At 72.2% G+C, this 102,280-nt stretch carries 89 protein-coding genes, 1 tRNA gene and 1 pseudogene (1 of these 91 only partly in view); 50 read left to right on the plus strand and 41 right to left on the minus strand.

Features of this window, described 5'->3' with window-relative positions; genetic code table 11:
- The 7 genes from ACFVSL_RS13305 to ACFVSL_RS13335 all read right to left on the minus strand — a co-directional run.
- Positions 1–346, minus strand: partial view of a peptidoglycan D,D-transpeptidase FtsI family protein gene (locus ACFVSL_RS13305; protein WP_386941445.1) — the 5' portion only. The gene continues 1,109 nt to the left of window position 1, outside the view; only the first 346 of its 1,455 coding nucleotides appear in the window; the start codon lies at positions 344–346; its stop codon lies beyond the left edge, outside the window.
- Entirely contained in the window at positions 343–1,677 is a 1,335-nt protein-coding gene (locus ACFVSL_RS13310) for an FtsW/RodA/SpoVE family cell cycle protein (RefSeq protein ID WP_386941543.1), read from the minus strand. Before ACFVSL_RS13310 ends, ACFVSL_RS13305 begins: the two co-directional genes overlap by 4 nt.
- A 91-nt stretch (positions 1,678–1,768) precedes the next feature.
- The gene (locus ACFVSL_RS13315) at positions 1,769–3,001 is read right to left on the minus strand and encodes a PP2C family protein-serine/threonine phosphatase (protein WP_386941446.1); all 1,233 of its coding nucleotides are present in this window, start codon (positions 2,999–3,001) and stop codon (positions 1,769–1,771) included.
- A 3-nt stretch (positions 3,002–3,004) separates the two neighbouring features.
- Entirely contained in the window at positions 3,005–3,547 is a 543-nt protein-coding gene (locus tag ACFVSL_RS13320) for an FHA domain-containing protein (RefSeq protein WP_386941447.1), read from the minus strand.
- Positions 3,544–4,290, minus strand: a complete 747-nt coding sequence (locus tag ACFVSL_RS13325) for an FhaA domain-containing protein (protein ID WP_386941448.1) — start codon at positions 4,288–4,290, stop codon at positions 3,544–3,546. The genes ACFVSL_RS13320 and ACFVSL_RS13325 overlap by 4 nt, the downstream gene beginning before the upstream one ends.
- Before the next feature lie 65 nt (positions 4,291–4,355).
- Positions 4,356–6,869 (minus strand): glycoside hydrolase family 65 protein, encoded by a 2,514-nt coding sequence (locus ACFVSL_RS13330; RefSeq protein WP_386941449.1) that lies wholly within the window; start codon positions 6,867–6,869, stop codon positions 4,356–4,358.
- A complete protein-coding gene (locus tag ACFVSL_RS13335; protein ID WP_386941450.1) occupies positions 6,866–7,663 on the minus strand; it encodes an HAD family hydrolase in 798 nt (265 codons plus the stop codon). The genes ACFVSL_RS13330 and ACFVSL_RS13335 overlap by 4 nt, the downstream gene beginning before the upstream one ends.
- A 318-nt stretch (positions 7,664–7,981) precedes the next feature.
- Between ACFVSL_RS13335 and ACFVSL_RS13340 the strand changes: the two genes are divergently transcribed.
- A tRNA-Leu gene (locus tag ACFVSL_RS13340) sits at positions 7,982–8,065 on the plus strand.
- 72 nt (positions 8,066–8,137) lie between these two features.
- On the opposite strand, the gene ACFVSL_RS13345 is transcribed toward ACFVSL_RS13340, so the two are convergent.
- The gene (locus ACFVSL_RS13345; RefSeq protein WP_386941451.1) at positions 8,138–8,971 is read right to left on the minus strand and encodes an alpha/beta fold hydrolase; all 834 of its coding nucleotides are present in this window, start codon (positions 8,969–8,971) and stop codon (positions 8,138–8,140) included.
- A 142-nt stretch (positions 8,972–9,113) separates the two neighbouring features.
- On the opposite strand from ACFVSL_RS13345, the gene ACFVSL_RS13350 reads away from it, so the two are divergent.
- From ACFVSL_RS13350 to ACFVSL_RS13370, 5 genes are all read left to right on the plus strand, one after another.
- Complete coding sequence (locus tag ACFVSL_RS13350; RefSeq protein ID WP_386941452.1) at positions 9,114–9,617, plus strand: CGNR zinc finger domain-containing protein; 504 nt, start codon at positions 9,114–9,116, stop codon at positions 9,615–9,617.
- A 132-nt stretch (positions 9,618–9,749) separates the two neighbouring features.
- Entirely contained in the window at positions 9,750–10,784 is a 1,035-nt protein-coding gene (locus tag ACFVSL_RS13355) for a hypothetical protein (protein ID WP_386941453.1), read from the plus strand.
- Between the two features lie 110 nt (positions 10,785–10,894).
- The gene (locus ACFVSL_RS13360; protein WP_386941454.1) at positions 10,895–12,406 is read left to right on the plus strand and encodes an SPFH domain-containing protein; all 1,512 of its coding nucleotides are present in this window, start codon (positions 10,895–10,897) and stop codon (positions 12,404–12,406) included.
- 273 nt (positions 12,407–12,679) lie between these two features.
- On the plus strand, positions 12,680–13,576 hold the full coding sequence (locus tag ACFVSL_RS13365; RefSeq protein WP_386941455.1) for an EamA family transporter: 897 nt from the start codon (positions 12,680–12,682) through the stop codon (positions 13,574–13,576).
- A 92-nt stretch (positions 13,577–13,668) separates the two neighbouring features.
- Positions 13,669–14,121 carry a DUF2871 domain-containing protein gene (locus ACFVSL_RS13370; protein ID WP_386941456.1) on the plus strand — a complete coding sequence of 151 codons (453 nt, stop codon included), beginning with the start codon at positions 13,669–13,671 and terminating at the stop codon, positions 14,119–14,121.
- A 5-nt stretch (positions 14,122–14,126) separates the two neighbouring features.
- Here the strand turns inward: ACFVSL_RS13370 and ACFVSL_RS13375 are convergent, their stop codons facing one another.
- On the minus strand, positions 14,127–14,660 hold the full coding sequence (locus ACFVSL_RS13375; protein WP_386941458.1) for a YbaK/EbsC family protein: 534 nt from the start codon (positions 14,658–14,660) through the stop codon (positions 14,127–14,129).
- A 47-nt stretch (positions 14,661–14,707) separates the two neighbouring features.
- The gene (locus ACFVSL_RS13380) at positions 14,708–15,304 is read right to left on the minus strand and encodes a GNAT family N-acetyltransferase (protein WP_386941459.1); all 597 of its coding nucleotides are present in this window, start codon (positions 15,302–15,304) and stop codon (positions 14,708–14,710) included.
- Between the two features lie 73 nt (positions 15,305–15,377).
- Here ACFVSL_RS13380 and ACFVSL_RS13385 point away from each other — a divergent pair, with 73 nt between their 5' ends.
- Complete coding sequence (locus ACFVSL_RS13385) at positions 15,378–16,295, plus strand: DNA-3-methyladenine glycosylase family protein (protein WP_386941460.1); 918 nt, start codon at positions 15,378–15,380, stop codon at positions 16,293–16,295.
- Positions 16,296–16,312: 17 nt separating this feature from the next.
- Here the strand turns inward: ACFVSL_RS13385 and ACFVSL_RS13390 are convergent, their stop codons facing one another.
- Both ACFVSL_RS13390 and ACFVSL_RS13395 read right to left on the minus strand, forming a co-directional pair.
- Positions 16,313–17,377, minus strand: coding sequence for an NAD(P)H-dependent flavin oxidoreductase (locus ACFVSL_RS13390; RefSeq protein ID WP_386941461.1), 1,065 nt, complete (start codon positions 17,375–17,377; stop codon positions 16,313–16,315).
- The gene (locus tag ACFVSL_RS13395) at positions 17,374–18,243 is read right to left on the minus strand and encodes a flavin reductase family protein (RefSeq protein ID WP_386941462.1); all 870 of its coding nucleotides are present in this window, start codon (positions 18,241–18,243) and stop codon (positions 17,374–17,376) included. Before ACFVSL_RS13395 ends, ACFVSL_RS13390 begins: the two co-directional genes overlap by 4 nt.
- A 161-nt stretch (positions 18,244–18,404) precedes the next feature.
- Here ACFVSL_RS13395 and ACFVSL_RS13400 point away from each other — a divergent pair, with 161 nt between their 5' ends.
- Positions 18,405–18,932, plus strand: coding sequence for a hypothetical protein (locus ACFVSL_RS13400; RefSeq protein WP_386941463.1), 528 nt, complete (start codon positions 18,405–18,407; stop codon positions 18,930–18,932).
- Positions 18,933–18,947: 15 nt separating this feature from the next.
- Here ACFVSL_RS13400 and ACFVSL_RS13405 read toward each other — a convergent pair whose 3' ends face one another.
- Positions 18,948–19,400 (minus strand): winged helix-turn-helix transcriptional regulator, encoded by a 453-nt coding sequence (locus tag ACFVSL_RS13405; RefSeq protein ID WP_386941464.1) that lies wholly within the window; start codon positions 19,398–19,400, stop codon positions 18,948–18,950.
- A gap of 46 nt (positions 19,401–19,446) precedes the next feature.
- Here ACFVSL_RS13405 and ACFVSL_RS13410 point away from each other — a divergent pair, with 46 nt between their 5' ends.
- The gene (locus tag ACFVSL_RS13410) at positions 19,447–21,819 is read left to right on the plus strand and encodes an LLM class flavin-dependent oxidoreductase (RefSeq protein ID WP_386941465.1); all 2,373 of its coding nucleotides are present in this window, start codon (positions 19,447–19,449) and stop codon (positions 21,817–21,819) included.
- Positions 21,820–21,834: 15 nt separating this feature from the next.
- On the opposite strand, the gene ACFVSL_RS13415 is transcribed toward ACFVSL_RS13410, so the two are convergent.
- Positions 21,835–22,710 carry a carbohydrate kinase family protein gene (locus ACFVSL_RS13415; RefSeq protein ID WP_386941466.1) on the minus strand — a complete coding sequence of 292 codons (876 nt, stop codon included), beginning with the start codon at positions 22,708–22,710 and terminating at the stop codon, positions 21,835–21,837.
- A 63-nt stretch (positions 22,711–22,773) separates the two neighbouring features.
- Between ACFVSL_RS13415 and ACFVSL_RS13420 the strand changes: the two genes are divergently transcribed.
- Positions 22,774–23,745, plus strand: coding sequence for an acetylxylan esterase (locus ACFVSL_RS13420; protein ID WP_386941467.1), 972 nt, complete (start codon positions 22,774–22,776; stop codon positions 23,743–23,745).
- Between the two features lie 128 nt (positions 23,746–23,873).
- On the plus strand, positions 23,874–24,980 hold the full coding sequence (locus ACFVSL_RS13425) for a phosphatidylserine/phosphatidylglycerophosphate/cardiolipin synthase family protein (protein WP_386941468.1): 1,107 nt from the start codon (positions 23,874–23,876) through the stop codon (positions 24,978–24,980).
- Positions 24,981–25,054: 74 nt separating this feature from the next.
- On the opposite strand, the gene ACFVSL_RS13430 is transcribed toward ACFVSL_RS13425, so the two are convergent.
- Positions 25,055–26,005, minus strand: coding sequence for an NAD-dependent epimerase/dehydratase family protein (locus ACFVSL_RS13430; RefSeq protein ID WP_386941469.1), 951 nt, complete (start codon positions 26,003–26,005; stop codon positions 25,055–25,057).
- Between the two features lie 100 nt (positions 26,006–26,105).
- On the opposite strand from ACFVSL_RS13430, the gene sigJ reads away from it, so the two are divergent.
- Positions 26,106–27,041, plus strand: coding sequence for an RNA polymerase sigma factor SigJ (sigJ, locus tag ACFVSL_RS13435; protein WP_386941470.1), 936 nt, complete (start codon positions 26,106–26,108; stop codon positions 27,039–27,041).
- A 24-nt stretch (positions 27,042–27,065) separates the two neighbouring features.
- Here sigJ and ACFVSL_RS13440 read toward each other — a convergent pair whose 3' ends face one another.
- Both ACFVSL_RS13440 and ACFVSL_RS13445 read right to left on the minus strand, forming a co-directional pair.
- Complete coding sequence (locus tag ACFVSL_RS13440; RefSeq protein ID WP_386941544.1) at positions 27,066–28,421, minus strand: pyridoxal phosphate-dependent decarboxylase family protein; 1,356 nt, start codon at positions 28,419–28,421, stop codon at positions 27,066–27,068.
- Positions 28,422–28,651: 230 nt separating this feature from the next.
- On the minus strand, positions 28,652–29,662 hold the full coding sequence (locus tag ACFVSL_RS13445; RefSeq protein ID WP_386941471.1) for an Lrp/AsnC family transcriptional regulator: 1,011 nt from the start codon (positions 29,660–29,662) through the stop codon (positions 28,652–28,654).
- A 111-nt stretch (positions 29,663–29,773) separates the two neighbouring features.
- On the opposite strand from ACFVSL_RS13445, the gene ACFVSL_RS13450 reads away from it, so the two are divergent.
- The 6 genes from ACFVSL_RS13450 (at position 29,774) to ACFVSL_RS13475 (ending at position 36,715) form a co-directional block, all read left to right on the plus strand.
- Positions 29,774–31,246 carry an MFS transporter gene (locus ACFVSL_RS13450; protein WP_386941472.1) on the plus strand — a complete coding sequence of 491 codons (1,473 nt, stop codon included), beginning with the start codon at positions 29,774–29,776 and terminating at the stop codon, positions 31,244–31,246.
- Positions 31,243–32,490 carry a M20 family metallopeptidase gene (locus tag ACFVSL_RS13455; RefSeq protein WP_386941473.1) on the plus strand — a complete coding sequence of 416 codons (1,248 nt, stop codon included), beginning with the start codon at positions 31,243–31,245 and terminating at the stop codon, positions 32,488–32,490. The genes ACFVSL_RS13450 and ACFVSL_RS13455 overlap by 4 nt, the downstream gene beginning before the upstream one ends.
- A 129-nt stretch (positions 32,491–32,619) precedes the next feature.
- Positions 32,620–33,387, plus strand: coding sequence for an ATP-binding cassette domain-containing protein (locus ACFVSL_RS13460; protein ID WP_386941474.1), 768 nt, complete (start codon positions 32,620–32,622; stop codon positions 33,385–33,387).
- Complete coding sequence (locus ACFVSL_RS13465; RefSeq protein WP_386941475.1) at positions 33,387–35,726, plus strand: YhgE/Pip family protein; 2,340 nt, start codon at positions 33,387–33,389, stop codon at positions 35,724–35,726. Before ACFVSL_RS13460 ends, ACFVSL_RS13465 begins: the two co-directional genes overlap by 1 nt.
- 14 nt (positions 35,727–35,740) lie before the next feature.
- A complete protein-coding gene (locus tag ACFVSL_RS13470; protein ID WP_386941476.1) occupies positions 35,741–36,310 on the plus strand; it encodes a TetR/AcrR family transcriptional regulator in 570 nt (189 codons plus the stop codon).
- A gap of 72 nt (positions 36,311–36,382) precedes the next feature.
- Positions 36,383–36,715 carry a DMT family transporter gene (locus ACFVSL_RS13475; RefSeq protein ID WP_386941477.1) on the plus strand — a complete coding sequence of 111 codons (333 nt, stop codon included), beginning with the start codon at positions 36,383–36,385 and terminating at the stop codon, positions 36,713–36,715.
- Positions 36,716–36,949: 234 nt separating this feature from the next.
- Here ACFVSL_RS13475 and ACFVSL_RS13480 read toward each other — a convergent pair whose 3' ends face one another.
- The 3 genes from ACFVSL_RS13480 to ACFVSL_RS13490 all read right to left on the minus strand — a co-directional run bounded on the left by ACFVSL_RS13480 (position 36,950) and on the right by ACFVSL_RS13490 (position 40,881).
- Positions 36,950–38,455: an amino acid permease gene (locus ACFVSL_RS13480; RefSeq protein ID WP_386941545.1), complete on the minus strand. Its 1,506-nt coding sequence runs from the start codon at positions 38,453–38,455 to the stop codon at positions 36,950–36,952.
- Positions 38,456–38,722: 267 nt separating this feature from the next.
- Entirely contained in the window at positions 38,723–38,983 is a 261-nt protein-coding gene (locus tag ACFVSL_RS13485; protein WP_386941478.1) for a hypothetical protein, read from the minus strand.
- A gap of 116 nt (positions 38,984–39,099) precedes the next feature.
- Positions 39,100–40,881, minus strand: coding sequence for a cation:proton antiporter (locus ACFVSL_RS13490; RefSeq protein ID WP_386941479.1), 1,782 nt, complete (start codon positions 40,879–40,881; stop codon positions 39,100–39,102).
- 100 nt (positions 40,882–40,981) lie between these two features.
- Between ACFVSL_RS13490 and ACFVSL_RS13495 the strand changes: the two genes are divergently transcribed.
- Both ACFVSL_RS13495 and ACFVSL_RS13500 read left to right on the plus strand, forming a co-directional pair.
- Positions 40,982–41,803, plus strand: a complete 822-nt coding sequence (locus ACFVSL_RS13495) for a DNA/RNA non-specific endonuclease (protein ID WP_386941480.1) — start codon at positions 40,982–40,984, stop codon at positions 41,801–41,803.
- A 60-nt stretch (positions 41,804–41,863) separates the two neighbouring features.
- Positions 41,864–42,802, plus strand: a pseudogene (locus tag ACFVSL_RS13500) (NAD(P)-dependent oxidoreductase); the annotation flags it as partial.
- A gap of 32 nt (positions 42,803–42,834) precedes the next feature.
- Here ACFVSL_RS13500 and ACFVSL_RS13505 read toward each other — a convergent pair.
- From ACFVSL_RS13505 to ACFVSL_RS13515, 3 genes are all read right to left on the minus strand, one after another.
- Entirely contained in the window at positions 42,835–43,335 is a 501-nt protein-coding gene (locus tag ACFVSL_RS13505) for a MarR family winged helix-turn-helix transcriptional regulator (RefSeq protein ID WP_386941481.1), read from the minus strand.
- A gap of 140 nt (positions 43,336–43,475) precedes the next feature.
- Positions 43,476–44,120: a DedA family protein gene (locus ACFVSL_RS13510; RefSeq protein WP_386941482.1), complete on the minus strand. Its 645-nt coding sequence runs from the start codon at positions 44,118–44,120 to the stop codon at positions 43,476–43,478.
- 49 nt (positions 44,121–44,169) lie between these two features.
- Positions 44,170–44,811 (minus strand): GIY-YIG nuclease family protein, encoded by a 642-nt coding sequence (locus ACFVSL_RS13515; protein WP_386941483.1) that lies wholly within the window; start codon positions 44,809–44,811, stop codon positions 44,170–44,172.
- A 124-nt stretch (positions 44,812–44,935) separates the two neighbouring features.
- Here ACFVSL_RS13515 and ACFVSL_RS13520 point away from each other — a divergent pair, with 124 nt between their 5' ends.
- The 3 genes from ACFVSL_RS13520 to ACFVSL_RS13530 all read left to right on the plus strand — a co-directional run bounded on the left by ACFVSL_RS13520 (position 44,936) and on the right by ACFVSL_RS13530 (position 47,113).
- Positions 44,936–45,604, plus strand: coding sequence for a hypothetical protein (locus ACFVSL_RS13520; RefSeq protein ID WP_386941484.1), 669 nt, complete (start codon positions 44,936–44,938; stop codon positions 45,602–45,604).
- Between the two features lie 82 nt (positions 45,605–45,686).
- Positions 45,687–46,496: a CPBP family intramembrane glutamic endopeptidase gene (locus ACFVSL_RS13525; RefSeq protein WP_386941485.1), complete on the plus strand. Its 810-nt coding sequence runs from the start codon at positions 45,687–45,689 to the stop codon at positions 46,494–46,496.
- Between the two features lie 5 nt (positions 46,497–46,501).
- Positions 46,502–47,113: a DUF1349 domain-containing protein gene (locus ACFVSL_RS13530; protein WP_386941486.1), complete on the plus strand. Its 612-nt coding sequence runs from the start codon at positions 46,502–46,504 to the stop codon at positions 47,111–47,113.
- Positions 47,114–47,168: 55 nt separating this feature from the next.
- Here the strand turns inward: ACFVSL_RS13530 and ACFVSL_RS13535 are convergent, their stop codons facing one another.
- Entirely contained in the window at positions 47,169–48,485 is a 1,317-nt protein-coding gene (locus ACFVSL_RS13535; protein ID WP_386941487.1) for an FAD-binding oxidoreductase, read from the minus strand.
- Positions 48,486–48,622: 137 nt separating this feature from the next.
- Between ACFVSL_RS13535 and ACFVSL_RS13540 the strand changes: the two genes are divergently transcribed.
- Positions 48,623–49,231, plus strand: coding sequence for a dihydrofolate reductase family protein (locus ACFVSL_RS13540; RefSeq protein WP_386941488.1), 609 nt, complete (start codon positions 48,623–48,625; stop codon positions 49,229–49,231).
- Positions 49,232–49,295: 64 nt separating this feature from the next.
- Here the strand turns inward: ACFVSL_RS13540 and ACFVSL_RS13545 are convergent, their stop codons facing one another.
- Both ACFVSL_RS13545 and ACFVSL_RS13550 read right to left on the minus strand, forming a co-directional pair.
- A complete protein-coding gene (locus ACFVSL_RS13545) occupies positions 49,296–51,446 on the minus strand; it encodes a S9 family peptidase (RefSeq protein WP_386941489.1) in 2,151 nt (716 codons plus the stop codon).
- A 52-nt stretch (positions 51,447–51,498) separates the two neighbouring features.
- Positions 51,499–51,885: a hypothetical protein gene (locus tag ACFVSL_RS13550; protein ID WP_386941490.1), complete on the minus strand. Its 387-nt coding sequence runs from the start codon at positions 51,883–51,885 to the stop codon at positions 51,499–51,501.
- A 196-nt stretch (positions 51,886–52,081) separates the two neighbouring features.
- On the opposite strand from ACFVSL_RS13550, the gene ACFVSL_RS13555 reads away from it, so the two are divergent.
- A complete protein-coding gene (locus tag ACFVSL_RS13555) occupies positions 52,082–52,369 on the plus strand; it encodes a WXG100 family type VII secretion target (RefSeq protein WP_157423389.1) in 288 nt (95 codons plus the stop codon).
- Between the two features lie 61 nt (positions 52,370–52,430).
- Positions 52,431–53,327: a hypothetical protein gene (locus ACFVSL_RS13560; RefSeq protein ID WP_386941491.1), complete on the plus strand. Its 897-nt coding sequence runs from the start codon at positions 52,431–52,433 to the stop codon at positions 53,325–53,327.
- A 55-nt stretch (positions 53,328–53,382) separates the two neighbouring features.
- Here ACFVSL_RS13560 and ACFVSL_RS13565 read toward each other — a convergent pair whose 3' ends face one another.
- Genes ACFVSL_RS13565 through ACFVSL_RS13575 form a run of 3 tightly spaced genes read right to left on the minus strand, consistent with a single transcriptional unit; the run spans position 53,383 to position 55,830 of the window.
- Positions 53,383–53,778, minus strand: coding sequence for a hypothetical protein (locus tag ACFVSL_RS13565; RefSeq protein ID WP_386941492.1), 396 nt, complete (start codon positions 53,776–53,778; stop codon positions 53,383–53,385).
- Positions 53,779–53,795: 17 nt separating this feature from the next.
- A complete protein-coding gene (locus tag ACFVSL_RS13570; protein WP_386941493.1) occupies positions 53,796–54,257 on the minus strand; it encodes a LysM peptidoglycan-binding domain-containing protein in 462 nt (153 codons plus the stop codon).
- Positions 54,258–54,306: 49 nt separating this feature from the next.
- Positions 54,307–55,830 carry a PLP-dependent aminotransferase family protein gene (locus ACFVSL_RS13575; RefSeq protein ID WP_386941494.1) on the minus strand — a complete coding sequence of 508 codons (1,524 nt, stop codon included), beginning with the start codon at positions 55,828–55,830 and terminating at the stop codon, positions 54,307–54,309.
- Between the two features lie 78 nt (positions 55,831–55,908).
- On the opposite strand from ACFVSL_RS13575, the gene ACFVSL_RS13580 reads away from it, so the two are divergent.
- The 5 genes from ACFVSL_RS13580 (at position 55,909) to ACFVSL_RS13600 (ending at position 61,405) form a co-directional block, all read left to right on the plus strand.
- Positions 55,909–56,598: a pyridoxamine 5'-phosphate oxidase family protein gene (locus ACFVSL_RS13580; protein ID WP_386941495.1), complete on the plus strand. Its 690-nt coding sequence runs from the start codon at positions 55,909–55,911 to the stop codon at positions 56,596–56,598.
- A 257-nt stretch (positions 56,599–56,855) separates the two neighbouring features.
- Complete coding sequence (locus ACFVSL_RS13585; RefSeq protein ID WP_386941496.1) at positions 56,856–57,038, plus strand: hypothetical protein; 183 nt, start codon at positions 56,856–56,858, stop codon at positions 57,036–57,038.
- Between the two features lie 98 nt (positions 57,039–57,136).
- Entirely contained in the window at positions 57,137–60,112 is a 2,976-nt protein-coding gene (locus ACFVSL_RS13590) for an AAA family ATPase (RefSeq protein ID WP_386941546.1), read from the plus strand.
- A gap of 49 nt (positions 60,113–60,161) precedes the next feature.
- Positions 60,162–60,860, plus strand: coding sequence for a tyrosine-protein phosphatase (locus tag ACFVSL_RS13595; protein WP_386941497.1), 699 nt, complete (start codon positions 60,162–60,164; stop codon positions 60,858–60,860).
- Between the two features lie 11 nt (positions 60,861–60,871).
- On the plus strand, positions 60,872–61,405 hold the full coding sequence (locus tag ACFVSL_RS13600; protein WP_386941498.1) for a GNAT family N-acetyltransferase: 534 nt from the start codon (positions 60,872–60,874) through the stop codon (positions 61,403–61,405).
- 42 nt (positions 61,406–61,447) lie between these two features.
- Here ACFVSL_RS13600 and ACFVSL_RS13605 read toward each other — a convergent pair whose 3' ends face one another.
- From ACFVSL_RS13605 to ACFVSL_RS13615, 3 genes are read right to left on the minus strand one after another with little or no spacing between them, the layout of a single operon-like run.
- Positions 61,448–62,221 (minus strand): hypothetical protein, encoded by a 774-nt coding sequence (locus ACFVSL_RS13605; protein WP_386941499.1) that lies wholly within the window; start codon positions 62,219–62,221, stop codon positions 61,448–61,450.
- Positions 62,218–63,741, minus strand: coding sequence for a leucyl aminopeptidase (locus tag ACFVSL_RS13610; protein ID WP_386941500.1), 1,524 nt, complete (start codon positions 63,739–63,741; stop codon positions 62,218–62,220). Before ACFVSL_RS13610 ends, ACFVSL_RS13605 begins: the two co-directional genes overlap by 4 nt.
- A complete protein-coding gene (locus ACFVSL_RS13615; RefSeq protein ID WP_386941501.1) occupies positions 63,738–65,471 on the minus strand; it encodes an MFS transporter in 1,734 nt (577 codons plus the stop codon). Before ACFVSL_RS13615 ends, ACFVSL_RS13610 begins: the two co-directional genes overlap by 4 nt.
- A 90-nt stretch (positions 65,472–65,561) precedes the next feature.
- Between ACFVSL_RS13615 and ACFVSL_RS13620 the strand changes: the two genes are divergently transcribed.
- Positions 65,562–67,142 (plus strand): SLC13 family permease, encoded by a 1,581-nt coding sequence (locus tag ACFVSL_RS13620; RefSeq protein ID WP_386941502.1) that lies wholly within the window; start codon positions 65,562–65,564, stop codon positions 67,140–67,142.
- 108 nt (positions 67,143–67,250) lie between these two features.
- Positions 67,251–67,868, plus strand: coding sequence for a TetR/AcrR family transcriptional regulator (locus tag ACFVSL_RS13625; RefSeq protein ID WP_386941503.1), 618 nt, complete (start codon positions 67,251–67,253; stop codon positions 67,866–67,868).
- A gap of 124 nt (positions 67,869–67,992) precedes the next feature.
- Here the strand turns inward: ACFVSL_RS13625 and ACFVSL_RS13630 are convergent, their stop codons facing one another.
- From ACFVSL_RS13630 to ACFVSL_RS13645, 4 genes are all read right to left on the minus strand, one after another.
- A complete protein-coding gene (locus ACFVSL_RS13630; RefSeq protein WP_386941504.1) occupies positions 67,993–70,860 on the minus strand; it encodes an immune inhibitor A domain-containing protein in 2,868 nt (955 codons plus the stop codon).
- Between the two features lie 286 nt (positions 70,861–71,146).
- Positions 71,147–71,821 (minus strand): HAD hydrolase-like protein, encoded by a 675-nt coding sequence (locus ACFVSL_RS13635; RefSeq protein ID WP_386941505.1) that lies wholly within the window; start codon positions 71,819–71,821, stop codon positions 71,147–71,149.
- 127 nt (positions 71,822–71,948) lie between these two features.
- Positions 71,949–72,644, minus strand: coding sequence for an endonuclease NucS (gene nucS, locus ACFVSL_RS13640; protein ID WP_386941506.1), 696 nt, complete (start codon positions 72,642–72,644; stop codon positions 71,949–71,951).
- A 9-nt stretch (positions 72,645–72,653) separates the two neighbouring features.
- On the minus strand, positions 72,654–73,940 hold the full coding sequence (locus tag ACFVSL_RS13645; protein ID WP_386941507.1) for an MFS transporter: 1,287 nt from the start codon (positions 73,938–73,940) through the stop codon (positions 72,654–72,656).
- 166 nt (positions 73,941–74,106) lie between these two features.
- On the opposite strand from ACFVSL_RS13645, the gene ACFVSL_RS13650 reads away from it, so the two are divergent.
- The 11 genes from ACFVSL_RS13650 to ACFVSL_RS13700 all read left to right on the plus strand — a co-directional run bounded on the left by ACFVSL_RS13650 (position 74,107) and on the right by ACFVSL_RS13700 (position 86,726).
- Positions 74,107–75,543: a sulfatase gene (locus ACFVSL_RS13650; RefSeq protein ID WP_386941508.1), complete on the plus strand. Its 1,437-nt coding sequence runs from the start codon at positions 74,107–74,109 to the stop codon at positions 75,541–75,543.
- 122 nt (positions 75,544–75,665) lie between these two features.
- Entirely contained in the window at positions 75,666–76,940 is a 1,275-nt protein-coding gene (locus tag ACFVSL_RS13655; RefSeq protein ID WP_386941509.1) for an ABC transporter substrate-binding protein, read from the plus strand.
- Positions 76,941–76,944: 4 nt separating this feature from the next.
- Positions 76,945–77,919 carry a carbohydrate ABC transporter permease gene (locus ACFVSL_RS13660; RefSeq protein WP_386941510.1) on the plus strand — a complete coding sequence of 325 codons (975 nt, stop codon included), beginning with the start codon at positions 76,945–76,947 and terminating at the stop codon, positions 77,917–77,919.
- Positions 77,912–78,817: a carbohydrate ABC transporter permease gene (locus ACFVSL_RS13665; protein WP_386941511.1), complete on the plus strand. Its 906-nt coding sequence runs from the start codon at positions 77,912–77,914 to the stop codon at positions 78,815–78,817. Before ACFVSL_RS13660 ends, ACFVSL_RS13665 begins: the two co-directional genes overlap by 8 nt.
- Positions 78,818–78,821: 4 nt before the next feature.
- Positions 78,822–79,955: a LacI family DNA-binding transcriptional regulator gene (locus ACFVSL_RS13670; protein WP_386941512.1), complete on the plus strand. Its 1,134-nt coding sequence runs from the start codon at positions 78,822–78,824 to the stop codon at positions 79,953–79,955.
- A 37-nt stretch (positions 79,956–79,992) separates the two neighbouring features.
- Positions 79,993–81,177, plus strand: coding sequence for a Gfo/Idh/MocA family protein (locus tag ACFVSL_RS13675; RefSeq protein ID WP_386941513.1), 1,185 nt, complete (start codon positions 79,993–79,995; stop codon positions 81,175–81,177).
- 294 nt (positions 81,178–81,471) lie between these two features.
- Positions 81,472–82,515 carry an L-threonine 3-dehydrogenase gene (gene tdh, locus ACFVSL_RS13680; protein ID WP_386941514.1) on the plus strand — a complete coding sequence of 348 codons (1,044 nt, stop codon included), beginning with the start codon at positions 81,472–81,474 and terminating at the stop codon, positions 82,513–82,515.
- Between the two features lie 2 nt (positions 82,516–82,517).
- Positions 82,518–83,702 carry a glycine C-acetyltransferase gene (locus ACFVSL_RS13685; protein WP_386941515.1) on the plus strand — a complete coding sequence of 395 codons (1,185 nt, stop codon included), beginning with the start codon at positions 82,518–82,520 and terminating at the stop codon, positions 83,700–83,702.
- 64 nt (positions 83,703–83,766) lie between these two features.
- Entirely contained in the window at positions 83,767–84,198 is a 432-nt protein-coding gene (locus ACFVSL_RS13690; protein ID WP_386941516.1) for an SRPBCC domain-containing protein, read from the plus strand.
- A gap of 50 nt (positions 84,199–84,248) precedes the next feature.
- A complete protein-coding gene (locus ACFVSL_RS13695) occupies positions 84,249–85,310 on the plus strand; it encodes a LacI family DNA-binding transcriptional regulator (RefSeq protein ID WP_386941517.1) in 1,062 nt (353 codons plus the stop codon).
- A 48-nt stretch (positions 85,311–85,358) separates the two neighbouring features.
- Positions 85,359–86,726, plus strand: coding sequence for an amidohydrolase (locus ACFVSL_RS13700; protein ID WP_386941518.1), 1,368 nt, complete (start codon positions 85,359–85,361; stop codon positions 86,724–86,726).
- Here the strand turns inward: ACFVSL_RS13700 and ACFVSL_RS13705 are convergent.
- Entirely contained in the window at positions 86,648–87,991 is a 1,344-nt protein-coding gene (locus ACFVSL_RS13705) for an MATE family efflux transporter (RefSeq protein ID WP_386941519.1), read from the minus strand. The two genes, ACFVSL_RS13700 and ACFVSL_RS13705, sit on opposite strands and share 79 nt — an antisense overlap.
- 34 nt (positions 87,992–88,025) lie before the next feature.
- Positions 88,026–88,397 carry a YccF domain-containing protein gene (locus ACFVSL_RS13710; RefSeq protein ID WP_386941520.1) on the minus strand — a complete coding sequence of 124 codons (372 nt, stop codon included), beginning with the start codon at positions 88,395–88,397 and terminating at the stop codon, positions 88,026–88,028.
- 44 nt (positions 88,398–88,441) lie between these two features.
- Here ACFVSL_RS13710 and ACFVSL_RS13715 point away from each other — a divergent pair, with 44 nt between their 5' ends.
- The 3 genes from ACFVSL_RS13715 (at position 88,442) to ACFVSL_RS13725 (ending at position 91,976) form a co-directional block, all read left to right on the plus strand.
- Positions 88,442–90,430, plus strand: a complete 1,989-nt coding sequence (locus ACFVSL_RS13715) for a M13 family metallopeptidase (RefSeq protein WP_386941521.1) — start codon at positions 88,442–88,444, stop codon at positions 90,428–90,430.
- Between the two features lie 98 nt (positions 90,431–90,528).
- Entirely contained in the window at positions 90,529–91,434 is a 906-nt protein-coding gene (locus ACFVSL_RS13720) for a serine hydrolase (RefSeq protein WP_386941522.1), read from the plus strand.
- A gap of 2 nt (positions 91,435–91,436) precedes the next feature.
- Entirely contained in the window at positions 91,437–91,976 is a 540-nt protein-coding gene (locus ACFVSL_RS13725) for a GNAT family N-acetyltransferase (RefSeq protein ID WP_386941523.1), read from the plus strand.
- A gap of 146 nt (positions 91,977–92,122) precedes the next feature.
- Here the strand turns inward: ACFVSL_RS13725 and ACFVSL_RS13730 are convergent, their stop codons facing one another.
- Both ACFVSL_RS13730 and ACFVSL_RS13735 read right to left on the minus strand, forming a co-directional pair.
- On the minus strand, positions 92,123–93,610 hold the full coding sequence (locus ACFVSL_RS13730) for an alpha/beta fold hydrolase (RefSeq protein WP_386941524.1): 1,488 nt from the start codon (positions 93,608–93,610) through the stop codon (positions 92,123–92,125).
- A 20-nt stretch (positions 93,611–93,630) separates the two neighbouring features.
- On the minus strand, positions 93,631–94,035 hold the full coding sequence (locus ACFVSL_RS13735; protein WP_386941525.1) for an NUDIX domain-containing protein: 405 nt from the start codon (positions 94,033–94,035) through the stop codon (positions 93,631–93,633).
- Positions 94,036–94,108: 73 nt separating this feature from the next.
- Here ACFVSL_RS13735 and ACFVSL_RS13740 point away from each other — a divergent pair, with 73 nt between their 5' ends.
- Positions 94,109–95,422 (plus strand): alpha-hydroxy-acid oxidizing protein, encoded by a 1,314-nt coding sequence (locus ACFVSL_RS13740; RefSeq protein WP_386941526.1) that lies wholly within the window; start codon positions 94,109–94,111, stop codon positions 95,420–95,422.
- A 137-nt stretch (positions 95,423–95,559) separates the two neighbouring features.
- Entirely contained in the window at positions 95,560–96,945 is a 1,386-nt protein-coding gene (locus ACFVSL_RS13745; RefSeq protein WP_386941527.1) for a glycine--tRNA ligase, read from the plus strand.
- Between the two features lie 103 nt (positions 96,946–97,048).
- Here ACFVSL_RS13745 and hrpA read toward each other — a convergent pair whose 3' ends face one another.
- Positions 97,049–101,053: an ATP-dependent RNA helicase HrpA gene (gene hrpA / locus ACFVSL_RS13750; RefSeq protein WP_386941528.1), complete on the minus strand. Its 4,005-nt coding sequence runs from the start codon at positions 101,051–101,053 to the stop codon at positions 97,049–97,051.
- 123 nt (positions 101,054–101,176) lie between these two features.
- Here hrpA and ACFVSL_RS13755 point away from each other — a divergent pair, with 123 nt between their 5' ends.
- Positions 101,177–102,004: an aldo/keto reductase gene (locus ACFVSL_RS13755; protein WP_386941529.1), complete on the plus strand. Its 828-nt coding sequence runs from the start codon at positions 101,177–101,179 to the stop codon at positions 102,002–102,004.
- Positions 102,005–102,280 lie beyond the last annotated feature (276 nt).

A 102,280-nucleotide genomic window follows, 5' to 3' on the forward strand; every position in this document is an offset into this window, starting at 1 on the left:
ACTGGCTGGACGACTGCCCGCTCAGGTAGTCGTTGAGCGAGCGCTCGAGGCCGGTCGCCTCGCCGTTCACCGGGATGTAGCCGGTCACGGGCGCGTAGAGCGGCCCGTTCGAGTAGGTGCGCTGGAAGCGGTAGAAGTCGTCGGTCGCCGTCGAGTAGGCGATGGGGTCGCCGTCGACGAGGATCGGCCCGCGCTCGACCGAGTAGCTCTCGTAGAGCGTCCGCGAGTTGCGGGGGTCGGCCGCGAGGCTGTCGGCCTGCACGAACTGGATCAGCGTCGACGACACGAGGAGCGTCACGAACATGATCAGGGCGACGATGGAGACGCGCTTGAGCTCTCTGTTCATCCGTCGATCACCAGCCTCGGATGGTTGCGGACGGTGTCGGAGAGCCGCAGCAGCAGCGCGACGATGATCCAGTTCGCCACGAGCGAGGAGCCGCCGGCCGCGAGGAACGGCGTCGTGAGGCCGGTGAGCGGGATGACCCGGGTCACGCCGCCGACGACGATGAACACCTGGAGCGCCACCACGAAGGCGAGGCCGACGCCGAGCAGCTTGCCGAAGTCGTCCTGGCCGGCGAAGCCGATGCGGAATCCGCGCGCCACGAACAGCAGGTAGAGCGCGAGGATGGCGAAGATGCCGGCGAGGCCGAGCTCCTCGCCGAGGCTCGCGATGATGTAGTCGCTCTGGGGAACGGGGGTGAGGTCGGGCCGGCCCTGACCCCATCCGGTGCCGATGAGCCCGCCGTTGGCGAGCCCGAAGAGGCCCTGGACCAGCTGATAGCTGCCGCCCGGGTCGGCGTTGAACCGCTCGTCGCTGAACGGGGTCAGCCAGTTCGCGAAGCGGTTGCCGACGTAGTCGAGCGTCTGGCTCGCGATGATCGCGCCCGCGAGGAACAGCGAGAGGCCGAGCACGACCCACGAGAGCCGGCTCGTCGCGACGTAGAGCATGACGAGGAACAGCCCGAAGTAGAGCAGGGCGGTGCCGAGGTCGCGCTGGAACACGATGACCGCCATCGAGAGCGCCCAGACCACGAGCAGCGGGCCGAGGTCGCGTGCGCGGGGGAACTTCATGCCGAGGAACTTCGTGCCGACCATCGACAGCGAGTCGCGGTTGCGCACGAGGTAGCCCGCGAAGAAGACCGCGAGGGCGATCTTCGCGATCTCACCGGGCTGGAACGTCGCGATGTCGCCGAAGCCGATCCAGACCTGGGCGCCGCCGCGGGACTGCCCGAGACCGGGCACGAGCGGCAGGATCAGCAGGATGATGGCGACGAGGCCCGCGAGGTAGGTGTAGCGGAAGAGCACCCGGTGGTTGCGGATCACGATGATCGTCGCGATCGCGCAGATGAGGGCGATCGCGCTCCACGCGATCTGGCGCACCGCTGCGCTCTCCCAGCCGGCGTCGCCCTCGGCGATGTCGATCCGGTAGATCATCGCGATGCCGAGGCCGTTCAGCACGGTCGCGATCGGCAGCAGGAACGGGTCGGCGTCGCGTGCGACGAATCGCATCGCGATGTGCAGGCCGAAGACGAGGAACGAGAGGCCGGCGCCGAGCAGCACCAGCTGCGTGTCGATCCGGCCGAGCGCCCCGAGCTGCACGAGCACGATCGCCGAGGCGTTGATGAAGCAGGCGACGATGAGCAGCCAGAACTCGAGGTTGCGGAGCTTCTGCGGCATCCGGATGCGGCGGATCCCGCTCGGCGGCGTCGCCGGGCGCGACGGGGTGCCGCCGTCGCCGGCGGTGGTCACGCGACCGGTCGCGGCGTGGTCAGTCAAGGGACTCCTCCAAGCGCTGCACGATCTGGAAGGCCTCGGTGAAGGACCCCGCGCTGATCGTCTGCTCGACGCGCTGCTGGTCGTAGGTGCGCAGCTCGGCGATGTCGATGTCGGTCTCGGTGTGCAGCTCGTGCAGCGAGATCGGGCCGAGGTTCTGCTGGATGCCCTGGTAGATGGCAACCCGCCCGTTGGACTCGCCCACGTAGTAGCGGGTCTGCGTCCACTGGTAGCTGAACACGATCGCCAGCACGATCGCCGCGACGAACAGCACGATCCAGAAGCCCCACACCCAGCGGCGGCGTCGCCGGCGCCGCGCGTCCTCCTCGATCAGCTCGTCGAAGTAGTCGGCGGAGTCGGGCTCGAAGTGCGTCTCCTGCACGGGGTGCGGCCTGAACGGCGTCAGTCGGATGCCTCGTGGTCGCACCGGCTCGGAGGCGGCGCCGAAGGCGAGCGGGGCTGCCGCCGAGCCGACGATGAGCGGCGGCGTCGCCGGGGCGGCGGGCTCGCCGATGTCGACGAGCACGACCGTGACGTTGTCGGGGGCGCCGCCGTCGAGCGAGGCCTTCACGAGGCGGTCGGCGACCTGCTTCGCGCCGACGTCGGCCGACATGAACTCGTGGATCTCGTCGAAGGAGACGACGCCGGAGAGCCCGTCGGAGCAGAGCATCCACCGGTCGCCGTCGCGCGTGTCGAGGACCATCTGGTCGATCTCGGGGGAGGCCTCGACGTCGCCGAGCACGCGCATGAGCACCGAGCGGCGCGGGTGCACCATGGCCTCCTCGGCCGTGATGCGGCCGGCGTCGACGAGACGCTGGACGAAGGTGTGGTCGGTCGAGATCTGGCTGAGCTCGCCCGAGCGCAGCAGGTAGATGCGCGAGTCGCCGATGTGCGAGATCACGACCCGGTCGCCGAGGTACAGCATCGAGCTGACCGTCGTGCCCATGCCGGTCAGCTCGGAGTGCTCGGCCACCGTCTCGGCGAGACGCCGGTTCGCGGCGATGAGCGCGCCCTCGAGGGCGGCGGCCGCCTCGGGTGCGCTGTCGTAGTCGACGTCGGCCTCGGCGATGCGACGCGTCGCGATCGCGCTCGCGACGTCACCGCCGGCGTGGCCGCCCATGCCGTCGGCGACGAGGAACAACCGGCGCCCGGCGTAGCCGGAGTCCTGATTGTTCGAGCGGACCCGCCCGACGTGCGAGACCGCTGCGCTCGCCTTCACCGTCGGCATGGGCTACCGCCGCAGCTCGAACGTCGTCGCTCCGACCTTCACGGTGGCTCCGAGCGGGATCGGGGTGGGCACGGTCACTCGGGAGCCGTTGAGGAAGGTGCCGTTCGTCGAGTCGAGGTCCTGGATCATCCACCGGTCGTTCCACAGCATGAGCCGGGCGTGGTGGGTCGAGGTGTAGTCGTCGCGGATGATGATCGCCGAGTCGCTCGACCGGCCGATCGTGATCTCGTCGCGGCCGAGCGGGAACTCGACGCCGGACTTCGCGCCGCTCGTGATCACGAGGCGGGAGGCGTTGCTGCTCGACGCGACCTCGTCGCCGCCGGAGGCGGCCGGCGTCGACACCGGCGCGGTGGCCGCGGCGGACGGGACGGGCGAGCTCGGGAAGGCGGACGCCGCGGCGGGGGCGCCCGACGCGCTCTCGGGCTGCAGCTTGCGCACGCGCTGGCCGAACAGGTCGCTGCGGAGCGCGTAGACGATCGCGAAGATGAAGACCCAGAGCAGGATCAGGAAGCCCAGCTGGAGGACGACCAGGGTCAGTTCGCTCATTCGCCCGCTCCCCAGAATCCGCCCATGTCGTGGCGCTGCGTCGCCGGTGCCGCACGGCGGGGCTCGCCTGCGCCGCCCGCGGCCTGCGCGAGCACCCGGAACACGATACGCGAGCGCCCGATCGTGATCACCGAGTCGGGCTCGAGGATCGACTCCTTCACGACGGCGCCGTTCAGCTGGGTGCCGTTCGTCGAGCCGAGGTCGCGCACCCGGGCGCGCGAGCCGTCCCATTGGACCTCGGCGTGGCGGCGCGAGGCGCCGGAGTCGTCGAGAGTGACGTCGGCCTCGCTGCCGCGACCGATGACCGTGCGGCCCTTGAGGATCGGGTACCGCTTGCCGTCGACGTCGAGCACCGGGGTCCAGGCGACCTGGCCCTTCACGTTCTGCGAGTCGACCTGCACCATGCCCACGCTGAGGCCCTCGTCGGGGCGGAGCCCGATGGTGATGCCGCCCGCGAACTGGAAGTGCTGGCTCGCGGCGTGCCGCTGGACGAGGTCGACGAGTTCGTCGATGAGCGCCGGCCCGAGCGACGCCATGCGGTCGTGGTCGGCCGGCGACATGCGCACGGTGAAGTTGTTCGGCACGAGCACGCGGTCGCGCGACACGACGGCCGCCTTGGTGTCGATCTCTCGCTTCAGCGCCGAGGTGATCTCGACCGGTTGCAGCCCCGAGCGGAAGGTCTTCGCGAACGCGCCGTTGACGGCGCGCTCGAGACCTTTCTCGAAGTTGTCCAGTAGGCCCACAGGTCTCCCGATTCCGGTGTCTGACTTCGCGTCATGTTAGCGCGAGCGGCTGGCAACACCCCTGATCAATCGATCGGGATGACCGATTCCATGTCGTCCGCGTCGAGCGACAGGGTCGGGATCGACGCCGTCAGCAGGGTACCGTCCGCCCGTCGGGTGCCCGTGACATCCTGCATCGTCGGCGAGCCGTGCCTGCGCGGACCCTGCCCGTCGAGCGCGACGGTCACGGGGGCGCCGGCGGTGACCGTCACCTCGGTGCCGCGCACCGAGACGGTCGCCTCGGAGCCGTCCTCGACCGTGAAGGTGATCGCTGCGGGCTCGAGCTCGACCCGCAGCCGGGTGCCCCGGAGCGTCAGGCGGAAGGTGAGCCTGGTCCAGCCGTCGGGCAGGCGCGGATCGAAGGTGAAGCGCCCGCCGTGGTCGCGGAAGCCGCCGAAGCCCGAGACGAGGGCGCTCCAGACGCCGCCGGTGGAGGCCACGTGCACGCCGTCGGCCGCGTTGTGGTGCAGGTCGGCGAGGTCGACGAACAGGGCCGAGCGGAAGTAGCGCATCGCGAGCTCGTGGTACCCGACCTCGGCGGCGATGATCGACTGCACGACCGCCGACAGGGTCGAGTCGCCCGTGGTCAGCGGGTCGTAGTACTCGAAGTTCGCCCGCTTCGCCTCCGCAGAGAAGCGGTCGCCCTGCAGGTACAGCGCGAGCACGACGTCGGCCTGCTTCAGCACCTGGAAACGGTAGATGACGAGCGGGTGGTAGTGCAGCAGCAGCGGCCGGCGGTCGTCGGGCGTGTTCTCGAGGTCCCAGAGCTCCTTCTGGAGGAACGCGGAGTCCTGCGGGTGGATGCCCAGCTGCTCGTCGAAGGGGATGTGCATGTGGGCGGCGGCTCGCCGCCAGCTCGCGACCTCGGCCGGCGTCACGCCGAGACGCTCGACGAGCCGGTGGTACGCCGGGGCGTCGTTCACCTGGAGGGTGTCGATCGCGGCGGCCGCGGCGGCCAGGTTCGCCCGCGCCATGACGTTCGTGTAGAGGTTGTCGTTCACGACGGTCGTGTACTCGTCGGGGCCGGTGACGCCGTGGATGTGGAACACGTCGTCGGCGTTCGAGCGCCAGAAGCCGAGGTCCTCCCACATGCGGGCGGTCTCGACGAGGATGTCGATCGCGCCGCGGGCGAGGAACTCCTCGTCGCCGGTGGCGGCCACGTACTGGCAGAGCGCATAGGAGACGTCGGCGTCGATGTGGTACTGCGCCGTGCCGGCCGCGTAGTACGCGCTCGACTCCTGGCCGTTGATCGTGCGCCACGGGAAGAGCGCGCCGCGCTGGTTCAGCTCGAGGGCTCGCGAGCGCGCGGCGTCGAGCATGCGCTGGCGGAAGCGCAGCACGTTGCGGGCGACGATCGGGGCGGTGTAGCTGAGGAACGGGAGGACGTACACCTCGCTGTCCCAGAAGTAGTGGCCGCCGTAGCCCGAGCCGCTCACGCCCTTCGCGGCGACGCCGCCGCCGTCGGTGCGGGCGGTCGACTGGGCGAGCTGGAAGAGGTTCCACCTGGTCGCCTGCTGCAGCACCGGCTCGCCCTCGATCTGGACGTCGGAGCGCGCCCAGTAGTCGTCGAGCCAGGAGCGCTGCTGGGCGAACAGCTCGCCCGTGCCGAGCTCGGCCGCGCGGTCGAGGGTGCGGTCGCAGCGGTCGACGAGCTCGCGCGCCGGCACCTTGCGGGCCGTGTGGTAGCTCACCGTCTTCGTGATGCGGATCGGCATGCCCTGCTTCGCCTGCACCCGGTACACGTGCTTCGCGAGGTCGTCGCCGATCGTGCCGGTCTCGGTGAACGGGTTGTCGGTCGTGATCTGGTGCTCGGCGCCGACCGCGAGCGTCATGCCCGAGTTCGTGCACTGGTAGCCGAGCAGGTAGCGGCCGCCCTCCGAGCGCTTCATGCGCGGCTGCAGCACCCGCTCGGTGAACTGCTCGGCGCGCCGGGGGTCGAAGGCGCCGGGCGCCTCCTGCGTCACCCCGCTGCGGTACTCGTCGCGGCCGTCCTGGCGGTTGAGGATCTGGCTCGAGATCGTCACCGCCGCGTCGGCGTCGAGCAGCTCGACCTCGTAGTCGATCACTGCCAGGTGCCGGTCGGTGAAGCTCGTCATGCGGCGGCTCGTGATGAGCACGCGCTTGCCGGCGGGCGTGCGCCACTCGATCGAGCGGCTGAGCGCGCCCAGTCGGAAGTCGAGCCGGCGCTCGTACGAGCGCAGCTCCGCCTCGGTGAGCACGAGCGGCTCGTCGTCGACGTAGAGGCGGATGATCTTGGCGTCGGGAGCGTTGACGATCGTCTGCCCGACCCGGGCGAAGCCGAACGCCTCCTCGGCGTGACGGATCGGCCACGTCTCGTGGAACCCGTTCACGAAGGTGCCGTGCATGTGGCCGTCGCGGCCCTCCTCGACGTTGCCGCGGAGGCCCAGGTAGCCGTTGCCGACGCCGAACAGGGTCTCGGTGCGGCCCATGTCGGCGTCGCCGAACTCGGTCTCGACGAGCGCCCACTCGTCGACGGGGAAGCGGCTCCGGTTCAGCGGGTCGGTGTCGGCGAACCTCATGCATCGTCCTTTCGGGTTGCCGGCTCCGCGTTCGCGGGCGCCCGGCGCCCCGAATCGAGGCCCGGGATCAGCTCGTCGAGCTCGTCGACCACGACGTCGGCGCCGAGGCGCTCGAGGGAGCCGCGCCCGACTCCGCGGTCGACGCCGACGACGAGGCCGAAGTCGCCGGCCGCGCCGGCCTGCACGCCCGACTCGGCGTCCTCGACGACTGCGCACGCGGTGGTCGGCAGGCCGAGCAGCTCGGCCGCCCGCTCGTAGGTGTCGGGGGCCGGCTTGCCCGGCAGGCCCTCGGCCGCGGCGTAGCCGCCGTCGACGACGACCTCGAACCGGTCGGCGAGGCCGGCGGCGGCGAGCACGGCGGGGGCGTTCTTCGAGCTCGACACGACGGCCACGAGGCATCCGGCCGCCTGCACCGCGTCGAGGAACGCGACGCTCGCCGGGTACGGCGAGACGCCCTCGTCGGCGAGGGTCTCGTTGAAGGCGGCGTTCTTGCGGTTGCCGAGCCCGTGCACGGTGTCGAGCTCGGGGGCATCGCTCGCCTCGCCCTCGGCGACGCGGATGCCGCGGCTCTCGAGCAGGCTGCGGACGCCGTCGTAGCGCGGCTTGCCGTCGATGTGCGCGAAGTAGTCGGCCTCGGCGTACGGGGCTGCCCCGTGCTGCTCGAGGTAGGGGGCGAAGAGCCGCGCCCAGGCGTGCATGTGCACGATCGCGGTGGGCGTGAGCACTCCGTCGAGGTCGAAGAGCCAGCCGCGGATGTCGCGGAGATCTGGTCGCTCGTCGGGGGAATGGGTCACGTGGGCGCTCCTTTCGTCGCATCGGTCGTGGGCGCCGGTACCCGGGTTTCGATGCTATTCCCGGGGGCCCGGCTCGCGCGAGGTGCGGGCCCGACTCGGAGGGGATGCCAAGGGTCGGAGCGGCCGGTTCGTGCTCGGCGCCGACGGGTCGCAGGACGATCCGGCGCACGCGCGCGGTAACGGCGGCGCGGCGTGCGAATCGTCCTGCGACTCGACAGGCAGCGGCGGTCGGCGGGAGGCCTCGTGCCCCCGAATGGAGTTGTGGCTCGCGAGGTGTTAGGCTCTCGTGGCTGGACGCACTTCGGTGCGACCACATTTGCGCGAGTGGCGGAATTGGCAGACGCGCTGGCTTCAGGTGCCAGTACTCGCAAGGGTGTGGGGGTTCAAGTCCCCCCTCGCGCACACACAACGACAACACGAAGAGCCCCCGCGGTCGCGGGGGCTCTTCGTCGTTCGGCGGGCTTTCGGCCGGGGCTACTTCGCGAGGAAGGCGAGCAGCGCCTCGGTGACCTCGTCGCCGTGCGTCCACAGCAGTCCGTGGGGGGCGCCCTCGATCTCGACGTAGTCGGCCGACGGGAGTCGCTTGACGAACTCGCGGGCGGTCGCGTCGATCGGGAGGATGCGGTCGGCGGTGCCGTGCAGGATCAGGCTCGGCACCTCGACCTTCGCGATGTCGTCGCGGAAGTCGGTGAGCCAGGACTGCACGACCGCCGAGGACGCGAACCACGAGGCGCTCGCCGCCGTGTTCCAGCTCGCGCGGACGGCGGCCTCGCTGATGCGGCTGCCGAGGGTCTCGTCGAGGTTGTAGAAGTTCTGGAAGAAGTCGTCGAACCAGGCGTAGCGGTCGGCCTTCGCCGCCTGCTCGATGCCCGCGAAGACGTCGGCCGGAACACCGGTCGGGTTGTCGTCGGTCTGCAGCAGGAACGGCTCGAGCGAGGCGAGGAAGGCGGCCTTCGCGATGCGCTCGCCGCCGTAGGCGCCGAGGTAGCGGCCGAGCTCGCCGGTGCCCATCGAGAAGCCGACGAGCACGACGTCGCGCAGGTCGAGGGTCTCGAGCACCACCTTCAGGTCGTGCGCGAAGGTGTCGTAGTCGTAGCCCGTGGTGGGCTGGCTCGACTTGCCGAAGCCGCGGCGGTCGTAGGTGATCACCCGGTAGCCGGCCTGGAGGAGGGCGGCCGACTGCTTCTCCCACGAGGCGCCGCTGAGCGGGTAGCCGTGGATCAGGACGACGGGCTGACCGGAGCCGTGGTCCTCGTAGTAGAGGTCGATGTTCTGGGAGTTCTCGGTTCCGACGGTGATGTACGACATGACGCCCTCCTGGCTTCGATTCATCTCTAACTGGAATGCGGATTCGATCCGGTTAGTTCTGGTGAGTGCAACGCTATAACCCCATTGCTATTCCATGCAAGTTAGAATTGAGGAAACGCACGATGAACCCCGAGGAGTCGGCATGACCGAGCCCACTGCGACCGAAGGACTGCTGCTCGACCTCGTCAACTCGCGACTCGTCTACGCCGACCGGGTCGACGACGAGCTCGACGAGGTGCGCGGCGCGGCCTGGCTGCGCGCCCACGGGGCTCCGGCCGAGGCATCCGACCTCGCCGACGCCCGCGAGGTGCGCGACGCGCTCGTCGCCGTGCTGCGCGGAACGAGCTCGCCCGACGCGCTCGGGCCCTGGCTCGACGAGATGGCCCGTCGGCCCGAGCTGGCAGCCGAGGGCGGGCTCGTCTGGCGCGATCGCGACGGCGAGGGCCGCCGGGTCGGCGGTGCGGCCATCCGCGAGTGGGCGGCGCTGCAGTCGCCGTCGGGCTCGCGCATCCGGCCGTGCGCCGCACCCGACTGCCAGCACTTCTTCATCGACACGAGCCGCGCGAACGCGCGTCGCTGGCACTCGATGGAGACGTGCGGCAACCGCGAGAAGGCCCGTCGGCACTACGCGAAGGCAGCCGTCTGAGGCCGGCCGCGGCCGAACGTCGATCACGATTCGGGATCGACGGCGGCAGCCGGGGCGCCGAGGTGTTTTGATGGATCGCCCGACCTTCCCCGGTGGCCCCCGAAGGCCAGCCGACCCTGCCCGAGGTGATGAGTGACCGACCCTGCACCCCCGAAGTACGGCGTTCGCCTCACGAGCGCCGAGTCCGCCGACGAGCCGCCGACGGCGTCCCCGCTGCCGACGCCCGAGCCCGCCGACGGCGACGACCGACCCGCCGAGGCGCCGCCCGCGCGACGTCGGCCGTGGGCCGCGATCGTCACGATCTCGCTGCTGGGCGTCGCGCTCGCGGGCGCGGTCGCGGGGTGCGTCTGGTTCTTCCTCCAGCTCGACGCCGCGCAGGAGCGGATCTCCGAGCAGGAGCAGGAGCTCGAGCAGCAGCGCGAACTCATCGACGAGAAGGAGACCTTCGGCGCGGCGATGAACGCCCTGCTCGACTCGACCGTCAAGTTCGACGGCGTGCCGACCGCCTCGGTCGTGCCGTGGGAGGACTACCGCCGCTACGCCGTGCAGGCCTGGGCGCATCGCTGGGACGCCGAGGCGGTCGCCGCCGACACCCGGGCCGTCGAGCAGGCGACCGCCGACCTCGACGCCCGATGGAGCGAGGCGCAGCAGGCGGCCGGGTCGAACGCGACCGGTTCGGGCTACGAGGCGGTCATCGACCGCCTCTCGGGCGGGTTCGTGGACTCGGTCATCGACGACGCGAAGTCGATCTGCGACGACGGCGACGACGGGGGCGACGGCGAACTGCTCGCGTGCGTCGTCCACGACGAGCCGTACCTGGTGCACTTCGACGCCGCGGCGAACGCCGTGCCCTACATGAACGACGAACTGCGCGCCGGCATCGCGTACCACGAGTTCGCGCACGTGCTGCAGATCACGAACCCCACCGCCACCCGTGACGCGCTCGCCGCGTTCGACGGCGACGACGAGGTCATGGCCGACTGCTACGCGCTCACCTTCCTCGACGGATGGAAGCTCGACCACCGGATCTGGACCAGTGAGTACGAGTACTGGGACGTGAACATCGGCTACGGGAAGGCGTGCGACGCTGCGCAGCAGCAGGCGATCCGCGACTGGAACGCGAAGCTCGGCGTCGAGCTCCAGGCCGTGACGAGCAAGGCGCTCTGACCGAGCCGGCGGCTGCACGCGGCATCCAGTACCCCGGAACGATTGCGCAGGGGCGCTCGGCCCGACATCCTTGAGCGAGCCCTGCCCGACCACCCGAACGAAGGAACCCCGTGCTCGAGTTCTTCGCCGCTGCCCCGATCATCGGCATCATCGCCCTCGTCGTCATCGCCGCCGTCATCCTCTGGATCTGGGCGAAGGTGCTGTACCGCAACGTCTCGCCCGACGAGGCGATCGTCGTCACCGGCAAGCGGTCGCGCCGCCGCGTGGTCGACGGCGTCGACACCGAGGAGTCGGGCCAGCGCGTCGTGCACGGCCAGGGCGTGTGGATCATGCCCTTCTTCCAGAAGGCCCACAAGATCTCGCTGCGCTCGCGCGCGATCGAGATCCGCGCCGAGGCGCAGACGAACAACGGCATCACCGTTCACGTCGACGCCGTCGCGATCGTGAAGGTCGGCGACAGCGCCTCCGCGATCCGCGCCGCCGCCCAGCGGTTCCTCGGGCAGGACAAGAACATCGACATCTTCGCCCAGGAGGTGCTGTCGGGATCGCTGCGCGCCTCGATCGGTGCGACCGACGTGCTCACGATCATCAACCGCCGCGACGAGCTCTCGGCCGCGGTGCTCGGCGTCGCCCGCGAGTCGCTGCTCAGCCAGGGCCTCGACGTCGACTCGTTCGAGATCAAGGGCATCTCCGACAACAACGGCTACATCGACGACCTCGGCCGCGCCGAGCAGGCGAAGGTGCGCAAGCAGGCCGAGGTCGCCGAGGCCGTCGCGCAGCGCGAGGCCCGCGAGGCCGTGATCGCGGCCGAGCAGACCGTCGCCGAGCGCGAGGCCGAGCTCGCCCAGCGCAAGGCCGCCCTGCAGCGCGAGACCGACAAGGCGATGGCCGAGGCCGCCGCCGCCCGCCCGCTCGCCGAGGCGCTCTCGCAGCAGGAGGTCGTCGCGCAGCAGGAGATCACGGCGCAGAAGAAGGCCGCGCTCCGCGCCGCCGAGCTCGACTCCGAGGTCAAGGCCGTCGCCGACGCCCAGGCCTACAAGGTCAAGGTCGAGGCCGAGGCCGCCGCCGAGGCCGTGCGCGTCGCCGCCGAGGCCGACCGCATCGCCCGTACCGCGTCCGCCGAGGCGCTCAAGGCCGAGGGCCTCGCCGAGGCCGACGCGATCCAGGCCAAGGGCGCCGCCGAGGCGGCCGCGACGAAGGCCGCGGCCGAGGCGGTCGCCCAGCAGTCCGAGGCCCTGCTGCAGATGCGGGTCATCGACGCGCTGCCGCTCATCGCGCGCGAGCTCGCCGCGCCGATGTCGAACATCGACCAGCTCACCGTCGTCTCGACCGACGGTGCCTCGCAGCTCGCGAAGAACGCCGTCTCGGGCATCACCGAGGTCGACGCGATGCTGAGCTCGACCATGGGCGTCGGCCTGCGCGAGCTCCTCGGCTCGATCATCGGCGGCGCCGCCGCCGGCGGGGCGGCCGCGCGCGCGGTCGACCACGACGGTGCGGCCGTCGGCGCCGCGGTCGCATCGGCGGGCGCGCAGCTCGCCGCCGCGGTCGGGCCCGTCGCCGACCGTCTCGACGCACCGCTCGTGGACGAGCAGGTCGCTCCCTCGGCCGACGGCGCGCGCTGACGCGACCGGACGACCGACACGTCGACACGCACCAGGGGCCGGGCGATCCGCGGATCGCCCGGCCCCGTCGTCGTTCAGCGGGCGCCCGCCGTTCACCCGACGGTCCACCTGCCCGTGCTAGCGTCGGTCGCGATAGCGCCTAGGGTTCCGGGGCCGCGCGCCCGACTGGTCCGAGCGGCGCCACGGTCGCCGCCAGCGACGACCGTCATCTGACAGGACAAAAGCCCGGAGGACCGTGTTCGTCGCGCCCGCGACGGACGGAAGGTCCTCGCAATGTCGTCAACCGCTCTCGTCCTCGTCCTCGCCGCAGCAGCCTGCCATGCGGCATGGAACATCGTCGCCCACGGCGTCAGCCGGATCGGCATGCCCTTCCTCTGGTGGGGTGCGGTCGCGTCGACGGTCGTCTGGCTGCCCGCGGTGCCGCTGACCGGCGGGCTCGGCGGCGCCTCGGTCGCCGAGTTCGCCCTGGCGGCCGCGGTCTCGGCGGTACTGCACTGCGCCTACATGCTCGTGCTCCAGCGCGGCTATGCGACCGGGCGCCTCTCGACCGTCTATGCGGTCGCGCGCGGCACCGGCCCGACGATCACGGTGCTCGTGGCCGTGACCCAGCTCGGTGAGCGTCCGTCGCCCACGGCACTCGTCGGCATCGCGGCGATCATCGTCGCGGTCGTCGCGATGGGCCTCATCGATCGGCCGGGCGGTGCGGATGCCGCGGGCACGCGCACTCCGGGCGAGCGTGCGCGCCGGCGGCTCGACCCCGGCATCGGCTGGGGCCTGCTCACCGGGGTCGCGATCGCCGCGTACACCGTGTGGGACGCGCACGCCGTGCGCGAGTGGGCGGTGGCTCCCGTCGCGTTCATGGTGGGCTGCACGGTCGGCGAGATCGTGCTGTTCAGCGCCGGGCTCGGCGGGAGGTGGCGCGAGCTCGGCGAGGTGGCGCGGAACCACTGGGGGAGGATCGCGGCGTTCGGCGTGCTCTCGCCGCTCGCGTACATTCTGGTGCTCGCCGCGATCACGATGGCCCCGGTCGCGCTCGTCGCGCCGCTGCGCGAGATCAGCGTGGTGCTCGTGAGCGTGTTCGGCGCGCTCGTGCTGCGGGAGGGTCGTGCGGGCGCGCGCATCGCGGCATCGGCGGTGGTGGTCGCCGGCATCGTGCTGATGACGGCGTAGCGGGTATCCGGTCGGCTTCAATCCTTCGATCGATGCGGCGGTCGCGGCATCCCGCGATGCTGGAAGGACCGTCGGAAAGGACCCTCATCGCCATGCTCAAGCTGTTCTACGCCGCGTTCGCCTACATGATCGTGGGGGTCGCCTCGGGGCTGTACTACCGAGAGCTCACGAAGTCGCAGGGGTTCCCCGAGGGGGAGTTCACGCAGCTGGGACTCGCGCACACGCACCTGCTGACGCTCGGCTTCATCGTGCTGCTCATCGTGCTCGTGCTCGAGAAGGTGTTCGAGCTGTCGCAGAGCCGGTTGTTCGGCTGGTTCTTCTGGGTCTACAACGCCGGCGTCGTGCTGACCTCGGCGATGCTCGTCTGGCACGGCACCCTCACCGTGCTCGGCGAGGAGTCGACGGCCGCGATCGCGGGCATCGCGGGTCTCGGCCACATCCTCGTGACGGCCGGCATGGTGCTGCTCTTCCTCGCGCTTCGCCGCCGCATCGTCGCGACCGCGGCGGCGAAGGCGGCGGCCCCGGTCGCCGGCTCAGCGGCGTAGCGGGCTCAGCCGCGCAGCGCGATCGGCAGCACCTCGGCGTTCGGCGACGAGGCGAGGAACGCCCCGCTGACCAGCAGCTTCGCGTCGCGCGTGCCGCTGCCGATGATCAGCCGCTCATGGCCGGCGACCGATTCGTCGACGAGCACGGGCCAGTCGCGCGGCAGCCCGACGGGCGTGATGCCGCCCACCTGCATGCCGGTGATCTCGACCGCCTGCTCCATCGGGGCGAACGAGAGCTTGCGCGCGTCGAGGTGCCGGCGAACGGCGCCGTTGACGTCGAGGCGGTCGGCGCCGCGCACGAGGCACGCGGCGAACCAGGTGCGCTCGCCGCGGCGCGCCTGCACGATGACGCAGTTCGCCCCGTCGGCCGGGGAGATCTCGTAGTTCGCGCAGAAGGCGGCGGTGTCGGCGAGGCCGGGGTCGATCGCCGCGACGAGCGCGTCGTTCGGGCCGGCGACCGCGAGGGCGCTCGCGGTCGCTGCCGCGAGCAGCTCGGGGTGGTCGAGCGCGGGGCTGAATTCGAGGGTTCCGAAGCGCATGGTCGTCTCAGGGTACGGCGGATGCGTCCGCGAAGACCACGGCGACGTCAGGCATCGAGGGTCCGCCACATCGTCGTGATCGGGCTGCCGTCGAGGGGCGAGGTGAAGCCGCCGACCGGTCGGAACCCGGCGCGCTCGTAGCGGCGGTCGTTCGCCGGGTTCGTCGACTCGAGGTAGGCCGGGAGACCCTCGGCGGCGAAGGCCGACAGGTTCTCGGCGAGCATGCGCTGCGCGAGCCCCTCGCCGCGGCGGGCTGGGTTCGACGCGAGCAGGCTCAGGTACATGTGCGGCTGCCCGTGCGGGTGGTTGGAGTCGAACGCCTCCATGAGCCCGTCGAAGGCGCGTCGCTGCTCGGGGTCGAGCCGGTCGTCGACGATCGCCTCGACTGCGGCGAACTGCTCGTCGGTCATCTCGGGCTCGCCCGAGGGCAGCCACACCGCGACGGCGTCGCCGTCGTCGACGATCCACACGCGCTCGTACGGCAGCGCGCCCTCGACGAAGCGGCTCCAGAACGGCTCGAGGTGGCTCGTGTCGCCGTCGGGCCGACGCAGGACCGGACCCCAGACGGGGTCGTCGGCGAAGGCGAGGGCGAGCGTCGCGGCGATCGCGGGGACGTCGGCGGCATCGGCGAGTCTGAGGTGCACGCGATCATCGTCGCACGCCCCTGCCGCGCCCGCACCCGCGGCCGCTGTCAGCCGCGTGCGGCACACTGGTGCGGTGATCGCCGACCATGCCCTCGAGTGGCGGCCGCGGCATCCGACCGATCTCAGACAGACCCTCGGAAGCCTGCGCCGCGGCATCGGCGACCCGTCGTTCCAGGTCGACCAGGCGGGCGCCGTCTGGCGTGCGGTGGGCACCGTCGAGGGCGATGCGGCGATTCGCCTGCAGCAGTTGCCCGGCGGGGTGCTGCGCTGCGAGGGGTGGGGGCCCGGGGCGGGGGCCGCGGTCGAGCAGGCGCCCGAGCTGCTCGGCGACCGCGATGATCCGAGCGGGTTCGTGCCGCTCCTCCCGGTGCTCGACGACGCCCATCGCCGCAACCCCGGACTGCGGGTGCCGCGCACGGCGCAGGTGTTCGAGGCGCTCGCCGCGTCGATCCTCGAGCAGAAGGTGATCACCCTGCAGGCGCACGACTCGTGGCGCCGGCTGGTCGTGCGCTTCGGCACGGTCGCGCCCGGGCCGACGCCGCGGCCCATGCGGGTCGTGCCGAGCGCCGAGGTGTGGCGGGCGATCCCGAGCTGGGAGTGGCACAAGGCCGGCGTCGATCCCCGGCGCGCGGCGACGGTGCAGAACGCGGCGCGGTATGCGCGCCGCCTCGACGAGGCGGTCGGCATGAGCCCGGCGGATGCCACGGCGCGCCTCACGCTCATGCACGGCGTCGGGCCGTGGACGGCCGCTGAGGTCGCGCAGCGTGCCCTCGGCGACGCCGACGCCGTCTCGGTCGGCGACTACCACCTCTCGAACTACGTCGGCCATGCGCTCGCCGGGCACGACATGAGCGACGACGAGATGCTCGAGGCGCTCGCCCCCTGGGCGGGGCACCGCTACCGGGTGGTGCGCCTGCTCGGTGCGGCCGGGGTGCGCGGGCGACCGCGGCGCGGACCGAGGATGCCGTTCGTCGACCACCGCGGCATCTGACCGTACGGCGTCGCTCGCTAGCGCTCGGCGTCGTGCCGGCGGCGCAGCAGCGCGGCGGCGGTGCGGGTGAACTCGTCGATCACCTCGGCGACCGGCCGCGACCGTCGCAGCAGGCCCACGCCCTGGCCGGCGTCGACGGGGACGAGGGCGTGGTCGCCGTCGCGGTTCGCCGCCGCGATCGCGGCGCGCAGGGCGACGAGATCCGTGCCCTCGGCCGAGACGGTCGCCGTGCGCAGCTCCTCGACGCGGTCGAGCCACGCGTCGACGAGCTCGTTGCGGATGACGCGTTCGGGGAACCGCTCGGGCCAGGGGAGCCCGAGCGCGGCGTCGATCGCACACGTATTGACGGTGTCGTCGCCGCTCGCGGCGAGCAGCACCTCGATCGCCGCGGGCGACGAGAGCGTCTCGGTCGACGCCGAGAGGGCGGTGCCGATCCACGCGCCCGCGGCGCCGGCCGCGAGCACGGCGGCGAGGGTGCGCCCCGAGCCGATGCCGCCGGCCGCGAGCACGACCGGGCCGCCCGACGTCGTGGAATCATGCGACCCGACTGCGTCGAGCACCGCGTCGAGGAGTGCGAGCGTGCCCATGCGGGGGTCGCCGTGTCCGCCGCCGTCGGATCCGCGGGCGACGATGACGTCGACTCCTGCGTCGGCGGCGACCAGGGCCTCCGCGGCGGTGTAGACCTGCGTCGCCGCACGGGCGCCCGCGGCGTGCACGCGTTCGACCCACTCGAAGCGATCGGCGAAGCCGACCGAGACGAGCGCAGGGCGCGCCTCGAGCGCGACGTCGAGCAGCGCGGGGTCGCGGCCGATGCCCCAGTGGACGAGGCCGATGCCGAAGGGCTCGCCGTCGAGCTCGAGCAGGCCGAGCTGGGCCTCGAGCTTCGCCGCCGAGCCGGCGCTGCCCATGCCGATCATGCCGAGCGCTCCCGCCCGCGACACGGCGGTCGCGAAGCGGCCCCCGGCGACGCCGCCCATCGGGGCGCTCACGATCGGCGTCGTGAGCCCGAGCGCGGCCGACCACGGGGTCGCGAGCGCGGGGGCCGGGTCGGCCGCGCGGGGCGTCGTCCGATCCCCGCTCACGGCTGCAGCTCCTGTCGGGCGGCCCATTCGACGAAGGCGGGGTCGTCGGAGACGATGCGCGAGACCTCTTCGCCGCCGTCGCAGCGGCAGAGGCTCACGATCGCCCCGTCGGCATCCAGGCGGCGAAGCGCCCAGGTGCCGCCGAAGCCCTCCCAGCGGTCGAGCTCGTCGAGGGGAGAGGGAGCGACGGGAGCGGTTGGAGCGAGGGGAGAGGAGGCGTCGTCGCCGGGCTCGCTCGTGTCGGGCGGGCCGGGCGCGATCGGCGACTTGCGGGTCCAGCCGACGTGCTCGCCGCGGTCGTAGAAGTGGCGGAAGCTGTAGATGAGCGGGTGCCAGGCGTGCGGGTCGATGTGGTTCGTGCCGGGCACGACGAGCTCGGGCAGGGCGTGCACGCGCACCACCTCGACCTCGACCATGAAGTAGCCGGGGTCGACGCCCGGGGTCATGCGCCGCACCTCGCCCTCGAACTGCAGCGGCGCTTCGTGCACGCGCGGCGGCGACACCAGCTCGGAGGGGGTCGTCGTGAAGCCCGCGAGCTCGAACTTGCGCGGCTCGAAGCGGTACTGCCCGGCCTTCGCCTCGGGCACGGGGTCGCGGCCCGTCACCGACGAGAGCCGCTCGACCCTGCGCCACTGCCTCGCCGCCGGGAAGTTCACGGTCAGCTGCGGCCGCTCGGCGAGGTTGGCCGCGGTCTGCCCGTCGGCCTCCAGCCCGAGCACGAGCATGCGTCCGAGCGCCCAGTGGGAGGACGCGGGCGCGAGGTTCGCCGTGCCGTCGGCGTTCTCGGTGACGACGAGGTAGACGGGCGTGCCGACGTAGAGGACGCTCGGCTCGATCACGAGGTGGTCGGAGGTCTCGGCATCCATCGCGCGCCCTTCTCTTCTGATGCCATTCACGCTACGCCCGCCCGCGGCGGACCGGGGCTCTGTGACGCCCTTCACGGACGAGGCATAGCCAACGCATACCTTCGTCGCCTACGGTCGTGTGGGCGGCGAGCCGCGCCGCACCCCCGACCCGAAGGACGACCGTGACCTCGAACACCCCGACCCGCGCCCTGCCCAACCTGCCGCTCATCGGCACCTGGGTCGCCGCCCTCGCCCTGCTCGGCGTCGGCCTCTGGCTGCTCAACACGTCGAACGCGTCGCAGGTCGAGCTCTACACGGCGCAGTCGCAGGACTACGCGGCCTACCTCGGCGCCCAGACCGGCACGACCGTCGGCGGCCTGCTGATCGCGGTCGGCGCGCTCGCGATCGTCGTCGCCGCTGCGACGCAGGCGGTCGCCTGGTCGATCGCCCGCCGCGCGACGCAGTCGGATGCCGCGGTGCCGGCCGGGTTCGACGAGGACGACTCGTTCGACGACGAGCCCGTCGTCGCCGCAGTCGTTCCGGCCGAGGCGGCGCCCGTCGCCGAGGCGCCGGCTGCTCAGGCGCCGGCTGCTCAGGCGCCGGCTGCTCAGGCGCCCGCCGCCGAGACGACCGTCGACGAGGCGCCGGCGGCCGAGGCGCCCGCCGAGGCCGAGCCCGCCGCCAAGCCCGCGGCCGACGAGACGAAGTAACCCGAAGGACGGGTTTCAGCCGGCCGGGCGCTCGATCGAGCGCCCGGCCGTCGCGTCTCCGGCTGCCTCGGCCTCGTGCTCGAGGCCCCACTCGACGAGCGGCTGCAGCAGCTCGATGAGCCTGAGGCCCGTGGCGCTCGGCGTGTAGGCGATCGTGACGGGCGTCGTCGCCCTGACGTGCCGCTCGATCATGCCCTCGGCCTCGAGTTCGCGCAGCCGGGCCGCGAGCAGGCGATCGGAGATGCCCGTCACCGTCGCCCGGTACTCGGAGAACCGCCGCGCGCCGCGCACGCCCGCGAGCAGGATCGCGCCGTTCCATTTGCGGCCGGCGAACTCGATCGTCGACTGGAAGCGGCGGCACGCCTCGTCGTCGATGTGCCCGAGCCCCTCGAGTCGTGCGCGATGCGCGGCGAGGTCGTCGCCCGGACCGCGTGCGGGAATGCCGGCCTGCCCCTCGATGCTTACCATAAGTAAGCAGCTTACCCGAGACGAGCGGCCGGAGCATCCATGCCGCATGCTGGGGGAGACGTGGAAAGGGACGCGCACGATGTACTACGGCCATGAACTCGAGTTCGGCACCTTCATCACCCCGACGAACGACCCGCCGCAGGCGCCGGTGCGCCTCGCCGAGCTCAGCGAGGAGGCGGGGTACGACCTCGTCACCTTCCAGGACCACCCGTACCAGCCGCGCTTCCACGACACCCAGACGCTCCTGACGTGGGTCGCCGCCCGAACCGAGCGCATCCGCCTCGCGGCGAACGTCGCGAACGTGCCGCTGCGCCCGCCCGCCGTGCTCGCGCGCTCGGCGGCGAGCATCGACCTGCTCTCCGAGGGCCGCTTCGAACTCGCGCTCGGGGCCGGCGGCTTCTGGGACGCGATCGAGGCGATGGGCGGCCGCCGCCTCACGCCGGGGCAGGCGGTCGACGCGCTCTCCGAGGCGATCGACGTGATCCGCGGCGTGTGGGACCAGGGCGAGCGCGCCCGGTTCGAGCTCGGCGGCGACTACTACCGCATCGACGGCGCCAAGCGAGGGCCGGCCCCCGCGCACAACATCCCCATCTGGATCGGCGCGCTCAAGCCGCGCATGCTCCGGCTCATCGGCCGGAAGGGCGACGGCTGGCTGCCCTCGCTCGCGTACCTCCAGCCCGGCGACCTCGCCCGCGGGAACACGACGATCGACGACGCGGCGACCGCTGCGGGGCGCGATCCCCGTGAGATCCGTCGCATGCTCAACATCGGCGGCCGCTTCTCGGCCGGCGGCCGGGGCGGCATGCTCGACGGCCCCGCCGAGCAGTGGGTCGAGCAGCTGCTGCCCTACGTCGTCGACGAGGGCATCGGCACCTTCATCCTCGCGAGCGACGACCCCGGCACCATCCGGCACTTCGCCGACGAGGTCGCGCCCGGGCTGCGCGAGGCGGTCGCACGAGAGCTGGGCGCGAGCGGCACCGGTGCATCGGATGCCTCGGCGCCCGGCTCGCACGACGGTGTCGCTGCGGCCGCCCCCGCCGCACCGAGCCGCAGCACCGCCGTGCGCGCGAAGCGGCGCGACGGCATCGACTACGACGCACTGCCGGCCTCGCTCGCCGCCCGGGCGATCGAGCCGGGCGACGCGGGCTACGCACGGGTGAAGTCGACCTACCTCCGGGGCGGCGCCCCCGGCCTGGTGCTGCAGCCGGCCACGTCGGCCGAGGTCGCCGACGCCGTGCGCTTCGCTGCCGCGCACCCCGACGTGCCGTTCGGCGTGCGCAGCGGCGGCCACGGCATCAGCGGCCGGTCGACGAACGACGGCGGCATCGTGGTCGACCTCTCGAAGCTGCACGGCATGACCGTGCTCGACGAGGCGAGCCGGCTGGTGCGCATCGAGGCCGGCGCCCGCTGGAAGGACGTCGCCGCCTTCCTCGCCCCGCGCGGCTGGGCGCTCAGCTCGGGCGACTACGGCGGGGTCGGGGTCGGCGGCCTCGCGACGGCGGGCGGCATCGGCTACCTCGCCCGCGAGCACGGGCTCACGATCGACCACCTGCGCGCCGTCGAGCTCGTGCTGGCCGACGGCCGGGTCGTGCGGGCCGACGCCACGGAGCATCCCGAGCTCTTCTGGGCCGTGCGCGGAGCCGGGGCGAACTTCGGCATCGCGACCGCCTTCGAGTTCGAGGTCGACGAGGTCGGCGTCGTGGGCTTCGCGCAGCTCGCGTTCGACGCGAGCGACCGCGCCGGGTTCCTCGAGGCGTGGGGGCGGTGGGTCGTCGAGTCGCCGCGCGACGTGACGAGCTTCCTCATCATGGGCGGTGCGCGGCCCGGGCAGCCGCCGGTGGCGACCGTCATGACGATGGTCGACTCCGACGACCCCGATACGGTGCTCGCCCGACTCCAGCCGCTCGCCGAGGCCGCTCCGCTCATCGGGCAGGACGTGCGCCTCTCCACCTACGACGCCGTCATGGCGAACGCGGGCGAGGAGAGCCACGGCGCCGAGGGCGAGCCGACCTCGCGCTCGGGGCTCATCGGCCCGATCACGCCCGAGTTCGCGCGCGATGCGGCCCGGTACCTCGACGAGGGGTCGAGCTACTTCTTCCAGCTCCGCGCCGTCGGCGGGGCCGTGCACGACGTGCCCGCCGACGCGACCGCCTTCGCGCATCGCGCCTCGGAGTTCTCGGTCGTGGCGTTCGGCACCGCGGCTTTGCGCACGAGCGAGCGGTGGGACGAGCTCATCGCCCCGCACACCGACGGCGCCTACCTCAGCTTCGAGACGACGCAGGGCGACGCGACCGTCGCGGCGGCGTTCCCGCCGGCGACGCTCGCGCGGCTGCGCGCGCTCAAGGCCGAGGTCGACCCGGGCAACCTGTTCCGCGACAACGCGAACATCGCGCCGTCGGCGGCGCCGGTGGTCGAGTAGCGCCGGCGCCTTACGTCACGCCCCCAGCAGCGCGTCGAGGCTCGGGTGCAGGTGACGCGTGACGAGCACGGATGCCGCGTGGCGGGCGCCGGCCTCGAGCGCCGCGTCGAGCTCGGCGCCGGCGAGGCTCGCATCGAGCACGCCCGCCATGAACGCGTCGCCCGCCCCGTTCGTGTCGCGCACGGGGGTCGGCACGGCCGCGACGTCGTGGCGGGTCATCCGCGCGTCGAGCGCGACGGCCCCATCGGCGCCGAGGGTGCACACGACGAGCGAGGCCCCGCCCTCGATGCACGAGCGCATGAACGGCAGCGGGTCGTCGCCGATGCGGTCGGCGTTCATGAAGATCGCGTCGGCCGCCTCGATGAACGGGCGGTGGAACTCGCTCTCGCCGTCGTAGTCGTGGATGTCGGTCCAGACGGGCCGCCCGCTCGCCTTCGCCGTGGGGATGAGGCGGCGCGAGAGCTCCGAGAGGTCGAGGACGATCGCCGAGGCATCCGCCATCGCCTGCCGCAGCTCGGCGTCGAGCTCGAGGTCGCGGCCCTCGCCCGGGTCGCTCGGCGTCGAGAGGTACAGCGAGACCCGTTCGCCCGCGCGGGTCATGAGGTTGACGTGCCGCTCGGTGACGCCGCCGTCGGCCGCGATGAGCGCGACGCCCGACTGGGCGAGCAGGCGCTTCACGCGCGCGCCGTCCGCGTCGGCGCCGAAGAGGGCGTGCAGGCGCACCCGCCGCCCGAGGCCGACCAGGCCGAGGGCCTTGCCCGCCGAGGTCGCGCCGACGGTCTCGTACTCCTCGAGGGCGAACTGCATGTGCGGCACCGGCTCGGGCAGGCGGTCGAGCACGACGATGCGGTTCCACGAGGCCGGTCCTGAGATGAAGACGTGTTCGCTCACCCGCCCATTCTGGCGGTTCGCGGCTTCGATACGCTGAACTCTCCGCCGAGCGAAGGATGCCCCGTGCCCCGACTTGATGCCCCGATCGACGAGTTGCGCGACTACCGCCCCGCGGTCGCCGAGCCGGCCGACTTCGACGCCTTCTGGGCGGCGACGATCGCCGAGTCGCGGGCGCTCGCGCGGCCGCCGCGGCTCGAGCGGGTGGCGTCGCCGCTCACCGCCGTCGAGGTGTACGACATTGAGTTCAGCGGCTACGCGGGCGACCCGGTGCACGGGTGGTTCCTCGTGCCCGCGGGCACCGAGGGGCGACTGCCCGCGGTCGTCGAGTACCTCGGCTACGGTGGCGGGCGGGGCCTGCCGCACGAGCGGCTCGGGTGGGCGGCATCCGGCTACGCGTACCTGCTCATGGACACGCGCGGCCAGGGGTCGTCGTGGGGCACGGGCGGCGCGACGCCCGACCCGCACGGCAGCGCGCCGGCGGCGCCGGGCTTCATGACGCGCGGCATCGACGACCCGGCGACGTACTACTACCGGCGCGTGTTCACCGACGCGGTGCTCGCGATCGACGCCGTGCGGGGGCTCGACCGGGTCGATGCCGAGCGGGTCGCCGTCACGGGCGGCAGCCAGGGCGGCGGCATCTCGATCGCCGCCGCCGCGCTCGCCGAGGGGCTCGTCGGCGCGATGCCCGACGTGCCGTTCCTCTGCCACTTCGAGCGCGCGGTCGGGCTCACCGACCGCGACCCGTACCAGGAGATCGTGCGGTACCTCGCGGTCCATCGGGGCGCGGGCGAGCGCGTGTTCGAGACGCTCTCGTACTTCGACGGCGCGAACTTCGCCAAGCGCGCCCGCGTGCCCGCCCTGTTCTCGGTCGCCCTGATGGACCCGGTCTGCCCGCCGTCGACGGTCTACGCCGCGCGCAACCACTGGGGCGCCGAGTCCGAGATCGTCGAGTACCCGTTCAACGAGCACGAGGGCGGTCAGGGCGAGCAGTGGCAGCGCCAGGCCGCGTGGCTGGCGGCGGTGCTCGCGGGCTGAGCCCGGCTGTGCTCGCCGTGGTGCGCCGTGGTGCACCGGCACGATCGGCTCCGGGGCACCCCTGATTCGGTGTGCTGTTGCGAGGAGTACACCCGAAGCTGAGTGAACCTCAGCGAAAGGGGTGCATCATGTCATTGCGCATCGGCGGCGTCGAGCTGTTCATGGGGCCCAGCTCGATCGGCGGGCCCGACGATCTCGATCTCGCGATCCGCGAGTTCATCGCGGGGGCGAAGCACAGCCTCGCGATCGCGGTGCAGGAGATCGACTCCCGGCCCATCGCCCAGGCCGTCCTCGATGCGAAGCGACGGGGCGTCCGCGTTCGCGTCATCCTCGAGGGCGACTACCTCACCGAGGAGACGGCGCTCGCCGACCCGTGGAACAGCCTCGGCGCCCATGAGGAGAACCGCACCATCCACGGCGCCCTCCTGAAGGCGAAGGTCGACGTCATCAGCGACCTCAACCCGAAGATCTTCCACCAGAAGTTCATCGTGCGCGACTCGGGCAAGACCAAGGCCGCCGTGCTGACGGGATCGACGAACTTCACGCACACCGACACGGGAACGAACGCGACCTCCGGCCGCGGGTCGGGCCAGAACCTCAACCACGTGGTCGTGCTGCACGGGCAGCGCGCCGCGACCGAGTACCTGCGCGAGTTCGAGCGGATGCGCTCCGGCACCTTCGGCGAGCTCCACGAGCGCGTCGAGCCGAAGCCGAAGGAGTTCGGCCTGCCCGCGGTGCGCGTGAAGCCGCTCTTCGCGCCGCGCCACGGGCCCGAGATGGAGATCATGAAGCAGATGCTGAAGGCGACGCAGTCGATCGATTTCGCGATGTTCACCTTCGCCCAGTCGTCGGGGATCGACGACGCCATGATCCGCCTGCGGCCGCTCGTGCAGCGGATCCGCGGCGTGCTCGATCGCGACCAGGGCGCCGCGAAGTGGGCGGCCACGAGCGACCTCGGTCACGGCGACGTGCAGCTGTTCGCCAACAAGCGCGGCACCGGCGTGCGCAAGCTCCACCACAAGCTCATGGTCATCGACGAGCGGCTGCTCATCGTCGGCAGCTTCAACTACACCGAGCCGGCGAACACGATCAACGACGAGAACATCATCGTCATCGGCGATCTCGAAGAGCAGGATGCCGCGGCCGAGGCGGCCCAACGGCAGCTCGCCGGGTACGCGCTCGCAGAGATCGACCGGATCATCGAGGAGCTCGCGACGCCGATCCCGGTCGGCTGAGCCGGCGAGCACGGCACGGCGCGGCGCGGCGCGGGTGCGCCTCGTGCGCCACTTGCGCCTCGTGCTCCTTTTGCTCAGGCGGCTCCGAGCCCGGTGCCGAGCCCTTCCCGGAATCCCTCGCGCCAGCTCGCGTATCGAGGCCGCCAGCCCAGCTCGGCCTTCGCCTTCGCGTTCGACGAGCCGCGCGCGGTCGTCATCCACGAGACGCCGAACTCGCCGATCATCGTGCGCGCGACCCAGGCGGGCACGCGCATCGGCGGCTTCGCGCCGATCGCGCGGGCGAGCTCGGGCAGCCACTCGGCGACCGCGGCGGGCTCGTCGTCGACGATGTTGTACACGCCGGAGGCCCCGTGGGTGACCGCTGCGACGGTCGCGGCGGCGGCATCGTCGATGTGGCAGAACGACCAGACGCCCGCACCGTCGCCGACGATCGGCACCTGACGCCTGCGTACGGACTCGAGCATCTGTCCGCCCTCGCCGAGTGACTGCCCGGGGCCGTAGAAGTTGCCGAACCGCAGCGCGAGTCCGCCCGCCGCGACCGTCGCCTGCTCGGCGTGGGCGATCGCGGCGAGCGCCTTGCGCGCCGACGGCACGGTGTTCGGGTCGAGCGGGTCGGCCTCGGTCTTCACGCGCGAGCCCGTGTGCTCGTTCGTCCAGCCGGTATAGCTCTGCACGATGACGCGGCCCGTGCCGGCCTCCCGGGCGGCGGCGATGAGCGCGTCCGTGCCGCGCGTGCGCATCGCGTTGGTGACGGCGAACGTCTCGTCGAAGCGCTTGAAGTCGAACTTGCCCGACAGCGAGGTGAGCTGGTGCACGAGCACCTCGGGCTGCGCCTCGAGCACGGCGCGGCGGATCGACGCCTCGTCGGTCCCGTCCATGATCACGCCGCGGCCGCCTGCGGCACGGATGCGGCCGATCCCGTCGTCGCTGCGCGCCGTGCCCGTGACGTCGTGCCCGGCCGCGACGAGCAGGGGGACGAGCCGTGAACCGACGGCGCCGGAACCACCCGCGATGAAGATCCTCATGATGTGCGTCCTTTCTCTCTTCTCTCTTCACCCCCTCCGACGGGCGACCCCGCCCGCGTGTGACAGGAGTCGCGAAATCGCCGTGTGACAGGCTGGGGCGATGGTCGATCTCGCCGTCGAGGCGCCGCGCCTGCGGCCGCTCATGTTCTCGATCTCGTACCGCATGCTCGGCAGCGTGAGCGAGGCCGAGGACGTGGTGCAGGCGGGCCTCCTGCGCATGCACGAGCGGGTGCTGCGCGGCGAGGACATCGAGCGCCCCGACGCGTTCGCATCGACTGTCGCGACGCGGCTGTCGATCGACGTGCTGCGCTCCGCGCGCCGTACGCGGGAGGTCTACGTCGGTCCGTGGCTGCCCGAACCGCTCCTCGCCGACGACGCTGACCCCGCCCACCGCATCGAGCACGACGAGACGCTCTCGATGGGCGTGCTCACGATGCTCGAGCGGCTCGGCCCCGTCGAGCGCGCCGTGTTCGTGCTGCACGAGGCGCTCGGTTACGACTACGGCGAGATCGGCGAGATCGTGGATCGCGAGCCGGCGGCCTGCCGGCAGATCATGCACCGGGCGCGGCAGCGGCTGGCGGCCGGCGGCGCGCGATTCGAGGTGGATGCCTCGGAGGCGACCCGGCTCGCGAGCGAGTTCCTCGCCGCGCTGCGCGACGGCGACGTCGACGGCGTGGTCAGGCTGCTCGCCCCCGACGTCGTGCTGACCGCCGACGGCGGCGGCCGGGCGCCCGCGATCCAGCACCCGATGTCGGGCGACGTCGCGGTCGCGAGGTTCCTCGTCGGGCTCATGCGCCGCGGCGACGCGCTCGGCGTCGCGGTCGAGGAGACGGTCGCGAACGGGGAGCGGACGCTGCTCTTCCGCGGTCGCGACGGCGCCGTGCTGTCGGTGCTCACGCTCCACGTCGACGGCGGCAGCGTGCGTTCGCTCACGAACCAGCTGAACCCCGAGAAGCTGGGGCACCTCGGTCCGGTCGGCGACCTCTTCGCGCTGCTGCGCGACGGGGCCGCCGGCGTCGCGGACTCGGCGGGCTAGCGTCGCGGCCCGCAGCCGCCGTCGTCACATCGTGTCGAGGATCGCGACCAGCTGCTCGAACGTCGTCATCGGGTTCACGATCGCGAACCGGGTGTTCGGCCGGCCCGCGTGCGAGCTCGGCGTCACGAACGCGCGCTGCTCGTCGAGGAGTCTCGCCGACCAGCGCTCGTAGTCGTCCATCGTCCAGCCCTCGCGCTCGAAGACGACGATCGACAGCTGCGGGTCGCGAACGAGCTTCAGCTCGGGCCGGCGCCGGATCTCGTCGGCGATGCGCTGCGCCAGTTCGAGCGAGTTCGTGATCGCCGCCCGGTAGGCGGCGGCGCCGTAGGTCGCGAGCGAGAACCAGAAGGGCAGGCCGCGCGGGCGCCGGGTGAGCTGCACGGCGTAGTCCGACGGGCTCCACTCGGGCTTGCCGGTGAGGGTGTCGAGGTACTCGGCGTGCTGCGTGTGCGCCCGCCGGCCGACCTCGGGGTCGCGGTAGATGAGCGCGCACGCGTCGAAGGGGGCGAAGAGCCACTTGTGCGGGTCGACGATCACCGAGTCGGCGCGCTCGACGCCGGCATAGCGCTCGCGCGCGAGCGGCGAGAGCATGCCGGTCAGGCCGTAGGCGCCGTCGATGTGCAGCCAGAAGTCGAACTCGTCCTTGAGCGCGGCGATGGAGGCGACGTCGTCGACGATGCCGAAGTTCGTCGAGCCGGTGGTCGCGATGACGGCGAACACGTCGTCGCCGTGCTCCTCGAGCGCCGCGCGCACGGCGTCGCCGCGAAGCATCCCGTCGTCGCCCGCCGGGACGAGCACGACGTCGACGTCCATGACCTTCGCGGCCGACTTGTTCGAGGAGTGGGCCTCGGTCGAGCAGACGAGCTTCCAGCGCGCGGGCATGGCCTCGCCCGCGGCGGTGCGCTTCTCGCGCGCCACCTCGCGCGCGGCGACGAGCGCCGAGAGGTTGCCGATGGTGCCGCCCTGCACGAAGACGCCGCCGGCGCCCGCGGGCAGCCCGAACTCGTTCGCCAGCCAGGTGAGCACCTCGTTCTCGGCGTGCACCGCGCCGGAGCCCTCCATCCAGCTGCCGCCGTAGAGGCTCGACGCCGAGACGACGAGGTCGAACGCCATCGCCGCCTTCGTCGGGGCCGCGGGGATGAACGAGAGGTACTGCGGGTGGTCGATCGTGATGCAGGCCGGAGCGAGCACGTGCTCGAAGATCGAGAGCGCCCGCGTCGCGCCGATGCCGCGCTCGTCGATCGTGCGCCCTGCGAGACGCGTGAGCTCGGCCTCGGTCTCGGGCTTGTCGAGCGGGGTGTCGGTCGAGAGCAGGCGTCGGCGCGAGTAGTCGAGCACGAGGTCGACGATCGACTCGGTCTCACCGGTCACGGCGTGCATGCGGGTGGGGTCGGGGGATGCCTCGGGCCGGCGTCGCTCCGTGGCGGCGTCGCTCTCGGGTGCGAGGTCGTGGTCGATGGTCACTGGAGTCTCCGCGGGTACGTCAGGTGGTGGCGACACAAGTGTGAACATCGAGGCCCGCAAACGCAAACTATCGGCACAACTTCAGGCGAAGACGCAGGATATCTGCACCTGGAGGCTTCGGATGCAAGAATGCTGACCTCCGCGCATCAAGGCAGCGGGACGGCGCGATCGCCGGCCAGCCCTCGGGGGTCGAGCAGCCTGCCCAGGTGCTTGTGCACGCGCAGCACCATCGAGCGATCGGCGATGCGCGATCGCGGCAGGCGCTGCTCGAGCTCGGCCTCGATCTGCAGGACCTCGGGCTTCGCGCGTGCACCCGCGGCGACGATGAGGTTGGCGGGGCCCGAGGTGATCGCGGCGTACTGGAGCGACGCCATCGTCGAGAGCGACTCCCGGGCCGCATCGAGCGTCGAGGCCGGCGCCTGGATGAAGAACCAGGCCGCGAGCGGCCAGTTCGAATAGGGCGCCGCGACATCCGTGCGGAAGACGAGATCGCCTTCCGCTCGCAGGCGAGCGACGGCGTCGGCGACCCGCTGCGCGCTGTATCCGAGGTCGCGGCCCAAGTCCGTGTAAGACGCGCGCGCGTCGAAGCCGAGTCGCTGCCTGAGGGCGCGGGCCAGTTCGGGGTCGACCCGCTTCGCCGATCCGGTTCGCGGCGGTCGAGGGAGGGGGATCCGGGCCTGCTGCGCGGGCGTGAGCGACTGGACCGACCAGTCGGAACCCAGGCGGAGCACCTCGTGGACGACGTGGGTGCGGATGCTGCGTACACCCGGAATCGCCCCGAGCCGGTCGAGGGCGTACTCCGCGAGTTCACGGTCGTCGGCCGTGACGAGTGTCGCGAGCACATCGCGCTGGCCGGCAGTGAGGTCGATCGAGTAGATCGCAGGGTCGGCGGCGGCGACGTCGGCAGTGGCGAGTACACGGCCGGGCTCGCAGACGAACTCGACGAGTGCGCCGGCGGTCTCCGCCGAGCGGCCGACGGCGCCGGGAATCGTCGAAGTCCACGCGAGTCCTGCGGTGCTGATGCGCTCCCACCGGCGCGACAGGGTCACCGGGTCGCTGCCGAGCACGCTCGCCAATGAGGTCCACGCGACGCGCGGTTCGAGCTGAAGTGCGTGAATCAGCTGAAGATCGAGGTCATCGAGCGAGATATCCTGCATCAGCCCAGCTCCTTTCGCGAATTTACGTCGAATCCTACGCAGTCTCCGCGAATCGATGAGAGTGGACGCCGCACATCGAAGTGCATCCCCGACTCCTCGAACAGGACTTCAATGGACACTCCCGACCTCGCACCCGGTCGGACCCGCAATGCCGCGGGCGCCGCCCTGGTGCCGACCTTCATCGCACTCGAGCTCTTCGGAGGACTGATCCAGGGCTGGATCACCCCGCTGCTCGGGGTCATCGGCACGCAGTACCAGGTGCCGGGCGGCGCCCTCAGTTGGATCCTCACCGTGGGACTGCTGTCGTCCGCCGTCTCGGTCCCGCTCATGACGATGCTCGCCGATCGATTCGGCGGCCGCAGGCTCCTCGTCATCGCCGTCGCGCTCAGCGCGATCGGGTCGACGCTCATCGCGATCGCGCCGAGCTTCGCCGTCATCATCGTCGGTTCGATCGTGCAGGGCCCGGTCGCTGCGATGCTGCCGATCGAGATGTCGCTGCTGAAGCATCTCCGCCCGAAGTCCGCGACCAGGATCATCGGAGTGCTCGTCGGCACGCTCACCTTCGGCGTGGCGCTCGGCTCGCTCGGTGCCGGCCTCGTGATGGACGCGGTCGGCAACCTCGTCGTGACACAGCTCATCGGAGCGGCGCCGCTGATCGTGCTCGCGATCGTCGTCGGCTTCGTCGTGCCGCGCGTGGCGGGCGACACCGCTCGCGTCGTCGACTGGGCGGGTGCCACCACGCTCGGCCTCGCACTCGTCGGTCTCATGTACGGCCTCTCCGAGGGATCGAACGCGGGATGGCTCTCGCCGATCACGCTCGGTTCGCTCGCGCTCGGAGTCATCGCGCTCGTCGGCTTCGTCATCGCGGAGTCGCGTGCGACGACGCCGCTCTTCGACGTGAAGATGATCCGCCGGGCCAAGCTCGGTGTGCCGCTCCTGCTCGGCGTCTTCATCGCGATGACCCTGTTCGGCTCGCAGACGCCCACCGTGCTCTACCTGGGTGCCGACCCGGCGACCGCGGGGTACGGCGTCGGGGTCTCGACGTCGATGACCGGCGTCGTGCTCGCCGTCACCACGCTGTTCGCGACGATCGGTTCGTTCGTCGCACCGCTCGTGACGCGTGCGATCGGGGTCCGCCTGGCGGTCGCGGTCTCCTGCCTCGCGATCGCGGGCGGCCAGCTCGTCCTCATGACCGCGCCATCGCAGCTGCTCCCCGTGATCGGCGTGTTCGCCGTGACGTCGCTCGGCACGGGCGTCGTACTCGCGGTGCTGCCCGGGGTGGTGATCGAGCGAGCGCCTGAAAGCGCCTCCGCATCGGTGTCGGGTCTCTACAACTCGGGCCGCACGCTCGGCGGATCGCTCGCGGGCGCCTTCGTGGCATCCGTCATGACCGCCTTCGCGCTCGCCGGCGGCGGTGCCGAGGCGACCACCGCCACGCCGTTCGGCGCGTTCCAGGTGGTCTGGGGCGTCTTCGCGGCCCTGCTCCTCATCGCCGCGGTCCTCGCCCTGTTCCTCACGCCGTTGCGCCGTACCCCGGCGTCGGCCGCCATCGACCAGTCCATCCAGATCGGAGCCGCATCATGACCCTCACGAACGAACGGCCCGCCGCTGCCGGCATCGCCGGCCCGGTCGACCGCATCCGCGCGGCCGTCGAGGCCGAGCGCGGGCGCCTCATCGCCCTGAGCCACGCCATCGGCGCCGACCCCGAGCTCGCCTTCGAGGAGCACCGAGCCGCCGGCCGCGTCGCCGAGCTCCTCGACGCGGCCGGGTTCTCGGTGGAGGTCGGGGTGTACGGGCTCGAGACCGCCGTCGAGGCGGTCTACGGCGAAGGAGACGTGACCGTCGCCGTTGTCGGAGAGTACGACGCGCTCCCCGGTGTCGGCCACGCCTGCGGCCACAACATCATCGCCGCGGCGGGCGTGGGGGCGGCGATCGGCCTCAAGTCCGTCGCCGACCAGCTCGGGTTCCGCGTGAAGTTCCTCGGCACGCCGGCCGAGGAGCTCGGCGGCGGCAAGATCTTGATGCTCCAGCGGGGCGCATGGGACGACGCCACCTTCTCGGTCATGGTGCACGGAGGGCCGTTCGCCCAGATCGCGACCGCAGGATTCGCGAGCCAGGCCTACGAACGCATCCTCGTCGAGTTCACGGGGCGTGCCGCCCACGCGGCCGCGATGCCGCACGAGGGCGTCAATGCCGGAGACGCGGTGACGCTCGCCCAGGTCGGGCTCGGCCTGCTGCGTCAGCAGTTGCGCAAGAGCGTCGTTGTCGGCTCGTTCGTCGTCGAGGCCGGCGGTGCGACCAACGTGATCCCGGAGCGCGGGGTCATGGAGGTCGAGATCCGCGGCAATTCGGAGGAGGAGTGGAACGACGCGCGCCGTCGGGTTCGTGCCGTGCTCGAGGGATCGGCGCTCGCCGCGGGCTGCGAGCTCGAGATCACGCAGCCCGAGCTGCCCTACGAGCCCCTGCGGAGCGACGCCGACCTCGCGCGCCTGTTCGACGAGGCGATGGTCGAGGAGCTCGGCTACGAGCTCGCGCCGACCCCCGCAGGTTCGGCCGGCGGCTCGACCGACATGGGCAACGTGTCGCAGTACCTGCCGGCGATCCACCCGATGATCGCGCTGATCGGCGTCGAGGCCGTGCCGCACCACCAGAGCTTCGCCGCCGCGGCGGTCGCGCCCGCGGGCGACACGGCGGCGATCGACGGGGCGCTCGGGCTCGCGATCGCCGCCGCGGCGGCGATCATCGACGACGCCGTGCGCGAGCGGCTGCTCGCGGAGCAGCGGAAGCGCCCCCCGTACCGGGATCAGGTGATCGCCGGGTCGGCGTAGCAGACCGGCACTCCGCAGCGGAAGCGCGGCTCCACCGCCTGCATCGACGAACGTCGGTGCGGGCGGTGTTTGCGTTCGGCCATCCTCGCGTCTAAACTGACTAGTCAGTACAAAACCGAAGGATGCATCGTGCCGATCATCGTGCGGGCGCATGAGCTCGCCCTCCATTCCAAGCGCGGCCCCGTCTACGGCCCCGTCTCGTTCCTCGCCGACTCCGGCCTGACCGTGATCACGGGCCCGGCAGGCAGCGGCCGCACGAGCCTGCTGCTCACCCTCGCGGGCCGCATGAAGCCCTCGAGCGGCCACCTCGAGACCCTCGGCTACGAACTGCCCCGCCGCGCGCGTCCGGTCCAGCTCGCCACCGCCATCGCCGGGTTCCAGGGCATCGACACCCTCGAGGAGTCGGTGACCGTCGGTGCCGCGATCCGCGAACGAGCCGCCTGGCTCTCGCCGTGGTGGGCCTTCGTCCGGCGTACCGACGAGGCCGAGCTCCGCCGGGTGCTCGCGCCCGTCTTCGGCGCGGTGCCGCTGCCCGAGCCCGACACCCTCATCTGGGATCTCGACGAGGTGCAGACCGTGCTGCTGCGCGTCGCCCTCGCGATGATGAGCGAGCCCGACGTGCTGTTCTTCGACCAAATCGAGCAGCTGCAGTCGCCCGAGGCGCGCAGCACGCTCTGGCGGCGCCTCGACGCCCTCACCCGGGCCGGCACCTCCGTCGTCGCCTCCGCGGCGGCACCCGACCTCCAGCTGTGGGCCGAGCTCGGTCTCGCCCCGAACGTCGTCGACCTGGCGGCCGCGGCGGCGGGCGGGGCATCCGATTCTTCTGCGGGGAAGCGCCCCGCCGCCATGCCGGGCGACGCGTCCGGCCTCACCGACCTCATCCTGGAGCACGCCTGATGTTCGCCTTCCTCTCCTCCGGCACCGAGCTGCGCCGATTCCGCAAGGGCGTGCTGCCCAAGATCGCGCTCGTCGTGCTGCTGTTCATCCCGCTCATCTACGGCGCGCTCTACCTCTGGGCGTTCTGGGCTCCCACCGACGAGATGAAGAACCTCCCGGTCGCCCTCGTGAACGAGGACGCCGGGGCGCGCTCGGGCGGCAAGGCCATCACCGCCGGTGACGACCTCGTCGACGAGCTCACGAGCCGCAACGACCTCGACTGGCAGGTGACCGACGCCGCGGACGCCACGGCCGGCGTCGCCGACGGCGACTACTACTTCTCGGTCACCGTGCCGAGCGACTTCTCGTCCGACGCCGTCTCGGTCGGCACCGACGACCCGAAGGCCGCGATGGTCCAGGTCGAGTACAACGACTCGAACAGCTTCCTCGCCTCGACGCTCGGCAAGCAGGCGATGGTGCAGTTGCGCGACACGGTCGCAGAACAGGTGAGCCGGCAGACCGCCGACACCATGCTCGTCGGCCTCAACGACGCGGGCGACGGCATCCGGGCGGCCGCCGACGGCGCGGGCACGCTCGCCGACGGCCTCGCCACCGCGGACGCCGGCGCCGGCCGCCTCGTCGTCGGGCTCGGCGACCTCGCCGCCGGCGCGGGCGCACTCGACGCCGGGGCGATCCGGCTCGCCGACGGCTCGGGCACGCTGGCCGACGGACTCGACCAGCTCGCCGACGGCGCGGGCTCGCTCTCGAACGGCGCCGGCACCCTGGCGGGCGGCCTCGGTCAGCTCGCCGACGGCGCGGGCACGCTCTCGACCGGCACCTCGACGCTCGCGGGCGGGCTCGACCAGCTCGCCGCGGGCGCGGGCACGCTGTCGACGGGCGCGACGAAGGTCGCTGACGGCGCGGGGGCGCTCTCGGCGCAGCTCGGCCAGGCCGCCGCCGGCGCGGGCCAGCTCGCGACCGGCTCGCACCAGCTCGCCGACGGCGCGGGCGGGATCTCCGCGCAGACCGCGACGCTCGCAGGCGGCAGCGCCGAGCTCTCCGACTCGCTCGCCGCACTCCTCGCCGCGATGCAGGCGAACCCCGAGGTGCCCGCCTCCGTGTACCTCGATGCGCTCCAGCAGGCCGCAGACGGCGCCGCGACCCTCGACGCCGGCGCCCAGGCGGCGGTGCCGCAGGTGCAGGGCTACGCCGCGAGCTCGACGGCGTTCGCCGGCAAGGTCGACGCACTCTCCGCGGGCCTGAGCGCCGGAGCCCCGAAGGCCTCCGAACTCGCCGCCGGCGCCGCGCAGCTGCGCGACGGCGCGGCGACGCTCGCCCAGAAGTCGGGCGCCGCGGCATCCGGCGCGCACGACCTCGCGAACGGGGCGTCGACCCTCTCGAACACGTCGGGCGCCGCGGCATCCGGTGCGTCGACCCTCGCGAACGGGGCGGCGACGCTCGCCGGCAAGTCGGGCGACGCCGCGACCGGTGCGCACACCGTCGCCGACGGCGCAGCGCAGTTGAGCGCCGGCACCGGCGACCTCGTCTCGGGAACCGAGCAGCTCGCCTCCGGCGGTTCGTCCCTCGCCGACGGCGCCGGGAAGCTCGCCGCCGGCGGTCGCACGCTCGCGGACGAGCTGGGCGAGGGCGCCGAGCAGGCGCCCTCGATGAGCGCCTCCGACATCGAGGCGCGGGCCGACGTCATGGCCGTGCCCGTGCAGCTCGACGAGAGCTCGCAGAACGCGGCGTCGAGCTTCGGCGAGGGCTTCGCCCCGTTCTTCATCGCGCTCGCGACCTTCGTCGGCGGACTCATCACCTGGCTCATCCTGCGCGCCCTGCCGACGCGCGCCCTCGCCGCCTCGGCGAGCGGACTCCGCTCGGTGATGACCGGATTCCTCCCGGCCATGGCGATCGGCCTCGGCCAGGTGGTGATCATGGTGCTCGTGCTCGTGTACGGCATCGGGCTCGAGCCCGAGTACTGGCTCGCGACGAGCGCGTTCATCTACCTCGTGACGCTCGCCTTCCTCGCGCTGCAGCAGATGTTCATCATCGTGCTCGGCACGGCCGCCGGCCGAGTCGTCAGCCTCGTGCTGCTCATGCTGCAGCTGAGCTCGTCGGGCGGCACCTACCCCGTCGAGACGACGCCCGAGTTCTTCCAGGTGCTGCACCCGTTCATGCCGGCCTCGTACGTCGTGAGCGGTCTGCGCGAGCTCATCACGGGCGGCGTGGACTCTAGACTGTGGCTCTCGGTGCTCGTGATGGCCGGCATCCTCGTCGGCTCGCTCGCGATCAGCGCGTGGAGCGCCGGCAAGCAGCGGATGTGGAGCGTCAGCCGCCTGCACCCCGAGCTCGCGATCTGACCGGAGGAGCGACCATGGCCCGCGCGAACACCACCAAGCGCGCCATCCTCGACGCCGCGCTCGAGCTGGCGGCCACGAAGGGCATCACCGGCACGACGATGGACGAGGTCGCCGAGCTCGCCGGGGTCGCGAAGGGCAGCCTGTACTACAACTTCAGCTCGAAGGACCAGCTGTTCGAAGCCATGCTGCAGGAGGGGGTCGGCGCGCTCGCCGACTCCCTCCGGGCGGCGAAGGGCGAGCTGCGGGGCTGGCCGGCGATCGAGGCGCTCGTGCGCCAGCTGCTCGACCGGATCGCGGCGAACGCGCCGCTCGCGAAGCTCATGGCGTCCGAGATCTTCCGCACCGACCGCGCGTGGCAGGAGACGCTGTTCGCCCTGCGGCACGAGGCGCTCGCCGTCTTCGAGGCGGCGATCGACGAGACGGATGTCCCGGAGGGACGCGCGGGCATCATGGCCTCGAGCGTGTTCGGGGCGGTGCTGCTGGCCGGGCTCGAATGGCTCGTCTTCGAGCCCGAGCGCTCGCGCGACGAGGTCGCCGCCGGCATCCTCGCGACGCTGCGCACGCCGCCCGCGTCGGTCGAGTAGCGAGCGCGACGAGCGTCTCGAGCCCCCGTGGTCGAGTAGCGCAGCGTATCGAGACCCGAGAGACTCTCCTGCATGGCCTGGCTCTTCCTCTCGCTCGCGATCGCCTTCGAGGTCGCGGCGACCAGTTTCATCGGCAAGACCGAGGGCTTCACGAAGCTCTGGTGGACGGTCGGGGTGCTGGGCCTCTACGGCGTCTCGTTCGCGATGCTCGCCCAGGCGGTGCGCGAGCTCGAGATCGGCATGGTCTACGCGATCTGGTCGGGGGTCGGCACGGCGGCGATCGTCGCGATCGGCGTGATCTTCCTCGGTGAGAGCCTGACGGTGCCGAAGCTCTTCGGCATCGGGCTCATCATCGCCGGCGTGATCGTGCTGAACCTCTTCGCGGCGCCCGCGGCGCACGGCTGAGCCCCGTTCGTACGCCTCGGGCGGATCTGCGCCCGACCGCGACCGGCGCGCGTGCGCGACCGTGCGTCTCGCGAAGGGTGTTCTCCGCCTCGGATATGCCAGTTGCGCCTCAGCCGGTGGATGTGATGCTCTTCGCTGCGCTCGTTGGTGTCCGTTGGGGGCATGCCAGTTGCACCTCAGCCCGTGAGCGCGCGAACACCAGGCCGGCGAGGCCGTCCTGGGGCGCGCGTCGGTTCACTCGTCGCCGCCGCCGAAGCGCGGCGGATTGTCGACCGCCGGCCGCTCGGCGACGACGGGGAACGCCCCCGTGTGCCCCTCGCGCTCCTTCGCCGCCGCGGCGATGCGCCCGCGGAACGCGAACCACCCGATGATGAGCAGCGGGATGAGCGCGAGGCTGCAGAGCAGCACCCAGCGACCCGTCTCCGAGAACGCCATGGTCACGATCACGAACGCGAGGAACGCGAGCGTGAGGTAGCCCGTCCAGGGTGCGCCCCACAGCCGGAACGACGGCCGTTCGAGCCGGCCCTGCTTCGCCCATCGCGCGAGCTGCATCTGGCAGAGGATGATCGTCGCCCAGCCGCCGATGATGCCGATCGCGGCGACCTCGAGCACGATCTCGAACGCCTGCGAGGGCACGATCGCGTTGAGCCCGACGCCGAGCAGGGTGATGACCGCGGTCAGCAGGATGCCGCCGTAGGGCACGCCGCTGCCGCTCATCCGCTCGGTGAAGCGCGGCGCCGAGCCGTTGACCGCCATCGAGCGCAGGATGCGCCCGGTCGAGTACAGCCCGGCGTTGAGCGACGAGAGCGCCGCCGTCAGCACCACGAAGTTCATGACCGACGCCGAGACCGCGGCCGCCTCCTCCGAGCCGAGGTGCGAGAAGAACGTGACGAACGGCGACTCGCCCGCCTCGTACGAGGTGTACGGCAGCAGGAGCGAGAGCAGCAGCACCGAGCCGAGGTAGAACACGGCGATGCGGAGGACGACCGTGTTGACCGCCTTCGGCATGATCTTGCGCGGCTCCGCGGTCTCACCCGCCGCGGTGCCGACGAGCTCGATCGCGGCGTACGCGAACACGACCCCCGAGATCGCGAGGATGGGCGGGATCGCGCCGGTCGGGAACCAGCCGCCGTTGTCGGCGATGACCGAGAAGCCGGTCGGCCCGACGTCGGTCTGGCCGCCGAACACGATGAAGATGATGCCGAACACGAGGAAGATGAGCAGCGCCGCGACCTTGATGAGCGCGAACCAGAACTCCATCTCGCCGAACATCTTCACTGAGACGAGATTCAGCGAGAGCACCACCACGAGGGCGATGAGTGCGATCACCCACTGCGGGATCTCCTGGAGGGGCGGCCAGTACTGGGCCCAGAACTTCACGTACAGGGCGGCGGCCGTGACATCCACGATGGAGGTGAACGCCCAGTTCAGGAAGTACAGCCAACCCGCCGTGTACGCCATCTTCTCGCCGTAGAACTCGCGCGCGTACGAGACGAACGAACCCGAGCTCGGGCGGTGCAGCACGAGCTCTCCGAGCGCCCGCAGGATGAGGAAGGCGAAGAACCCGCACACCGCGTAGACGATGAGCAGCGCCGGGCCCGAGCTGTTGAGCCGCCCGCCCGCGCCCATGAACAGGCCCGTGCCGATCGCGCCGCCGATGGCGATCATCTGGATCTGCCGCGCCTTGAGCGTCTTGTGGTAGCCGTGCTCCTCGTTCGAGAAGTCCTGCACGGCGAGCATCTCGTCGCCGACGCGCTCCCGGTAGTTCTCGAAGTCGTCGGCCGGGTCGTGCTCGGGAATGTGGTCGGGCGTGTGCTGCGTCGTCATCGTGCTCCCCCTCCACCAGGGTGGTCACGGTGACGGGAACGTCACGTGCGCGACCTCCGGCTTGGTCACACGATACGCTCGCCGCGGTTTCATGCGCGAGGGCTTCTCGGGTTCGGCGACTGCGCGGGGATGCCGCGGGGCGCCCCTGACACGGGCGCCGCCGTGCCGGGCGGCAGCGGGTCAGGCCGCGCGCCGCACCCGGGAGCCGGCGGCCGGCACGAAGGTGAACCGGGCGCGATGCTGCGCCGAGCGGCGCGGGCGCGGGCGCAGCCGTTCGGCGCGGCGCAGGGGGAGTGCGGCCGAGATGAGCGCGTCGTCGAACTCGTCGGCGACGCGGGTCTCGGAGTTCGGCCGCAGGTGGCTGCCCTCGCGCGGGCAGGCGCAGGCCAGGCGGGTCTCCTCGCCGAGCGGTCCGTACACGAACTCGATGTGGTGGGCCATGGCGCATCCCCTTCCCGACGCAGAACGACTGGCTCTGCTTGAGAGATGCGCGCGGGCGCGGATCATGACGCGGGTCGTGCGGGTTTCGTGCGGCGCTATTCAGGACGTCGCGGGGGTCATGCCCCGTCGACGCCCTTCAGCTCGACGCTGATCTGCTCGGCGTCGAGGTCTTCGAGGGCGGCGCTCAGTGCGGCGGCGCTGAACCGGCCCTCGTCGCGGGCGTCGAGCAGCGCGTCGCGCTCGGCCTCGATCATGCGCAGGCGCAGGCGGCGCACCTGCTCGGGGTCGACACGGGGGGCGGATGCCTCGGGGCCGACCCGCTTCGCAGCGCCGTCGCCGCGCTCGCCGACACCCGCGGCTTCGGCATCGGCCTCGTCCGTGGCATCCGTCTCGCCGGCGCCCTCGTCGTTCGAGACCTGCCAGGCCGCGCGCATCCGTTCGGCGATCATGCGCGCGTGCGCGTCGCCCGACTCGGCGAGCTCGCGCATCGCGGCCGCGCGCAGCAGCTCGCGGAGCTCGCGCCGTTCGGCGGCTCCGGCGCCCGGGTCGCGCGCCGGGATGAGCCAGCGCACGAGCATGGGCAGCGTGCTGCCCTGCACGAGGAGCGACGCCACGGCGACGAGGAACGCGATGAAGACGAGCATCGAGCGGTTCGGGGTGTCGGCCGGCAGGGTCTGCGCGGCGACGAGCGTCACGACGCCGCGCATGCCGGCCCAGACGATGACCGTGCCGTCGCGCCAGTCGAGCGACTCGTCGACGAAGTAGTCGATGTCGGCGACCCGTCGCCGCAGCATCGAGCGGAACCGCGCCGACCTCGCGTGGTCGGGTTCGCGTCCCGCCCGCAGCGCGAACGCCGCGGTGTCGGTCGGAAGCGACTGCAGCCGCTCCTTCACCCGGGCACCGCGCCGCGCGCGCCGCCCGAGGGCTCCGATCAGCGGGGCCACGTACGCCGCGCGCACGAGCGTGACCGCGACCAGCGCGATCGCCGCGATGCCGACCGCGTGCCAGGTGCCCGAACCGCCCTGTTCGAGGTCGTCGACGAGCGCCGTCAGCTCGAGCCCCATCAGGAGGAACACCGCGCCCTCGAGCACGAGCTCGACGGTGCGCCAGTTCTGCACGTCGGAGAGCCGATGCCGGGGGGTCAGGTACTTCGCGGCGCCGCGGCCCGTGATGAGGCCGGCGACCACCGCTGCGACGAGCCCCGAGGCCCCGAGCAGCTCGGCGGGGATCGACGCGAGGAACGGCATCGTGAACGAGATCACCGTGTTCACCGTCGGGTTCTGGATGCGGGCGCGCACCCGCAGGCTCACCCAGCCGACGACCGCCCCGATCACGGTCGCCACGGCGACCGAGTACGCGAAGGTGCCCACCACGCCCCAGATCGAGACGGATGCCGCGGCCGCGGCGATCGCGGAACGCAGGAGCACGAGCGCGGTCGCGTCGTTGAGCAGGCTCTCGCCCTCGAGCATCGCGACGACGCGCGGCGAGACGCCGAGCCGCTTCACGATCGAGGTCGCGACCGCGTCGGTCGGGCTGACGATCGCCCCGAGGGCGATGCCGATCGCGAGGTCGATGCCGGGGATGATCCAGTGGAACAGGAACCCGAGCAGTACCGAGCTCAGGACGACGAGCACGACCGAGAGCCCGCCGATCGTGCTGAAGTCGCGCCGGAACTCCATCGCCGGCATCGACACCGCCGCCGAGTACAGCAGGGGCGGCAGCACGCCCGCGATGATCCACTCGGGGTCGATCTCGATCGGGGGGATCGCCGGCAGCAGGCTCACGAGGAGCCCGGCGACGACGAGCAGCAGCGGCGCCGCGACGCCGAGCTTCGGTCCGATCGCGGTCGCGGCGGCGATGGCGAGGAGCGCGAGCACCCCGGCCAGCAGCAGATCCATTCGCCCATTCTGGCCCCCCTGCCGGCGGTCGGGCAGCGCGCGACCGGCGAGGACGCGTCTCGGGCCCGGCGATGTCGGTTCGGTGTGGTGTGCTGGCGGCATGGGTTTCGACGCGCAGTTCCTGGGAGTGACCGCACCGATGCCCCGGCCGGTGCCGGGCCCCGAGACCGCCGAATGCGTCGATCTCGCGTACGTGCACTTCTCGGTCCTGCTCGACCCCGTGCGTCGCTTCGCCCGGGTCACCGGGGTGAACGTCGACGGGGCCGCGCTCCTCGATCTGGCGCGCGGCGGCGACGAGTGGCGGCTCGACGACCGGGTGCCGGCCGACTGGCAGGCGGGCCCGGCCGTGTACGCCGCGAACGACCTCGACCGGGGCCATCTCGTGCGCCGTCGCGACCCGGTCTGGGGTGAGCCGGCCGTCGCCGCCCGGGCGAACGCCGACACCTTCCACTACACGAACGCCGCGCCGCAGGCCGCCGGCTTCAACCAGTCGAAAGAGCTGTGGCTCGGCCTCGAAGACCACGTGCTCGCCTACGCCGAGACGACGGCGCAGCGGCTCAGCGTCTTCACGGCGCCCGTGCTCGGCGCCGACGATCCCGAGTACCGGGGCATCCGCGTGCCGCTGCAGTTCTGGAAGGTCGTCGCCTGGAACACGGCCGGCGAGCTCGCCGCGACCGCGTTCGTGCTCGACCAGTCGCCGCTCGTCGACACCAGCGAGCTGCGCGAACCGGGGGCGGAGGACGCGCGGGCGGTGCCGCCGCTCGGGCCGTTCCGCACCTTCCAGGTGCCCGTGTCGGCCGTCGCCGAGCTGGCCTCGCTCGACATGCCCGAGCTCGTCGCCGCAGACATCCTGCCGCCGACCGTGGCGGCCGCCGGGTGGCGGCGGCTCGAGGTGCCGGGCGACGTACTGCTCCCTGGCTGACGCCGGCGCTCGCGCCCGGCGTATCGTGAGGGGCGAGCGCGAGCACTTCACGTCGACGAGGTCGGGAGGGCGATGAGCATGGCGAACATCGCGTGGATCGGACTGGGGCACATGGGCGCCCCGATGGCGGCGCGGCTCGTCGCCGAGGGCCACGAGGTGCGCGGGGTCGACCCGGTGCCCGAGGCGCGCGCGGCCGCCGCCGCGCGCGGCGTGGGCGTGGCCGGCTCCATCGCCGAGGCCGTCGACGGCGCCGACGCGGTGTTCACGAGCCTGCCGCGCAGCGAACACGTGCGCGAGGTCTACGGCGGCGACGGCGGGGTCTGGTCGAGCGCCCCGACGAGCGCGCTGCTGCTCGACACCTCGACGGTGGATGTCACGACCTCGGCGTTCTGCCACGAGACCTCCGCCGCACGCGGCTTCGGCTTCGTCGACTCGCCCGTCTCGGGCGGCATCGCCGGCGCCGACGCGGGCACGCTGACCTTCATGCTCGGCGGCGGCGCCGACGAGGTGGCGCGCGCCCGAGCGCTCGTCGAGCCGATGGCGGGGCACGTCTTCGACCTCGGCGGCCCGACGCTCGGCATCGCGGCCAAGCTCGCGAACAACCTCATGCTCTTCGTCTCGCTGCTCGGCGTCTCCGAGGGGGCGGCGCTCGCCGGGTCGCTCGGGCTCGATCCGAAGAAGTTCTTCGAGGTGGCCTCCGTCTCGTCGGGGGAGTCGTGGCCGTTGCGCACCTGGTACCCGGCGCCCGGGGTCGTGCCCACGAGCCCGGCCGACCGCAACTTCGACGCGACCTTCGCGACGACGCTCGCGCAGAAGGACCTGGCGTTCGCCGTCGACGCGGGCACGGCCGCCGAGCTGCCGATGCCGGCGGCGCGCATCGCGCTCGAGCAGTTCGACCGCCTGATCGACGAGGGCTACGGCGGCAAGGACTGCAGCCTCATCGCGAAGTTCGCGACCGCCGACGGCGGGGTGCCGGGGTTCGACGCGTCGGCGGGGTGACCGCGTTCAGGCGTGCGGCTCAGGCGTGCGGCTCAGCCGTGCTGCACGGCCGCGATGACCTCGGTGAGGCGGTCGCGCAGGGCGCCGAGCTCGGCGAGGTCCATGCCGAGGCGGTCGACGACCTGCGGCGGGATCGACAGCGCCTGCTCGCGGAGCGCCCGGCCCGTCTCGGTGAGGGCGACGTCGAGCGCCCGTTCGTCGCGCGCGTTGCGCTCGCGGGTGAGGTAGCCCTGCGCCTCGAGGCGCTTGAGCAGGGGCGAGAGGGTGGCGGGCTCGAGCTGCAGCGCCTCGCCGAGGTCGCGCACGGTGCGCGGGCTGCGCTGCCAGAGGGCGAGCATGACGAGGTACTGCGGGTGGGTGAGCCCGAGGGGCTCGAGGATCGGCCGGTAGATGCCGATCACGCCGCGAGCGGCGACCGCGAGGGCGAAGCAGACCTGGTTCTCGAGTGCGAGCAGGTCGACGGCGTCCTCGCCGGCGATGGGGGCGGATGCCTCGGTGCCGGCGGGTGCGGCGGGAGCTGCGTGCGCGGTCATGGGGCTCCAAGGGGTGCGGGCGATTTGTTAGTGCCCTAACGATTATGTCACGGAGCCCTGAGGACGTCGAGAGTTCGTCGGCTTCGCGCGTCAGCTGGGCGCGGGTGCCCGCAGGGGCAGGGGTGCCGGCATCGGCGCGCTCACGACGCGACGCTGCGGCGCCGGGCGAGCTGCCGCAGACGCACGACGAGGAAGGTGCCGACGGCGGCGGCGCCGAGCACCACCACGACCCACTTGAAGACGTCGGCGTACTGCTCGACCACGTGCCAGTTCTCGCCGAGTGCGAATCCGGCGACGACGAAGACGGTGTTCCAGATCGCGCTGCCGGCGGTCGTCAGCAGGGTGAAGCGCAGCAGCGGCATCCGCTCGACGCCCGCCGGAACCGAGATGAGGCTGCGGAACAGGGGGATCATGCGGCCGAAGAAGACCGCCTTGCTGCCGTGCCGCTCGAACCAGGCCTCCGCCCGCTCGACGTCGGAGACGTTCACGAGCGGCATGCGGTCGACGATGCGGATCAACCGGTCGCGGCCGAGCCAGGCCCCGAGGCCGTACAGGGCGAGCGCGCCGATCACCGAGCCCAGCGTCGTCCACACCAGCACCTCGACGAGCCCGAAGCTGCCGCGGCTCGCCGTGAACCCCGCCATGGGCAGGATGATCTCGCTCGGCAGCGGCGGGAAGAGGTTCTCGGCGGCGATCGCGAGGCCGGCGCCGGGTGCCCCGAGCCATTCCATGAGCGAGACCGCCCACTGCGCGATCGCGTTCAGGTTCTCGGTCTCGGCTGCCATGCCATCGACGCTACGGGGGCGCGGCTGGGAAGCCCGTGCACGGACGAGCTCAGTCGTGCGGTCGACCCAGTCGGCGGCTCACCCAGCGGGCGTACTGCGCCCACGGGTCGTCGACCCCGGCGGAGAGCGCCGCGATGTGCTCGAGCAGCGCGTCGTGCACCTCGAACCACTCGGTGCCGGCACCCCGGAACGCGGCGAACTGCTCGTGCCGCGCGCGCTCGAGGAGGCGGCCGCCCTGCTCGAACGCGAGCACCTCGTCGTGCGGCAGGCTCGCGACCCGGCGCCGCGGGTTCGCCGAGGTGCCGATCTTCACCTGGTCGCGATACCGCAGGTAGTAGACGACCTCGACGGGATCGTCGTCGAGGGTGCGATCGGGCAGCTCGCCGTAGCGCCACTCGCACTCGGCGCAGATCCACCCGCTCGGGTAGCGCACGCCGACCCGCGACCCGCAGGCCGGACATGGGCCGGGCAGCAGGTCGGTCGCGCCGACCTCGCGCTCGACCCAGTCGTGGGCGACGAGCAGGTGCCCGGCGCACAGCGGAAGGGGCGCGGCCGGTTGCGCCGGATTCGGGCACTGACGACCGTCGTCGTCGACGAGCCCGCAACGGCGTGCGTCGCATCCGCCGTGCGCGCCGTGCTCGCCGTGCGCGCCCTCGTCCGACCCGCGCGCGACTGCCTCCGCTCCCGTCATCCCGGCAGGCTACGCCCGACCGGCGACACCGGTCGACCTCGCCCCGGCGTCGCGTCAGCCGCCCGCGATAGGCTCGTTCTCCGACGCCGATCGGCGTCGGACATCGACGTTCACGGGGTGCAGCATGCCGTTCTGGCGCAGGAAGCGGGCGAAGCGCTTCAAGCCGTTCGACCGCAGCGCCCTGCCCGAGGTCACCCCGCCCACCTTCGACGAGATGCTCGCCGAAGGCATCCTCGTCGCCGAGGCCGCCGGTCGCATGGCGCTGCGCAATCGCTTCGTCATGCACGCGCTGCGCAGCGACGAGCCGTTCGACGCCGAACGCGCCGCGGCCGCCGCCCGCGAGGTGCTCTACGAGCTCGTCCAGGAGGCCGACGAGGTCGCCGAGCGCACCGCCGACGACCGCACGGTCGCCGCGAAGCGCGAGGGCCGTGCGTCGAACGAGCACGACTACCGGCGGGCGGATGCCGCGAACCTCCGCCGTCGCGAACAGGTCTACGCCGCGGTCGCGAAGGAGCTGTGGACGAAGCGCAGCGACCCCGAGTACCTCGCCGCCTTCGCCGAGCGCGCCCGCGCCGAAGCGTGGGACGACGTGGCCGGGGCGATCGACGCCCGCCTGGCCCGCGAGTGGGGCGGCGGCTGGCCCGAGATCGAGGTCGACGAGCAGTACGAGGCCGAGCGCGAGACCCGGCTGGCCGGGCTGCTGCTCGACCTCGACGACGAGCTGCGCGCCGCCGAGCGCGAGCGCGAGCGGCGCGCCGAGGAGAACGACCCCTTCCGGGGGTTCGTGGGCTGAGCACCGGCGGGTGTCGCGCCACGCCTTCCACCGTGGTCGATCCGGCTGGGATGATGGCCTCATCGACGTCCGGGGGGGCCGTATGACGAGCGAGGTGTTCAGCGAGCGGGGGCGGCTTCGCCCGCTCACCGACCGCGATCGCTTCGGGCGCGCGATCGAGCGCCGCGACGGGGCCGACTTCCCCTTCTACGACGGCGCGCCGATCGAGCTCGCTCCCTGGCGCTGGGGCGTGGTCTGGGCGGCGTGCGTCGCGGGATTCCTCGTGCTCACCTTCTTCCCGCAGCCGGGCAACGTGGTCGCGATCGTGCCGCGCACCCTCTTCGTCGCGATCCCCCTCGCCGCGCTCGCACTCGTGGCGGGCCGCCACTGGACCGCCGTCTTCCGTCGGGTCGGCTGGCGCGACCTGCTCGCGATGGTCTTCTTCGCCGTGCTGAACATCGCCATCACCTTCTCGGTCGGCGCGCTCGTCTCGACGCTCTTCCGGGTGAGCCCCAACACGACGATCGCCGCAGCGGGCGAGGCCGGGGGAGTCGACGCCGTCGCCCTCTACGTGGGCAGCGGCATCCAGCTCGTCGGCGAGGAGGTGTTCACCCTGCTGCCGTTCCTCGCGGTGCTCTACCTGCTCTTCGCGAAGGCCGGGCTCTCGCGCAGGACCGCGATCGTGCTGGCATGGATCGCCTCGGCGCTGTGGTTCGGGGCCGCGCACCTGCCGACCTACGGCTGGAACGTGGCCCAGTCGTTCCTCATCATCGGATCGGCCCGCATCGCGTTCACGCTCGCATTCATCCGCACGAAGAACCTGTGGGTCGCGGCCGGTGCGCACATCCTCAACGACTGGGTGTTCCTGACGGCCGCGGTGGCCGGGCTCGCCGGGGCCTCCGCGCTAACGTGAGCACCATGCCTGCGCGAGTGATGGAGTGGAACGACGGCCGTTGGACGAGGGAGCCGGCGGCGCTCAGGGGCGAGGGCGACGAGCTCGTCGTCACCGCGGTCGAGGCCAGCGACTACTGGCGCACCACCCACTACGGCTTCGTGCACGACGACGGGCACGGGCTGCTCGCCGACTGGCCGGCCGGCACCGCGCACGAGGTGAGCTTCGACGCCTCGACGCTCACCGGGCTCTACGACCAGGCGGGCATCCTGCTCTTCGCGGGCGAGGAGCAGTGGGTGAAGGCCGGCCTCGAGGTCTCCGACGGTGTGCTGCACCTCGGGGCGGTCGTCACGAACGGCGTGAGCGACTGGTCGATGGCACCCGTGCCCGAGTGGGCGGGCGAGATCGTCACCATCCGTGCGAGCCGCGGCGGTGTCGCCGGAGACGCCGTCACGCTGCGCGCCCGCACCGGGACCAGCGGTTGGCGCACGCTGCGCGTCGCCCCCTTCACCGCCGGCGCGGCCCAGGCCGGGCCCATGATCTGCGCGCCGATGCGGGCCGACCTGACCGTGCGATTCACCCGGTGGTCGCTCACCGACGGCGACGTCGACCTGCACGAGGACCCGCCGCTCGCCTGAGGCCGCGGGCGTCCGCTCGGGGCTCGACCGGCGTGGCCGGCCGAGCCCCGACGTCTCACGCCGGCGTGATGTTGTGGTTGCGCCGGAACGAGTTGCCCGGGTCGACGTCGGCCTTCACGCGCCGCAGCCGCTCGAGGGTCGCCGGCGGGTACATCGACGCCGTGATCGCGTCGCTGCGGTTCGCCTCGAATCCGCCGTACGGCCCCGTCGTGAACGCGATCACCGCGTCGCTGCCGGCCTTGACCGCCGCGACGAGCTCGGGCTCGGCGTCGGTCGGCAGCACGCCGTTGACGACGACGAGCGCCTCGGCTTCGCGATGGGCGATCGCCGTCGCATCGGCGTCGACGCGCGAGAACGCCCCGCCGAGCCACCGCAGCAGGGCCATCGTCGGCACGTCTCGGGCGTAGGCGGCCGCGACCGCGTCGAGCAGCTCGTCGGAGACCTCGGGGGCGAAGCCGTTGCCGCCGACGAACTGGAACGGCGGGCGGCCGGGCGGGGCGTCCTCGAGGAGATCGCCGTACGCGATCGGCGCGAGGTCGACCGTCGTGACGGACGGCAGGGCGAGCAGCGGGGCGAGCAGCTCGCGCAGCTCGCCCTCGGTGCCGCGGAGGGCGATGCCGACCTGCGGCCCGCCGGGCATCTCGGGCCCCATCGGGGGCATGAGCATGATCGACGAGTTGAGGTCGTCGCCACCCGCCCGCATGACCTCGCGCCAGGCGCGCAGCACGGTCGGCACGTCGGAGCGGTCGAAGTGGATCGACCCGCCGACGAGCCCGTCGACGGGGCTCGCCTGCACGGTGAAGCGCGTGACCACGCCGAAGTTGCCGCCGCCGCCCCTCAGCGCCCAGAAGAGCTCGGGGTTCGATTCGGCGTTCACGGTGAGCACCTCGCCCGCCGCGGTGACCAGCTCGACCTCGCGCAGCGCGTCGATCGTGAGGCCGTGGGTGCGCACGAGCCAGCCGATGCCGCCGCCGAGCAGCAGCCCGCCGACGCCCACCTGACGGGTGTCGCCGGAGCTGATGCCGAGGCCGTGCGGCGCGAGCGCCGCCGCGACGTCGCCCCAGTGCGCGGCGGGGCCGAGGGTGACGAGCCCGTCGTCGTCGACCTCGATCGTGTCGAACTCCGCCAGGTCGATGACGAGGCCGTCGTCGACGGGGAGCAGGCCGTGGCCGCCGCTCCGGACGGCGATGGATCGGCCGTCGGCGGCGGCCCGCGCCACTGCGGCGGCGACCTCCTCGACGGTGCGGGGCCGTACGACGACCTCGGGGTCGCCGGCCCCCGCGAAGACGGTGCGGCCGGAGTCGAATTCGGATGCGCCGGGACCGAAGGCCCGGCCTGGGAGTTGCTCGCTCAGTTCGGTGAGAAGAGACATTTCGTCAGTCTCGCAGCGGCCCGCGACATCCGGAACAGTGCTCGCTCAGCGCGGAATCGATGCGCTCGCATGGGGAGCCCGTGGCGCTGGGAGCGCCGTCGCTGCGGCCGTCGGCGGTGCGGCGTAGGGTGCACGGCATGAGCTTCGACGACGGCCTCGTGACGGCCAACATCACGGTCTCCCTCGACGGCTTCGTCGCGGGCCCGAACCAGTCGCTCGAGAACCCGCTCGGCGAGGGCGGCGAGCCGCTCCACCGGTGGATGTTCGAGCAGCCCGACGAGGCGCAGCCCATCGTCGACCAGATCCTCGCGCCGCGTGCGTACATCATGGGGCGCAACATGTTCGGTCCCATCCGCGGCGAGTGGCCCGACGACGAGTGGAAGGGCTGGTGGGGCTCCGAACCGCCGTACCACGGCCCCGTCTTCGTGCTCACCCACCACCCGCGCGAACCCGTCGAGATGGAGGGCGGCACGACCTTCCACTTCGTGACGACCGGCATCCACGACGCGCTCGCGCAGGCGCGGGCCGCCGTCGGCGAGACGGGGCGCATCTCGGTCGCGGGCGGCGCGAGCACCGTGCGCCAGTTCCTCGCGGCCGGACTCATCGACCGCATCATCGTGAGCATCTCGCCGATCACCCTGGGCTCGGGCGAGCGGCTGTTCGAGGAGATCGACCTCGACCTCACGCCCGTCGACGTGCTGCAGACCGACCTCGTGACGCACATCACCTACGACGTGCCGCGCTGAGCGGCGGCATCCCGGCCGGGTTCCGAGACGCTCGCTGCGCTCGCGCCTCGACCCGCCGGGCGCCTCACTCCCCGCTCGGGTGCGCCTTCGCCGCGTCGATGAGCCACGCGTACGCGAACGCCCGCTCGCGCCAGGCCGCGTACCGACCCGAGACGCCGCCGTGCCCGGCCGCCATCTCGATCTTCAGCAGCGCGTCGGCACCGACCTCGCGCAGCTTCGCCACCCACTTCGCGGGTTCGACGTACAGCACCCGGGTGTCGTTGAGCGAGGTGACGGCGAGGATCGGCGGGTAGTGCCGGCCGCCGTGAGCGCCGTCGTGCACGTTCTCGAGGGGCGAGTACGACTTCATGTACGCGTACACCTCCTCGTCGTCGAGCGGGTTGCCCCACTCGTCCCACTCGATGACCGTGAGCGGCAGCGAGGGGTCGAGGATCGAGGTGAGCGGGTCGACGAACGGCACCTCGGCGAGGAACCCCGAGAAGTACTTCGGGGCGAGGTTCGCCACGGCGCCGATGAGCAGTCCGCCCGCGCTGCCGCCCTGCGCCACGAGCCGGTCGGGCGCCGTGATGTCCTCGTCGATCAGGTGGCGCGCCGCGGCCGCGAAGTCGGTGAAGGTGTTGCGCTTCTCGAGCTTCTTGCCGTGCTCGTACCAGAGCCGGCCCATCTCGCCGCCGCCGCGCACGTGGGCGACGGCGAAGACCATGCCGCGGTCGAGCAGCGACAGCCGGGGGATGCCGAAGCCGGGGTCGATCGAGTGCTCGTAGGCGCCGTACCCGTACAGCAGGGTGGGCGCGGGAACGCCGAGGTCGACGAGGTCGTGCCGGTAGACGAGCGAGATCGGGATGCGCGTGCCGTCGTCGGCCGTCGCCCACTCGCGGCGCTGCGCGTACCGGGTGGAGTCGTAGTCGCCGAGCACGGCCTGGCGCTTGCGCAGCTTGCGTTCCCCCGTGGCGACGACCAGGTCGAGCACGGTCGAGGGGGTGACGAAGCTCGTGTAGCCGAGGCGCAGTGTGGGCTGGGCCCAGTCGGGGTTGCCCGCGAGGCCGACCGAGAAGAGCTCCTCGTCGAAGGCGAGCTCGTGCAGGGTGTCGTCGACGGTCGCACCGGCCGGCAGCCCGTTCGCCGGCACCTTCGCGACCGCGACCCGGGGCAGCCCGTCGCGCCGGTACTCGAGCGCGACGAAGTCGCGGAAGCCGTCGACGCCTTCGATGCGCACCTCGGGGTTGTGCGGCAGCAGCATGCGCCGCGGCCCCTGCGGGTCGTCGGCCGAGACCGAGACGAGCTCGAAGTTCACCGCCCCGTCGTTGTGCGTGATGAGCAGCCGGTCCCTGCCGCCGGCGACGACGTGCTCGACGTCGTACTCGACGCCGTCCTTGCGCGGCCAGACGACGGCGAACGAGCCGGTCGGGTCCGAGGCATCCAGCAGCCAGGTCTCGCTCGTGATGTTCGAACCGGCCTCGATCACGAGGTACTTGCGGCTGCGGGTGAGCCCCACGCCGAGCCAGAAGCGCTCATCGGGCTCGCTGAAGATCACGACGTCGGCGGATGCCTCGGTGCCGACCTCGTGCCGCCAGATGGTGTCGGGGCGCCAGGCCTCGTCGACCGTCGCGTAGTAGAGGTAGCGGCCGCTCGGGTCGAAGACGGCGCCGGCCGCGGTGCCCTCGATGACGTCGGCGTACTCGCGCCCCGAGCCATCCACCGCGCGGAGCCTGATCGTGTAGCGCTCGTCGCCCTCGACGTCGGTCGCGTAGAGCAGCGTCGCGCCGTCGGCGGTGAGATCGAAGCTGCCGAGTGCGTAGAACTCGTGGCCCTCGGCCTCGACGTTGTCGTCGAGCAGGATCTGCTCGCCGGGAAGCGGCGCACCCGAGTCGTCGGTGACCGGCGGCTCCCAGTCGTCGGGGCCCGCCGCGGGCACCCGGCAGTGGATGCCGTACTGCTGCCCCTCGACCGTGCGGCTGTAGTACCACCAGTCGCCCTCGCGGGCGGGCACCGAGAGGTCGGTCTCCTTCGTGCGGTGCTTGATCTCCTCGAAGATCTGCTCCTGCAGGACGGCGAGGTGCTCGGTGCGCGCCTTGGTGAACGCGTTCTCCTCGTGGAGGTGGGCGAGCACCTCGGGGTCGTCCTTGTCGCGCAGCCACTCGTAGTCGTCGACCACGACGTCGCCGTGGTGCTCGCGTTCGGTCGGTCGCTTCTTCGGCACGGGAGGAGTCAGCACCCTCCCAACGCTACGTCGTCGCACTCGTTTCGGGAACGGGCGAGCGTGGCCGTCAGAATTCGACGACCTCCCACTGCTCGCCGGAGAGATGCCGGAGTCGGCCGCGCTCGCCGTGCTGGCCGTCGAGCACGCCCGTGAACTCGAGCACGGGCCGATCGCCCGAACGCTCGTCGTGCATCGTCGTGATGTCGGTCTCGGTGTAGCCCAGCTCGGCGAGAGCGCGCTGCTGCTCGTCGGAGTCCCAGACGCCGGACAGTCCCCACGTCATGAGGGCGCCGGCGACCATCGCCGCGACGCCGACGAAGACGCCGAGCTCGATCACGCGCGGCCGCTTGCGCCGCACCCCCATGACGATCACGGCGGCTCCGCCTGCGAGCATGAGCAACGGGAGCACGAGCGGCCAGGGATTCCACCCCGCGATGGTGACGACCTCGGTCATCCGGCCTCCTCGCCTCGACGCGTGCTCCGACGAGAGCGGGCGCGGGGCCCGGGCGGGGGTCGGCGGGCGCGTGGGCCGGCCGGGTGGGCTGCTGCGGATGGGGAGTGCTGCCCATTCTCGTGGTTCGCGGGGTGCGGTTAGTCTCATGGAGGTCGCCCGTCCGGGTGGCGGAGAATTCTGATGGATGGGGTTGATGATGGCTGATTTCAAGGCGTCGTACGGTGAGATGGAGTCGATGGCCGGTCGTCTCGACTCGGGCCGTGAGGAGATCGGCGACGTGCTGCGTCGTCTGAAGGACGATGTCGACCGTCTCCTGGGTGACGACTTCAAGACGCAGCACGCGTCGGGCAAGTTCGGCGAGGGCTACACCGAGCTGACGACCGGTCTGGAGAAGGCGATCGAGGGCATCTCCGACATGGGCGAGTCGCTGCGCAAGATGATGCAGGCGATCAAGGACACCGACCAGGCGCTCGCCGGCAACTAGTCCTCGGCATCTCGGCGGGCGCGGCCACGACCGCGCCCGCCGCCCCACGGCGGGACGCAGGGTGAACACGACGGAGACGGCGATCGCGCACGCGCGGTCCGTCGAGCTGGGGCCGGCATCGGCCCGTTCGGTCGCGCGCGCCCTGCAGTGCCCGCTGCTCGAGGCGATCGAGGCCGCCGATCCGTCGGTGCGCGAACGCCTCGAGCTGGTCGATCGCTCGTTCGAGGTCTGGGTCGCCGGCTGGGAGACCGGCTCGCGCACGGCGCCGTGGCGGCCCCGGTCGGTCACGCCCTGGCCCGACCTGGTCGGCATGTTCGCGGTCGGCGGCGCGATGGGCATGGCTGCCGCGGCGGGCGCGCGCAGCACGCCGGTGCTCGACAGCCTCGAGGTCACGGCGCCGATGATGGTCGCCTTCTTGGCGGTCGCCTTCGCCGCGATCGCGATCGGTGCGGTCTACGCCCGGCGCGAGCGGGAGGTGCTGCTCATGCAGCGCGACGACTCGGCGGCCACGACCCGTTCGGCGCTCCTCTGGGTGGGCGCCGTCTTCGCGGCGATCGCCGTCATCGCGATGGCCGTGCGATTCGCGATCGACGAGTTCTTCCCCGTCGCCTCCCTGGCTTGGGCGATGTCGGTCGCCGCGCTCATCGCCTGCACGGTGCTCGCGCTCGGCGCGCATCGCGTCGCGCGGGCGAGCGCGGCCGGCGGGAAGCTGCGGCATCGCGCCCGCGGCGGGGGCACCGCGGCCCTGCGCGACGAGGCGATCGACGCCTCCGGCGATGCGCGCGAGTGGGCCGAGTCGGTGCTGTCGACGCTGTCGCCCGAGCTGCGGGCGGAGCTCGCCGAGGCGTACGCGGCCGCCGTCCGCGAGGCGATCGCGCGGCACGTGCTGCCGCGCGACACCGAGAAGCGGCTCCATCCCCGCGGCTGGCTCGCCGCCCGCTACGACGTCGTGCGCTGAGCTGCGGGGTCGCGCGCGCCTCGCCGCCGCACGGTGTCCCGGGCGCCCCATCCGTTCAGTCGTCGGCCTCGATCTCGGCGATCTGCCACTCCGAGCCGCCCTGGTGCCTGAGCACGCCGCGCACGCGTTCGCCGTCGCGCTCGGCCTGGAACGCGACGGCCGCGGGCTCGCCCGGCCCGACGACCTGCTCGGCCGAGAAGGTCGTCGTGACGTAGCCGACCGCGACGAGCGCCTTCGCGCGCTCGCCCTGGTCCCACGAGCCCGGCATGACGCCGAACATCGCCGCGAAGGCGACGACGGCGATCAGGAACACGCCGGAGCCGAGTTCGCGGATCGGCTTCGATCGGCGCCGGGTGCCGAGACTCGACACGACGATGCCGGCCACGGCGATCACGATGGGGATCGCGAGCGGCCAGGGGTTCCACGGTGCGATGGTGACGATCTCGTTCACAGGAGGAAGCCTCGCCCTCAGCCCGTCTTCGTCCAATCCAGGTTGATGACGTTGCCGATGTAGACGGTCTCACCGAAATCATGCACCTGCGGGTTCATCCGCAGCAACTGCTGCTGGGGCAGGTCGAAGCGCTGGGCGATGTCGAAGAAGCTGTCGCCGGCGACGACGGTGTAGCTCACGGGCATGCCGCTGTCGTCGAGCACCGGGGTGCCGTTCGCGCCGTCGCGGGCGCCGAGGTCGTTCGCGGGCCCCGGCTCGACGACCGGTGCCGCGGCGTTCGGCACGGGTGCGGGTGCGGGTGCCGCTGCGGGCGGCGGGGGCGTCGTGGGCGTCGGCTCGGGCGCGGGCGTCGGCGTGACCGTGACGGTCGCCGTCACCGTGACGGTCGGCGCGGCCGCCGTCTCGGAGGGTGCGCACCCGCCGAGGAGCACGGCGAGGGCAGCGGCCGTGCACACGGCGGTCACCGGGGATCGACGCATCGGCGCCTCCGATCGTAGGGTGGCGCGCACGGCGCCGATCGGCCCTACCCTAGCCCTCGAGGCGCGCGGGGTCGAGGGTGTCGAGGAGGGCGGCGCGGATGCGCTCGAGCCCCTCGCCGAGCTGTGCGTCGCCGACGCCGGCGTAGCCGAAGACGATCCCTCCGGGCAGTTCTCCGGGCACCGCCGAGTAGTCGGCGAGCGGCGCCACGCCCACCCCCTCGTCGGCGAGACGGGCGACGATCGCGGCGGAGGTCTCGGCGTCGTCGAGTCGGATGACCCCGTGCAGTCCGCCGTCGAGCCCGCTGAGCGGAGCGCCCGGCAGGTCGCCGAGCACGGCCTGCACCATGCGGCGCCGGTGCGCGTAGTCGCGCCGGGTGGCGGCGATGTGCCGGCGCAGGGCGCCGGAGGCGAGGAAGGCGCGCATCGCCTCCTGCGCGGGGCCCGGGACGGGGCACGGCTCGTCGGCGCGGATGCGGAGGACGGCGGCCCGCAGCGCCTGGTCGCCCGGCAGCACGAGGTAGCCGAGTCGCAGCCAGGGGGTGAGCACCTTCGAGAAGCTGCCGACGAGCACGGTGCGTTCGGCGCTGCGTTCGTCGCCGGTGCGGCCGCTCGCCGCCCCGAGCCGGTCGAGCGAGGCGAGCGCGGGCAGCGGCGCCCCGAGATGACGGAACTCGCTGTCGTAGTCGTCCTCGATGATGAGCGTTCCGTGCGCGCGCGCCCAGTCGATGAGCTCCAGGCGGGATGCCACGGGCAGCCGCCCGCCCAGCGGGTACTGGTGGCTCGGGGTCACCATGACGGCCTCCGGCGGGCGGGGCATCCGTCGCAGCGCGTCGAGGTCGAGCCCGTCGGCGTCGACGGGCAGCGGCGCGATCGCGAGCCCGCGTCGCTCGAGCAGTCGGCGGGCCGAGGGGTAGCCGGGGTGCTCGACGGCGACCGTCGGCGCGCTGCGCCGTCGGTCGTGCTCGCGTCGTTCGCGCGCGAGCTCGAGCAGGGCCCCGCCGAGCAGCGCCAGGGCCTCGCTCGTGCCGGCGGTGACGACGACGTCGTCGCTCGAGCAGCTCACTCCGCGGGCCTGCCTGAGGTGGTCGGCGATCTCCTCGCGCAGCCCGGCGAGGCCAGTGCGCGGCGGCGACTGCCGGGGGATCGGCGCGGCGGCGGCCTGCCGCCAGGCCGAGCGCCAGGCGCGCTCGTCGATGCGCGAGGTCGACGGGCTGCCGGGCAGCAGGTCGATGCGGTGCTCGGCGCGCTCGGTGCTCGCCGGTGCGACCGCCGCCGGCCGGCTCGTCGAGGTGCGCGGCGCGGGGGCGGATGCCTCGGGCTCGACGACGAGCCGGGCGACGCGCGTCGGCGCACCCTGGCGCAGCTCGAGGTAACCCTCGCCGGCGAGCTGCTCGTACGCCGCGACCACCGAGCTGCGCGAGACCCCGAGCTCGGCCGCGAGCGCCCGCGTGGAGGGGACGGGGTCGCCGGGCGCGAGGAGCCCGCCGAGGATGCCCCGGCGCACCCCGTCGACGAGCCGGGCGCCGAGCGGCGCGTCGTCGCGGGGGTCGAGCACGAGCAGGGGGCCGTCCACGGAGGCTCCTCACTGGACTGGTCGGAATCGCAGCAACTGGACTGCTGGTGAGGCCAGTGTACGTCCGAGACTCGAGCCATGACCACGATCGACGCCCCCGCCGAACTCCCCGCCCGCCGCATCCGCCGCCTCGCCGAACGCCAGACCACCGACCGCGAGGCGCTCGTCGAACTGCTCGACGGCGAACTCGTCGGCCACCTCGCCGCCGTCGCCGACGGCGTGCCGGTCGTCGTGCCGATGGGCTACGCGCGCATCGGCGAGGCCGTCTACGTGCACGGCTCGACCGGCGGGGGATTCGCCCTCCGCGCGGCCGCCGAGCGCGCCACGGTCGCCTTCTCGGTCACCGCGCTCGACGGCCTCGTGTACGCGCGCTCGCTCTTCGACAGCTCCATGAACTACCGCAGCGCGGTCGCCTACGGCGTGCTCGAGGAGGTCGGTCGAGACGAGGCGGATGCCGCGCTGCTGGCCCTCTCCGAACGGCTCATGCCGGGGCGCTCCGCCGAAGTGCGCGCGATGCGGCGCAAGGAGGTCGCGGCGACCCGCGTGCTCCGGCTCGCCCTGGACGACGTCGTCATGAAGACGCGTGCGCACGGGGCATCCGAGGCGCTCGACGACGGTGAGGACCACTCGCAGTGGGCGGGCGTCGTGCCGCTCGAACGCGTGTGGGGCGAGCCGCAGCCCTCCGGGCTGACCCCGGCGGGTACGCCCCTCCCCGAATCGGTGCGTGCGCTGACGACGCGCGCACGCGGCTCCCGCAGTATTTCGTGACGGAAAGGGGGTTCACCATGCTCGCAACCATGCTCATGCTGGGGCTGATCGGCGCATCGGCGCTCGTCGCCGCGCTCGTGCAGTTCCGCCGCGACGGTCTGCACCGTCTGCCGACGATGCCCCGCTGAGGGCGGCCCGGGCGCACCGTCTGAGGTGCCCCGACAGGAAATAGGGCGATCGTCCGATGGGACCGGGGTGCCTTAGCGAGCACCATCGAAGCATCAGATCGCACGATCGACCGAGACGAAGGAATGACCATGCAGTACTCAGCAGAACTGCTCGCCGTGCACACCCACGAGGCGAACCTGCTGCAGGCCGAGCGACGCATCGCCCACCGCCTCGCAGCGGAGGAGCGCGCGAGCGAGCGGGCCGACCAGGCCGAGCCGGTCGCCCGCCAGCGCGCGTTCGGTCGCCGCGGCCTGCGCCTCGCCCTGCGGTGAGCGCGCCGGCGGCGGCGCCCGCCGCGGTACCGCCCGCCACGAGCGCCTCACCTCGCACCGCGCATGTCGGCGGCCCGTGGCACGATGAGATCGTGACCATGTCTGCAGCGGCCATGATCGGCCGCGGCGCCGACCTCTCGCGGCTCGACGAGCGCCTCGACGAGGTGCGCGCGGGCGCGCCGTTCACCGTGATCGTGGGCGGCGAGGCCGGCATCGGCAAGACCCGGCTCATCCGCGAGTTCCAGCGGCGCCTGCCGAGCGACGTTCGGCTGCTCGCCGGCCAGTGCGTCGACCTGGGCAGCGTGGCCGCCCCGTACGCGCCGGTCAAGACGGCCCTGCGGGCCCTCGTCGCCGATGTCGGCGCGGCGCCCGTGCTCGAGGCGGTCGGCCCGGGCCGGGCGGCCCTCGTCGCCCTGCTGCCCGAGCTCGCCGCCGAGTCGGGCGAGGTGGGCGCGCCGGGTGCCGGCATCGCCGCGGGGCAGCTGCACGAGGGCATCGCCGTGCTCCTCGAGACCTTCTCGCGCGAGCGCCCGATCGTGTTCGTGATCGAAGACCTCCACTGGATCGACGCGGCGAGCCTCGCCCTGCTGCGCTTCCTCCTGCGGGCGCTCGGCTCGAGCCGGGTGCTCACCGTGCTCAGCTACCGCACCGAAGACGTGACCCGGGGCCACCCGGTCCGCGCCTTCCTGTCCGAGGCCGAACGCGACCGCTGGGTCGAGCGCCTCGAGCTCGGGCGGCTGTCGAAGGCGCAGGTGAAGCGGCTCGTCAAGTCGCTCATCGTCGACGAGGCGCCGAACGACCACGTGCTCGAGACCGTCTTCCGTCGCAGCGACGGCATCCCCTTCTTCGTCGAGGAGCTCGTCGGCATCGACGGGTGCCGTGACGAGGGCTTCGTGCCCGACACCCTCCGCGAGCTGCTGCTCGCCCGCTACGAGCGGCTGCCCGAGTCGGCGCAGGAGCTGCTCCGCCTCATCTCGACCGGCGGGGTGCGGGTGTCGCACGCGCTGCTGGCGCAGGTCTTCCACGGTGACGACGCCGAGCTCGACGCGGCCGCTCGCCAGTGCGTGCTCTACGGCGTCATCACGATCGACGGCGACGACTACTCGTTCCGGCACGCACTCGTGCGCGAGGCGATCCTCGACGACCTGCTGCCGGGCGAGCGGGCACGGTTCCACGCCCGCTACGCCGAGGCGTACGAGGCCGCGGCCGCCGCCGGCTCGCGCCGGCTCGCCGCCGAGATCTCGTACCACTGGCTCGGCGCGCACGACGCGGTCCGCGCCTTTCCCGCGACCCTCCAGGCCATGCGCGAGGCCCGCGCCGCCGCGGCCTACGCGACCGCTGCGCAGCTCGGCGAGCGTGCCCTCGAACTGTGGGACGTCGTGCCCGACCCCGAGACCGCGGCCGGCATGGGCAAGCTCGAGCTCATGGGCCGCACGGCCTCGCACCTGCGCAACGCGGGCGAGGTCGAGCGCGGGCTCGCGCTGGTCAAGGCCGCGCTCGCCGAGTGCCCGCGCGACGAACCGCAGTATCCGCGGTTCCTGCGCGACAAGGCGCTCTACCTCGCGGCCATCGGCAAGCCCGGCTCCATCGCGCTCCTCGAGGAGGCGCTCGAGGTGCTCGGCGACGACGGCGACCCCGAGATCAAGGCGGGCTGTCTCGCGACGCTCGCCGGGCGGCTCATGATCGAGGGCCGCACGGGCGAGGCGATCGAGACGGCCGAGCGCGGCCTCGCCGTCGCGCTCGAGTACGACCTGCCGCGCTCCGCATCCATCTCGATGAATGTCGCGGCCGTGAGCCGCGCGGTCGGCGGCGAGGTCGAGCGGGGCATCGAGATGCTCGCCGAGGCACGCGAGCTGGCCGAGGGCGACGGCGCCGCGCTGCTGCGCTACTGGGTGAACTCCTCCGACATCGCCTATCTCGTCGGCGACTACGCCGAGGCCGTTCGCCTCGCCGAAGACGGGCTGGGGCGCGCCCGCGCGCAGGGCGTCGAGCGCAGCAGCGGCGTGCTGCTCGCCTCGAACGCGGTCGACCCGCTCTTCGCCCTCGGCGAGTGGGAGCGGGGCGGCGAGATCATCGATCGTGCGCTGTCGCTCGACCCGCCGGTGCCGTTCACCGTCTACCTCCAGCGCGCCCGCATCTGGTCGATGCTCTGGCGCGGCGACCCCGCCGGCGCGGCCGAGGCGCTGCGCCGCGTCCGCACGATGATGGCCGGGGTGCAGGCGGTCGAGATGCAGACCCGGCTCGCGGTCGGCCAGATGGCCGCGGAGGTCGCGCTCGCGAACGACGACCTCGCGGGCGCCTGGGCCGAGATCCGCGGCATCTTCCACGAGGAGCACGCCCTGCACCCCGGCTACGCGCATCCCGGGTTCTGGGTCGCCGCCCGGGTCGCGGCGGCGATCACCGCCCGGCCGCACGCCGTGCCCGACGGCGTCGCGGACGAGGTCCGTGCGTCGGTCGCCGAACTCGACGGACTGCTCGACGCGGGGTCGTTCTGGCCTCACCACGAGGTCTGGGTCGCGATGGTCGAGGCCGAACTCGCCGAGGCGTCCGAGGGGGCCGGAGCCCAGGTGCCGGGCACGCATGCCGGAGCCTGGCGACACGCCGTCGACGCCACCGAACACGGCGGAGTGCCCGGCTACCTCCACCCGTACGCCCTGCTGCGGCTCGGCGAGGCCGAACTGGCCGCCGCCGATCGAACCGCCGCCCGCTCCACGCTGCAGCTCGCGCTCGACCGCGCCGAGGCCGGCGGGGTCACGGCCGTCCGCGAGCGGGTCGAACGCGTCGCGGCGACCGCCGCGATCGTGCTCGACGGCGCGCAGCGCCCGGCCGGGGGCGAGGTCGCGGGTATCGCCGGCGCCGCGGCATCCGACGCCGACGCCGCCGCGACTGCCGAGCTCACCGCCCGCGAACGCCAGGTGCTCGAACTCATCGCCGAGGGCCTCAGCAACCGCCAGATCGGCGAGCGACTGTTCATCAGCGGCAAGACCGCCTCGGTCCACGTCTCGGCCATCCTGCGCAAGCTCGGCGCGGCGACCCGCACCGAGGCCGCCTATCGCGCGGGTGCGCTGCGCTGACCTCGCCCCGACGCCGTCGCGACCCGCGGCCTCCGGTAGCGTCGAGCTCATGACGCGTCGCATGACCTGGGCCGGGCTCCCCAACACGTGGGACCTTGGCGGGCTCGACGGTGCCCGCGGCACGACCCGGTACGGCCGGGTCTACCGATCGGCGATGCTCGACGGCCTCGATGTCGCGGGGCGTGCCGAGCTCTACGACGACGGCGTGCGCACGGTCATCGACCTGCGCAACCTCGACGAGATCGGCGCGGCGATCGACTCGCCGTTCACCCGGCACCATCTCCCCGTCGAAGACCAGTCGGACCCCGAGTTCATGGCCAGATGGCCGCGTCTCGACACCCCCGGGTACTACCCCGAGGTGCTCGAGCGGTGGCCGGCCCTCGTCGCCGCCGTGTTCGGCAGCCTCGCCGAAGCGGGCGCCGAGACCGGCACGGCTCACGGCGCCGTCCTCCTCCATTGCGCCCATGGCCGTGATCGCACCGGCATGATCACCGCGATGCTGCTGCAGCTGTGCGAGGTCGACCGCGGCGCGATCGTCGCCGACTACCTCGGCGCGGTCCACGCGATCGCCGAGCACACCGCGAGCACCGGCGGAGTCGAGGCCGCCGACGAGCCGGCGGAGCTCGACGCCCGCCGTACGCGCGAACTCGAGGAGTTCCTCGACGGCCTCGACGTCGCCGGGTACCTCCGCGGCAACGGGCTCACCGCATCCGACCTCGAGCGCGTCCGCGCTCGCCTGCTCGACTGAGGACGCAGAACGTGACCGACTCCGCCCACCCCGACGCTCCCGCCGCCGCACCGACCATCCGCGCGGCGCGAGCCGAGGACGCGCCCGGCATCGCCCGCATGCACTGGGAGAGCCACCAGACCACGTACGTCGACTCGGGTGCGGTCGCGCGCGAGCGCATCGAGGCGTGGACGCTCGAGCAGCGCATCGACGGATGGCGCCAGGTGCTCGCCGAGCTCGACGGTCCCGACCGGATCGTCGTGGTCGCCGTCGACGGCGACCGGATCGTCGGCTTCGCCGATGCCAAGGCGGTCGATCCCGCGGCCGATCCCGATGCCCCGCGCGCCCTCGAGCTCAAGGGGCTCTACCTGCTCGACGCGCATCAGGGCACGGGCCTCGGCCAGGCGCTGCTCGACGCCGCGATCGGCACCCGGCCGGCCTTCCTGTGGGCGATGGCCGGCGAGACGCGGGCCAGGGCGTTCTACCGCCGCAACGGCTTCGAGCCCGACGGCACCGAAGCGCCGTTCGAGTCGTGGAGCATCATGACCGTGCGCCTCGTCCGCTGAGACCGGCGACGCCGTCGAGGCGCCGGGCTGCGAGCGCTCGGCTCAGCTGCCCTGATCGGTGGGCGCCGGCCGCGGTCGCGGTGCGGTCCGCCCCGGGAGGGCCGTCGCGGCGAGGGTCGCCGACGCCGCATCGAGCGCGGCGTCCCATGCCGCGGGGGAGTCGTGGGCGACGCCGCGAGCGAGCAGATGCGCCACCGCCGCGACGGGTGCATCGTCGTCGGCCGGCACCGTGAACAGTGCGCTCGTCGCGAGCCGGTCGAGACGCGCCGGCAGGTCGGCGTCGGCGCGAGGCATCCCGGCCGGGGCCGCAGCGTCGACGACCAGGCGCAGCCCGGGGCGCTCGAGCGCCGCGATGAGCTCGTCGACCAGGGGGTCGGTGAGGGTGAGGCCGGTCACCACGACGAGGTCGGCGCCGGTGATCGTCGTGCGCGCCGCTTCGTCGAGTCCGAGGGCTCCCGCCCCGAGGCCCTCCTCGCGCTCGGGCAGGTCGCGGCCGATGCCCATGCCGATGCGGTCGCCGGTCGTGCGCTCGACGACGACGCGCCGGGTGCCGGACGCCGACGCGACGGCGACGAGCCGCACGCCGTAGTCGCCCAGCACCGAGCGGACGCGATCGCCGTCCTCGTCGCCGCCGACGGCTGCGACGAGGGTCGCCTCGTCGCCGAGGACCGAGAGCCCGATCGCCGCGTCGACGCCGCGACCGCCCACGAATTCGCGCGAGCCGCGTTCGTCGCGGTGCACCTCGACGAGGGCGTCGCCGATGACCGTCACCCGCGCCGGGCGCTGCGAGAGGTGGGCCTGCGACGACGTGTTCACCCGGCCGCCCGGAACCCCCGTGCCACGTCGATGAGGATGCGCGTGCCGAAGCCCGTCGCGCCCTTCGAGCGCCACGAGTCATCCGAGTCGGACTGCATCGTGCCGGCGATGTCGAGGTGGGCCCACGGGGTCTCGCCGACGAAGTGGTCGAGGAACAGCGCCGCCGTCGTCGCGCCCGCGTACGGCCCGCCGAGGTTCGAGAGGTCGGCGACGTCGGAGTCGAGCTGCTTGCGGTACCGGCGTTCGAGGGGGAGTCGCCAGACCTGTTCATCCGTCGCGGCCGAGGCGCGTTCGACCTCGGAGAGCATCGTCTCGTCGTTGCCGAGGAGCGCCGCCGTGATCTGCCCGAGCGACATGAGCGCCGAGCCCGTGAGCGTCGCGATGTCGATGATCGCATCGACGCCGTCCTCGTTCGCGAGCACGAGGCCGTCCATCATCGCGAGCCGGCCCTCGGCGTCGGTGTTCTTCACCTCGACGGTCGTGCCGCCGCGCGCCGTCAGCACGTCGCCGAGCTTGTACGCCGAGCCCGACGGCATGTTGTCGGTGCACATGAGCCACCCGCTGACGGTCGCGGTCGCGCCGAGGGCGCGGAGTGCGGTGAAGGTCGCGAGTACCGAGGCCGCTCCGCCCATGTCCATCTTCATGAGCAGGTGCATCGGGTCGGACGGCTTCAGGCTGATGCCGCCCGAGTCGTACATGATGCCCTTGCCGACGAGGCCGAGATGGCCGGTCGACTCGCCGTCGGGGGCGTACCGCAGCTTGACCATGCGCGGCTCCTCGGCCGACCCACGGTTCACGCCGAGCAGGCCGCCGCAGCCGAGCTCGATCAGCTGCTGCCGGTCGAAGACCTCGACCTCGAAGCCGAAGCGCTCGCCGAGGAGGACGGCCGCCTCGGCCATTCCCGTGGCGGTCAGGTGCCCGGGCGGGGAGTTCGCGAGATCGCGGGCGAGGTTCGCGGCGCGGGCGGTGACGAGGCCGATCTCGACGCCGGCGGCCGCGTGCGAGGCATCCGCACCGTCGATGCGCAGTTCGAGGCGTTCGAGCGCGACGTCCTTCGGCTCGCGCTTCAGCGTGTCGAAGCGGTACCGGGCGAGCAGCGCGCCCTCGGTCAGCGCCTGTGCCGCGGCGGCGATGTCGGTGCCGCCCGTCGACGGCACGCGCAGCCCGATGCGTGCGAACCTGGCACCGGCGCGGGCGAATGCCGCGGCGGCGTCGCGCAGCGCGTTCGCACCGAGCTCACCGGCGGGTCCGGTGCCGACGAGCACGAGCAGCGGGCCCGAGCCGTACGGCAGCGCGAGGGTGCTGCCGGGCTTCGACTCGAAGCCCGAGCGCGCGAGCGCGTCGCGGTCGAGGTCGATGCCCGCCGGAAGCTCGCCGTCGCTCGAGACGAGCACGCCGATCATGTCGAGCGACGACTCGTCGAGCTCGTCGACGACCGCCACGGTCACCGCGTCGGCCCGCCCGAGCGAGGGGATCGGCGAGAAGTCGTCGGGGACGAGTGAACTCGGGTCGTGGGTCATGCGCGCGTCTCCTTCTGGGTCTGGTCGATGCGCGGGCGCTCGTCGGCTCGCGGACGCCCGAGGGCCGGCTCGGCCGCCTCCTCGTCGACGACGGGATCGATGACGTCGTCATCGTCGGGCTCGAGCTTCTCGGGCAGGTCGCCCTCGCGGCGCCCCGGCATGCGGGTCGCCGGCACGATCGCGAGCAGCGAGAACGCGGCGAGCCCGAGCAGCGAGATCTGCAGGGCCTGCAGCCGCGCCTCCGCGTTCACCAGGATGGCCGCCTCCAGCTCGGGACCGCTCGCCCGCGACTCCAGCACGGCGGCGAGCTGCTCGTTCGTCAGGAAGTTCGCCTCGTTGAAGTTGACCTGCCCGATGAGCTCGTCGCTGATCTCGGGGTGCTCCTGCGCGCCGGCGAGCAGCAGCGTCGAGAGCATGCCCACCGCGAAGGCGCTCGCGACGGCGATGCCGACGGAGCCCGAGAGGTTGTGCACGAGGCCGCGCCAGGCGCCGACATCGCCGGCGAGCTGCTTCGGGGCGGCCGACAGCAGGGTGTTGAAGACCAGGGCGACGATCGCGCCCTGGCCGAGACCGAGCAGGATGAGGCCGGCCACCACGAACCCCTGGCTCCACTCGCCGCGCACCGTGAACGCGAGCAGGGTCAGTGCGGATGCCACGACGATGAAGCCGGCCGTCGCGAGCACCCGCGGCGTGAACCGCCCGTACAGGTACGCGACGAAGGTCGACGCGAGGAAGATCGACAGCGTGTACGGGATGATCGAGAACGAGGTCTCGATGCTCGAGCGGCCCTGCACGACCTGGATGTAGAGCGGGATGAGGAAGTTCGCCGCGGTGCCGACGAAGAGCATCGTCGCCATGCACGCGGTGACCGCGCGCTCCGACCCGGTCGCGAGGACGCGCAGGTCGAAGATGCGCGGCTTGTCCTCGCGTGCGCGCCGTCGCAGCCAGGAGAAGAACACCTGGCCGACCACGAGACCGGCGATCACGAGCAGGGGTGCGGGCGAGATGCCGAGCACCTCGAACGGCGCCTGCGGCGTCGCGAGCCAGACGCCCCAGGTCGCGAGTCCGCTGAAGCCGAAGCTCAGCAGGATCACCGCGACGGCGGCGATGATCGCGCCCGTCCAGTCGATCGAGAGGCCCGGCTGGGCCGGCACCTTCTTGACGAGGAAGCTGAGCCCCAGGTTGACGACCGCGAGCGCGACCATGAGGAGGAACGACCAGCGCCATCCGATCGTCGTCGCGAACGACCCCGCGATGAGCAGCGCGAGCACGCCCGCCGCGGGGATGGCTGCGGCGAGCAGGCCGATCGCCTTGCCCTGCTGCTCGCCGTGGTAGTTCGTCGCGATGAAGACGGTGAGCGCCGGGGCGATGAGCGCGATCACGGCGCCTGACGACGCCTGCGCGATGAACAGCATCGCCGGGCTCGCGCTGAGCGCGACCCCGAGCATCGCGAGACCGTGCACGGCGACGGCGATCTGGAACACCCCTCGCGTGCCGAAGCGCGAACCCACCTTCGCGCCGAGCAGGATGAACGCCGCCATCGCGAAGGTGCCGGCGGTGATCGCCGTGCCGACCGACGTGGCGGGGGTGTCGAGGTCGCTCGTGATGCCCGCCATCGACACGGTGAGCGCATTCACCGCGAACGAGGCCTGGATCTGGGTGAGCACCACCACGATCAGCGGCAGCCACGACGTCTTCGATGTCGCCTCGATCTGCGGCGCAGCGGTCATGCGTCCCCCTCGCATCGGCACAGCCCCGGGGATGCGCCTCGTCGCGGCATCCGCTCGCCTTCACTGTATTGCGCCGCTAGCCTGAGCGCCATGGACCCCGTCGTGGTGACGTTCTTGATCCTCGCCGTCGCGGTGGCGGCGTTCATGACGAGCCGGATCCCCGTCGCCGTGACCGCGATCGGGGTCGCGCTCGCGCTGTGGGCCACCGGCATCCTCACGCTCCAGCAGTCGCTCGCCGGCTTCGCGGACCCGACCGTCATCTTCATCGCCGCGTTGTTCGTCGTGAGCGAGGGGCTCGACGCGACCGGTGTGACCGCCCGGCTCGGCCGCATCGTGGCCGCCCGGGGCGGTTCGAACCGGCGGCGGGTGCTCGTGCTCGTGATGGTGCTCGTGGCGCTGCTCACCGCGCTCATCAGCGTCAACGGCGCGGTCGCGGCACTTCTGCCGATGACGGTCGTCGTCGCCGTCCGCATCGGCCTGCCGCCGTCGCAGCTGCTGCTGCCGCTCGCCTTCGCGGCGCACGCGGGTTCGATGCTCGCGCTCACGGGCACGCCGGTCAACGTCATCGTCTCGGAGTTCGCGGCGGAGTCGGCGGGCGGGCCGTTCGGGTTCTTCGAGTTCGCGATCGTCGGCGTCCCGCTCGTGATCGGCACGGTGCTCATCGCGATGCTCGTGGGCGACCGGATGCTCCCGGCGCGCAGCGCCGCCACCGTTCCCCGCGACCTCAGCGACCACGCATGCACGCTGCTCGGCGACTACTCGGTGCTCGCGGCCGCCGACGGCGGGGGGCGTGCGGTGACGATCGACGCCGAGAACGGGGTCGCCGAGGTGCTCGTGCCGCCTCGATCGGAGCTCCTCGGCATGCGGGTGTTCCCCGGCATGACGACGCCGAGCGGCAAGCTCGTCATCCTCGCCGTCTCGCGGAACGGACGCGAGCTCACCGCACCCGAGGTCGACGTCGAGGTGGGCGACGTCCTGCTCCTCCAGGGCACCTGGGACGACCTCGAGGAGAACACGGCCGGCGACGACGTCCGGGTCGTCGACGCCCCTGCCGCGGTGCGCGGGCAGGCGGCCCCCATCGGTCGACGCGGCATCGTCGCGATCATCGTGCTCGCTGCGATGGTCGTGCTGCTCGCGACCGGACTGGTGCCGCCCGTCGTCGCCGGACTCGTGGCGGCCGGCGCGATGATCCTCACCGGCGTGGTGCCTCTCGGCCGGGCCTATCGGGCGATCTCATGGACGACCGTCATCCTCGTCGCTGGCATGATCCCCATGTCGACGGCCTTCACGACGACGGGTGCGGCGGAGCTCGTGGGCTCTGCGCTCGTCGATGCGGCCGGCCCGGGAGGCCCGCTCGTCGTGCTGCTCGTGGTGTGCCTGCTCGTCGTCGTGCTCGGCCAGCTCATCAGCAACATGGCGACCGCGCTCATCGTCGCCCCGATCGCCATCTCGGCGGCCGTCGAGCTCGGCGTCTCGGCCCGCCCGTTCCTCATGGCGCTCACCGTGGTGGCGGCGGCCGCGTTCCTGACGCCGATCGCGACGCCGGTGAATCTCATGGTCATGGGCCCGGGCGGTTACCGCTTCGGCGACTACGCCCGCTTCGGCTGGCCGTTCACCCTGCTGTTCCTCGCGGCCGGCGTGCTGCTGGTGCCGCTCGTCTGGCCGTTCTGAGCGCGTGCGTCGGCTTCGCTGCGCTCGCCGCGTGCTGCGGAGGGCCGCCGTCGTCGTCGCACGCGGTCGAGTACCGTTGAACGTCGACCACGAGGAGCAGCACCGCACATGAAGCCCGGCCCCAGGCGCAGCGTCAGCCAGTCCGACATCGTCGACGCCGCGTTCGAGATCCTCGAGGAGAAGGGCGTCGCGGCGGTCTCGGTGCGCGGCGTCGCCGGTGCGCTCGGCCTCACGCCGACGGCCATGTACACGTACTTCGCGTCGAAGAACGCCCTGCTCCAGGCGATGGTCGAGCAGTTGCTCACCGGCGTCGCGGATGCCTCGGCGCCCGACTGGCGCGCACGGGTCGTCGCGGTCGCGCTCGCGCTGCGAGCGAAGCTCGCCGAGCACTCGGGCTCGATCGTGCTCGTCACGAGCGGGCCGCTCGACGGCCCGAACGCGCTCTCGCTCGCCGAACGCCTCATCGAGAGCTTCGTCGAGGCGGGGCTGTCGGTCGACGATGCGGCTCGAGCCGGTCACGCCGTGCGCGCGGTCGTCGTCGGCCAGTCGGCGCTCGAGGCGGCCCGCCGCACGGCGCCCGTCGCGGTGTCGGAGGCGCAGCCGCTCTGGTCCGACTCGCGGCACCCGCTCGTCGAGGAGACCGCCGGTCTCGGGTTCGACGACGGCGGCGACGCCGAGTTCGCGACGATGCTGGGTCGTGTGATCGACGGGTTCGTCGAGCGCTAGACCCGCGCGCGCCCGGGCACGCGCGCCGGGCGTCATCGCTCACAATTTCGACCCTCGAACGCGGCGAGGCGCCGACCCCCGGAGGGGCCGACGCCTCGTCGGTGTTGCGTCAGTGCGTCGCCGCTCAGCCCGCCGCAGGGGGCGTGATGCTGATGAGCGCTGCGGTGTTGCCCTTGAAGGCCTTCTTCACCGAGATGACGGTGCCGTAGCCCACGCCCGCATCGGCCGGGTTGCCCGAGCCGAAGGGACCGGCGCCGATGTCGAGGCCGTCGTAATCGGGCAGGCGGTTGCCGGCGAGGTCGTACAGCGGGGTGCTGTACTGGCCGTTGCCGACCGAGGGAACCACGGTCGACGCGTCACGGTCGCGGTAGAAGAGCTGTCCGGTCGCCTCGTTCAGGGCGAAGCCGGGCACCCAGCCGCGGTCGTCGGTGAAGGTGCTCACCGCGTCCTGCGCCGCGACGTCGGTGCAGTACTCGTCGCCGGTCGTGCCGATGAAGCACTCGGTGAACGGGTACGTCTTCGTGAGACCGAACGCCACGTTCGACGACTGGGCACGCGACGGCATGACGTTCAGCGTCGACGGGTCGGCGTCGGCCGCGGCACCGGTGCGCTGCAGCGGGTTGAAGTGGCTGTCGACGAGCAGGAGCCCGCCCTTCGCACCGTAGCTCGGCAGCGCCGCCTCGTTGGTGAGGATCTGGTTCGAGTTGCCGTACGTGGTGTCGCGGTACCAGATCAGGGCGCCCGGCGCGTTGTACGCGAGCTTCTCGACCTTCCAGGCGCCGTCGCTGTAGACGGAGTTGTAGCCGTACTTCAGGCCCTCGTCGAAGCCGTCGAAGTTGCGCCACTCGACCAGGTAGTACTGCGCCTTGACCGAGGTGCCGGTGTCGATGCGCCAGCCGGGGCCGGTGGTGTCGGCGAAGGTGCCGACCTTCGGGGTCCAGCCGTTCTCGCCCGACTCGACGTCGTCGCTCCACGTGGTGGTGTCACCGCTCGTGAGCGAGAAGTCGTCGGCGAACCAGCCGCGCTCCTGGAAGGCGGCGTCGGTCGCCATGCGGAGGCGGAGGTCGATCGACTGCCCGGCGTAGGCCGAGAGGTCGACGTACTGGTGCTGCCAGCCGTGCGAGTCGCCCGTCAGACCGTACTTGCGGTCGCCGAAGCCGTGCAGGTTGCCGTTCGGGTCGGGGTAGCCGTCGGGCGTCGTGGCCTCGGTGCCGTCGGTGTTGTACACCTTCTGGTCGGTCCAGGTGGTGCCGCCGTCGGTCGAGATCTCGACGAAGCCGAAGTCCCAGTCGGACTCGATAACGAAGTTGTTCCACATCCAGAACTTGGCGTCGGCGGCCACGTCGAGCTTGCGCTCGATGCGGATGTCGCCCCAGTCCTGGTCGGCGCCCGTGTACCACATGTTCTCGCCGCTGTGCGGGTCGGCGAGGTTGATGGTCTTGTCGGGCAGGTTCACCTTCACGCCGTCTTCGCTGCCCTTGAGGGGACGCGAGTTCTGGCCGACCTTGACGGTGGTCTCGTCGTCACCGGGGTTCACGACGAGCGGCTCGGCCCAGCCCAGCACCCACTTGTCCCAGAGGCCCATGTGGGTCGGCATCGACTGGAAGATGGGGCCCGCGTGCGAGCCGGAGCTCATGAGGTCCCAGAAGTCGATGTCGCTGCTGCCGGCGTTCGAGGTGTCGTAGAGGTCGGGCAGACCGAGGTCGTGACCGTACTCGTGCGCGAACACGCCGACGCCCGAGTCCTCGGGCTGCACGATGTAGTTCGACAGCTTGAGGTCGGTGCCGGGGATCGTCGCGCCGCCGAGGACGGCGGAGGAGTGCGCCCACAGGGCGTACGTGCCCTGGGCGCCGCCGCCGCCGGACTTGTCTTCACCCGCGTGCACGAGCACGACGTGGTCGATCACGCCGTCGGGCTCGTTGACGTTGCCGTCGCCGTCGCGGTCGCCCTGGTCCTCGATGTCGTAGTCGGCCCAGGGGAAGTCGGGCTGCGCCTCGGCGAGTGCTGCGACCGCGTCGATCGGCAGCTGGCCGGGGCCCTTCGGGTTCGAGGGGTGGCCCTGCTGGTCCTGCATGGGACCGGCCACGTAGACGCCCTCGGAGTTCTGGTGGCACACGGTGGCGCCGTAGTACGCCTCGGAGTGGGGCACCGTGATCCACGGGGTCGCCTCACCGGTGACGGTGTAGGCGCCGCGCGACATCTCCTCGTACATCGACTTCATCGTGTAGCCCGAGATGTCGAAGCCGGGCTTGCCGTCGGGGCCGGTGAGGTCGGTGCGGACGCGCTCGGTGATGCCTTCGTCGGTGAAGAGCATCTTGTTGAAGTGCTCCGACGAGAAGTCGGGCACCCACATCGAGTTGTTGTCCTCGAGCTCGTAGTCGGCGGGGTTGGGGATGCCGTTGTGAAGGGGCCCGTTCTGGACGTTGCCGGGCTTGCACGTGGTCGCGCCGAACTCGGTCGGCACGTAGCTGTCGGTGAAGTCGTCGTTCGCCTGGTCGTTGAACTCGACGAGGATCGTGAGGAGCTTGGCCTCCTGGGTGACGTCGGCCTGCTTGTAGTTCGGGGACTTCTTCGGCTTCTTGGCGTCCTTGTTCGCCTTGAGCTGCTCCTGCTTGAGCTGCTTCGGGCTCTTGCCGGTCTCGTTCGACTTGTTCTCGAGCTTGGCCAGGCCGCCGGCGGCCTGCGGGTTGCCCGCGGCGAACTTCGCGTCGATCTCCATGGCCGTCGCGAGCGCGTCCTCGGCCTTGGGGCTGACGACCTTGTTGCCCTCGATGTCGAAGACGGCCTCGTCGTCGGCACCCACGACCGCCTCCGCACGGGGGGCGACGTAGTTCATGTAGTACTCCGAGTCGCTGATCACCGCTGGCGATACCGGTGATTCAGCCGCGGCTGCGGTGCTCACTCCGAACGACACCATTCCGGTGGCGGCGAGTGCGAGCACCGGAACGACCGCGACCGCGCGCTTGCGCGCGCGGCTGGTGAATCCAGACATGCTTCTCCCTTCGAGTGACTCGGCGGAGGTGACCGTCGAGACACGCACGGCGCCCGTCGGTGGACGGACGTAATCGGCATCCTGCCGTGCGCTGCCGCATCTATGGAAGGGCTGTGTCGAATCTGTGGAGAACTTCGCACGCTCGTTGCGCGGAACGGCGCGGATCGACGGCCACGGGCCCCTTCGGGGTGTCGTGATTCCGCCAGATGGCGGGATTACGCCACGCCCGGAGGGTGTAAGGAGCACCTGCTCCGACCCGCGTCGAGGTCGCTCGGCCGGGGAGCGATCAGCCGATCAGCAGCGACCGGAGCTGGTCGGCCGAGTGCACGACGGCCATCGCGTCGCCGGCCTCGGCCGGCGATCCGTAGCCCCATTCGACGAGGATCGTCGGCACGCCGTTGGCGAGGGCGCCGAGCGTGTCGTAGCCGCGGTCGCCGACCATGACGGAGTTCGCGGTGTCGATGCCCTGCGCCTGAAGGCGGCGGAGCGCCTCGGCGACGACGTCGGCCTTGGTGCTGCGCGACTCGTCGTCGCTCGCCCCGGTGATGACCGTGAAGTACTCGCTGAGGCCGGCGTGGTCGAGCACCTTGCGCGCCATGCGCTCGGGCTTCGAGGTCGCGAGCGCGATCGGGACGCCGGCGGCGTGCAGCCGCTCGAGCACCCCGGCGACGCCGGGGAAGACGGGCGAGCGCAGCACGTGCTCGCCGTAGTGGTCGCGGTAGACGTTGAGCGCCTCCCAGGCCTCGGCGTCGGAGAAGCCGGCCGTCATGCGGAGGCTGTCGAGCAGCGGTGGGCCGACGTAGGCGCGCAGCGTCTCGTCGGACGGCACGGGCAGGCCCATCTCGGTGAACATGTGCGCGAGCGAGCCCGTGATGTCTGTCGCGGAGTCGATGATGGTGCCGTCGAGGTCGAACAGCACGGCCGACCACGTACGCGTGGGGGAGAGCGTCGGGGAAGTCACCGTGACATCCTAGGGCCCGAGAACGCGAGCGATGCTCGAATTTCAGCGGGGCTCAGCGAACCCGCAGCGGGCGTTCAGGCGCCCGTCCCCGGTCGAGGTTCGCCGGTCGACCGCTGATCGCCGCGGCCTAGAACAGCCGCGAGTGGTCGTCGTCGACGCCGCGCATCGCGTCGTAGTCGAGCACGAGACAGCGGATTCCCCGGTCTTCGGCGAGCGTGCGCGCCTGCGGCTTGATCTCCTGCGCGGCGAAGACGCCCGTCACGGGCGCGAGCAGCGGGTCGCGGTTCATGAGCTCGAGGTACCGGGTCAGCTGCTCGACGCCGTCGATGTCGCCGCGCCGCTTGAGCTCGACGGCGACGCTCGCGCCCGAGGCATCCGTCGCGAGGATGTCGACCGGGCCGATCGCCGTCATGTACTCGCGACGCACCAGCCGGTGCCCGTCGCCGAGCAGCTCGATCTGCTCGGCGAGCAGCTTCTGGAGGTGCGCCTCGACGCCGTCCTTCTGGAGGCCCGGGTCGATGCCGAGCTCGTGCGCCGAGTCGTGCAGCACCTCGTGGATCGAGACGATGAGCCGGTCGGCGGTCTTCTTGTGCGTCACCGTCCAGAGCTCGACGACGCCGGCCTCGCGCTGCTCGTCGTCGGGCTCGGCCGTCGTGAGCGTGCAGGGCGGGCTCATCCAGTTGAGGGGCTTGTAGCTGCCGCCGTCGGAGTGCACCAGCAGGCTGCCGTCGCCCTTCACCATGAGCAGGCGGGTCGCGAGCGGGAGGTGGGCTTGGAGCCGCCCCGCGTAGTCGACGGAGCAGCGGGCGATGACGAGACGCACCCGTCGAGTCTACGTGCGGTCGGATGCCTCGTGGCCGACGCCGGCGACGGTGCGACTGCGCTCGCGGGCGGCCGGTGCCGCGAGGAACGAGAGCACGAGCAGCACGAGGATCACGAGCAGGGCGTTGAGGATCCCGAACTGCTGGCCGATGAACCCCAGCAGCGGAGGGCCGGTGAGGAACGCGCAGTAGCCGATGATCGCGACCGCGCTCACGCGGGCCGCCGAGTCGGTCGGGTGATCGGCGGCGGCGGACATGCCCACCGGGAACCCGAGCGACGAGCCGACGCCCCAGAGCACGGTGCCGACCACGAGCATCCAGGTCTCGGTGCCGAAGATGAAGAGCGAGAGCCCGATGATGCCGACGATGGCGAGGGTGCGCAGCACGGGCACGCGCCCGTACCGGTCGAGGATCGGTCCGCCGACGACGCGGGCGGCCGTGATCGAGACCGTGAACACCCCGAACATGATCGCGCCGATCGTCGGGTCGAAGCCGTGGCCGTCGACGACGGCGAGGGCGAGCCAGTCGTTGGCCGAGCCCTCGGCGAACGACATGCCGAGCATGATGACCCCGATGAGGAGGAGGCGCACGTCTCCCCAGACGGCGAGGTTCGCCTTGAGCCGTTCGGCGAACGGCGGTCGGGGGGTGTCCGCGTGGATGTCGTCGCCGACCTCGGACCGCAGGGGCACGTAGCGAACGGCCGCGAAGATGGCGACGGCGATGCCGAGCGCGATGGCCACGAGGTGGATCGACACGGGTACGGCGGCCGCGGAGGCCGCCGCCGCGACGCCCGCCCCTGCGACGGTGCCGAACGAGAAGAAGGCGTGCATGAGGGGCATGACCGTGCGTCCGATCTCGCGCTCGGCCTCGGCGCCCTCCACGTTCATCATCACGTCGACGGCGCCGTTGCCGAAGCCGAAGAGGGCGAGGCCGATCACGACGAGCGGCACCGAGGGGAGGAGCGCGGAGCCGCCGATGCCGGTGAACACGAGCCCGACCGAGACGGTCACGAGCGCGCCGATCATGCCGAGGCGCGCGCCGAGCCGGGCGAGCAGCCAGGGCGCGGCGATGAGGCCGAGCACCGCGCCGGCGGACGAGGCGAGGATGACCAGGCCGACGCCCTGCGTGCTGAGCCCCGTGTCGTCGCGGATCGCGGGGATGCGCGCGACCCAGCTCGCCATGCCGAGCCCCGAGAGGAAGAAGATCGCGAAGATGGCGTTGCGCCAGGCGACCAGCTCGCGCGTGGGGCGGGCGGCGGTGCCGCTCGTCGGGCGCCGGCCGTCGGTCTGTTCTGACATGTCGTCCTCGTGCGGTGTCGGTGGGGCGGATTCAGGAGTCGAATCGATTCGATCACTGTAGCCGAGCGCGCGCGGATCCGCATCCGGCATCGCGCTTGCCGCGTGGGCGGGCGGCGGCTATCGTCGAGTGCTAATCGATTAACACGACGACTCGAGGGAGAGTGCGATGGCAGCGGTGGGCAGCGAGGCGGGTCACGACCACGGGGGAGCGGCACCGCGACGGCCGAACATCCTCCTGATCGTCTCCGACGACCACGGCTATGCCGACCGATCGGCGCTCGGCATCGACCCCGAGGTGCGCACCCCCGCGCTCGACCGGCTCGCCGCCGAGGGGGTCGGCTGCGAGGAGGCCTACGTCACCGCGCCCGTGTGCTCGCCCTCGCGTGCGGGGCTCATCGCCGGGGCCTACCAGCAGCGCTGGGGCGCGCACTGGTTCGACGACTCCTCGATGGCGGGCCCCGAGCATCCCTCGCTCGCCGAACGCCTGCGCGACGTCGGCTACCGCACCGGCTACTACGGCAAGGTGCACTACGGCCCCGAGCGCGAGGGCGATCGGGGTGCGCCGCCCCAGCACGGCTTCGACGACAGCTTCTACGGACTCGCCGGGCTGTCGATGGGCCGCCTCAACTACCTTCGCCACTCGGGCGACGCGGTCGCCGACTACGGCGATGCCGCGAAGGCCATGGCCGTGCAGCCGCTGTCGGCGGGCGGCGAGCCGGTCGAGGTCGAGCGGTTCCTCACCGACGAGATCGCCGATCGCGCCGCAGCCTTCATCGCGGACGACGACGAGCGGCCGTTCTTCGCGATGGTCGCCTTCAACGCGGTGCACAACTTCTGCTGGCAGCTGCCCGACGAGGAGCTCGAGGCGCGCGGGCTGCCGAAGTTCGACGACTGGTACCCCGGGGCCTCGGAGTACCTCGACTGGTACGACGGGGCGATCAGCCCGAACCTGCCGAACGGGCGGGCGTACTACCTGGCCCAGCTCGAGCTGATGGACCGGCGGATCGGCCGCCTGCTCGCACTGCTCGACGAGCGGGGCGTCGGCGACGACACGATCGTCGTCTACACGACCGACAACGGCGGCTCCCAGTGCAACTACGGCGTGAACGCGCCGCTCCGCGGGTCGAAGTACACGCTCTACGAGGGCGGCGTCAGGGTGCCGTTCCTCGTGCGCTGGCCGGCCGAGCTTCCCGGCGGAGCCCTCCGCGAGGGCCTCGTCAGCTCGATGGACATCGCGGCGACCGCGCTCGCCGCGGCGGGCGGCGACCGAGCGGGCCTCGACGGACGCGATCTCCTGGCGTTCCTCCGCGGCGACGAGGGCCCCGTCCGCGATGAGCTGCACTGGGACTGCCGCTGGCAGTGGTCGGTGCGCCAGGGGCGCTGGAAGCTCAGCTGGGTCGAGCCCGGCTCGCCGCACGCGGAGGAGATCCGCCGCGTCGAGCACACCGAGCCCGGGGACGGCCTGCGTCTCGTCGACCTCCTCGCCGACCCGGCCGAGCAGCGCGACGTGCGCGACGAGCATCCTGCGGTCGTCCACGAGCTGACGGCGGCGCGCCGGCGGTGGCGTGACGAGATGGACCGTTCGTCCGCGCTTTCGGGCTGACGCTTGCGTCGCTCGGGCTCCCCGGCTACAGTCACGTGTTAATCGTTTAGCTAAACGATTAACATTCCGGCGGGCGCAGCACCGCCGACCCCCACCAAGAGACAGATCCAAAGGAGGATCGGATGCTTCGAAGTGCAATCACCCGTCGCGGGGCCGCCGCCGTGGCGCTCGCCGCCACGGCCGCACTCGCGCTCAGCGCCTGCAGCGACTCGGGTTCGGGCTCGGGCGACGGCGAGGCCGTCACGCTCGAGTACGGCGTCTGGGACCAGAAGCAGGAGGCCGCGATGAAGGAGATCGCCGCCGCCTTCACGGAGGAGCACCCCGAGGTCACCGTCAAGCTCGTCACCACGCCGTACAAGGAGTACTTCACGAAGCTCCAGACCTCGGTCTCGGGCGGCTCGGCCCCCGACGTCTTCTGGATGAACGGCCCGAACTTCCAGCTCTACGCCTCGAACGGCGTGCTCGCGCCGCTCGACGACCAGGGCATCGACCCGGCCGACTACCCGCAGGGCCTCGTCGACCTCTACACCTACGACGGGGCGCTCTACGGCGCCCCGAAGGACTTCGACACCGTCGGCCTCTGGTACAACAAGGAGCTCTTCGACGCCGCGGGCGTCGCCTACCCCGAGGCCGGCTGGACGTGGGAGGACCTCGAGGCGACCGCCGCGAAGCTCACCGACCCCGCGAAGGGCCAGTTCGGCATCGCCGCCTCGCAGTTCGGCCAGGAGAACTACTACAACTCGATCGCGCAGGCCGGCGGCGAGGTCATCAGCGCCGACGGCACCGAGTCGGGCTACGGCAGCCCCGAGGCGCTCGCGGGCATCGAGCTCTGGACCGACCTCATCGCCGCGGGCTCGTCGCCCACCGCGCAGCAGATGACCGACACCAACCCCGAGGACCTCTTCTTCTCGGGCAAGGTCGCGATGTTCCAGAACGGCTCGTGGGCGGCCGGCGCGTACGCCGACAACCCCGACATCGCCGACAAGGTGAACGTCGCCCCGCTCGCCGCGGGTGCCGAGGGCAACCAGAGCGTCATCCACGGCCTCGCGAACGTCGTGAACGCGAAGAGCGACCACGTCGACCTGGCCAAGGAGTTCGCCGCCTTCGCGAGCGGCGAGGCCGCGTCCGACATCATGGCCGACTCGGGCACCGTCATCCCCGCGTTCGACGGCAAGCAGCAGGCCTGGGTCGACGCGCTGCCGCAGTACGACCTCCAGGTCTACATCGACGCGCTCGACACCGCGGTCGCCTACCCCGTCTCGAAGAACACCGCAGCGTGGAACTCGATCGAGAGCGAGATCCTCTCGCAGATCTGGGCCGGATCCGTCTCGCCGAAGGACGGTCTCCAGCAGCTCGCCACCGAGATGCAGGCGGCGCTCGACGCGGAGTCGGAGTAACGCCATGACCGACCTGATCGCGCAGCGCGCGAGCGCGCCGATCTCCGAACTCGACCGGGGGCGGCTCACCGCCGCCCCCGGGCGGGGACGGCGGCGCGGGCGCGGGCCCGGCCAGTCGCCGTGGTGGGCGCTGCTGTTCATCGGCCCGACGGCCGCGGGGCTGCTCGCCTTCTACCTGTGGCCGACCGTGCGCACCTTCCTCATGTCGTTCACCGAGTCGGGCCCCTTCGGCGGCTCCGAGTTCGTCGGCCTCGACAACTACGTGCGCCTCTTCCAGGACCCCGAGCTGCTCGGGGCCCTCCGCAACACCGCGCTGTACACGGTCATCGCGCTCGTCGGCATCCCGCTCGCGGTCGCCATCGCGGCGCTGCTGAACACGACCGGCCTCCGCGGCCGCGGCGTCTACCGCACCCTCTACTTCATCCCGGTCGTCACCATGCCGGCCGCGATCGCGCTCGTGTGGCGCATGATCTACAACGGCGACTACGGCGTGCTCAACGAGGTGCTCGGGGTCTTCGGCATCGAGGGCAAGAGCTGGCTCACCGACCCGAGCACCGCGCTCGTCGCCATCGCCGTGGTCGGCATCTGGGCCGGCCTCGGCACGAACATCGTCATCTTCCTCGCGGGCCTCCAGGGCATCCCCGACACGGTCATGGAGGCCGCCGACCTCGACGGCGCCGGCCCCGTCCGCAAGTTCTTCTCGATCACCATCCCGCTGCTGAGCCCGAGCATCTTCTTCGTCAGCGTGATCAGCGTCATCGGCGCGCTCCAGGTGTTCGACCTCATCTACATGATGCTCGGCCAGTCGAACCCGGCGATGCCGAACACCCGCACGATCGTCTACCTCTTCTACCAGGCGGGGTTCATCGACAACGAGAAGGGCTACGCGGCGGCGATCGCGTTCCTGCTCCTCATCATCATCCTCATCCTGACGGTCGTGCAGTTCCGACTGCAGAAGAAGTGGGTGCACTATGAGTGACCTCTCCCTCGACACCAGGGCGATGACCGGCGCGGATGCCGCGGGCGAACCCGGGCGCGCGGCATCCGCCGCCCGTGGCCGACGCAACCGGGGCCACTGGCTCGTCCACCTCCTGCTCGCCGGCGGCGCGATCCTGATGGTCTTCCCGTTCGTCTGGCAGGCCCTCACCGCCTTCAAGACGTTCCAGGACTCGGTGCAGGTGCCGCCCGTCGTCATCCCCGACCCGTGGGTGTGGACGAACTTCGCCGAGGTCTTCGACTCGATGCCGTTCGGGCAGATGTTCCTCAACTCGGTCCTGCTCACCGTCGGCCGCACCGTCGGCCAGGTGGTGCTCTGCACGATGGCGGGCTACGCCTTCGCGCGCATCCCGTTCCGCGGCCGCAACGTGGTCTTCGTGCTGTTCCTCTCGGTGCTCATGGTGCCCTCGCAGCTCTACCTGCTGCCGCAGTACGAGATCATCCAGAACCTCGGCTGGCTGAACACGCTGCAGGCGCTCATCGTGCCCGGCATCTTCAGCGCCTTCGGCACGTTCCTCATGCGGCAGTTCTTCATGTCGATGCCGGCCGAGCTCGAGGAGGCCGCCCGCATCGACGGCGCCAACCCGTGGCAGACCTTCTGGCGCGTCATGGTGCCGCTCGCGAAGCCGGGCATCGTCGCGCTCACGGTCTTCACGGTGCTGTGGTCGTGGAACGACCTGCTGTGGCCGCTCGTCGTCACGACCGACCCCGAGAAGATGCCGCTCTCGGTGGGCCTGTCGCAGCTCGTCGGCCTCCACGGCACTGACTACCCTGTGCTGATGGCGGGCGCACTGCTGGCGACGCTGCCCATGCTGATCACCTTCATGATCCTGCAGAAGCAGTTCATCCAGGGCATCGCCTTCTCGGGAACGAAGGGGTGACGTGATGGCGCGGACGAACGCGGACGGCTCGGCGGCGAACGGCGGCAACGGCCACCTCGGCAACGGCAACGGCAACGGCAACGGCAACGGGCACGGCGGCAGCGCCGCCGCCCGCCGTCGGCCGACGCTGCGCATGGTCGCCGAGCTCGCCGGGGTGTCGACGGCGACCGTGTCCTACGTGTTCTCGGGTCGCAGCGGCGGGGGCTCGGGGGTCGCCGAGGCGACCGCGAAGCGCGTGCTCGAGGCGGCTGAACAGCTCAACTACCGGCCGAACCGCGCCGCCCGCACGATCCGCACGGGTCGCAGCGACACGGTGCAGCTGTCGCTGCACATGCTGAGCGACCCGTGGTCCCTGGCCGTCGCCGCCGCCGTCAACGAGGAGGCGAACCGGCACGGGCTGACGACGCTCATCCTCGCCGACGGCGACTGGTACGCCGCCCTCGACCGGGTCGAGAGCGACGTCGCCTACCTCGACGGGGCGATCGGCACCGACGACGCGGAGCGCAAGGTGCAGGCCCTCGCCGAGCGCGGCCAGCGCCTCGTGGTCTTCAGCGAGACGCTCGAGCCGAACGGCTACGACGTGATCCGCTCCGACGCGATCCCGGGCTGCTACCTCGCGATGGACCACCTCCTCGAACGGCACACCGCGATCGGATGCCTCGTGGCCGAGGACGCCGTGCACGCCGGCGAGGGCTCGCGGTACACCCCCTACCTCGAGCGCATGCGCGAACACGGGCTCGAGGTCGTGCCCGAGCACACCGCGACGTACGCGAATACGCAGGCGAGCGCGTTCACCGCCGCGGCCGCGCTGCTCTCGCGCGACGACCGCCCGACCGCGATCTATGCGACGACCGACTTCGCGGCGATCGCGGCGATCAACGCGGCGCACATGCTCGGGCTGCGGGTGCCGCACGACGTCGCCGTCATCGGCATCGGCAACACCCCCGACGCCCAGGCCGTCGCCCCCACCCTGACCACCGTCGGCCCCACCGACTTCTACCGCCGACAGGCCGAGATCATCGTCTCGCGGGCGCTCGAGCCCGACGACGAGTTCCGGCTGCACGAGTTCGCCTGGTCGCTCGTGCCCGGCGGTTCCACCGATCTCGACGCACCGCCGCGCGCGGCGCGCACACCGTGACCCCGCGCACGCGGAACACCTGAAGGAGCACCACCCCGTGGATCTGAACATCGGCATCGTCGGCTTCGGCGCGCGCTCGACCCTCGTGAACGAGGCGCATCGCCCCGGCCGCGGCTCGCGCGTGACGGCCGTCTGCGACCTCTCCGAGCGCTCGCGCGCCGAGGCGCGCGCGGCCCTGCCCGAGGCATCCGTCACCGACTCGCTCGACGAGCTGCTCGCGAGCGGGATCGACGCCGTCATGGTGCTCACCCCCGACCACCAGCACGCTCCCGTCGCGATCGCGGCGCTCGAGGCGGGCGTGCCCGTCTTCTGCGAGAAGCCCCTCGCCGTGACCGTCGAGGACGCCGATGCGATCCTCGAGACGGCCCGCCGCACGGGCACCCGTCTCTACGTCGGCCACAACATGCGGCACATGTCGGTCGTGCTGCTCATGCGCCGGCTCATCCTCGAGGGGCGCATCGGCGAGGTCAAGGCGGTCTGGTGCCGTCACTTCGTCGGCAACGGCGGCGACTACTACTTCAAGGACTGGCACGCCGAGCGCGAGAAGACGACGGGCCTCCTGCTGCAGAAGGGCGCGCACGACCTCGACGTCATCCACTGGCTCGCGGGCGCCTACACGACCGAGGTGCAGGCGATGGGCTCGCTCAGCGTCTACGGCGACATCGACGACCGCCGCGACCGCTCGGGCGAGCGCATGCGCGACTGGTTCAGCCTCGACAACTGGCCGCCGACCGCGCAGACCGGCCTCAACCCGGTGATCGACGTCGAGGACATCTCGATGGTGAACATGCGCCTCGGCAACGGCGTGCTCGCGAGCTACCAGCAGTGCCACTTCACGCCCGACTACTGGCGCAACTACACGGTCATCGGCACCGAGGGCCGCATCGAGAACTTCGGGGACGTCTCGGGCTCCGAGGTCGGCCTCTGGAACCGCCGTCACCACGGGGCCGCCCCCGCCGACGAGACCTTCATCGTGCCCGAGTCGCCCGAGGACGTCGGGCACGACGGCGCCGACGCGCTGCTCGTCGCCGAGTTCCTGCGCTTCGTGCGCGACGGCGGGCTCACGGAGACCTCGCCCGTCGCCGCACGCGAGGCGGTCGCCGTCGGCATCCGGGCGACCGAGTCGCTTCGCGGCGAGACCGGCACGCTCGAGGTGCCGCAGCTCGACGACGGCCTCGTCGCGTACTTCGAGGCCGGCCAGGTCGAGCCCGTCGTCGCCTGACCCGCCGGGCGGGCGGGCCGGCTGGCTCGGTCGCCCGACCCCGCTCGCCGCGTCCTCGGAGATCGCCACGACTTCGGACCGGATCCGCGAACCGCGTCCGAAGTTCTGCAGATCTCCGAAACTGCGGCGGGCGGCCGGCAGGCGGCGGCCGGCCGACCGACTGACCCGCCCCCGCCCCGAAACAATCCACCTCGCGCCGGTACGATGGCTGAGTCATCCGGCGCACCCACCGGACCTCTCGCATGAGCCGCCGCACCCAGCGGTTCGTGCGCCGAACAATGGAGTCACCCTGCGATGAAGGCCCTGTACAAGTCCGCGCCCGGCGCCGGTTTCGAGTTCGTCGAACGCCCCGAGCCCGCGCCCGGTCCCGCAGACGTGAAGATCCGGGTGCTCCGCACCGGCATCTGCGGCACCGACCTGCACATCGAGAAGTGGGACGACTGGGCCGCGTCGAACATCGCGACGCCGCTCATCGCTGGGCACGAGTTCTACGGCGAGGTCGTCGAGGTCGGTCCGCTCGTGCACGACGTCTCGGTCGGCGACAAGGTGTCGGGTGAGGGCCACATCGTCTGCGGCATGTGCCGCAACTGCCGCGCGGGCCGTCGCCAGATGTGCATCCGCACGCTCGGCGTGGGCCTGCACCGCGACGGCGCGTTCGCCGAGTACATCGTGATCCCCGGCGAGAACGTGTGGGTGCACCACTCGCCCGTCGACCCCGAGGTCGGCGCGATCTTCGACCCGTTCGGCAACGCCGTGCACACGGCCCTCGCGTTCTCGGTCGTCGGCGAGGACGTGCTCGTGACGGGCTGCGGCCCGATCGGGCTCATGTCGATCGCGGTCGCCCGCCACGTCGGCGCGCGCTTCATCGTGGCCTCCGACGTGTCGCCGGCGCGTCTCGAGCTCGCCAGGCAGATGGGCGCCGACGACGTCGTCGACGTCTCGAAGGAGCGGGTGCGCGAGGCGCAGGCCCGGCTCGGGATGCGCGAGGGCTTCGACGTCGGCTTCGAGATGAGCGGGGCGCCGAAGGCGCTGCCCGAGATGATCGAGAACATGAACCACGGCGGCCGCATCGCGATGCTGGGCCTGCCCGCCCAGGAGTTCCCCATCGACTGGGGCAAGGTCGTCACGCACATGCTGACGCTCAAGGGCATCTACGGTCGCGAGATGTTCGAGACGTGGAACTCGATGAGCGCGATGCTGCAGACCAGTTCCGAGCTGCGCGGGCGCGTGGCATCCATCATCAGCGACCGCTACGCGGCGCGCGACTGGCGCGAGGCGTTCGACGTGGCCGCCTCGGGCGGCGTGGGCAAGGTCATCCTCGACTGGACGGAGGTCTGAACATGTTCGGAGACGTGAAGGCGCAGCTGCGAGCCGAGCTCGACGAGATCGAGTCCGCGGGCCTCACCAAGCGCGAGCGCGGCATCCACGGCCCGCAGTCCTCGGAGATCGAGGTCGCCGGCCGCGAGGTGCTGAACTTCTGCGCCAACAACTACCTCGGCCTCGCGAACGACTCGCGCATCGTCGCGGCCGCGCACCGCGGGCTCGACGAGTGGGGCTACGGCCTCGCGAGCGTGCGGTTCATCTGCGGCACGCAGGAGCTGCACCTCGAGCTCGAGCGTCGCGTGTCGGAGTTCCTCGGCTACGACGACACCATCCTCTTCTCGTCGTGCTTCGACGCCAACGGCGGTGTCTTCGAGACCCTGTTCGGCGCCGACGACGCGATCATCTCCGACGAGCTCAACCACGCCTCGATCATCGACGGCATCCGCCTCTCGAAGGCGCAGCGGTTCCGCTACAAGAACCGCGACATGGGCGACCTCGAGGCGAAGCTGCAGGAGGCGTCGGGCGCCCGCCGCAAGGTCGTCGTCACCGACGGCGTGTTCTCGATGGACGGCTACATCGCCCCCCTCCAGGAGATCTGCGACCTCGCCGAGCGCTACGACGCGCTCGTCTTCGTCGACGACTCGCACGCGGTCGGCTTCGTCGGCGCGAACGGCCGCGGCACCCCCGAGTACTGCGGCGTCGAGGGCCGGGTCGACATCACGACCGGCACCTTCGGCAAGGCGCTCGGCGGGGCATCCGGCGGGTACGTCGCCGCGCGCCAGGAGATCGTCGACCTCCTCCGCCAGCGGGCGCGCCCCTACCTCTTCTCGAACACGCTCGCCCCCGCGATCGTCGCGGGCACGATCGAGGCGCTGTCGCTGCTGGCGTCGTCCGGCGAGCTGCGCACGCGCCTCAACGCGAACGCGGCGCTGTTCCGCGAGCTCATGGACGCCGCGGGCTTCGAGCTGCTGCCCGGCGAGCACGCGATCGTGCCGGTCATGTTCGGCGACGCCGCGCTCACCGCACGCATCGCCGACGCCCTCCAGCAGCGCGGCGTCTTCGTCACGGCGTTCTCGTACCCCGTCGTGCCGAAGGGCGCCGCCCGCATCCGCGTGCAGCTCTCCGCGGCGCACACCGAGGACGAGATCCGCCGCTGCGTCGCCGCGTTCACCGAGGCGCGCGAGGCGGTCGCCGCTGCCTGAGGCGTAGCCTGAGGCGAGACCGCGAACGCGCGCCGACGGCGACGCGCGGTGAGGGGGATGGGCCATGGGCAGCGGATACGAGGCGACCTCGACCGTCGCGATCGACGCCCCGCGCGAGCGCGTCTGGGCGGTCATCACCGACCCCGAGGCCGCGCGGGAGTTCATGTTCGGCACCGAGCTCGTGACCGAGTGGTCGGTCGGCGGGCCGATCCGCTGGCGAGGCGTGTGGAAGGGCGAGCCGTACGAGGATCACGGCACCCTGCTCGAGATGGACGCCCCGCGGCGGCTCGTCCACACGCACTTCAGCCCGCTCAGCGGCGAGGCCGACGTGCCCGAGCATCACCACACCCTGACCTGGACGCTCGAGGAGGACGGCCGGGCGACCGTGCTGACGCTCACCCAGGACAACAACCCGACCGCCGAGGCGGCCGAGCACTCGAAGGGCATGTGGGACTCGCTCGTCGCCAAGGTGAAGGAGATCGCCGAGCGGACGTGACCCGCACGGGGAGGGGCCACCTCGAATCGATTCGGCCTAGAATCGGGCGCATGCAGCCCGATGCAGTCTCCCGCCCGACGCTCGCCGACGTCGCCGCGCACGCCGGCGTCTCGGCATCGACGGCGTCGCTCGCGTTCAGCGGCTCCGGCCCGGTGTCGGATGCCACGAAGCAGCGCGTGCTCGACGCCGCCGCTGAGCTCGGCTACGGCGGCCCCGACCCGCGCGCCCGGTCGCTGCGCCGCGGCCGCTCGGGCATCGTCGGGGTCGTCCTCGAGGAGCGCGTGCGCGCGGCCTTCCTCGACCCGGTGAAGATCCAGATGCTCGACGGCATCACGGAGGGCATCGCGCCGCTCGGCGCCGGGCTCCTCCTGCTCACCGACACGGGCGAACCCGGCGACAACGCGGTGAGCATCGAGAGCGCGCCCGTCGACGCCGTCGTGCTCATCGGGTGCAGCCCGCGCCTGGCCGAGTCGGTCGACGCACTCCGACGACGGGGCATCCCGGCCGTCGCGATCGAGGGGGCCACCGGCGACGGCATCCCCGAGATCTCGATCGACAACCGGCAGGCGACCCGTCGCGGGGCCGAGTACCTGCGCGAGCTCGGGCACACCCGGGTCGCCCTCGTGACCCTGCCCTTCGACGCGGCGCGCACGCGCGGCGCGCTCACCCCCGAGCTCGAGCGCGCGGGCACCGCGGCGACGACCCGCGAGCGTCTCGCCGGAGCACGGGAGGTGTTCCCCGACGCGCCCGTGCAGGTCGCCGGAGCGAGCTCGATCGAGGAGGGCCTCGAGGCCGGCCGCGCCGTGCTCGCCGACCCCGCCACCCGGCCGACCGCGGTCATCGCGCAGAGCGACCTGCTCGCGGCCGGCGTCATCCGCGCCGCGGAGGAGTACGGCATCGCCGTGCCCGCCGAGCTCAGCGTGCTCGGATTCGACGGCATCCGGGTCGACGGCCTCCAGCACGACCTGACCACCCTCGCGCAGCCCTCCGTCGCGAAGGGGCGGGCGGCCGGCGAGGCGGTCGTGCGGCTGCTCGCGGGCGAGGAGCCCGAGTCGGTGTGCTTCACGAGCACGCTCCACGTCGGCGACACGACGGCCGCACCCGCGCCCTGAGTCCGGGTCCTCCGCGGAGAACCGGCGGCGCCGACCTAGGCTGGCGGCATGTCACTCGACCTCGCCGCCGTCTACCGCGACCTGCACGCCAACCCCGAGCTCTCGTTCCAGGAGCATCGCACCGCCGGCATCGTCGCCGAGGCGCTGGGACCGCTCGGCTACGAGGTCACGACGGGCATCGGCGGCACCGGAGTGACCGGGGTGCTCGCGAACGGCGACGGGCCGACGGTGCTGCTGCGCGCCGACATGGACGGCCTTCCGGTGCTCGAGGCCACCGGGCTGCCGTACGCGAGCACGGCGCGATCGACCGACCTCGAGGGCAACGACGTGCCCGTGATGCACGCCTGCGGGCACGACGTGCACGTGACGTGCCTGCTCGGGGCGGCCGAACGCCTCGCGGCCGACCGCGCCGACTGGTCGGGCACGCTCGTCGTGCTCTTCCAGCCCGCCGAGGAGCAGGGCGGCGGCGCCGAGGCGATGGTCGCCGACGGGCTCTACGACCGCGTGCCGAAGCCCGACGTCGTCCTCGGCCAGCACGTCGCTCCGCTGCCCGCCGGCTTCGTGGGCCTCCGCCCCGGCCCCGCGATGGCCGCGGCCGACTCGCTCTCGGTGCTCGTGCACGGCACCGGCGGGCACGGTTCGCGGCCCGAGGCGACCGTCGACCCCGTGCTCCTCGCCGCCGCGATCACCGTGCGCCTCCAGGGCATCGTCGCGCGCGAGATCGCCGCGACCGACTCGGCCGTCGTGACCGTCGGGCAGCTGCACGCCGGCACGAAGAACAACATCATCCCGGCGGAGGCGAAGCTGGGCCTCAGCGTGCGCACCTTCGACGAGTCGGTGCGCGAGAAGGTCGTGGCCGCGATCGAGCGCATCGCGAAGGGCGAGGCGGCCGCATCGGGTGCACCGCGCGAGCCCGAGCTCGTCTTCGAGGAGCGCTTCCCGCTGACGGTCAACGAGCCGGCGGCCTCCGCGCGCACGGCCGCCGCACTGCGCGGGGCGCTCGGCGACGACCGCGTGTTCGATCCGGGCGTCGTCTCGGGCAGCGAGGACGTCGGGGTGCTCGCGACCGCGGCGGGCGCGCCGCTCGTCTACTGGCTCCTCGGTGGCTTCGATCCCGCGCGCTTCGACCCCGTCGCGCTCGCCGCGGGCCGGCTGCCCGACGACCTGCCCTCGAACCACTCCCCGTACTTCGCGCCGGTGATCGAGCCCACGCTCGAGGCCGGGGTGGCGGCGCTCGTCGGCGCCGCGCGAGTGGCTCGGAGGCGTCGCGGCCTGAGGCGGCGCGGCCTGCGGCACCGCAGGCCGGCGCACCGCGCCCCGGTGCGCCCGGCTGCCGCTCAGTCGGGCGCGCCGGTGATCATCCAGCGGTCGCCGCGCGCCCGCAGCCCGAGGGTGACGGCGCGGGCGGCGAGGTAGCCGATCGCGAACGCCGCCATGAGCCAGGCCGGACCCGCCGCCCCGGGCGGAGCGATCGCGACGACGCCGAGCGCGAGCGGCACGAAGGCGGCGAGGTTCACGAGCCCCGTCCAGGCCAGGTAGCGGGCGTCGCCGGCGCCGATGAGCACGCCGTCGAGCACGAAGACGAGGCCGCCGAGCGGCGCCGAGAGGCCCAGCACCACGAGCGCGGGCGGCAGCAGGGCGGCCACCTCGGCGGAGCTCGTGAAGAGGCCGGGCAGCACCCACGCCGTCGCGACGAGGATCGCGCCGAGCACCGCGCCGGCGCCGATGCCCCACTCGACGCAGCGCCGCAGGATGCGCCGCACCACGACGACGTCGCCGACGCCGAGCCCGCGGCCGATGAGCGCCTGCGCGGCGATCGCGAGCGCGTCGAGGGCGAAGCCGAGCGTGAAGTAGATCGTCATCGCGACCTGGAACGCCGCCAGCTCGTTCGATCCGAGCGAGGTCGCGGCCCACGTCGCGAGCAGCAGCGCGACGCGCAGGCTCGCCGTGCGCAGCAGCAGCCAGCCGCCCGAGACGGCACCCCGCAGCACGCCGGCGTGGTGGGGCCAGGGGCTCGCACCGGCGCGCGCCGCGTGCCGGGCGACGACGACGAGGTAGACCGCGACCATGCCCCACTGGGCGACGACGGTGCCGACGGCCGAGCCGGCGATGCCCCAGCCGGCGACGTAGATGAACAGGTAGTTCAGCACGATGTTGACCGCGAAGCCGATGCCCGCGACCCAGAGCGGGGTGCGCGTGTCCTGCAGGCCGCGCAGCAGGCCGGTCGCGGCGAACACGACGAGCATCGCCGGCAGCCCGGCCATCGAGATCGAGAGGTAGACGGATGCCTCGGCCGCCACCTCGCTCGTCGCCCCGAAGAGCGAGACGAGCCAGGGCGCCGCGAACCACCCGGCGACGGCGAGCACGGCGCCGATGCCGAGCGCGAGCCAGAGCCCGTCGATGCCCGCGGCGACCGCGCCGCGGAGGTCGCCCGTGCCCACCCTGCGGGCGACCGCGGGAGTCGTCGCGTAGGCGAGGAACACCATGAGGCCGATGATCGTCTGCAGCACCGCGCTCGCGAGCCCCAGGCCGGCGAGCGGGGTCGCGCCGAGGTGGCCGACCATCGCGGTGTCGGCGAGCAGGAACAGGGGCTCGGCGATGAGCGCGCCGAGCGCGGGCACGGCGAGGCGAAGGATGTCCCGGTCGACGGTACGGGGCGAGGGCGTCTCGGTGCTGCTCATGTCCCTTGAAGCCTAGGCGCGGCCGCCGGGCCGCCTACGCGTCGACGATCTCCTTGCCGAGCGGCGCGAGCGAGACGGGCACGAGCTTGAAGTTGGCGATGCCGAGGGGGATGCCGATGATCGTGATGCAGAGCAGGACCCCGGCGACGAGGTGCTCGAGGGCGAGCCACCAGCCGGCGAGGATCACCCAGATGACGTTGCCGATGAACGACCACGCGCCCGAGGTCGGCTTCTGCACGACGGTGCGGCCGAAGGGCCAGAGCGCGTACCCCGCGATGCGGAACGAGGCGATGCCCCACGGGATCGTCACGATGAGGACGCACATCACGACGCCGGCGACCACGTAGCCGAGGAAGAGCCAGATGCCGGAGAGCACGAGCCAGATGATGTTGAGCAGCGTGTTCATGTCGGGAACATCCAAGCACGTTCGACCCGGCTTAGGCTGGGGGGATGACCGACGTCGCGCTCCCCTCCGGAATCAAGCAGGACGAACTCGATGCGGCGGTGCGTCCGCAGGACGACCTCTTCCGCCACGTGAACGGCGCATGGATCGAGCGCACCGAGATCCCGGCCGACAAGGCGCGCTTCGGCTCCTTCATCGAACTGCACGAAGAGGCCGAGCAGGCGGTGCGCGACATCATCCACGAGTCGCAGGAGGCCGAGCCGGGCACGGAGGCGCGCAAGGTCGGCGACCTCTTCTCGAGCTTCATGAACGAGGAGCGCGCCGAGCTCCTGGGCGTCACGCCCATCGCCGGCCAGCTCGTCGACGTCTCGCTCGTGGGCTCGGTGCCGAGCCTGCTCGAGACCCTCGGCCGCCTCGAGCGCCAGGGCATCGCGGGCTTCGCCCAGCTCTACGTCGACAACGACCCGGGCGACCCCGAGCGCTACCTCGTCTTCGTCGAGCAGGGCGGCATCGGCCTCCCCGACGAGAGCTACTTCCGCGAGGAGCGCTTCGAGGGCGTCCGCGAGGCGTACCGTTCGCACCTCGAGCGGATGCTCCGGCTCGCGCAGCTCGACGAGCCGGCCGAGCGCGCGGCCCGGGTCTTCGAGCTCGAGTCGGCCATCGCGGCCGTGCACTGGAACAACGTCGAGTCGCGCGACAGCGAGAAGACCTACAACCTGAAGCCCTGGCAGGGCGTCGTCGACGAGGCATCCGTCGACCTCGAGATCTGGCGCGACGCGATGGGCGTGCCCGCCGGCGCGTTCGACGAGCTCGTGGTGCGCCAGCCCTCGTTCCTCGCCGGGCTCGGCGCGCTCCTCACCGAGGAGCGCATCCCGGCGTGGCGCGACTGGCTCGCCTGGCAGGTCGTGCGCTCGAACGCCGCCTACCTCTCGAGCGACCTCGTCGAGGCGAACTTCGACTTCTACGGCCGCACGCTCACCGGCACCCCGCAGATGCGCGAGCGGTGGAAGCGCGGCGTCTCGCTCGTCGAGGGCGCGATGGGCGAGGCGGTCGGCCGCATCTACGTCGAGCGGCACTTCCCGCCCGCCGCGAAGGAGGCGATGGACGAGCTCGTCGCGAACCTCGTGCTCGCCTACCGCCAGTCGATCGAGGCGCTCGAGTGGATGGGCGAGGAGACGAAGGCGAAGGCCCTCGACAAGCTCGAGAAGTTCACGCCGAAGATCGGCTACCCCGTGAAGTGGCGCGACTACTCGGCCCTCGAGATCTCGGCCGACGACCTCGTCGCCAACGTGCGCGCGACCGCCGAGTTCGAGTTCAACCGCGAGCTCGGCAAGATCGGCAGGCCGATCGACCGCGACGAGTGGTTCATGACGCCGCAGACGATCAACGCGTACTACAACCCGGGCTTCAACGAGATCGTCTTCCCCGCGGCGATCCTGCAGTACCCGTTCTTCGACGCCGGCCGTGACGCCGCCGCCAACTACGGCGCGATCGGGGCCGTCATCGGGCACGAGATCGGCCACGGCTTCGACGACCAGGGCTCGAAGTACGACGGCGACGGGCGCCTCACCGACTGGTGGACGGCCGACGACCGTGCGGCGTTCGAGGAGCGCACGAAGGCGCTCATCGCGCAGTACGACGCGCTCGTCCCGGCGCAGCTGCAGACGACGGATGCTTCCGACGACGAGCCGCACGTCAACGGCGCCCTCACGATCGGCGAGAACATCGGCGACCTCGGCGGGCTCGCCATCGCGTGGAAGGCGTACGTGCTGTCGCAGGGCGGGAGCGTCGAGCAGTCGCCCGTGATCGACGGGCTCACGCCGGCGCAGCGCTTCTTCCTGTCGTGGGCGCAGGCCTGGCAGATGAAGGGCCGCGACGAGGAGGTCGTGCGCCTGCTCGCGATCGACCCGCACTCGCCGAACGAGTTCCGGTGCAACCAGATCGTCCGCAACATCGATGAGTTCTACACTGGCTTCGGAGTGACTGCCGACGACGCCCTCTGGCTCGACCCTGCCGAGCGGGTGACGATCTGGTAATCACCGATCCGAAGTCCGAGTATCCGAACAACTCGTGCGCGCCGCAGCCCGCGGTGGGGGAGCGCCGACCGTCTGAGGAAGAGCGTGCAAGCACCGTGGTGACGTCGTCGCAGGGATCCGAGCGACGTGCACGTCATGCCGACCTGCGCAAGGGCAAGCACCGCACGGAGGAGCCCAACGAGAACTTCGCACGCGGCTTCGCCGCACTCGGGGAGCTCGCGCTCGCCGGGGTGCAGGTGTCGGCTCGTGCGACCGACCTCGCGACCGGCAAGGTGCTCTTCTCCGTCGACGACCACGTCGTGATGCCGACGGCGTCGATCGGCAAGGTGCTGCTGCTCGTCGAGGTCGCCTCGCGGCTCGTCGGCGCGAGCGCCGAGTCGTTCACCGTGCTCGACCGGGCCCCGCGCGACGCCGTCGGCGACTCGGGCATCTGGCAGCACCTCCAGTCGCCGTCGCTGCCGATCGCCGACCTCGCCGCGCTCATCGGGGCGACGAGCGACAACCTCGCGACGAACGTGCTGATCCGCCACATCGGCCTCGAGGCGGTGCGCGCCCGCACCGAGACGCTCGGGCTCACCCGTACGGCGCTCCTCGACCTCGTGCGCGACCATCGCGGCCCCGACGACGCCCCGCAGCTCTCGATCGGCTCGGCGAAGGAGCTGACCTGGCTCTTCGCCTCGCTGGCCCGCGGCGAGATCGTCTCGCCCGAGGTGTCGCAGCGGGTGGTCGGCTGGCTCTCGCTGAACGCCGACTTCTCGATGGTGGCGTCGGCCTTCGGCCTCGACCCGCTCGCGCACCGATCGCCCGACCACGGCCTGCTGCTCATGAACAAGACCGGCACCGACGGCGGCGTGCGCAGCGAGGTGGGCGTGCTGCGCGGCCCGCGCGCGAGCGTCGCCTACGCGGTGTCGATGTACTACGCCGACACGATGCTCTCGTCGCGGCTCGCGGTGCTCGACGGCATGCGCCAGGTCGGCCTCGACCTGCTGGAGTTCGTGCACTGAACGTGGACGAGCAGGAGATGCGCATCAGGGCGCTCCGCGATGACGATCACGAGGTCGTCGCCGGATTGCTCGCCGAGGCGTTCTCCGGGCCGCAGCCCGACGGCTCGCCCGCCGCCTCGCCGCCGGTGGAGGTGGTGCTGAACACGGCGCTGCTCGGCTCGGCCGAGTTCATCCCCGAGCTCGCGCTCGTGGCCGAGCGCGACGGCACGGTCGTCGGCTACTGCATCACGACCCGCGGATGGCTCGGCGACGAGCCGGCGCTCGGCCTCGGCCCGATCGGGGTCGCCCCCGGCGTCCAGCGCCTCGGCGTCGGCTCGGCGCTCGTGCGCGAGACCCTGCGGCTGGCCGAGGCGCGGGGCGAGGGGCTCGTCGCGCTGCTCGGCGACCCCGCGTACTACGGCCGGTTCGGCTTCGTGACGAGCACCGAGCTCGGGGTCGCGCCGCCCGAGCCCGCGTGGGGTGCGTACTTCCAGGCGATCCGGCTCGGAGGTTCGTCGTCCGTCGGCGCATTCCGCTACGCCGTGCCCTTCGACGAGCTGTAGCCCACCGCATTTTCGGAGATCGCCACTGCGTCGGGCCGATTCGGCCCGATCGAGCCGAGACCGTGGCGATCGCCGGAGTCGTGGCCGGCCGGCGTGCCAGCGGGCCGGGACGCGACCGGGGCGTGCGCCGGCGCGCCGCCGCGCGCTCAGCCGACGGCGGTGAGCAGGCCGATGCCCGCGAGCACCGCGGCGGAGGTCTCGGGCGCCGCGAGCACCCGGAAGTGGCCGGCGACGGGCACCTGCAGGTTCGTCGCGCCCTCGAGCGCGCTGCCGTCGGGCACGTGCGGGTCGAAGGTGCCGAAGATCGACACGATGCGCGCGTTCACGGAGGCCGCGTCCTCGAGCATCACGATCGTCGCGTCGCTCGGCAGGAGCGCCCTGATGCTCGGATCGCCGAACAGCCGGGCTCGGCGCGCGCCCGCGAACGGGGTGCAGATCGCCACCACCCCGCGGATGCCGAGCAGCTCGCCCTCGTCGTCGATGAGCACGTGCTTGCCGATGAGCCCGCCCTTGCTGTGCGCCACGATCACGCGACCGGCGGGCGGGGGAGCCGAGCGCGCGAGGGCCTTCGCGACGCGGGCGGCGGTCTCGGCGATCGGGCGCCGGTTCGCGCGCATGCCGTGCACGACGACGACGCGATGGCCCTCGGCGTTGAGGGCGTCGCCGAGCGGCCGCATGAACGACCAGTGCTCGTACACGCCCGGCAGCAGCACGACCTGGGGCTTGCCGGGCTCGCCCCTGCGCCAGGCGCGCGGCTCGTGCCGGGCGCCGAGCCAGGCGAGCTGGCGCACCCCGGCGTAGGCGTAGTCGCGCGCCATCGCGCCGAGCGCGGCGGGCACCCCGAGCGGCCGGCCCTCGGGCGGCGGTTCGACGAGCGCGACCGGGCGGCCCGCCGGGAGCGCCCGCGCGTGCCGCACGATCAGCTCGCCGACGCGGCGACCGGCCCTGATCATGGTCTCGTGCCCGCGCCCCGGCACCTCGGCGTAGCGCCCGTCGGGCACGAGCCGGGCGACCTCCTCGGCCCAGTCGCGCGGCACGACGCGATCGTGCTCGCCCCTGATGACGAGCGTCGGCGCCGTGACCTCGGGGAGCACGAGCTCGATGCGGTGGTCGAGCATCGGCCGCAGGTTCGCCGCGTACCAGGCGGGTCCCGCCTTCGCGTAGAGCGAGACGCCGTACCAGAGGGCCTTCGGGTGGACGAGGGCGATGTCCTGCAGGAAGCGCATCGTCTGCTTCGCGAGGGTGCGCTCGCGGGGATTGACGGTCGGGGCGATGAGCACGACGCGGTCGACCAGTTCGGGATGCTTCGCCGCCGTCTCCGAGACGACCTGCGCCCCCGTCGAGTGGCCCACGAGCACCACCCGGTCGAAGCCCTCGGCGACGAGGAGCTCGGCGAGGAGCTCGCCCGCCGCGGGCATGCTCAGCGGTTCGCGCGGCTCGGGGGCGTCGCCGAAGCCGGGAAGGTCGAGGGCGTGCACGCGGCCGTCCGCCTCGAGCACGACGGCGAGCTCCGCCCAGTAGTCGTGCGCCATGCCGAGCCCGTGCACGAGCACGTAGTGCGGCCCGTCGGGCCGGCCCGAGTCGTGGATGACGACCACGTCCTCGCCGCGGCGGAACTCGCGGGTCTGCGACATGACCGCAGTCTAGGGCGGGGTCAGTCGATGACGCCGGATGCCGCGAGGCGGCGCAGCACTTCGGCGCCGGCCGGCGGGCAGCGGTCGAGCTCGCTCGTGGTCACCCAGTGCAGGGAGCCCACCTCGGCCGAGGCCTGCGGCGAGGCATCCGTCTCGGCCCGGAAGACGCGCATGCGCACGAGGCGGCCGTCGGGCTCGCCGTGCGCCTGCGTGACGACCTCGAACAGCTCGTCGAGGGCCTCGGGGTCGAGCTCGAGCGCGACCTCCTCGAACGCCTCGCGGGCGGCGGCCTCCGCGGCGGTCTCGCCGGGGTCGATCTTCCCGCCGGGCATGTAGTAGACCTCGCGGTCGCGCGCGGTCACCATGAGCACCCGACGGTCGCGCACGAGCGCGATGGCCGAGACGAGGAGGTCGGGGAGAGGCATCGTTCCCACCCTAGGCGGCCCGCTACGCTGGCTCGCACGTGCAGAGCACCGACGATCGCGAAGGAGCGACGAGATGGCCGACGACGACCGCGGGTACGGGCGCGCCACCCAGTCCGAGGTGTACCGGGCAGGGCTCTCCGGCATCCGGCCGAAGGTGCCCGTCGACGTCGACGAGCTCGAACGCGCCGCACGCAAGGCCGTGTCGGCCGAGGCCTTCGCGTACCTGGCGGGCGGGGCCGGCGCCGAGGCCACGATGGCCGCGAACCGTGCGGCGTTCGCGCGACGGCAGATCTGGCCGCGGGTGCTGCGCGACGTCTCGACCCGCGACCTGTCGATCGAGCTGCTCGGGCGTCGCCGGGCCACGCCGTTCGTCCTCTCGCCGATCGGGGTCGCCGAACTGGCCCACCCCGACGCCGACGTCGCGGTCGGCCGTGCGGCGGCGGCGCTCGACGTGCCCTACGTGCTCTCGAACCAGGCGTCTCGCCCGATGGAGGAGGTCGCTGCGGCGATGGGCTCGCGGTCGCGATGGTTCCAGCTGTACTGGAGCGCCTCCGACGAGCTCAACGCGTCGTTCGTGCGCCGCGCGGAGGCGGCCGGCTGCGAGGCGATCGTCGTCACCCTCGACACGCACCTGCTCGGATGGCGGACGCGCGACCTCGACGCCGCGTTCCTGCCGTTCACCAGGGGGCAGGGCATCGCGCAGTACACGAGCGACCCGGTGTTCGCCGAGCTCGTGCGCGAGCGGGTCGCCCGTGCGGAGGGTGCGGGCGGTGCGGCCGCCCGGCCGAAGGTCACCCCGACCCTGCTCGCCTCGGCCGTCTCGATCGCCCGTTCGAGCGCGCACACGAGGCTCGTCGACGGCGGCGTGAGGGAGGCGCTGCGCTCGCCGTTGCCGAGGGCCGCCGTCGAGACCTTCCTCGACGTGTTCAGCGACCCGTCGCTCACGTGGGCGTCGCTCGCGAAGCTGCGCGAGTGGACGTCGCTGCCGGTGCTGCTCAAGGGCGTCGTGCATCCCGACGACGCGGCGCAGGCGCTCGACCACGGCGTCGACGGAGTCGTCGTGTCGAATCACGGCGGTCGCCAGATCGACCGGTCCGTCGCGACGCTCGATGCGCTGCCCGGCGTGGTCGAGCGGGTCGGCGGGCGGGTCCCCGTGATCCTCGACAGCGGGGTGCGCGGCGGGGCCGACGCCTTCACCGCCCTCGCGCTGGGCGCGACCGCCGTGGGCATCGGCCGGCCCTACGCGTACGGGCTCGCGGTCGCCGGAACCGACGGCGTGCGCGAGGTCGTGCGCAACCACGTCGCCGAGCTGGATCTCACGATGGGGCTGGCGGGCCACCGGTCGGTCGCGGAGATCGGACCGGACTCGCTTCGCGACGCCGGCTGACGGCGACCGGGCGTGCTCCCGCCCTGCCCCGGCGGGCGGTCGGCGGGGCGCCCGGACCGCTGCGGGATTTCGTAGGATGGACTCCGATCCCCTCTCGGGCGTTTCGCCCCCTGCAACCTGCAACCATTGGAGCCACCGTGGCCGCACCCAGCCGACTCGATTCCGTCATCGCCCTCGCCCAGCACCGCGGCTTCGTCTTCCAGGCCGGCGAGATCTACGGCGGATCCCGCTCCGCATGGGACTACGGCCCCCTCGGCGTCGAGCTGAAGGAGAACATCAAGCGGCAGTGGTGGCGCTACATGGTCACCCGCCGCGACGACGTCGTCGGCCTCGACTCGAGCGTCATCCTGCCGAAGCAGGTCTGGGTCGCCTCTGGCCACGTCGGCGTCTTCACCGACCCGCTCGTCGAGTGCCTCCACTGCCACAAGCGCTTCCGCGAGGACCACCTGCTCGAGGCCTACGAGGAGAAGAAGGGCCGCGCCCCCGAGAACGGCATGGGCGACATCGCCTGCCCGAACTGCGGCACCCGCGGCCAGTGGACCCCGCCCCGCGACTTCAACATGATGCTGCAGACCTACCTCGGCCCCGTGCAGGACGAGAGCGGCATGCACTACCTTCGCCCCGAGACGGCGCAGGGCATCTTCACCAACTTCGCGAACGTGCTGCAGGCCGCGCGCATGAAGCCCCCGTTCGGCATCGGCCAGATCGGCAAGTCGTTCCGCAACGAGATCACGCCGGGCAACTTCATCTTCCGCACCCGCGAGTTCGAGCAGATGGAGCTCGAGTTCTTCGTCGAGCCCGGCACCGACGACGAGTGGTTCCAGTACTGGCTCGACTACCGCTGGAACTGGTACATCGACCTCGGTGTCGACCCCGAGAACCTGCGCCTCTTCGAGCACCCTCAAGAGAAGCTCTCGCACTACTCGAAGCGCACCGTCGACATCGAGTACCGCTTCGGCTTCACCGGCGGCGAGTGGGGCGAGCTCGAGGGCGTCGCGAACCGCACCGACTTCGACCTCTCGACGCACTCCGAGCACTCCGGCAAGGAGCTCAGCTACTTCGACCAGTCGAAGAACGAGCGCTGGATCCCCTACGTGATCGAGCCCGCGGCCGGCCTCACCCGCTCGCTCATGGCGTTCCTCGTCGACGCGTACCACGTCGAGGAGGTGCCGAACGCGAAGGGCGGCGTCGACACCCGCACCGTGCTGAAGCTCGACCCGCGCCTGTCGCCGGTCAAGGCCGCGGTGCTGCCGCTCAGCCGCAACGAGAAGCTCTCGCCGCTCGCCCGCGAGGTCGCCGCGTCGCTGCGCCAGCACTGGAACGTCGACTTCGACGACGCCGGCGCGATCGGCCGCCGCTACCGCCGCCAGGACGAGATCGGCACCCCGTTCTGCATCACGGTCGACTTCGACTCGCTCGACGACGACGCCGTGACGGTGCGCGACCGCGACACCATGGAGCAGCAGCGCGTGCCGCTCGCCGAGCTCGAGGGCTTCCTCGCGGCACGGCTCATCGGCGCGTAGCGACCGCTTCGCGAAGGCGGGTGCCCCCGGGGGCGCCCGCCTTCGGCGTTCCCGCCCGGACCGGTGGTCGGGCAGCGGGCGCCGGAGAGGGGTCGAGGCCAGCTCACCCCTTCGCGGCGAGCACCTTCGTGATGCGCTGCAGCGACACGCTCTCGGCGGCCCGCAGCTCCTGCGCGAAGAGGCTGATCCGCAGCTCCTCGATGAGCCACCGCGCCCGAACGAGGTTCGCGGGCGCGCGGGGCGCGAGCGGGATGGTGCCGCCGGCGTCGGCGAAGCGCCCGAGCGCCGCCTGCACCTCGTTCATCCAGACCCGGTCGCGGCCCGGGTTCTGCTCGAGCTTGCCGACGCGCATCGTCACGCCCTCGAGGTAGCGCGGCAGGTGCCGCAGTCGCTCGAGGCCGGTGCGCGAGACGTAGCCGGGGAACACGAGCCCGTCGAGCTGCGCGCGCGCGTCGCCGAGCGCCGGCAGCAGCGCCAGGCTCGTGGCCGACTTCACCGCCTTCTCGGCGGTGCGCAGTGCCACGAGGGTGCTCGCGACGAGCGACACCGTCTCGAACATCGTGTTCATGACGACGCCGGAGATGCGGTCGCGCACGGTGTCGAACTCGAGCTTGGTGAAGAGCATGCCGTCGTCCTTCACCCGGTAGAGCACGTCGTCGACGCACGCGACGAGGCAGTCGGCGAACAGCGCCGCGGTGTTCGCATAGGGGCTCGTGGCGAGCACGAGCTTCTCGTTGCCGGTGAGGTGCTGCTGCACGTAGTTCACCGGCGACGGCGTCGCGAGCATGAGCAGCCGTCGGATGCCCCCGGGCATCGCGGCCGCCTGGTCCTCGGGGGTCGCGAGGAGGCGGATGCTCACGGTGTCGCCGTCGTCGACGAGCGCGGGGTAGGCGCGCACGCGGTTGCCGCCCACGTCGGTGTCGACGTGGCGCGGGAGCTCGGGGAAGTCCCACTTCGTGAGGCCGCTGCGCTCGATCCCGGCGCCGCCGGCACCGCCGCCGAGCGCCGAGGGCGTGACCGGGCCCTGTCCGGCCGCGACGTCGACGGCTCGAGGCCCGCGCCGACGCTGGTCGCCCGAGCCGCCGGCCGCGAAGGTGCCCGCGATCGCGTCGCGCGCCCGGTCGGAGAGCTGGGCCTGGAGCGCGCGGAGGTCCTTGCCGACGGCGAGCTGCTTGCCGCGCCCCTCGACGACCCTGAACGACATCTGCAGGTGCGGCGGGATGCGGTCCATCGCGAAGTCGGCGCCGGTGACGGGCGTGTGGGTCAGTCGCTTGATGACGCCGGCGACCTCGTCGGCGAACGAGGTCTGCGCCGTGGCATCCTGCCCGTCGAGCTCGGCGACGATCTTCGCCGCCCAGTCGGCCGCGGGCACGACGTTGCGCCGGATCACCTTCGGCAGCGCCTTGATCATCGCGGTCACGAGCTCGGTGCGGAGGCCGGGCACCTGCCGGTCGAAGCCCTCGGGCCGAAGGCGCGCGAGCAGCACGAGCGGCACCTGCACCGTCACCCCGTCGTCGGATGCCCCGGGCTCGAAGCGGTAGCGGAGCGTCAGCGTCTGGTCGTCCTGCTGCCACGTCGGCGGGAACGCCTCGTCGTCGATCGCCGGTGCGTCGTCGGGCGCGAGCGTCTCGGCCGTCATCGTGAGCAGGCCCTGGTCGAGCTTCTTCGCCTCGCGCCACCAGGTCTCGAAGAGCCTCGTCGAGGTCACGTCGGCCGGGATCCGCGCGTCGTAGAAGTCGTAGACGGCCTCGTCGTCGAAGAGGATGTCGCGCCGCCGGCTGCGTTCCTCGACCGCCTCGAGCTCGGCGCGCAGGCGGCGGTTGCGCCGGTCGAACTCGAACAGCGGGTCGCGCCGGGTCTCGTTCGGCCAGTCGCCCTCGACGAGCGCGTGGCGGATGAAGAGCTCGCGCGCGTAGGGCGCGTCGATGCGGGCGAGCTGGATGCGCCGGCGCTCGATGATCGGCACGCCGTAGAGCGTGACCTTCTCGTAGGCGACCGCGGAGCCCTGGCGCTTCTCCCAGTGCGGCTCGCTGTGGCTGCGCTTCACGAGCGAGCCCGCGAGCGGCTCGGCCCAGGCGGGGTCGATCGCCGCGTTGGTGCGGGCGAACAGCCGGCTGGTCTCGACGAGCTCGGCGCTCATGAGCGCGGCCGGCGGCTTCTTCGCGAGCGCCGAGCCGGGGAACACCACGAAGCGGGTGTTGCGGGCGCCGAGGAACTCGGACTGCGGGCGGCGGCCGCGGCGCTCGGCCTCGCGGGCGGCGCCCGCGCCGCCGCGGCCTGAGCCGGTCTTCGAGTCGTCGCGGAGGCCGAGCTGCGAGAGCAGCCCCGAGAGCAGCGCCTTGTGAACACCGTCGGGGTTGGGCTCGGATGCCTCGCGCGCGACCTGCAGGCCGAGCGGCTTCGCGAGGCGCAGGAGCTGGCGGTAGAGGTCCTGCCACTCCCGCACACGCAGGTAGTTCAGGAACTCCGACCGGCACATGCGCCGGAACGCGCTGCCCGAGAGCTCGCGCTGCTTCTGCTCGAGGTGGTTCCAGAGGTTCAGCAGCGTCAGGAAGTCGCTGGTCGGGTCGACGAATCGTGCATGGAAGCCGTCGGCCTGCTCGCGGCGGTCGAGCGGGCGCTCGCGCGGGTCCTGCACGGTGAGGCCGGCGACGATCGCGAGCACCTCGCGCGAGACGTCCTGCGCCTTCGACTCGAGCACCATGCGCGCGAAGCGCGGCTCGATGGGCAGGCGAGAGAGTTGCCGGCCGACCTTCGTGAGCTTCGGACCCTCACTCGAGGTGCCGCCCTCGAGGGCGCCGAGCTCGCGCAGCAGGTCGACGCCGTCGCGGATGCCGCGGCTGTCGGGCGGCGTGAGGAACGGGAACTCCTCGATCGGGCCGAGCCCGAGCGAGGCCATCTGCAGGATGACCGCGGCGAGGTTCGTGCGCAGGATCTCGGGGTCGGTGAACTCGGGCCGGCGCGCGAAGTCGTCCTCGGAGTACAGGCGGATCGCGATGCCGTCGCTCGTGCGGCCCGAGCGGCCCGAGCGCTGGTTCGCCGAGGCCTGCGAGATCGCCTCGATCGGCAGGCGCTGCACCTTCGACCGCACCGAGTACCGGCTGATGCGGGCCGTGCCCGCGTCGACGACGTAGCGGATGCCGGGCACCGTGAGGCTCGTCTCGGCCACGTTCGTCGCGAGCACGACGCGGCGCCGGAGCCCGGCGACCTTCGACGGCTCGAACACCCGGTGCTGGTCGGCCGAGGAGAGCCGGCCGTAGAGCGGCAGCACCTCGGTCTCGCCGCCGCGCCCGCCGGCGGTCGCGTAGTGCCCGCGCACCGCCTGCTCGGCGTCGCGGATCTCGCCCTCGCCGGAGAGGAAGACGAGCACGTCGCCGCGGGATTCGCGGTCGAGTTCGTCGAGGGCGTCGAGGATGCCCCGCTGCACGTCCTTGTCCTCCGCGGCGGCGCCCTCGTCGTCGGCGTCCTCGCCGGTGTCGCCCGACGCCTCGGCGATCAGCGGGCGGTAGCGGACCTCGACGGGGTAGGTGCGCCCCGAGACCTCGATGACGGGCGCGGGCGCGCCCGAGGCATCCGCGAAGTGCCTCGCGAAGCTCTCGGGGTCGATCGTCGCGCTCGTGACGATCACCTTGAGGTCGGGGCGGCGGGGGAGGAGGCGCTTCAGGTAGCCGAGCAGGAAGTCGATGTTGAGGCTGCGCTCGTGCGCCTCGTCGATGATGATCGTGTCGTAGCGGCGCAGCTCGCGATCGCGGTGGATCTCGTTGAGCAGGATGCCGTCGGTCATCACCTTGATGCGGGTCGCCTCGCTCACCTGGTCGGTGAACCGGACCTGGTAGCCGACGAGCCCGCCGAGCTCGACCTCGAGCTCCTCTGAGATGCGCTCGGCGATGGTGCGGGCCGCGATGCGCCTGGGCTGGGTGTGCGCGATCGAGGTGCGCCCGAGCTCGAGGCAGATCTTCGGCAGCTGGGTGGTCTTGCCCGATCCGGTGGCGCCCGCGACGATGACGACCTGGTGCGCCTCGAGCGCGCGCGCGATCTCCTCGCGCTGCGCGGAGACGGGCAGTTCGGCGGGGTAGGTGATCGCAGGGATCGGGATCGGCGAGGTCATCAGCCCTCCATCGTAGGACGGCGTCCTCCGCGGCGCCCCCTTCGTGTCGCTCCACGTGCGTGCGATTCGCGGGGAGCGAACCACCCTGTCGCCGCGCCGCGGCCGCGTGATGGGATGGCGGGCATGACGGTTCCCCGCATCCAGCTCAATGACGGCCACTCGATCCCGCAGCTCGGCTTCGGGGTGTTCAAGGTCGATCCGGCCGAGACCGAACGGATCGTGACCGACGCGCTCGAGGTCGGCTACCGGCACCTCGACACCGCCCGCATCTACGGCAACGAGGAGGGGGTCGGCCGGGCGATCGCCGCGTCGGGCATCCCGCGCGAGCAGCTCTACGTGACCACCAAGCTCTGGAACGACGACCAGGGCACGCAGTCGGTGCACGACGCGTTCGACGCGAGCCTCGAGCGCCTCGGGCTCGACTACGTCGACCTCTACCTGATCCACTGGCCGAGCCCGGCGCGCGACCGGTACGTCGAGACGTGGCACGCGTTCGAGGAGCTGCGCGACTCGGGCCGGGTGCGCTCGATCGGCGTCTCGAACTTCCTCGTCCCCCACCTCGAGCGGCTGCTCGCCGAGAGCGACGTGGTGCCCGCGGTCGACCAGATCGAGCTGCACCCGGCGCACCAGCAGCCGGCGACGGCCGCCTTCGCCGAGCAGCACGGCATCGCCATCGAGGCGTGGGGCCCGCTCGGCCAGGGCAAGTACCCGCTCTTCGAGCTGCCCGAGGTCGCCGACGCGGCGGCGGCGCACGGCAAGTCGCCGGCGCAGGTCGTGATCCGCTGGCATCTGCAGCGAGGGCACATCGTCTTCCCCAAGTCGGGCAGCCGCGCGCGCATGGCGGAGAACTTCGACGTCTTCGACTTCGAGCTCGGCGAGGCCGAGATGCAGGCCATCACCGCGCTCGAACGCGAGGGGCGCGTGAGCGCCCACCCCGACGAGGTGAACTGACCCTCACCCGGCCGCTCGCGGATCCGGTCGGCTGATGCCGGCCGGATTTCGCGTTTCACCGGGCCTGTTGCGCTTCCGGGAGGCGCCAAGCGGACCCGCGACACGCCCGGGTTGCATGGTGGATTTGTGGGGTGGGGTGTGGGTGACGTAGATTTTCTTTTGTCGCCGCGGCGGCCGGGAGGCGCGAGAGTGAGGCCCGGGTCGAGCGGTGGTGGTTCTAGCCAAATAACCTCGAAGGCGCAGGATTGCGACTCGGTGATTTCAAGTCTAGGATGA

This window comes from Agromyces sp. NPDC058064, from assembly GCF_042885275.1.
Lineage (GTDB): Bacteria > Actinomycetota > Actinomycetes > Actinomycetales > Microbacteriaceae > Agromyces.

Coding starts and splice junctions, on each gene's coding strand:
- ACFVSL_RS13520 (WP_386941484.1), top strand. CDS start 44,936: ATGCCGTTCTGGCGCAGGAAGCGGGCGAAGCGCTTCAAGCCGTTCGAC.
- ACFVSL_RS13470 (WP_386941476.1), top strand. CDS start 35,741: ATGGCCCGCGCGAACACCACCAAGCGCGCCATCCTCGACGCCGCGCTC.
- ACFVSL_RS13705 (WP_386941519.1), bottom strand. CDS start 87,991: ATGAGCAGCACCGAGACGCCCTCGCCCCGTACCGTCGACCGGGACATC.
- ACFVSL_RS13620 (WP_386941502.1), top strand. CDS start 65,562: ATGGACCCCGTCGTGGTGACGTTCTTGATCCTCGCCGTCGCGGTGGCG.
- ACFVSL_RS13755 (WP_386941529.1), top strand. CDS start 101,177: ATGACGGTTCCCCGCATCCAGCTCAATGACGGCCACTCGATCCCGCAG.
- ACFVSL_RS13660 (WP_386941510.1), top strand. CDS start 76,945: ATGACCGACCTGATCGCGCAGCGCGCGAGCGCGCCGATCTCCGAACTC.
- ACFVSL_RS13645 (WP_386941507.1), bottom strand. CDS start 73,940: ATGTCAGAACAGACCGACGGCCGGCGCCCGACGAGCGGCACCGCCGCC.
- ACFVSL_RS13700 (WP_386941518.1), top strand. CDS start 85,359: ATGTCACTCGACCTCGCCGCCGTCTACCGCGACCTGCACGCCAACCCC.
- ACFVSL_RS13475 (WP_386941477.1), top strand. CDS start 36,383: ATGGCCTGGCTCTTCCTCTCGCTCGCGATCGCCTTCGAGGTCGCGGCG.
- ACFVSL_RS13530 (WP_386941486.1), top strand. CDS start 46,502: ATGCCTGCGCGAGTGATGGAGTGGAACGACGGCCGTTGGACGAGGGAG.
- ACFVSL_RS13505 (WP_386941481.1), bottom strand. CDS start 43,335: ATGACCGCGCACGCAGCTCCCGCCGCACCCGCCGGCACCGAGGCATCC.
- ACFVSL_RS13395 (WP_386941462.1), bottom strand. CDS start 18,243: ATGGATGCCGAGACCTCCGACCACCTCGTGATCGAGCCGAGCGTCCTC.
- ACFVSL_RS13490 (WP_386941479.1), bottom strand. CDS start 40,881: ATGGATCTGCTGCTGGCCGGGGTGCTCGCGCTCCTCGCCATCGCCGCC.
- ACFVSL_RS13735 (WP_386941525.1), bottom strand. CDS start 94,035: ATGCCTCTCCCCGACCTCCTCGTCTCGGCCATCGCGCTCGTGCGCGAC.
- ACFVSL_RS13580 (WP_386941495.1), top strand. CDS start 55,909: ATGACCACGATCGACGCCCCCGCCGAACTCCCCGCCCGCCGCATCCGC.
- ACFVSL_RS13345 (WP_386941451.1), bottom strand. CDS start 8,971: ATGTCGTACATCACCGTCGGAACCGAGAACTCCCAGAACATCGACCTC.
- ACFVSL_RS13425 (WP_386941468.1), top strand. CDS start 23,874: ATGTCATTGCGCATCGGCGGCGTCGAGCTGTTCATGGGGCCCAGCTCG.
- ACFVSL_RS13730 (WP_386941524.1), bottom strand. CDS start 93,610: ATGTCGCAGACCCGCGAGTTCCGCCGCGGCGAGGACGTGGTCGTCATC.
- ACFVSL_RS13370 (WP_386941456.1), top strand. CDS start 13,669: ATGCTCAAGCTGTTCTACGCCGCGTTCGCCTACATGATCGTGGGGGTC.
- ACFVSL_RS13715 (WP_386941521.1), top strand. CDS start 88,442: ATGACCGACGTCGCGCTCCCCTCCGGAATCAAGCAGGACGAACTCGAT.
- ACFVSL_RS13430 (WP_386941469.1), bottom strand. CDS start 26,005: ATGAGGATCTTCATCGCGGGTGGTTCCGGCGCCGTCGGTTCACGGCTC.
- ACFVSL_RS13510 (WP_386941482.1), bottom strand. CDS start 44,120: ATGGCAGCCGAGACCGAGAACCTGAACGCGATCGCGCAGTGGGCGGTC.
- ACFVSL_RS13485 (WP_386941478.1), bottom strand. CDS start 38,983: ATGGCCCACCACATCGAGTTCGTGTACGGACCGCTCGGCGAGGAGACC.
- ACFVSL_RS13630 (WP_386941504.1), bottom strand. CDS start 70,860: ATGTCTGGATTCACCAGCCGCGCGCGCAAGCGCGCGGTCGCGGTCGTT.
- ACFVSL_RS13495 (WP_386941480.1), top strand. CDS start 40,982: ATGGGTTTCGACGCGCAGTTCCTGGGAGTGACCGCACCGATGCCCCGG.
- ACFVSL_RS13540 (WP_386941488.1), top strand. CDS start 48,623: ATGAGCTTCGACGACGGCCTCGTGACGGCCAACATCACGGTCTCCCTC.
- ACFVSL_RS13740 (WP_386941526.1), top strand. CDS start 94,109: ATGGCCGACGACGACCGCGGGTACGGGCGCGCCACCCAGTCCGAGGTG.
- ACFVSL_RS13480 (WP_386941545.1), bottom strand. CDS start 38,455: ATGCTCGCCGTGCAGGACTTCTCGAACGAGGAGCACGGCTACCACAAG.
- ACFVSL_RS13685 (WP_386941515.1), top strand. CDS start 82,518: ATGTTCGGAGACGTGAAGGCGCAGCTGCGAGCCGAGCTCGACGAGATC.
- ACFVSL_RS13455 (WP_386941473.1), top strand. CDS start 31,243: ATGACCCTCACGAACGAACGGCCCGCCGCTGCCGGCATCGCCGGCCCG.
- ACFVSL_RS13365 (WP_386941455.1), top strand. CDS start 12,680: ATGTCGTCAACCGCTCTCGTCCTCGTCCTCGCCGCAGCAGCCTGCCAT.
- ACFVSL_RS13690 (WP_386941516.1), top strand. CDS start 83,767: ATGGGCAGCGGATACGAGGCGACCTCGACCGTCGCGATCGACGCCCCG.
- ACFVSL_RS13320 (WP_386941447.1), bottom strand. CDS start 3,547: ATGAGCGAACTGACCCTGGTCGTCCTCCAGCTGGGCTTCCTGATCCTG.
- ACFVSL_RS13615 (WP_386941501.1), bottom strand. CDS start 65,471: ATGACCGCTGCGCCGCAGATCGAGGCGACATCGAAGACGTCGTGGCTG.
- ACFVSL_RS13595 (WP_386941497.1), top strand. CDS start 60,162: ATGACGCGTCGCATGACCTGGGCCGGGCTCCCCAACACGTGGGACCTT.
- ACFVSL_RS13650 (WP_386941508.1), top strand. CDS start 74,107: ATGGCAGCGGTGGGCAGCGAGGCGGGTCACGACCACGGGGGAGCGGCA.
- ACFVSL_RS13695 (WP_386941517.1), top strand. CDS start 84,249: ATGCAGCCCGATGCAGTCTCCCGCCCGACGCTCGCCGACGTCGCCGCG.
- ACFVSL_RS13570 (WP_386941493.1), bottom strand. CDS start 54,257: ATGCGTCGATCCCCGGTGACCGCCGTGTGCACGGCCGCTGCCCTCGCC.
- ACFVSL_RS13665 (WP_386941511.1), top strand. CDS start 77,912: ATGAGTGACCTCTCCCTCGACACCAGGGCGATGACCGGCGCGGATGCC.
- ACFVSL_RS13465 (WP_386941475.1), top strand. CDS start 33,387: ATGTTCGCCTTCCTCTCCTCCGGCACCGAGCTGCGCCGATTCCGCAAG.
- ACFVSL_RS13445 (WP_386941471.1), bottom strand. CDS start 29,662: ATGCAGGATATCTCGCTCGATGACCTCGATCTTCAGCTGATTCACGCA.
- ACFVSL_RS13590 (WP_386941546.1), top strand. CDS start 57,137: ATGTCTGCAGCGGCCATGATCGGCCGCGGCGCCGACCTCTCGCGGCTC.
- ACFVSL_RS13310 (WP_386941543.1), bottom strand. CDS start 1,677: ATGCCGCAGAAGCTCCGCAACCTCGAGTTCTGGCTGCTCATCGTCGCC.
- ACFVSL_RS13315 (WP_386941446.1), bottom strand. CDS start 3,001: ATGCCGACGGTGAAGGCGAGCGCAGCGGTCTCGCACGTCGGGCGGGTC.
- ACFVSL_RS13405 (WP_386941464.1), bottom strand. CDS start 19,400: ATGGTAAGCATCGAGGGGCAGGCCGGCATTCCCGCACGCGGTCCGGGC.
- ACFVSL_RS13625 (WP_386941503.1), top strand. CDS start 67,251: ATGAAGCCCGGCCCCAGGCGCAGCGTCAGCCAGTCCGACATCGTCGAC.
- ACFVSL_RS13515 (WP_386941483.1), bottom strand. CDS start 44,811: ATGACGGGAGCGGAGGCAGTCGCGCGCGGGTCGGACGAGGGCGCGCAC.
- ACFVSL_RS13535 (WP_386941487.1), bottom strand. CDS start 48,485: ATGTCTCTTCTCACCGAACTGAGCGAGCAACTCCCAGGCCGGGCCTTC.
- ACFVSL_RS13330 (WP_386941449.1), bottom strand. CDS start 6,869: ATGAGGTTCGCCGACACCGACCCGCTGAACCGGAGCCGCTTCCCCGTC.
- sigJ (WP_386941470.1), top strand. CDS start 26,106: ATGGTCGATCTCGCCGTCGAGGCGCCGCGCCTGCGGCCGCTCATGTTC.
- ACFVSL_RS13655 (WP_386941509.1), top strand. CDS start 75,666: ATGCTTCGAAGTGCAATCACCCGTCGCGGGGCCGCCGCCGTGGCGCTC.
- ACFVSL_RS13585 (WP_386941496.1), top strand. CDS start 56,856: ATGCAGTACTCAGCAGAACTGCTCGCCGTGCACACCCACGAGGCGAAC.
- ACFVSL_RS13350 (WP_386941452.1), top strand. CDS start 9,114: ATGACCGAGCCCACTGCGACCGAAGGACTGCTGCTCGACCTCGTCAAC.
- tdh (WP_386941514.1), top strand. CDS start 81,472: ATGAAGGCCCTGTACAAGTCCGCGCCCGGCGCCGGTTTCGAGTTCGTC.
- ACFVSL_RS13670 (WP_386941512.1), top strand. CDS start 78,822: ATGGCGCGGACGAACGCGGACGGCTCGGCGGCGAACGGCGGCAACGGC.
- ACFVSL_RS13555 (WP_157423389.1), top strand. CDS start 52,082: ATGGCTGATTTCAAGGCGTCGTACGGTGAGATGGAGTCGATGGCCGGT.
- ACFVSL_RS13375 (WP_386941458.1), bottom strand. CDS start 14,660: ATGCGCTTCGGAACCCTCGAATTCAGCCCCGCGCTCGACCACCCCGAG.
- ACFVSL_RS13410 (WP_386941465.1), top strand. CDS start 19,447: ATGCTGGGGGAGACGTGGAAAGGGACGCGCACGATGTACTACGGCCAT.
- hrpA (WP_386941528.1), bottom strand. CDS start 101,053: ATGACCTCGCCGATCCCGATCCCTGCGATCACCTACCCCGCCGAACTG.
- ACFVSL_RS13550 (WP_386941490.1), bottom strand. CDS start 51,885: ATGACCGAGGTCGTCACCATCGCGGGGTGGAATCCCTGGCCGCTCGTG.
- ACFVSL_RS13450 (WP_386941472.1), top strand. CDS start 29,774: ATGGACACTCCCGACCTCGCACCCGGTCGGACCCGCAATGCCGCGGGC.
- ACFVSL_RS13440 (WP_386941544.1), bottom strand. CDS start 28,421: ATGCACGCCGTGACCGGTGAGACCGAGTCGATCGTCGACCTCGTGCTC.
- ACFVSL_RS13710 (WP_386941520.1), bottom strand. CDS start 88,397: ATGAACACGCTGCTCAACATCATCTGGCTCGTGCTCTCCGGCATCTGG.
- ACFVSL_RS13610 (WP_386941500.1), bottom strand. CDS start 63,741: ATGACCCACGACCCGAGTTCACTCGTCCCCGACGACTTCTCGCCGATC.
- ACFVSL_RS13525 (WP_386941485.1), top strand. CDS start 45,687: ATGACGAGCGAGGTGTTCAGCGAGCGGGGGCGGCTTCGCCCGCTCACC.